This window comes from Collinsella sp. HCP28S3_E9, assembly GCF_052065455.1.
Taxonomy (GTDB): domain Bacteria; phylum Actinomycetota; class Coriobacteriia; order Coriobacteriales; family Coriobacteriaceae; genus Collinsella.
In genome coordinates this window covers 1-115,124 of sequence record NZ_JBQHTZ010000008.1, presented here as the reverse complement: position 1 = coordinate 115,124, position 115,124 = coordinate 1, and the positions used below count along the sequence as shown (strand labels likewise).

Below are 115,124 nucleotides of genomic sequence, written 5' to 3'. Positions count from 1 at the left end.
AGCTTGCGGACAGGGTCGAGGCGGCATAGGATATCAACCGTATTCCAGATTCTGGGACGCCGGGCCGACTCGCTTCGGATCGGGCACTACACCAACTTTCTCGACACTACCTCCCGGGCGGGCTCGCCAAAGTAACCGCCCGGGGAAACCATACGGCGAGGGCCGCGCCCCCGGTCCCCGGGGTGCGGCCGTCTTGCTTAAACTGCTCAATTTTTCGTGCTCACGGTGCTCATTTCCCAGTGATCACTCGGACCACTTCTTAGTGAACATCAACAAATCACGACAGTGTTGTCAACAATGTCGCTCTCCCGCACCGTGAACATGCAGTATATCGGCAAGAGCCAATGGGCGTAGATGCCCATGCCGTACGCCAGAGACGCTTCTAGTGGATCGCCCTGCTCTCCGGGCAGACCGTGGTAGTACCCGCTGCGTTTATATAGAGGCGCCCGTCCATCAGCTCGTTGATGTATGCCTCTTTGGACGCGAACTTCAGTAAGTAGACGATGTCGTCGTTCGGCATGGTGCTATCCTCTCATTTAGTGGGCGTGTCCTGAGCCGCCGCACGGGCCCAGGTGCTTTGTTCCAAAATAAGAGAGATTTCTTAAACCATCGCGCCAAGTTGACGTGCGCCTGGCACGGCTCAGAGTAGCGGTGTCTTAGGGTATGGGAGCCCTCGCTCGCGAAGAGTTTGGATGGGCATTGTTGGGCTGCGAGTGTCGGCTTCCTCTCTCAGACAGTAAATCGATCGGGTGAAGGGCACGCTCGCGATAACTGGGGTGCTTTTGTGCCGTGAGAGCAACTTTTGTTCAGTCTTAATTGAACGCGGCGAAGCGTTTAATCAGGGTTTCTCCCTTCTACATTTAGTGGAGACATTGCATTCGATCGGCCTATTCACGGGTATAAGGTGGCAGTCTGGTTCGATCGTGACGGGTGATGTTTATGGCTAAGCAAAAGATGTCGGTTTACCTTATTAAAGAGGGTTTTAATATTGGTGACGTCGTTGACTCCAATGACCCCTATATCCATAGGCACCTTCTAGAAGATGGTTCAGTGGTTTACACAAAGCCATCAGAACCTCATCCGCCAAAATGGATTGATTATTTTGACGGTCAACTGGAGTCCGATACTTTGCTGTCTTCTTCTGCAAGCGCTCTCCATCTGGTTCAAGTTGCCGTGACGGAGGACGATGAGCGTCTATTTGCCATTTCTTTTGGCTATGGTTTTACTTTGCTGGATAAAGAGACAGTCGAGGAGCGCTTTGGGCTTAAAGTGGCACTCAATCAGGCAATAGATGGTGGACTTCGCAAGCTAAAACGAACTGCAGTCTCAGGTAATGCTCGAAAGACCGACGAGCAAATGCCCCTTCCGTCTTCAGTTGATGCTTTTGAAATTGATGTCGAGCGCGATTTGCTGGAAGGAGTGACGGTAAGCGGCGGCGATGGACTGCTTGCAACTGGATCTATTACTGGGTCGGATTCTCTCGCATTGAGTGTTGGTGAGTCGGTAGAATCGATTCGAGACTATCTTAAGTCTGTCTATGCCGTTTATGTGCTTGATTCTTATAAGGCTAAATACGGTTGGGTCGACAGAATCGTTCCGGTGCGCAAGCGGTCACTCGAAGATGCGTTGAATTCTAAAGCCATTAGCCTCATTAATGCTCACGATCAAAATATATGGCTTGCAGTGCCGGAAATCCTTGAATGGGAGGCGGTCGCAGGCTTTCGTGTTGGATCAAAGGAATCTTTGCTTGACGATGTTTGTCTCGACATGGTCTATCCGGAACCGGAAAAGTTGCCTCAGAGCTACGAAGACCTTTGCAAAACCCGTATTTCTGTTATTGGACAGGCAGAGGGCTCGGTGATAAATAAATGGCGCGCATCTGAGTGCCTATATGGCGAGGTCGAATATCAAGGGGCCAGTTACTGTGCAAATAATGGAAAATGGTATCGAATTGATGGTGACTACAAATCATCGATTGAATCTCGCTTCTCTAAGATTCCGCTTTACCCAACGGAATTCCCAGAATATTTTAAGGGCGAATATGAGGGCCCGTATAACCAACGTGTCGTGGAGATGAATTCCTCGACCGAGTTGTTGCTAGACAAGAAGACCATTTACTACGGCGGTCGTGGCAGCCAGGTCGAGCTTTGTGACATCTTGTGTAAAGACGGTACGTTCATTCACGTTAAGCATTATCAAGGTTCTTCGACTTTAAGTCATCTGTTCAATCAGGGCTTGGTCTCGGCTCGTTTGGTAAAGGCAGATCCTAGTTTTAGGAAGTGCGCACAGGTTGTTCTAGACAAGATTGAACCTAATTGTTTTAAATTGGAAAGGGATTCGGTCAAACAGGTCGTTTTTGCGATTATCTCTAAACATGATGCGGTAAGGCCTGAGATTCCATTCTTTAGCAAAGTGGCACTAGATGCCGTGTGCTCTCAACTGGCCGCGATGGACATTGATGTCGCATTGGCGAGAATCAAGGAGGTCCGAGCCGATTGCGGTTGATTCATTGCTGCTAGTTCGGTCGCCGGCTGGGAACTCTTGCTCTTGATTGATTTGTTAATTGGAGAGGGGCGTGCTCATGCCTGGGGTTAAGAATCAGCACTACGTGCCGCGTTTTTATCTCAAATCGTTTACCGATGACTCGGGTTATCTCAGCGTTGTAAGACGCGACGCTGGTGGGTTGAAACCCGTCTTTCGAACGAAGCCCGAAAACGTTTGTGCTGAAAACTACCTCTATGAGGTCAGGCGACGTGGATCCCAAGGCGATGGCGGATTCATCGAGAAGGGCGTCATTGAAGATGGTCTTAGTAAAATCGAGAACTATCTTGCACCTACCTACCGATCGTTGCTCAGTTGTCTTGATTCCGGAAAACTGCCAAAAGGTGAAGAGTGCGTCGCGTTGATTTCTCGACTGGCATTTTTGCTTGCATCGCTCATTGCGAGGAATCCAAAATGGTTGAGCAAGATGAGAGGTGACGCTGGCGTTCACTCCGTCGAATTGTTGTCGAGCGCCTTTTTCTCTGACAAAGACATTTCTCAAATGGATTTGGCGGGCTATAGGAATGAATTTGAAGCCATTGTCGAGCTTGCTTGTCTGGATACAGCGCTGTTCAGGTTCGATAAGGGCGCGCCAGTGTACGATTTACTTGTCTTATTGCTCGACATGGATTGCTTGTTTTATATAGCGCCAGAAGGCTCTGAGTTTATAACCTCGTCACTTCCTGCGCATGCAGAGTGGAAGGAGGAACGCGACAAAGACCCTTGCGGCTTCTACTTCCCATTGACCCCTCGTTATGCTGTCGTATTTGGACAAAGACTGGAAGAGGGTCGCTGTGTTTCCATCTCTCATCTGGCTGATTTTGCAGTCGATTCATTTAATCGCATGCTCATGAACGGTGACGGTTTGTGGGATTTTCTGATCGCAGGAGATCGGTCTAAATTGGAGCGTCTTGTTGAGGAATATCGAGACGGGGTTTAGACCGAGTGATTATTTGCTCGCTTAAGTACTGCTGAATATCGTGGGTCTGCATCGCTGATATTGCGCCTGGGCATCAGGGCCAAATTAGCTTGAGTAATCTGTCCTACGCTATCTGCATTTCTTCTATGTTTTACCGTGTTATGTGGTTCAGTCTGTTCTTTGCACCTTAGGCCTTCAGGTGCCTTAAGCACTTGATTTTGCCTACTTAAATCCTATAATCAAAGAAAAACTCTGAAATACCTTTTCAAAACAATGAAAGGAAAGTTGAGGAGGATGCTTTGTCAGTTTTCCTTCAGGAACTATAGGTCCTATCGCGACGAGGCGGAGCTTTCCATGCAAGCGACGCCGATGAGGGAGTTTGAGCGCTCCCTTATCGAGTGTCCCGATGGGCAGAACTTTCTGCCGGTGGCTGCGGTGTACGGACCCAACGCTGGCGGCAAGTCCAACCTACTCGAAGCTCTTGACTACGTTCGTTCGGCTGTGGCCAGACCGATCAGATTGCTGTCAGCTAGCTCTGATGCGCCAGAGGGCAATCGTCCTTCGATACCCCGTTGTTCGGCGTTCGAGTTCGATGATGTGTCTGCTCTCGAGCCTACCGAGTTCGAGCTCTACTACCGCGCGGGCGAGCATGAGTACCGTTATGCCCTGTCCGTGCATGCCGACGAGATCGTGTCCGAGGGACTGTGGCGGCGCAAATTGGGAGCTTCGCGTACGGCAATGTTGTTCGAGCGCGAGGGTGCTGAGGTCGAGCTCGGTCCCACGCTGCGCAAACTTGTGACGGCTGCGAGATTCAACCCGAGCCTGCCGTACCTGTCGTTTCTCTGCATCAACTTTGATGCGCCGGTGATCAAGGAGGCTGCCAGCTGGTTTCTTGATGGCGTGTTCCTGAACTACAACAGCTCTTACCTGGAGCGGATGCTCGAGCAATTGCTAGACGAGGCGGAGTCGCCCGAGGTCACGCGTTTTCTGCGCGCCGTCGACGTACGCATCGATGGCTTTAGGGTGGAGAAGGCCCCGGAATGGCGCGGCCAGCGCGTCTTTGTGAGGCACGAGGTGGACGGCAAGGGCTATGAGCTGCGCCTTTCTGAGGAGTCAGCCGGAACACAGAAGCTCATGGGGCTAGCTGCATATCTGATGACTGCGCTCGAGCGCGGCGCTACCGTTGTGGTCGACGAACTTGACGCCAAGCTTCACCCGAAGCTCCTGCGCTACGTGATTCTGTTGTTTAAGGATCCCGAGGTCAACAAGAGCGGCGCGCAGCTCATCTTCTCGTCCCAGGACGTATCCACAATGCGAAACGACGTGTTCCGCCGCGACGAGATATGGTTTGCCGCACGCGGTGAGGGGGAGGCGAGCCAACTGTGGTCGCTCGCCGACATCCACGAGGCAAATGGCAACTTGGTTAGCAAGAATGCTGCTTTCGATAAGCAGTACCTGTCTGGTCGTTACGGTGCCGACCCGTATCTCACTCGCATCGAGGAGTGGGATTAACATGGCAGCGAAGAAGTCGAAGGGCTGGCGTAGTGGCAAACGCGAGGTTCGCCCGCGCATGGTGCAGATGACGCGCCACCTCGTGGTGACCGAGGGCAAGGAGACTGAGCCTCGCTACTTCGAGGGCGTGCGTGCTGCTTTGTGCGCGGCAAACGAACGCAAGGTTGCCGTTATCGTTAAGGGAACGGGCAAACACACGCTCGACCTGCTTGACTTCGCTGTCGAACATTGCCGCTATGCTCCTGAGACTTTCGACCATGTGTGGCTCGTGTTTGATAAGGATGACTTCCCTGCATCCGATTTTGATGCGATGGAGAGCAAATGCGCCGAGCTCACCGATGGATTGAGGACGTTCCATGCGCTGTGGTCGAATCCCTGCTTTGAGCTGTGGCCCCTTCTGCACCTTCGATATACGACGGCCCCCATGTCGGCTGCAGAGTGCCAGCGTAGCCTCGCTCAAGCGATGTCTAAAGACCTGGGCATAGAGTACCGCAAGAACTTGGCAGGGCTGTTCGACGTGGTGGACGGCAAACGAGGCGAGGCGTTGCAGCGTGCTGGGCGCCTCGTCACATACCATAGGGGGCTGGGTAACGTTAAGCCATCTTCGCAAAACCCTGCAACCAAGGTGGGCGAAATATTCGATGTAATCGGGCCGTATCTGGTTGGCTAGTCGAGTCTGTGGATTGGCTTTCCGGTTGGGCGATTGGCGGATTGTGATGCGCTATTGCAAATCCGGTGCGTAGGAGAAGTGCGGAGAAAAATCGAAACTCGCCGAGCATAGCCCGATTTTAGGCAACAAAACCGCAGGCCGCTGCTGCCTAAACCCGGGTCTGGTCGGCAGATATCGGATTTTCACCGTACTTCCGGATTGGGCGCTCATTCAGCACCCTCGTCGCCCCCACATCCTCTGAAGATGTTCTTAAAACTGCCTTAAAGGCGTCCCGGCTCGCGTTGACGGCGTACAATACGCATGTTTGACTATGGCAAATGTGGAATTAAGGGGAGGGGTGCGCCATGGAGGTGCTGGTTGTTGGCAACACCGCATATGTTGACGATGACTTTTGTGCCAAGGCGTTCCCCGGGGACCATGTTAAGGTCGTCGCTGCCGCGGAAGCGCGCCGCGACGAGTCATCGCCCCATGCCTCGTGGAATGAGCTCCTCCAGCACTTGGAGCAGGCCTACGAGTTCGACCGCGTGGTCTACCTATCCAATTACCTTACCCCGCATACCGATATCGTGGGCGATATCGAGCTGCTGCGCTCGGTCTTTCGTGCGTGCGCGGGTCGCCGGGTCCAGCTGCTGTATGTGGCGGGGCCCGCGGGTGCCGCCGATGCCACGGGGCGAACGGGCAAGGGCATTATCGCGCGCGCAGCCAACGACCTGTGCCGCTACTACGCTGCTCGCGAGGGCTTTCAAACCAAGATCCTGCGCGTGCCGTTCCTGTATACCGCGTCTGCCGCGCTGGATGATCCGTTTTTGGTGCCGCTGTTCGACGCGTGCTCAACCGGATCGGTCGCTTTGCAGGGCGCGGAGGGCGCGCCGTTTCCGCTGCTGTGTGCCGAGGAGCTCGCGGTGCTGGTGCATCGCATCTTTGACAGCTGGGACGCCTCCTTTGAGACGCTCGATGTTGCCGATGCCTTCCATCACACGTCAGGTGAGGTGGGCGAGGCCCTCAAGGCACTGTGCCCAGGGCTCTCAGTTGCCTATGGCGATTCTGCCGGCTATGCCCTGCCCGTCAGCGACATCGTTCGCGTTCGCTATGGCTGGTTTCAGCGCTACGACCCGTTTCGTGATCTTTCGACCATTCATGCTCGCTGGGATGCTGGCCGCGCAGGGAAGATCAACCCCTTGCGCGCCGCTATCGACCGCATCCAGATGCACACGCTGCCTATTAAATGCCTGGAGACGGGCGTTGCCTGGGTCCTGTTCGAGGTGCTGGAGTATTTGTTCTCGCAATCTGCCCAGCTCAACGTGCTCGATTATCGCCTGCTCTACGTCGTGCTCATCGGCACGCTGTATGGCTTGGACTTTGGTTTGGCTGCGGCACTGCTGGCATCGGTTGGGTTGGCTGTGAGCTACTTTACCCAGTATGGCTATACCTTCCAGGGCCTCTTTTACGAGCCGTCCAACTGGCTGCCGTTTATCGCGTACTTTGTGGTGGGTGCCGTATGCGGCTACGTGCAGCTGCGCAACAACGAGGCCATTAAGGTGGAGCGCGACCAAAACGAACTCGTGCGTAATCGCAATACATTCCTCACGCAGCTCTATCACGATGCTATCGAGGACAAGCGCACCTACAAGCGCCAAATTGTGGGGCGTCACGATAGCTTTGGCAAGATCTTTGCCGTGACGCAAGAGCTCGACGTGCTCAACCCGCGCGACATCTACCGCAAGTGCTGTGAGCTCATGGGTGAGATTCTCGAAAACAATTCGGTGACGATCTACCACGTTTCGGGCGGGGCGTTTGCACGTCTGGTGGCGGCGAGTCCCGTGATTGCCGAAGACGCCACGCGCTCGATCTCGCTTGATCAGCTTGCGCCCCTTTTGAGCGGCGAGGGTTGTTCGAGCCTGTGGGTCAATCGCGAGCTGACGCCGGGACTTCCCATGTTTGGATATACGATCGAGCGCGACGGGGCGCCCGCCGTGTTGATCTTTGTGCGTCGTGCGGCCGAGAACCAAATGACGCTCTATTACCAAAACCTGTTCCGCATCTTGTGCGGACTGGTCGAAAGCGCGCTGGGCCGTGCCTTTGACTATGAGGCGGTGGCGCAGGATAAACGCTGCGTCGATGGCACGTGCGTGCTCAAGCAGGCGGCCTTTGGTCAAGAGCTCGCGGCCGAGCAGGCGCTGTCGGATGGCAAGATGGGCAGCTTTTTGCTCCTGCGCGTGGTGCCGGGCATGGAGCCTGTCGGCGAGCTGGTGGGCGCAATTGGGTCGGCAATCCGCGAGAGCGATGCGGCGGGCCTGGTCGACGGTGACGTGCTTTACCTGCTTATGCGCCAGGCAAAGGCGTGCGACCTCCCCATTATCCGCGAGCGCCTGAGCGCGAAGCGGATTGCGGTGGAGCCCGTCGACGGCGAGGACATCGTGGCGCTTCTGCAGCACATCGCTGACACCGGTGACGGTGAGGGGGATGTCGCTTGATCTCGCTTGTCGTTGCTGCCGTCTTGCTGCTGATTCATGCGCTGGTTTGTCTGGTGTTGTGGACGCTTATGAAGTTGGGCCTGCTGCCGGTGCGCGGGCATATGCTGGCCGTGATGGTACTCGTGCCGTTGTGGGGACCGCTGCTGGTGGTGCTGCTTATCACGCGTAGCGCCGTGTTTGGCGCGGACCTTAAGGACGCCACGCTAGAGTCGCTGCGCATTAACGACGAGCTGCATCGCAGCATCTTGGTGCACGACCGTGAAGCCGATGCGGGCGTGATCCCGCTCGAGGAGGCGCTCATCGTCAACGACCCTGCAGACCGGCGCCGCCTCATGCTCTCCATGCTTACCGAGGAGCCCGATGCGTATCTGGCGCAGCTGCAGGCGGCTAAGCTGAACGACGACGTTGAAGTGGCGCACTATGCCGCGACGGCGGTGGCGCAGATCTCCAAGGAGTCCGACCTTAAACTGCAGCAGCTGGAGCGCGCCTTTAAGACCGACCCGAGCGCGCAAAACCTCAACGAATACTGCGATTTTCTTGGTGAGTATTTAGACTCGGGTTTGGCTGAGGGGCGCGTGGCTCAGATTCAGCGTCAACAGTACGCACGTCTGCTTGCGCGCCGCTGCGAGCGCGAGGACACCTTTGAGCTGCGTATTCGGTATGCGACGGCGCTGGCCGATGTCGGACAGATCGACGAGGCGCAGGCCGTGACCGACCAGCTCGTGCTCGACGCGCCCGAGGAGCAGGAGGTTTGGATGCTTTGCCTGCGCCTGGCCGTGATGCGCCGCGACGGTGACGAGGTCCACCGCGTGATCGATGCGATCGACAAACAGCATGTGTACTTGAGCGCCGCCAACCGCGAGGAGCTGGCTTTTTGGCGCGACGGGGAGGAGGCCCGATGAGCGTGGTTCAGCATATCCGCGACCGTGCGGGCCATTTTCGCTGGATGGGCCTGCTCGTGGTGTGGGCGGTCTTTATTGCCATGGCCGCCGTGCTGCTGGTGGAGCGTGCCGGCGTGCAGTACAGTGCGGGCCAGCATAAGCTGGGGATGCTTGCCGCCAACGATGCGGTGCCGGCCTCCTCGGCAATATTTGGTCAAAAGCCCACGTGCCTGGTCATTACCGATTCCGATCAGACGGGCGTCGAGGACGTAAAGGAGCAGTTCGACCAGATTCTGCTCGACATGAAGATCGCGCACCGCGACGTGGACCTTGCCCTGGACGGCGCGGATGCCATTCCCTCGCTGACGTCCTTCGATCGCGTGATTTTGCTCATGCCGTCGCTCGATGGGCTCGGTACGCACCTCACCGACCTGATGAGCTGGGTGAATGCCGGCGGCTCGCTCATGCTGGGTATGACGCCGGAGAACTCCGGCTATATTCAAGCCGTTGCACCCAAGTTTGGCATCGATACCGTTGGATATGAGTACACCACGGCAGAAAGTATCGTCCCGAGCAAGGACTTTATGATCGGTGGTGGCCAGCGCTACGAGTTATCGGACCCCTTTAAATCGTCACTGCTGGTTTCGCTGCGCGAGACGGCGCACGTGTGGGCCAAAACCGGCGATACGGGTACGCCCCTTGTTTGGTCGAGCGATTGCGGCAGCGGACATACCGTGGTGTGCAACTTTGGCATTTACAGCAAGGTCATGCGCGGGTTTTACGCCGCGGCGATCAGCTTGCTCGGCGATGCCACGGCCTACCCGGTCATCAACAGCGCCGTCTTCTATCTGGATGACTTTCCCAGCCCCGTGCCCTCGGGCGACGGCACCTACATCAAGCGCGACTACGGGCTTTCCATCGCCGACTTTTATGCCAAGGTCTGGTGGCCTGATCTACAAAAGCTCGCGCAAAAATACGGCATTCGCTATACCGGCGTGATGATCGAAAACTACGAGGACGCGGTCAACCAGACCGAGCCCGCGCGCCAGGCCGATACCACGCAGTTTCGCTACTTTGGCGGCATGCTGCTGCAGATGGGCGGAGAGCTGGGCTTTCACGGCTACAACCATCAGCCGCTGGCGCTCTGGGACACCGACTATGGCACGCTGTACGACTACAAGACGTGGAAGAACAAGGAGACGCTTGTTGCATCGCTCAACGAGCTTATCGCCTTTCAGGACGAGGTGCTACCCAACGCGCACGGTTCGGTCTACGTGCCGCCGTCAAACATCCTTTCGGCCCGCGCTCGCAAGATTATTGGCGAGGACGTGCCGCGCATTAAGACCATCGCCAGTACGTATTTTGAGGATGGCACCGACCTGCCGTACGCGCAGGAGTTTAGCGTGGCGAGCGATGGCATCGTGGAGCAGCCGCGTATTGTCTCGGGCGGCATGGTCGACGATTCCTATATGCGCCTGGCTGCCGTGTCCGAGCTCAACATGCACTATGTGAGTACGCACTTTATGCACCCGGACGACTTGCTCGATCCCGATCGCGGCGCCAGGCAAGGCTGGGAGATCTATAAGGGCGGCCTGACCGACTACCTGGACTGGCTTACCAAGTCTGCGCCCGACCTGCGTCGCCAGACCGGCTCGGAATGCTCGGGCGCCATCCAGCGCTTTTCGTCCGTGACGGTGAGCGTGGATACAGATGCGGATGCCTGGACGCTCAACCTGAGCAATTTTCACGACGAGGCGTGGCTCATGTTCCGCGCCAATAACGGCGAGCCGGGTGCAGTCACGGGCGGCGAGATTACGCATCTGACGGGCGACCTGTACCTGGTCAAAGCTACGGACAAGACGTTGACCATTGCGCGCAAGGAGGGTAGCGACAAATGAGAATCTGCTTGGTACTCGAAGGTTGCTATCCCTATGTGCACGGTGGCGTGTCCACCTGGATGCATGGCTATATACAGGCCATGCCCGAGCACGAGTTTGTGCTGTGGGTGATTGGCGCGCATGCGGCCGACCGCGGCAAGTTTGTCTACGAGCTGCCTGGTAACGTGGTCGAGGTACACGAGGTGTTTCTGGACGACGCCTTGCGCCTTTCGGGCGAGCAGGAAGAGGCGGACTTTAACGACCGCGAGCGCGAGGCGCTGCGCCGCCTGGTGTCGCTTTCCAATCCGGATTGGGACGTGCTGTTCGATATCTTCCAGCGTCGTCGCGTGCATCCGCTCTCGTTTTTGCAGAGCCGCACGTTTATGGATATCTTTCGCGACGTGTGCCTGGCCGAGTACCCCTACACGCCTTTTGCCGACGCATTCCATACCATGCGCTCCATGCTGCTGCCCGTGCTCTACCTGCTGGGCAGCGAGGTGCCGGTGGCCGATGTGTACCACGCCATCTCGACCGGCTACGGCGGCCTGCTCGCCTGCTTGGGTTCAAGCGTTCATCATGCGCCGGTGCTGCTCACCGAGCACGGCATCTACACGCGCGAGCGCGAGGAAGAGATTATTCGCGCCGACTGGGTGGTGCCGTCGTTTAAGGACCGCTGGATTCGCTTTTTCTACCTGCTTTCGGAGGAGATCTACCGTCGTGCTTTTCGCGTGACGAGCCTGTTTCACAATGCCCGCAATACGCAGATCGATATGGGCTGCGATGCGGATAAATGCCTGGTCATCCCCAATGGCATTCAGTTCGACCGCTTTAAGGACATTCCCTTAAAGCCCGATGACGGCTGGGTTGACATTGGCGCGGTGGTGCGCCTGGCGCCCATCAAGGACGTCAAGACCATGATCTATGCCTTCTTTGAGCTGCACGAGCGCGTCCCTAAGGTGCGCCTGCATATCATGGGCGGCGTGGACGACGAGGAGTACGGCGCCGAGTGCCATGCGCTGGTCGATACCCTGGGCGTGCGCGACCTGATCTTTACCGGCCGCGTCAACGTGGTCGAGTACATGGAAAAGCTGGACTTTACCATTTTGACGAGCATCTCCGAGGGCCAGCCGCTCAGCGTGCTGGAGTCGCTTGCCGCGCGTCGTCCCTGTGTGACGACCGAGGTGGGCTGCTGCCGTGAGCTGCTCGAAGGCGCCCCGGGCGACGACTTTGGCGTGGCGGGATTTGTGACGCCGCCTATGTATCGCAAGGGCCTGGCCGATGCCATGGAGCGCATGTGCGCAAGCCGTGCCCGTCGCATTGAGATGGGGGAGCGCGGCCAGCGTCGCGTTGCCACGTACTTTTTGCACGAGCAGATGCTCGCCAACTATCGCGCGCTGTACGACGAGACAGCGCGTGCGTATGATTTGCCCAGAGAGGGGGAGTAGCCGGTGGCCGGAATCGGTTTTGAGCTCAAGCGCCTGTTTAGACGCAAGGGTCTGTTTGCCACGATGCGCGCCTACGGCTACGCCGGCATTGTGTGCACGGGCCCCATGCTGCTGGGCGTGCTGCTCCAGGTGGGTATCTTGGTGCTGTGCGGTTTGTGGGGTGTGGGCCGCGCCAACCAGGATTTGCTGGTGTGCATGGTGACCTATACGCTGCTGGCGTCGCTTACGCTCACCAGCTTTTTCTCCATGCCGGTCACGCGCTTTTTGGCGGACATGCTGTTTGCGGAGCGCGAGGATGAGATTCTGCCCTCGTTTTGGGGTTCCAACGCCATCATGCTGGTTACGGGCACGGCGCTCTACGGCGTCTTTTTGCTGTTTTCGGGCGCCACGCTGCTTCAGGGGTTGCTGTGCCTGTGGCTGTTCAACATTATGATCGTCAACTGGAACGGCATGAACTACCTCACCGCTATTAAGGACTACCGTGGCATTCTGTGCAGCTTTGTGGCTGCCATTGGCGTGGCGTGCCTGTGCGCCCTGGCTGCGCTGGCGCTGGGGCTGCCGCCGGTCGAGGGCCTACTGGCATCAATCGCCCTGGGCTACGGCGTCATGCTCGCCTGGGACGTGGTGCTGCTGTACCGGTATTTTCCGCAGAGTGACCGCAGCCCCTGGCTCTTTTTGCGCTGGCTCGATCAGTTTATGCCGCTGGCGCTCACGGGCCTGTTTACCAACCTGGGGCTCTTTGCGCACCTGGTAATTATTTGGGCCGGCCCCATTGGCGTGCAGGTCAAGGGCTTGTTTTATGGCGCGCCCTACCACGATGTTCCGGCGCTCATCGCGTTTTTGACGATCCTGGTCACGACCGTCAACTTTGTGGTCTCGGTCGAGGTCAACTTTTATCCGCGCTACCGCGACTACTACAGCCTGTTCAACGACGGCGGCGTAGTGGGCGACATCGTGGTGGCCGAGGAGGAGATGCTCTCCACGCTCAACAGCGAACTGCGCTTTTGCGCGCTCAAGCAGCTGTTTGTGACGGCGGCGGTCATTTCGCTCGAGACCACGGTGCTCTCGGCCCTGCCGCTGGGCTTTAACAGTCTTATGCACGGGTATTTTCGCACGCTATGCGTGGGCTATGGCCTGTATGCCGTGGGCAATACGGTGATGCTCGTCTTGCTGTACTTTACCGACTACAAGGGGGCCGTGCTGGCCTCGGGCCTGTTTGCCGGTGTGGCGGGGCTGGCGACTGCCGTGTCGCTGCTTTTGCCGCAGCAGTTTTACGGCTTTGGCTTTTTGTTGGGTGCGGCGGTGTTTTTTATCGTGGCGCTGCTGCGGCTCGATACCTATACTGCCAACTTGCCGTATCGTATTCTGAGTCAACAGCCCATGGTGGCGACCGACAAGACGGGTCGCTTTACACAGCTGGGCCGCTTGCTCGACCGTGCCGAGCGGCGCTATGAGGAAGCCCGCCATAAGGGCGAGCCACATGGCGCGTTTGAACGCACGGTGGTCCGTGTGTATCGCAACCATTGGGGAGGTCCTGATGACCGATAGGATGATATCGCGTCGCCGCTTGATTGAGGCGGCTGCCGGCACACTGCTGCTTTCGGGCTGCTCTGCGCAGGACGAATCCTCGACAAAAAAGGCCAAGAAGCAGGGCAAGATTAACAAGGCCGAGACCTCGGGAGAGGCCAAGCACCTGCGCGATAAGGACGAACTGTACGAGGTCTACGACGACTCGGGCATTGTGACCATGTACCTAACGGTCTCGCGAGGCAACAGCTCCGAGAACACCGATCATAGCTGGGCCGAGATTAATACGTACTCGGTTTACGACTATGCCGACATGGGCGTGACACGCTATCAGGTTATGGGCCTGCTGCAGCCAGGCGATGATAAGGGCCCCGTTGCTGGCGAGGTGGGCTATGGCGAGGAGGCTCCCAACGCCACCGTGCAAGTGCGCGGTCAGACGTCGAGTACCTATACGCAAAAGAACTATAAGGTGGAGCTCAAAAAGGGCAAGGGCACGTGGCGTCAGCAGCGCGCGATTGCGCTCAACAAGCATATGGGCGAGGGCATGCGCTTTCGTAACAAGATGGCCTACGATTTGATCCGTGGCATTCCCCAGATGATGGGCCTGCGCACGCAGTTTGTGCACTTATGGGTGTGCGACCAGACCGAAAAATCCAACGACACCTTTGAAGACTACGGTCTGTTTACGCAGGTCGAGCAGCTCAACAAGACGGCGCTCAAGGCCCACGGTCTGGATAAGAGCGGGCATCTGTATAAGGTGAACAGCTTCGATTTCCATCGCTTTGAGGACACCATTAAGCTCACCGATGACCCCGACTATAACCAGGCGGCTTTTGAGGGCATGCTCGAGATTAAGGGCGACTCGGACCACACCAAGCTCATCGAGATGCTCGATGCGCTCAACGACGAATCGCAAAAGATCGATGACGTGCTCGACACCTACTTTGATACCGAGAACCTGGTCTATTGGCTGGCGTTTCAGATTCTGACGGGCAACTGCGACACGCAGAACCGTAACTGCTATCTGTACAGCCCGCTTAACTCCAAGGTTTGGTACATCCTGGATTGGGATAACGACGGCATGCTGCGCAAGCTCGAGTTGAGCCTGACGGGGTTCTCGGATTATGCGAGCTGGGAGCGCGGCGTGAGCAACTACTGGGGCAACGTGCTGTTTAACCGCGCGTTGCGCAGCAAGTCGTTCCGCAGCGAACTCGACCGTGCCGTCAAGGACTTGCGCTCGTATTTGACCGAGGAACGTCTGGCCAGGATGATCAAGCACTACCGTGAGGTTACCGAATCCCTGGTCTTTGCCTCGCCCGATATCGACAATCTGCCTGTCACCAAGGACCAATACGAGCAGATCGCCGCGGCGATTCCCTCCGAGATCGAGGAGAACTACAAGAGCTATTGCGAAAGCTATAAAAAGCCCATGCCGTTCTACATTGGCGTGCCGCAGATTGAAAACGGCAAGTTGCGTGTGAACTGGGATGCCGCGTACGACTTTGAGGCGCGCGATATTCGCTATACCGTGGAGCTTGCGCGCGACTACGCCATCAATGACGTGCTTTTTAAGGCCGAAGACGTGCTGCTGCCTGAGGTGACGTGCGAAGCGCCCGATACCGGTCAGTATTTTGTACGCGTGCGTGCCACCAACTCCGACGGCTATACGCAAGATGCGTTTGACTGCTATGTGACCGACGATGGCAAGCAGTACGGCATGAAGTGCTTTTACGTGCAAGACGGCGGTAAGGTCGTGGAGGACACGTATGAGGAGGGCTAGCGCGTTGCTTGAGCGCCTGGCGGCCCCGCCTGCGCGTGCCACGCAGGAGCGTTATCGCCACGAGCTCAAATATCTCATTAACGAGGGCGAGCACTCCGCGCTTGCCTGTCGCATGGCGCCGGTTTTTAAACTGGACAAGCATGCGCGCTCGGGTGGTTACACCATTCGCAGCCTGTACTTTGACGACTACTGCAACTCGGCCTACGAGGAAAAAGACGCCGGTATTCTCATGCGCAAAAAGTATCGCGTGCGCATCTATAACGGCAGCGACAGGGTGATTAAGCTCGAGCGCAAAAAGAAGTACGGCAGTTGGATCTACAAGGAGGACGCGCCGCTCACGCGCGGCGAGTTTGAGCAGATCCTGGCTGGCGACTACGGCTTTTTGCTGAGGAGCCCGCACCAACTCTGCCGCGAGTTCTACATCGAGTGTATCTGCAACATGATGCGCCCGCGGACCATCGTGGACTACGAGCGCGAGCCGTGGGTGATGGATGAGGGCACCGTGCGCATTACGTTTGACATGAACGTGCGTGCCGCGGTGGGTAGCTTTGACATCTTTGACGCGACCTTGCCCGCGCTGCCCGTGCTGGAGCCCGGCAAGCTGGTGATGGAGGTCAAGTTTACCGAGTTTTGTCCGCAGCTGGTGCGCGATATGGTGCCGCCGGGCGCGGCCGAGCTTACGGCGGTTTCCAAGTACTGCCTGTGTTACGAAAAGACCGCCTACCTGCGCGGTTTTAACTACTGGGAATCGGATTTTGAGAACCGAGGGGATATTTAGACCATGAGCACCAGGGACTTTTTTAAGAACTCCGTCTTGGAGGCGTTTGGTCAGGTCGACCCTGCCAAGATCGGCCTGTCACTGCTCGTGGCGCTCGCCATGGGCATCCTGATCTATTACGTGTACAAGCGCTTTTTTACCGGCGTGGTGTATTCGCGTAGCTTTGCCGTGACGCTCGTGGGCATGTGCGTGCTCACCTGCATGGTCACGCTCGCGATCTCGACAAACGTGGTCATCTCACTCGGTATGGTCGGTGCTCTGTCCATCGTCCGCTACCGTACGGCGGTCAAGGACCCGCTCGACCTGCTGTATCTGTTTTGGTCCATTACCACGGGCATTACGGCGGGAGCCGGCATGTATGCACTCGTGGGGCTCACGGCAGCAGTGATCGTGCTGATGATCGCCGGCTTTGCGAGCCGCCAGGACAAGTCGCGCGTGTACATGATGGTCATTCACTACACGGACCAGACCACTGGCGACGATATCGTGCGCGCGTTTGGGCGCACCAAGTTCACCGTTAAGTCCAAGACTATGCGCGGCGACAAGGTGGAGATGGCCGTCGAGGTGTTCTCTGACGGTGTGGATATGCCCTATGCCGACGCCATCCGTGCCCTCGATGGCGTGGAGGACCTAACGCTCATCCAATACAACGGCGAATACCACGGCTAGAACCCTAGCGAGTAGATTGGGGAAACATCCGCATCGTGGGCTTTTGTTTTGAAGGGACGGTGTCACGTGGACGCACAACAGCTAGAAGAGGCCTGGGCTGCAAGGGCTGGCGCGCGCGAGGCGCGACTGGTTGCAGCCTCGCATGTGCCGGCGGCGCTGTCTCTGTTGGGGATTGTGCGTCCCGGCGATCGCCTGGTGGCCTTTGCGGATGACTTTGCCGAAGCGTTTGCTTGCGGCTTTGAGGGCTGCGATGTCGTGCTGGTGGGCTCGCCGTCCGCCGAGGCGTTTGCTGCTGCGTCCGAGGGCTTTGATGCTTCGCTTGATGCCGAGGGGCCGCACCTGTGGTGGTTCGCCAACTCCATTGGCGCGTTCGGTCTGCGTGTGCCCGATTTGCGCGCGTTAGGCCGCGCCGCGCGTGAGGCCCATGCACTGCTGGTTGTTGACAACACCGTGGCTGACGTCTTTGGCTGCAATCCGCTGAGCTTGGGCGCCGTGCTGTCGCTCGAGGCACTCGACCGCGTGTGTGCCGGTAAGGCCCCGCGTAAGCTCGTTGCCGCTTCGGTGGCGCGATCGCAGCTTAAGCGCCATCGTGTGGATGCCGCGGCTGAGTGCGCGCATTCGTTGTTTGCGGGCTGCGGTGCGTCGGCGCTCGATCTTTCTGCTGAGGAGGCCGACGTGCTGGAGCGCGGGCTTTCCTCGCTTAACGCTCGCATGCAGGCTCACTTCGATCGAGCCCGTGCGCTGGCCGAGTATCTGGCCGCGAACGAGATGGTGCGCAACGTGCGCTATCCCGGGCTGAGCTCGCATCCTGACCATGCGGTTGCAACGGGAATCCTCGAGCATGGCTTTGGCCCGGCAGTTGAGTTTGACCTTATCGAGCGTAGCGCGGGAGAGTTGTTCGACGCTTTGCCGGGGGAGTTTCGCACATCGTTCGCCGGCGGTGCAACGACGCGTCTTTCGGCCCCACGTGGCAAGCAGGGGGACACCATCCGCCTCTTCGCCGGCACCGACGATCCCCTGACGGTAGCCGCCGCCCTCGATAACGCCCTCCGATAGTAGCTAATTTGGGACGGGGCTTTTTTAGCTACCCAATGTCAGTTTTTGGCTATGAGTTAAGAATGCTCTGGATGGGTAGCTAAAAAAGCCCCGTCCCAAATTAGCTACTCTTTGATGGTGTCGATCAGGTCGTTGGCCCTTGCGGCTATGACTTCGTTGATCTCTGCCTGCAGCTCCTCGTAGGCCGCTATGGCTCGCTCGCCGGCGGGGGTGAGCGAGCTCCCGCGGGCGCCGTCGCGCTCGATGAGCTTGCACCCCAGCTGCCCCTCGGCCTCGTTCACAATGCGCCATGCCTTGGAATAGGCCATGCCCATGCTCTTGGCGGCACGGTTGATCGAGTGTTCGCGGGCGATACCCTGCAGCAGCAAGACGCAGCCGTGGCCGAACACGCCCGGCAGATCTTTGTCGCACGACTGAATGACCAGTTTTGCCGTCGTCTTGTACTCCATGCGCTCCACGTCTCTCCGCTAAAGTGTCTGCTGGGCAAACGCAAAGCCTGTGTTAAGCCCTCGTGTGCTCTTCTTAAATCATGCATTGTAGCAGTTAAAGTGCGTTAAGATACTTGCCCAGTATTGGGCGCCCAAGGTTGGGCTGGGTCCTACGAGGCCTGCAGCCGACCGGTCGCATGGAAAAAGGAGAAACATGGCTACGTTCTTTCCCGGTGAGTCCCACACGTTTTCGGAGTATCTGCTGGTCCCTGGTTATTCGTCCTCGCAGTGCATCCCCAACAACGTCTCTCTTAAGACGCCGCTAACCCGCTTTAAGCGCGGCGAGAAGCCGGCAATCACCCTGAACATCCCCATGGTTTCCGCCATCATGCAGTCCGTCTCGGGCGTCGACATGGGTGTCGCGCTCGCTACCGAGGGTGGCCTGTCCTTCATTTACGGTTCCCAGACCCCCGAGTCCGAGGCCGCCATGGTCAAGGCCGTCAAGGATCACAAGGCCGGCTTCGTTCAGTCCGATTCTACGCTGACCCCCGACATGACCATGGAGCAGGTCATCGAGCTCAAGGAAAAGACCGGTCACTCCACCATGCCGGTCACCGACGACGGCACTCCCAAGGGCAAACTCTTGGGTATCGTTACCAGCCGTGACTATCGCCCCAGCCGCGATGACCACCAAAAGAAGGTCTCCGAGTTCATGACCCCGCGTGAGCAGCTCATCGTGGGCGACAAGAACATCAGCCTCAAGGTTGCCAACGACGTCATCTGGGACAACAAGCTCAACGCCCTGCCCATCGTCGATGACAACGATCACCTCATGGGCATCGTCTTCCGCAAGGACTACGACAGCCACAAGACCAACCCCAACGAGCTGCTCGACGGCGATAAGCGCTACATGGTCGGCGCCGGCATCAACACCCGCGACTATGCCGAGCGCGTGCCGCTGCTCATCGAGGCCGGCGCCGATGTCCTGTGCATCGACTCTTCCGAGGGCTTCAGCGAGTGGCAGAAGCGCACCATCGAGTGGATCCGCGCCAACTACGGCGAGGATGTTAAGGTCGGTGCCGGCAACGTCGTTGACGCCGAGGGCTTCCGCTTTTTGGCCGACTGCGGTGCCGACTTCATCAAGGTCGGTATCGGCGGCGGTTCCATCTGCATTACCCGCGAGACCAAGGGTATCGGCCGTGGCCAGGCCACCGCGCTGATCGACGTCTGCCGCGCTCGCGACGAGTACTACGAGGAGACCGGCGTCTACGTGCCCGTGTGCTCCGACGGCGGTATCGTCTACGACTACCACATGACGCTCGCCCTTGCCATGGGTGCCGACTTTATGATGCTGGGCCGCTACTTTGCCCGCTTTGACGAGAGCCCGACCGAGCGCGTCAACGTCAACGGTCAGTACATGAAGGAGTACTGGGGCGAGGGTTCTGCGCGTGCCCGCAACTGGCAGCGCTACGACCTGGGCGGCGCCGCGAAGCTCAGCTTTGTCGAGGGCGTCGACTCCTACGTTCCCTACGCCGGCTCCCTTAAGGACGGCGTGGGCGGCACGCTCTACAAGATCAAGTCCACGATGTGCAACTGCGGTGCCCTCTCGATCCCCGAGCTCCAGAAAAAGGCACGCCTGACCCTGGTGAGCTCGACCTCGATCGTCGAAGGCGGCGCCCACGACGTAGTCGTCAAGGATTCGCAGCAGTCTGTGTCTTATCGATAGGATAAGAGCCGCACATAAAGGTTGAGTTCCAACCACGTTATTAAGATAAAGCGAGATGCCTGCAAGTCGCAGGCATCTCGCTTGTCGTATTTGCTATCATCAGTCAAGTTAACCTTAGGGTCGGTCGGCTTGGCTTTGTTCGCTACAAGTTCCGCACGCAAAGAAGAGCACTTAATGTGCTCTTCGTCTTGCGCAGGACTGTCCGCAGTAGCGAATAAAGCCAAGCCGACCGACCCCAGCTAAGATTAAAGGAGCTGATATGTGCGATTGCACAGATCATAAGGACGAGATCCCTGCCTACGACGCGCAGGCCATTGAGTCCAAGTGGATGAAGGCCTGGGAGGACTCCAACCTCTTTGCCGTCGACACCGACGCCAGCAAGCCCAAGAAGTACGTGCTCGAGATGTTCCCGTATCCTTCGGGCGACCTGCACATGGGCCACGCGCGCAACTATACCATCGGCGATGCCATGGCCCGTCAGGCCCGTATGCGCGGCTTTGACGTGCTGCATCCCATTGGCTTTGATGCCTTTGGCCTGCCCGCCGAGAACGCCGCCATCAAGCACAACACGCAGGCTGCCGCCTGGACGTATAAGAACATGGACCAGGCGCTCGCCACGATGAAGCGCATGGGCTTCTCCTACGATCTGGATCGCATGGTCAAGACCTGCAGCCCCGACTACTACCGCTGGGGCCAGTGGATCTTTGAGAAGATGTGGGAAAAGGGCCTGGTCTACCGCAAGAAGAACCCGGTCAACTGGTGCCCCAACTGCAAGACCGTTCTGGCCAACGAGCAGGTTACCGAGGGTAAGTGCTGGCGCTGCGGCACCGAGCCCGAGAAGCGCGACCTTGAGCAGTGGTACTACAAGATTACCGAGTACTCCCAGGAGCTGCTCGACGATCTGGAGAAGCTCCCCGGCTGGCCCGAGCGCGTTAAGCAGATGCAGGCCAACTGGATCGGCCGCTCCGAGGGCGCCGAGGTCGACTTTACCCTGTGTGATGCCAACGGCGATCCCATCGAGGGCGACGAGGGCAAGATCACCGTCTTCACCACGCGTGCCGACACGCTCTTTGGCGTCTCCTTCTTTGTCCTGGCTCCCGAGTACGCTCGTCTGCACGAGCTCGTCGAGGGCACGGAGTACGAGGAGGCCGTGACCAAGATCGTCGAGGACTCCAAGCATATCTCTGCCGTCGAGCGTGCCCAGGGCACCCTCGAGAAGCACGGTGCCTTTACGGGCCGCTACGTGGTTAACCCCGTCAACGGCGAGAAGGTTCCCGTGTGGGTTGCCGACTATGTCGTTGCCGATTACGGCACCGGCGCCGTCATGGCCGTTCCCTGCGGCGACCAGCGCGACTTTGAGTTTGCCCGCAAGTACGACCTCCCGATCGTCCCGATCATCCTGGACGATGACGACCGCGCTGCCGTCGAGGCCAGTGGCGAGACCATCGATACCTTCCATGCCGAGACCGTAGACTGGGATTGCGCCCACGCTGCCGAGGGCACGCTCGTCCAGTCCGGCAAGTACACCGGCATGCGCGGCGGTAAGCACTCCGAGGGCGAGGCTGCCATCGTGGCCGACCTCGAGGCCATGGGCTGCGGTCGTCGCAAGGTCGAGTTCCGCCTGCGCGACTGGCTCATCAGCCGTCAGCGCTATTGGGGCAACCCCATCCCGGCCATCCATTGCGAGCACTGCGGCATTGTGCCCGTGCCCGAGGACCAGCTGCCGGTGACGCTGCCCGAGAACCTGGACCTGGGCGCCGGCGAGACCCTCGCCGAGTGCAAGGACTTCTACGAGACTACCTGCCCGGTCTGCGGCCGCCCGGCCAAGCGCGAGACCGATACCATGGACACTTTCACCTGCTCCAGCTGGTATTACCTGCGCTATACCGACCCGCACAACACCGAGCTGCCCTTCTCCCGCGAGGCGGCAGACCGTTGGATGCCCGTCGATAACTACATCGGCGGCATCGAGCACGCCATTTTGCACCTGCTCTACAGCCGCTTCTTTACCAAGGCGCTGCGCGACCTGGGTCTGCTCAGCGTGGACGAGCCCTTTACCAACCTGCTGTGCCAGGGCATGGTCAAGGACGAGAACGGCGACACCATGTCCAAGTCCAAGGGCAACGTCGTACCCCCGAGCTCGGTTATCGAGCCCTACGGCGCCGACACCATGCGTCTGGCGATCCTGTTTATCGCCCCGCCCGAGAAGGACTTTGACTGGGATCCCAAGGCCGTCGAGGGTGCCAACCGCTTTATCAAGCGCGCCTGGCGTATCGTGTGGCAGCTTGTCCAGTCGGGTGACGCCAACGTTGCCTTCGACAAGTCCGTGCTCGACGAGACCGCGATGAAGCTCTATCGCGAGCGTCACCGCACCATCGCCAAGTGCACCGAGGACTTCGATCGCGGCCAGTTTAACACCGCGATCTCGGCCGTCATGGAGCTCGTCAACGCGGCGAGCGCCTACCTCAACGCCACCGAGGGCGCATCGCGCGACAAGGCACTGTGCTACGGCGTGGCCAAGGACATCGTGAGCGTCCTTGCCCCCATCTGCCCGTTCTGGGCCGACGAGCTGTGGCACGAGGCACTCGGCTGCGAGGGCAACGCCTACACCGCCGCCTGGCCCGAGTTTGACCTGGCCGAGTCCATCGAGGACACGGTGCAGATCGTGGTCCAGGTGCTCGGTAAGGTCCGCGGCCGCATCGATGTGGCCCGCGATGCCTCCAACGAGGAGATGCAGGCTGCCGCCGAGGCCGCTGTTGCCAAGTGGCTCGAGGGCAAGACGGTCGTCAAGGCCATCTGCGTGCCCGGCAAGCTGGTCAACCTGGTGGTTAAGTAAACCTTGCGCATATAGTTGATGCACAATAGACGAGGGACGATCCGGCTGGGTCGTCCCTCTTTTTGGATATGGATACTTGCGACTACATCCAATTATCCATTTCTTGTGGAGAACCTGTGCTCACGCTGACCTGCGGGTTTGTGCTATGGTTGCACGTTTTCGCAGGTATTGGTATAGTTTGCTTGCAAATGAAGTTGTAATTGAAAGAAGTGGGGTTTCGGCCCCGCTTCTTTTTTGTATGGATGGAGGTGCCGCAATGGTCAAGACCAAGATCGAGCAGGCGATCATCGACGCGCTCGAGGCCGTCGCCCCCCAGCACGATGTCGATATTGTCGACGTTGAGCTCGTGGGTGCCACCAAGGCCCCCTGCGTGCGTGTGCGTATCGAGGGTGCCGAGGGTCAGAGCCTGTCGCTCAACGACGTCACGGCCAACACCAAGTGGGTCGGCGACGTGATTGAGGAGCTCGACCCCATCTCTTCGAGCTATACGCTCGAGGTGTCGAGCGCGGGTATGGCGCGCCCGCTGCGCCGTCCGCGTGACTTTGCCCGCTTTGTGGGCGAGGACTGCGAGCTTTCCTCCACCGCCACCGAGGGCCGTCGCAAGTACTCCGGCAAGATTGCCGCCGCGACCGAGACCAACGTAACCCTCGAGCTCGAGGACGGCGAGTCTGTCACCCTCGATTTTTCCGATGTTAAAAAGTGCAAGTTGAAGCCCGTCTATGACTTCAAGCCCGCGAAGGAAGGAAACTAACATGGCAGCATCCGACATGATGTCCGCCCTGATGGAGCTTTGCCAGGAGAAGCACATCGACCAGCTCTACCTGATCGACCGCCTGGAGCAGTCGCTCGCCAAGAGCTATGCCGAGATCCTGCATCTTGAGTGGGGCGCCAAGGTGACCATCGACCGCACCACCGGCAAGATCTATGTCTACCGCCTGGAGCCGATCGACGATTCCATGGACGAGGAGGGCAACTTCACCGAGTTCGAGGAGATCGACGTCACCCCCAAGAACACCAGCCGCATCGCCGCCCAGCACGCCAAGGCCGAGATCAACGCCATCGTGCGCAACTCCGCCCGCGAGCAGATCTACGAGGAGTTCTCCGGCCGTATCGGCGACCTCATCAGCGGTACCGTACTGCAGTCCACACCCGACTTTACGATCGTCAAGATCCGCGAAGGCGTCGAGGCCGAGCTTCCGCACTTTGATCAGCGCCGCTACGAGAACGAGCGCAACGAGCGCCCCATGGGCGAGCGCTATCTGCACAACCAGCACATCAAGGCCGTGATCATTGACGTTCGCGACCCCAACTCCACGCTTCCGCCGGTTCGCGGCGAGCACAGCCGTCCGCCGATCGTTATCTCGCGTACCCACCCCGAGCTCATGCGTCGTCTGTTTGAGCAGGAGGTGCCCGAGATCTATGAGGGCACCGTCCAGATCAAGTCGATCGCCCGCGAGCCCGGCCAGCGCTCCAAGGTCGCCGTCCACTCGCTCGATGACCGCCTGGATCCCGTGGGCGCCTGCGTCGGCCCCAAGGGCAGCCGTGTGCGTGCCGTCGTGGGTGAGCTGCGCGGTGAGCGCGTCGACGTCATCCTTTGGGATGCCGATCCGGCCGTCTACGTCGCCAACGCCCTGTCGCCCGCCAAGGTCACTCGCGTCCTTATCGACGAGGAGAAGGCCTATGCCGGCGTCATCGTGCCCGACGACCAGCTTTCGCTCGCCATCGGCAAGGAGGGCCAGAACGCCCGCCTGGCCGCACGCCTGACCGGCTGGCACATCGACATTAAGTCCGAGACCCTTGCCGCCGACATCCTCAAGAACGTTCCCGTTCACGAGGAGCCTGCCGCCGACCTGATCGGTGACGAGGAGGATGACGACGCCCGTCGTTGCGAGTACGTGTCCGAGGACGGCATCCAGTGCCGCAACCAGGCCCGTCCCGGTTCCCGTTACTGCGGTGTCCACGACACCGACGCCTTCGATGATGCGGAGGACCTGATCTAGCGCGCGGTTGCGCTGGACAGGTTCCGGCGCACATCCCACGCTCGTTCAGTCTCTAGGCACCCAAGGTGCCAGAAAGGGTAGGTGAAGTCATATGGCAAAAGTCCGTGTGTCCACCCTGGCCAAAGAGTTCGGCATGACCTCCAAGGAACTGATGGGTCACCTCGCCGAAATGAAGATTCCCGCTAAGTCTGCTTCCTCCGCCCTGGAGGACGCTTATGTTGCCATGGTCCGCAAGCAGCTTGCCTCGGTGATCGAGGCCCGCGCCCAGGAAGTCGAGGCCGCCAAGCAGGCCGAGGAGGAGGCTGCCGCCGCCGAGGAGGCAGCGCGTGCCGCCGAGGCCGAGCGCGAGCGCATTGCCGCCGAGAAGGCACGCGAGGAGGAGCGCCGCCAGTTTGCCGCCGCCCAGGCCGCCGAGGAGGCAGCCCGTGCCGAGGCCGAGGCCAAGAAGAAGGCCGAGCAGGAGCGCCTTGCCCGCGAGAAGGAGGAAGCTGCTCGCGAGGCCCAGCGCCGCGCCGTTCCCGCTTCCGACTCCGGTTCGCGCTTCCGTTCGCTGCTCGATCAGATCGCCGCACAGGAGACCGTGCTCAAGGAGAAGAAGGACGCCGAGGACAAGGCCAAGGCCGAGCGCGGCAACCGTCGCGGCGGCAACAGCGATCGTCGTGGCGGCCGTCGCAACGACCGCAACGCCTCCGAGAGCCGCCCGCACAGCCATCGCACCAATGCCAGCAACAATGTCGCTGCCGGCATGGATTTCCCCAACCCCGATAAGCAGGGCAAGGGCAAGAAGCGCAAGGGTGGTCACAACAGCGAAGAGGACCACTACAGCCGCATGGCGCGCGAGGCCGAGGAGTACAGCCGCGAGAAGGTTCTCGAGGAGGCCCGTGCCGCCGTCGAGGAGGCCACTCGCGAGTCCACCGGTCGCCGCAAGAAGCGCAAGGAGAAGCGCGAGCGCGAGGCCGCTAGGGCTCAGGAGGAGCGCAAGATTGAGGAGGCGCTGGCCCAGGGCGTGAACCCCGAGGAGCTCGACGCCATCAAGGTCTCCCAGGGCGTTACCGTCCAGGAGCTTGCCGAGGCGCTCGACGTTCCGGCCAACGACATCATCAAGCGCCTGTTCCTGCTGGGCACCCCGCTCACCATGACGCAGTCCATGTCCGACGACCTTGTCGAGCTTGTTGCCGACGACTTGGGCCGTCAGATCAGGATCATCACCCCCGAGGAGGAGAACACCTTCTCGTTCTACGACGATCCCGCCGACCTTAAGCCCCGCGCCCCGGTCGTCACCGTCATGGGTCACGTCGACCACGGCAAGACGAGCCTGCTCGACGCCATCCGCCACACCGGCGTTGCTGCCGGCGAGGCTGGCGGCATTACCCAGGCCATCGGCGCATCGCAGGTCATGATCAACGACCGCAAGATCACCTTCATCGATACCCCGGGCCACGCTACCTTTACGGCCATGCGTGCCCGTGGCGCCAAGGTGACCGACATCGTCATCCTGATCGTCGCCGCCGACGACGGCGTTATGCCCCAGACGGTCGAGTCGATCAACCACGCCAAGGCCGCCGGCGTTCCCATCGTCGTCGCCGTCAACAAGATCGATAAGCCCGGCGCCAACCCCGACCGCGTGCGCCAGGAACTCACCGAGTACGGCGTCATCCCCGAGGAGTGGGGCGGACAGAATATGTTCGTCAACATCTCGGCCAAGCAGAAGATCGGTATCGACGACCTTCTGGAGACCGTGCTGCTCCAGGCCGACGTGCTCGAGCTCAAGGCCAACCCCGATACCTTCGCCTCGGGCAACGTCCTCGAGGCCAAGCTCGACAAGGGCCGCGGCTCGGTCGCTACCGTGCTCGTGACCCGCGGTACCCTGCACGTGGGCGATACGCTGGTCGCCGGCCTTACCTATGGCCGCGTCCGCGCCATGCTCGACCCCAAGGGCCGCGCCGTCACCGAGGCCGGTCCCTCCGACGCCGTTGAGATCTTGGGCCTGCAGTCCGTTCCCAACGCCGGTGACGAGTTCCGCGTGTTCGAGGACGAGCGCGAGGCGCGCGCCCTGGCCGATGAGCGCTCGCTTAAGGCCCGTATCGAGGAGCAGAGCCGCGTGAAGCACGTCACGCTCGAGAACCTCTTCGAGACCATCGCCGACGCCGAGGTCAAGGAGCTCAACCTGATCATCAAGGCCGACGTCCAGGGCTCCATCGAGGCCCTTCAGGACTCGCTCGACAAGATGGATCAGTCCGAGGTCCGCATCAACACGATCCACTCCGCGGTCGGTGCCATCAACGAGACCGACGTCGTCCTGGCCGACGCCTCCAACGCCATCATTATTGGCTTTGGCGTGCGTCCCGACGGTAAGGCCCGCTCCGCTGCCGAGCGCGAGGGCGTCGAGATTCGTTGCTACGACGTTATCTACAAGTGCCTCGAGGAGCTCGACGCTGCCCGTATCGGCATGCTCAAGCCCACCGAGGTCGAGGTCTCCACGGGTACCGCGACCGTCCTGGACACCTTTAAGGTGCCCAAAGTCGGTATCGCCGCCGGTGTCCGCGTCGAGGAGGGCGAGATCGCCGCGACCGATTCCGTGCGCCTGGTGCGCGACGGCATCGTTGTCTTTAACGGTAAGATCGCCTCGATGCGCCACTACAAGGACGAGGCCAAGAGCCTCAAGAGCGGTTCCGAGGGCGGCATTGGCCTGGAGAACTTCCAGGACATCAAGCCCGGCGACCAGATCGAGGGTTACCGTATCGACCAGGTTGCCCGTACCGAGTAGGGGGTAGCGCTATGAAGCAAACGCAGGCAACCCGCCGTCTGGGCGAGCAGCTTCGCGAGAAGCTCGGTTATATCCTTCTCTTTGAGGTTTCCGATCCGCGTCTCGACCTGGTCACCCTGACCGCGGTCGAGGTCGCGGTGGACCGTTCGTTCGCGCGCGTGTACGTGTCGTGCGATGCGAGCCGCTACGATGAGGTCATGGAGGCGCTCGCCAGCGCCAAGGGCCGCATTCGCAGCCTGTTGGCTCGTTCACTCGACTGGCGCGTCACGCCCGAGCTCGATTTTCGCATCGATCGCTCGACCGATGAGGCCGAGCGCATTACGCGTGCGCTGGAGAATGTCCCGGCCACGCTGGCGATCGAAAAGGACGAGGACGGCTATCCCATAGCGGATGCCGCCCAGGAGGCAGCTTTAGATGACTAATTCCGCCGACCTCGTCTCGTGCGAGTCTGCAGATATTAAACGACGCATCCTCGAGCTTATCGAGGGTGCGTCCTCCATTGCGATCTCGGGTCATACCTCTCCCGACGGCGATGCCCTGGGCTCCGTGTTGGGCTTGGGTCTCTCGCTCATGAAGGCGTTCCCCGACAAGGACATCGCGCTGCTGCTCGCAGACGACGATCCCGTTCCGCGTATTTACCGCTTTATGGAAGGCGCCGATCGTCTGGTGCCGGCTTCGAGCTTTACGGGCGATCCCGACCTGTTTATCTCGGTGGATGTGCCGGTTGTCGAGCGTCTGAACAACTCGGCCGACGTGCTCCGCCGCTCCAAACATGTGGTGTGCTTTGACCACCATCCGGCGCGCGAGGAGTTTGCCGAGGTAAGCCTGAGGCGTGTCGATGCTGCGGCGTGCGCCATGATCATCGACCACTTTTTGGATGATTGCGGCATTGTCGTTCGCGATCGCATCGCCACCTGTCTGCTCTGTGGCCTGGTTACCGATACCGGTCGTTTTCAGTATCAGAATGCCGATGCCGCTGCGTTCCATGCGGCTTCGCGCCTGGTGGCGCACGGTGCCGACCCGGCGCGTGTCGCGCTCGAGGTCTATCAGAGCATGCGCGTCGAGTTCTTGCACCTCAAGTCCATCGTCATGGGCCGCATCAAGACGGTCGCGCACGGGCGCGTGGCGTATAGCTACGCGTACGAAAGCGACCTTAAGGAATGTGGCGTCACCTCGGATGAGTGCGACGGCTTGGTCGATGTGGTGCGCTCGGTGATGGGTGTCGAGGTCTGCCTGTTCCTTAAGGGCATCGAGGGCGATACCAAGGTGCGCGGAAACCTGCGCTCCAAGGGCGACATGGATGTCTCCGAGATTGCGGCCAACTTTGGCGGAGGCGGACATCACGCTGCTGCCGGCTTTACCAATAACGGAACGATTTTCGAGACGCTCACCGCGGCACTTCCCATGCTGGCCGAGCTGGTGGGGGAGGATCCCGCTTCGGTGACCGTCGAGCTCTAACTTTTTGGATGGTACATGGCTCGTCGTACGCCTTCTCAATTGAATATGCTGCTCGCCGTCGATAAACCGGTGGGCTGCACGTCCCACGACGTGGTATCGCGGTGCCGGCGCGCCCTCCATGAGCGGCGCGTCGGTCATGCCGGCACGCTCGACCCCATGGCGTCGGGTGTCATGGTGGTGGGCGTGGGCCAGGCTACGCGTCTGCTGGGCATGCTTACCCTCGATACCAAAAGTTACGTCGCCGATATCTCGTTTGGCGCCGAGACCAATACCGACGATGCGGAAGGCGAGGCCGTCCGTACGGTTGCCATTGCACCCGAGCTGCGCGATCCGGCCTATGCTCGAGAGCGCTTGAGCGCCATGCTGGGCCCTCAGATGCAGGTCCCGCCGGCGTTTTCGGCTATTTCGGTCAACGGCGTGCGCGCCTATAAGTCTGCACGTGAGGGCAATGCCGTTGAGTTGCCTGCGCGCCCGGTCGAGGTATATTCTGCCGACCTGATCGCCGTGAGTGGCGAGGGCGATTCCTGCATTTGGACCGTTGCCTTCTCGGTGAGCAAGGGCACCTATATCCGTGCGCTCGCTCGCGACCTGGGTCGCGCCTGCGATAGTGCCGCGCATATTTCCGCGCTGCGCCGTACCGCTTCTGGCATTGTCTCCATCGGTGCCTGCCATGCGGTCGAGGAGCTTTCTGCCGAGTCCGCTGCCGGCTTTGCCTTGGACCCCATTGCGGCCCTCGGCGCCACGCGTGTCGACTTGCCGGGCAATCTTGCCGACGATCTGCTGTGCGGACGTCGTATTCCTATTGATCGCGCGCTCGCCGGCTTCGATGCGTCGAAGGCACCGTTTGCGCTGGTGCTCGATGGCGGGCTCAAGGCTTTGGCGCGTATCGAGGATGGTCGCTTTGTGATGGAGCACGTCTTTCCGCAGGCGATCGGCGGTGTTCGATGATGCTGGACCCTCACGAGCTCGCGCGCACATTTTTTGTGGGCGCGGCGGCGGAGGCCCGCATCGTTTTGGCTGATGCTTTTGGTGACTGCGAGTCTATGGGTGCCGCCTCGATTGCCATCGGCGTTTTCGATGGCGTGCATAGGGGACATCGTGAGCTGATCGACGCGGTCATTCGCGATGCGCGCGTCCGCGGCTGCAAAGCGGTTGTCGTAACGTTTGACCCTGATCCAGATGTTGTGGTGAGCCCTGCGCCCGCTCAAAAATTGATGACGACGGCCGACCGCCTGCATGCCCTGGCTCAGACTGGGGTCGATGCCGTGGTGGCTGTTCCCTTTACTCCCTCGGTAGCGTCGCTCGACCACGTGGGCTTTCTTGAGCTGTTGGCGCATGTTGTCGACATTCGCTCCATTCGCGTTGGCAGCGATTTTAGGCTGGGCCGCGGCGGCGCCTCGGGCGTTGCCGAGATGCAGGCATGGGGTGTCGAGCGCGGTGTTGACGTGTATGGGCACAATTTGCTGTGCGAGGCCGGCGAGGCTATCTGCGCCACCCGCATTCGACGTGAGCTGAGCTTGGGCCACGTTGAGCTGGCAGCCGATCTACTCGGCCGTCCCTATATGGTGCGCGGCGGCGTGATTCGCGGTCGCCACGAGGGCTCCGATATGGGATTTCCGACGGCAAACCTGCTGGTGCCAAACGGAATCCAGCTGCCTGCCGATGGCGTCTACGAGGGCCTTGTGCTGGTCGACGATACCGTGTGGCCCGCGGCCGTCAACGTGGGCCTGCCGCCGACGTATGCCGACGATGCCGCTTCGGCGCATCTCGAGGCCAACTTGATCGGGTATGCGGGCGACCTGTATGGACGTTCGGTTTCGTTGGCGTTTACGCGTTGGCTGCGTCCTTCGCGCGTGTTTGATTCGCTGGACGAGCTTATCGCGACCGTCGAGGGTAATATTGACGATATCCGTCATAACTTGGGTGAGCAGGGGGTGAGCATCCGTGATTAGCGATGAGGAGAAAGACCAGGTGCGCGCTGCGTCCGACCTGGTTGCCATCGTGCAGGAAACGGTTGAGCTCAAGCCCCGCGGCCATGAGTTTTGGGGTTGCTGCCCCTTCCATGGCGAAAAGACCCCATCGTTTCACATTATCCCCGCTACGCAGGTGTGGCACTGCTTTGGCTGCGGCGAGGGCGGCGACGTCTTCACCTACATCATGAGGCGCGAGAACCTGAGCTTTCCCGAGTCGATTCGCTACCTGGCCGATCGTGCCGGCATTGAGTTGCACGATACCGGCGCGCAGCGCGATCGCGGCACCAAGCGCGTCCGCATCTATGACCTGTGCGCCGAGACGGCCCGGTTCTATCACACCATGCTCATGCGCGGTAAGGACAGCCGTCCGCGTGAGTACTTTGCCAGCCGCGGTATGGGTGGCGACGTCTGCCGTCGCTACTGCCTGGGCTTTGCGCCGGGTCGCAATATGTTGGTGGCCCATCTGTCGCAGAAGGGCTTTACCCCGCAGGAGATGGTCGACGCCAACGTGGCCGTGAGCCGCGGGCGTGGACAGCTTGCCGATCGTTTTTACGACCGCGTGATGTTTCCCATCTTTGACGAACAGGGTCATAACATCGCCTTTGGCGGTCGTATTATGGGCGACGGCCAACCCAAGTACCTCAACACCGCCGAGACGAGCGTGTTTCATAAAAAGAGAAACCTCTACGGCTTTAACTGGGCCAAGGAGTTTATCGTCGCGCAGGATACCGCCATCGTGGTGGAGGGATATACCGACTGCATCGCCTGCTGGGAGGCGGGGATCAAAAACGTCGTCGCCACGCTGGGCACGGCGCTGACGGAACATCACGTAAAGACGCTCACCCGTTTTGCCAAGCGCATTGTGTATATGTTCGATGGTGACGCCGCCGGTCAAAAGGCCGCGCGCCGCGCGATTCAGTTTATCGAGCAGGACTCGATGGACCTGCGCTGCGTGGTGCTTCCCGACGGCAACGACCCTATGGAGTTCGTCACGGCGCATGGTGGCGAGGCACTGCAGGCGCGTATCGACGCCGCCGAGCCCCTCATGGACTTTGTGTACCGCTCACTGCAGGAGTCGAGCGACATTACCACGCCGGGCGGTCGCGCCAAGGCGCTCGAGGATGCGCTGACGCTCATCTATCCGCTGCGCGATAGCTACATGATCGATACGTACTTTATCCAGATCGCCGACCTTCTGGGCCTGGATTTGGAGACGGTGCGCTCGAGCTCGGGCCGTGTGTTTCGCGATGTCGCCAAACGCGAGGACGCCGAGCGTCGTCGCGAGCAGAACTACGAGCGCCAGCGGGCACAGGCCGAGCGCGCAGGAGGCGCGGGCGGTCGGGTGTCCGGTCCGCAGGGGGCATCTCGCGGCGCCTGGGTGTCGGGGACGACGCCGCCGGTATCCGCACCGGTCGAGGAGGAACCGTACGACTATGTGCCGCTCGAGGCCTACGGGGCCGCGCCGGTCGAGGTCGTCGACGATATGCCGCCGATTGATGTGCTTGCTGGCATGGACGCGGCGCCCGCGGGGTCTGCTTCGAGCGCTTCCGTTCCGGCGACGCCGATCGTGCTGACCGATCTGGAGCGGAAGTCTCTGGCGGGGGAGCGCGAGCTGTTGACGATGCTCACCAGCTACCCCGACCTATTCCGCACGTACGCCGATCGCATCTGCTCGATCGAGTGGGTAGATCCCCGTCACGAGTCCATCGCGTGGGCCGTGCTCGCGACGCCGCCGGGCACCGATCCCGCGGCGTGCATGGACGCCGCGCGCGCGGTGTGTCCCGAGGCGGCTTCGCTTGTCAGCGCCGGGCGCATCTCGGCGACGAGCAAGCATCCCACCGAGACGAACATCGTCTTTATGCTCGATACGCTTGAGCTTTACACCATCAAGCGCCGTATGCGGGCTGCCCAGGCCAAGCTGCGCCAGGACCGGTCGCTCGACGATGACGCGCGCCGTGCATTGACCATGCAGGCCGCGCGGGATTCTTTGCGCCAGCGCGAGCTCCAGAAGTCGATTGGCGGCGTGGCCGATCCGTTCCGGTTGATTGGTTTGGAGGCCGCGGGTCCCGATCAGGCCTAGATGTTGTGGTCAATCGGCATGTTATCTGCTATATCCAGTCTGAATTTTGGGTATAGACGTGTAAGTGTGTGCTAAAGTAATGTGTCCTGTGGACTACGAAGGGAGAATCTGTGCCAAATAAGACTGAGAGCACGGGTACTGGGCTGGAATCCTACGTTGCTAAGCTCATGGGCAACGGCTCAAACAGGACTTCGGTAACCGAGGACGAGATCCAGGTCGTCCTGAAGGATATCGATGTTTCTGACGAGCAGCTCAACGCGGTCTATTCCGCGCTGCGCAACAGCGGCATCCAGATTATCTCCGCGAGCGGAAACGACGACGCCCCCATGGACGTCGACGATGACGATAACGATACCGACGATTTCGATGACGACGAGGAGCACGATTCCGGCTCGCTCGACGATCATGAGCTTAAGATGGCCCGTCAGGCCGATGCCGAGATGGGTTCTTGCAAGAGCAAAAAGAAGCGCACCGTCCGTACGTCCCGTTCGCGTTCTCGCGTGCGTGGCATCGATGCCTCCACGGTGATGCTGACCGGTGACCCGGTTCGTATGTACCTTAAGGAGATCGGCAAAGTCGACCTGCTGACCGCCTCCGAAGAGGTCGATCTGGCCATGAAGATCGAGGCCGGTCTCGAGGCCACCGAGAAGCTCGAGGCCGCCGAGGCGGGCGAGATCGAGCTCACTCGCGCCGAGATGCGTCGTCTGACTCGTATCGAGAACGTGGGCCTCGAGGCCAAGCAGGCGCTCATCAGCGCCAACCTCCGTCTGGTCGTCTCCATCGCCAAGCGCTACGTCGGTCGCGGCATGCTGTTCCTGGATCTGATCCAGGAGGGCAACCTCGGTCTGATCCGCGCCGTCGAGAAGTTCGACTACCAGAAGGGCTTCAAGTTCTCCACGTACGCCACGTGGTGGATCCGTCAGGCCATCACGCGCGCTATCGCCGACCAGGCCCGTACCATCCGTATTCCCGTGCACATGGTCGAGACCATCAACAAGCTTGTCCGCGTGCAGCGCCAGCTCCTCCAGGATTTGGGTCGCGACCCGACCCCCGAGGAGATCGGTGCCGAGATGGACATGAGTGCCGACCGCGTCCGCGAGATTCAGAAGATCTCGCAGGAGCCCGTGTCGCTCGAGACTCCTATCGGCGAGGAAGAGGATTCCCAGCTGGGCGACTTTATCGAGGACTCCCAGGCCATCGTTCCGCCCGATGCCGCCAGCTTCTCCATGCTGCAGGAGCAGCTCACCCAGGTGCTCGACTCGCTTGCCGATCGTGAGCGCAAGGTTATTGAGCTGCGCTTTGGACTTGTCGACGGACATCCCCGCACGCTCGAGGAAGTCGGCCGCGAGTTTGGTGTCACGCGCGAGCGCATCCGCCAGATCGAGTCCAAGACCCTGGCCAAGCTCCGCCACCCCAGCCGCTCCAGCAAGCTCAAAGACTACATCGAAAGCTAGTCATGCAAGAAGCGCCCTCAAGCACATCCGCTTGAGGGCGCTTTCATGTAACAAGGGCCGGCAGTTGGGGCACGGGTAGTCTTTTTGGGACGGGGCTTTTTTAGCTGCCCTATCTCAATGCGCGGCTCAAGCTTTAAAGGCCCCAGATTGGGTAGCTAAAAAAGCCCCGTCCCAAAAAGACTAAAAAGGCCCCAGATTGGGTAGCTAAAAAAGCCCCGTCCCAAAAAGACTACCCTGGGCGTCTGGTTGATTAGTCGTTGGGGACGTTCTTGAATGACTAGTCGTTTAAGAACGTCCCCAATGACTGGGTCGGAAAATTTCTTAAAAAAGTTCTTGCCCTGAGCTGATTCGTCCGTATAATAAACTTCGTTGCTTGAGAGCATGCACCTATTCCTCGGTAGCTCAATGGTAGAGCACGCGGCTGTTAACCGCGCTGTTGTAGGTTCGAGTCCTACCCGGGGAGCCAGAATTTCTCAGCCCAATCTGCTGGGCTTTAAATTCCTCGGTAGCTCAATGGTAGAGCACGCGGCTGTTAACCGCGCTGTTGTAGGTTCGAGTCCTACCCGGGGAGCCAGATTGTAAAACCCGTCGCTTTTGCGGCGGGTTTTTTCATGCCGCGATTGCTTAACGCAAACGTTGCCATATCAACATTTCGTGTCGAGGATGTAATCCCGCGACCCACCACCTCAACATGGCGCGGTCGTTGTAGAATATTGCAATGATTGCTCCCACGACATGGTGCCGCGAGCACCAGATAAGGAGATTCTTGTGTCTGAGACCATTAACGGCAGCCTGAGCGTCTCGAACGACGTTATTGCCGATATTGCCGGTTATGCCGCGATGACGTGCTATGGCGTCGTCGGTATGGCCGAGCAGCTCCAAGGCGCCGAGAGCGTGCGCCTGCTTGCCGGTCAGCGCCTCCGCAAGGGCGTGCTTGTCTCCGCCGACGAGAACGGCCTTACGGTCGACCTTCACGTCGTGCTCGAGAACGGCGTCAACATGAAGTCCGTCTGCCACAATCTTTCGAGCTCCGTTGCTTTCACCCTGCAGGAGATCGCCCAGATCGATCCCGCCAGCCTTAAGATCGGCATTCACATCGACGCGCTCAAGAGCCGTCTGAACTAGCATCCGAAAACGGAGATTCAAATACTCATGATTGTAAAGACCATTCGCACCTGTTTTCCGATCGCTGCGGCTGCCGTTTCCGACAAGGCCGAGGAGATCAATAAACTCAACGTCTTTCCCGTGCCCGACGGCGACACCGGCACCAACATGTCGCTCACGCTCGCCTCGGTGACCAAGGAGCTTTCCGCCCTTCCCGCCGATGCCGATATGGAGGCCATCGCCGGCGCCATCACCCACGGCTCCCTCATGGGCGCCCGCGGCAACTCCGGCGTTATCACCTCGCAGATCCTGCGCGGCGTGGCCGAGGGGCTCGTCTCTGTCGATGAGCCCATCACGTCTGCCGACATCGCGCATGCTTTCCGTCGCGCCGTCAAGGTCGCCTTCCAGGCCGTCCGCAAGCCCATCGAGGGCACGATTCTTACGGTCCTGCGCGACGTCTCGACCAAGGCCGACGAGTGCGAGAAGAAGAAGCTCTCGGCCGAGGACGCGCTCGACGCCATCGTCGTCGAGGCCTACCAGTCTGTGGCTCGCACGCCCGACCTGCTGCCCGTTCTGAAGGAGAACGGCGTGGTCGACTCCGGCGCCTTTGGCTTTGCCATCTTCCTGGAAAACTTCGTTGCCGCTGCTCTGGGCCGCAGCACCGTTGTCGAGGATTTCTCCACCACGTTTGATTCCGCTGGCTCTGCCCGCGATGCGGCCCTCGGTCGCGTCGAGATCGAGGCCAACGACGACTGGGAGGGCTCGGAGTTCCGCTACTGCAACGAGTTCCTCTTTAAGGCCGACGCCCCGTTTGACGAGGACGAGTGCCTTAAGTTCCTGGGTTCCATGGGCGACTGCGAGCTGCTCGTGGGCGCCTACCCCGACTACAAGATCCACGTGCACTCCAACACCCCCAACCTGGTGCTCGAGCACATGCTGCAGCTTGGCCAGATCTACGAGGTCTTTATCCACAACATGGAGATGGAGGCCCACGACCGTACCGCTAAGATCCACGAGGACCAGCAAAAGGCCGCCGAGCCCGCCAAGGCCCTGGGTTTTGTCGCCGTTGCCGCCGGTTCCGGTGAGGCCGACATCCTCAAGTCCCTCGGCGTCGACGTGGTCGTTTCGGGTGGCCAGACCATGAACCCCTCCACCGCCGACCTGCTGGGCGCGGTGGACCAGGTCAACGCGACTTCGGTCATCATCCTGCCCAATAACGGCAATATCCGTATGGCTGCCGAGGCTGCCGCTTCTGCCTGCACCGACAAAAAGGTCGCCGTGGTTCCCACCAAGACCGTTCCGCAGGCGTTCTCCGCTCTGTTCGCGGTGCTGCCCGATTCCGAGCTCGAGGACGCCGTCGCCGCCATGGTCGATGCCATCAGCGAGGTTCGCGATGGCGAGGTCACCCGTGCCGTGCGCGATTCCAGCGCCTCTGACGGTTCGCCGATTCACTCCGGTGACGTCATGGGTATCATTGCCGGCTCCATCGACGTGGTCGGCTCCGATGTGAAGCAGGTCACGCTCGAATGCATCAACCGCATGCAGGAGGAAGAGGAGGGCGACGCGCTGACGATTCTGGCCGGCGAGGAGCTGTCCGATGAGGCCTTCCAGGAGATCGTCGACGCCATCGAGGAGGCTCAGCCCGACCTGGAGATTGACGCCCATCGTGGCGAGCAGCCGCTCTATCCCGTGATCTTTTCGATCGAGTAGGCATCTGCCCATGTCCGAGCTGTGCTCCGTGCCGCGCGTCTCGGAGCGCTTTGCCCAGAGCAATGCGCTCGACGAGGATATCGCGCGACTCAAATATGTTTCGGGTAAACGTGAGGAGGCCCTTCGCCGTCTGGGAATTAGGACGGTGGGGGACCTCCTTCTCCATATCCCTCATCGATATCTGGACTTTACACGCTCCTGGTCCATCGAGATGGCGCCTATCGGTACGGTGTGCACGATCGTCGCCACGGTCGATCGTATCGTTCAAAAGCAGCCCCGCCCGCGTATGCAGGTTACCGAGGTCTCGCTTGTGGACGAGACGGGCGTGCTGCAAGTCGCTTTTTTCCGCCAGCCCTGGATTGCCCAGCAGCTCAAGCAGGGCGACCGCCTGGCCGTGATGGGTAAGGTCGAATTTGCCTACGGCTTTAAGCAGATGGCCTCGCCGCATTTCGAAAAGCTCGAGGACGGGCGTGCCGCGGGCACCATCCTGCCGGTTCACTATGTGAGCGACGGTGTGAGCCAGGCTTGGATGCGCCGTATCGTGAGCGGCGCGCTCGAGATTGTCGGCAATCCCTTCGACCCGATTCCCGCGCCCTTGCGCGCCAAGCGCCGCCTTATGAGCAGCGCCCGTGCGCTGCGTTCGATTCACTTTCCCTCGAGTATGGCCGAGCGCGATATCGCGCGCGCACGGCTTGCCTATGAGGAATGCCTCTATCTTCAGCTGGCGCTTCGTCTGCGCAACGACGGCGGTATGGTCGAGGTGGTTCCCTACACCCATACCGCGGGTGATCATTTGACGGCGCTTAGGCGGGCCCTGCCGTTTTCGCTGAGCGACGAGCAGGAGGCCGCGTTCCAAGACATCCTGCATGACATGTGCGATGGCGACCACGTGATGAACCGCTTGCTGCTGGGCGATGTCGGTACCGGCAAGACCGCCGTCGCCGCCTGCGCGCTGGCAGTCGCGGCCGATTCGGGTACCCAGTCCTGCGTCATGGCACCCACGGGCGTGCTGGCGCGTCAATATGCCGATAAGACCGGCCCTTTGCTCTCGCAGGCCGGTATGTCCTGGGCGCTCCTGACGGGTGCTACCCCGGCCGCCGAGCGCGAGCGCATCCATGCACAGCTGCAGTCTGGTGAGCTCGATGTGCTCTTTGGTACCCATGCGGTCCTTTCGGATAACGTAACGTTTAAACATCTTTCACTCGTCGTTATCGACGAGCAGCATCGGTTTGGCGTGGGGCAGCGCAATGCCCTGCGTGCCAAAGGCCCAGGTGCGGACTTGCTCGTTATGACGGCCACGCCTATTCCGCGCACACTGGCGCTTTCGGTCTATGGCGACCTGGACACGTCCATCATTCGTCATCGCCCCGTTCCCGGGGCCGGCGTCTCGACGCGCGTGCTCACCGAGTCGAGCCGCGACCTGGCCTACGGTGCCATTCGCGAGGCGCATGCCCAAGGACAGCAGGCTTACGTTATCTGCCCGCTTGTGGAGCCGAGTGACTCCGCGGACGATTTGGAAGACGTCCCCGGCATTGCTCGCGACGATGAAGGTCGCGTGACGGTGCCCGTGCCGTTACACGACACCGCGACCGAGCTCGACCGCCTGCGTCTGGCATTGCCGGGGCTTTCCGTCGAGCGTCTTCACGGCCGCATGCCGGCGGGGGAGAAGGACCGCGTGATCGACGCCTTTAAGCGCGGCGAGATCGACGTGCTCGTCTCGACTACGGTGGTCGAGGTGGGCGTCGACGTTCCCAACGCCACCGTCATGGTTATCGAGAACGGCGAGCGCTTTGGCTTGGCGGCCCTACATCAGCTTAGAGGCCGCGTGGGCCGCGGCAGCGTGTCGGGCACGTGCCTGGTCATGACGCATTCCAAGGGCAATGGCGGTGTGTCTGCTGCGCAAGACCGCCTGCGGGCGCTCGAAAAGACCTCTGACGGTTTTGCACTTGCGCAGATGGACCTGCGTTTGCGCCACGAGGGCGAAATCTTGGGTTATCGCCAACATGGCGGTGTGACCCTGCGTTTTGTGGACCTGGACGCCGACGAGGATCTTATCGAATGGGCCCATTTGGACGCGGTCGAGCTCTTGCGGTATGCTTGCAACCTTGACTCCGTGGCGACGCGTCCCTTGCGCGATGCGGTCGCCACGCGTTATCGACATATCTTCAAGGAGGTCAGCGGAGGATGAGAATCATCGGCGGTGAATGGCGCGGCCGCAAGATCGAAGAGCCGCGTGGGCGCGATGTCACCCGTCCCACGACCGACCGCGTGCGCGAGGCATGTGCGTCCATGGTCATGTCGGCATTCGATTTCGATCTGGACGAGGTCCGCGTGCTGGATGCCTTTGGCGGCTCCGGTGCCCTGGGAATCGAGATGCTCTCGCGCGGCGCTCGCTCGCTCATCACGTTCGAGATCGATCGCAATGCCGCCCGACTGATCACTAAGAATATCGAGTCGCTGTGTCGCGACCGCTCGCGTTGGCGCGTCGTTACCGGCGATGTGTTGGCGAGCACCTCGCGCGGCCGTGTTCCGGGCGGCCCCTTTGATCTGGTCCTGCTCGATCCACCCTATGCCTTTGGTGCCGAGCCGGTCGAGGAGCTGCTGCGCAATCTTGCCCAGCAGGGCTTGCTGGCACCAGGGGCCTTTGCCCTGTTTGAGCATGCCGCAAGCGACGCGGGCGCTCATCCGGCTGGTTTTGAGACCGTGCGAGAGAAACGCTACGGCATTACCTCGGTTGACTTGCTGCGCTGGGTGGCCGCGGACGAGTGCGACCATGCTAATGACAGCGATATTGACGAGGACGTGCCTTTGGAGGATACCCATGAATGACACTATCAACCGCGTGATCGTTCCGGGTACGTTTGACCCCATCACGTTTGGTCACATCGATGTAATCCGCCGCGCCCGCCGCATTTTTCCCAGCGTGATTGTCGCCGTGGCGGAGTCGCAGGGCAAAAACGGCGTGGGCACCACCTTTATGCTCGATGAGCGCGTGGCGTTGGCCCGCGAGGCCCTGGGCGATATTGACGGTGTCGAGGTACTGCCCTTTACCGGCCTGTTGGTCGATTTTGCCCGTGAGCAGGGTGCGGGTGCTGTGGTCAAGGGCCTGCGCGCCATGACCGACTTTGAGTACGAGCTGCAGCAGGCGGACCTCAACTATCGCCTGGACAACGAGCTTGAGTCCATTTTTGTCATGAGTGCGCCGCAGTACGGCTATATCTCGAGCTCGGTGGTTCGTCAGATCGCATCGCTCGGAAGCGATGTGTCGACGTTTGTGCCGCCCAATGTGGTCGAAGCGCTTAAACATCGCTTTTCGTGACGTTTCATATTGCCTGATGGCATGTGGTAAACTAACACGATGACATGTTACCTATGAAAGGAGACCGGATGCCGGGCGAGAATTTTCCTGGCGACAGGATCGTGAGCCTTGTCGAGGAGCTCGAGGGGCTCATCGAAGAGGCTAAGACGCCGTTCGGCAAGAATGCCCAGATGAAGGTTATCGATGCCGACGTCTTCTTTAACATCCTTGACGAGATCCGTATGAGCTATCCCGAGGAGTGGCAGAAGTCCCGTCGCATCCTCAAGGAGCGCGACGAGCTTATGGCTTCCGCCGCCGCTCAGGCCGATTCCATCATTGCCGATGCTCAGCAGCAGGCACTCACCATTGCCGGTGAGCAGGAGATCGTCCGCTTGGCGCAGCAGCAGGCCGACGATATCCGTGATCGTGCCCAGCAGTACGAGCGCGAGACGCGCTATGCGGCCGAGGATTATGCCGAGCAGGTCTTTACGCACCTCGAGGAGAACCTCAAGAGCCTGACCGGCACCGTTACCCGTTGCCGTCAGCAGCTCAACGAGGGTGCCGCCCAGCAGAACGGTCAGTGGTAATGGCTGAGTTCCCGAGCGTTACCGTCGATCTTTCCGAGCAGCTCGAGTTTCCCGGAGACTCGTATCCGCTGACCGGCAAGGTCGATGTCGCCACCTACACGGTGGGCGAGAAGGAGTACCAGCTGCAGGACGGCATTGCTTACGACGTGGTTTTTACCAATGCGGGCACCGGTGTTCTGCTCTCCGGCATGGTTCGAGCGCACGCCACCGGCGAATGCGACCGCTGCCTTGAGCTCGCCTCGTTTGATATCGCCGGCGAGATCGAGGAGTTCTACCTCTTTGAGGAGCCCGAGGATCCCGAGGCCTACGAGGACGGTTACGAGCTTTTGGGCGAGGACCGCATTGTCGATCTGGGGGAGCCCATTAACGACGCCGTTGTCATGGACACGCCGTTTGTGGTGCTCTGCAAGCCCGATTGCCGCGGCCTGTGCCCCACCTGCGGCATCAATCTCAACGTCGAGCAATGCGATTGCGCTGCCCAGGCCGAGGCCGAATGGGCCGCTGCCACGGAAAATCCATTTGCAGCATTGAAGAATCTCAATCTTGATGAGTAAAAATGTGGTAGTATCGCTACTTGCGCGTAATCGCCACACTGGATAGTTCATAAGGAAGGTCACTATGCCCGTACCTAAACAAAAGCAGGGTCGTATCCGCACCCATACCCGTCGTTCCGCCAACATGAAGATCTCGGCTGCGGCTCAGTCCACGTGCCCCCGTTGCGGCGCTGTCAAGCTCCCGCACCACGTGTGCCCCAGCTGCGGTTTCTACAAGGACCGCGAGGTTATCGTTACCGAGTAACGGTATACTCTGGATACGATGCCGTTCCAACTGGAACCACAATGGCCGGCTCAATGAGTCGGCCATTTTTGTATAAGGAGCACTTGAAATGAGTAACGTTCGCGTTTGTGTAGACGTTGTGGGCGGAGACGAGAAGCCCCAAGTTGTCCTCGACGGTATTGAGGCTGCACTTGCCGCCGATCCCGATATCGAGGTCATTGCTGTTGGCCCCGCCGATATCGTCAACCCCTTTGCCGCGGCGCACGCGCGCGTGGAGGCTCTGGAGGCCCCCGATGTCATCGCCATGGACGACGATCCCATCCGCGCCGTGATGACCAAGCGTAAGTCTTCGATCGTGCTTGCCTGCCGTGCTATTAAGAAGGGTAACGCGGACGCGTTTTTCTCCGCGGGGTCGACCGGCGCCATGACGGCTGCCGCCACCGCCTACGTGACGCCGTTTAGATATTTGGTAGAGGGTAAGAAGCAGCCGGTGCGTCCATGCCTCACCAATGCGCTGCCCAACCGCGCCGGTGGCCTTACGGTACTGTGTGACATGGGGGCCAACCCCGATGTCGAGGTCGACGACATGGTCCGCTTTGCCCAGATGGGTGCAGCCTATGCCCGCGTGGTCCTGGGCATCGAACATCCGCGTGTGGGCCTGCTTGGCAACGGCACCGAGGACGAGAAGGGTTCTAACTTTACCAAGGCGTGCTTCCCGGCTATGAAAGCCGCGGTCCCCGGTTTTGTGGGCAACTGCGAGGGCACCGATCTTACGTCGGGCAATTTTGACGTTGTGGTCGCCGACGGCATGTCGGGCAATATTGCGCTCAAGGCAACCGAGGGCGCTGCCAAGTTTTTGCTGCAAGAGCTCAAGGGCGCCTTTATGTCTTCGCTCGGTACCAAGATCGCCGCGCTGCTCATCAAAAAGCAGATGCGCCAGATGAAAGCCAAGCTCTCGGGCGATGCCAAGGGCGGCGCGATCCTGCTGGGCCTTCGCGGCGTCGTTTTGATTGGCCATGGCGCCACGTCGGCCGAAGCCGTTAAGAACGGTACACTCGCCGCGGCTCAGGCCGTTCGAGCCGGGCTTATCGAAAGCATTGCCAATTCCATGGAAGGTATCGTTTAGCAAGAGCTCCGTTACGTGGCTCAAGCTATGCATCGTGGGGTAGAATCGGAGCCGTGCTGCAATGCGGCTTCCGCCCGCGCGACACATTGTATTCCACGACTTATGAGAGGATGCGCTATGGATCGCTCCGAAATCTTTGACAAGATCGCCGAGGTCGCTGCCGACGTGCTGGGCGTTGACGTTGCCGAGATCAGTGATGAGACAACTTTTGACGACCTCGATGCCAATTCGCTCGAGCGCCTGCAGCTGGTGACGGCCATCGAGGACGAGTTTGACCTCGAGATCGATGACGAGACCCTGTTGTCGCTCACCTCCGTTGCCGACGCCGTCGACGCTATCGAAAACGCCAGGGAGGCCTAGGTCTTGGCTTTATCTCAACGACTCACGCGCGCTCAGGAAATCCTGGGCCATGAGTTTAATAACAAGGTGCTGCTACGCGCGGCGCTCACCCACCCCTCGGCAGTAGAGGGGCAGCCGGTCTCTGCCAGCTATGAGCGGCTTGAGTTTTTGGGTGACTCCATTCTGGGCGCCGTGGTTGCCCGTTCGCTCTTTGAGTCTTATCCCGAGTTCGATGAAGGCAAGCTCACGCGTCTGAAGGTATCGCTTGTTTCGGGTGCCACGCTGTCCGAGGTTTCGCACGAGCTGGGCATCGACGACATCATCATCTTTGGCGCCTCCGAGACCGGTACCGGCGCGCGTGGCCTTAACTCGGCGCTCGAGAACGTCTATGAGTCGCTCGTGGGTGCGTTGTACCTCGATGCCGGCTGGGATGCGGCGGCGGAGTTCATCCACCGCACGCTTAAGCCCCATTTGGCCTCCGAGCGTGCCGAGCACCCCGCGAACCCCAAGTCGTTCTTGCAGGAGTGCGTGCAGGCAGACGGTCACGAGCCCCCGGCATACAAGCTGGTAGGCTCCGAGGGCCCGGCACATGCGCCCACCTTTACCGCCGTGGTGCTTGTCGACGGTATCCGTCAGGGCCGCGGCACCGGCGCCTCTAAGAAAGAGGCCGAGGGAGCCGCTGCACTCGAGGCGCTCGACCGCATGGGTTACACCACCAACGGTGTGATTCTCAACAAGAAGCCCGTTTAAGCGAGGAACCGTGTATCTCAAGTCCCTTACGCTCAAAGGGTTCAAGTCGTTTGCCGACCGCGCCCATATGACGTTTGAGCCGGGCCTGACCGTCATCGTCGGTCCTAACGGCTCGGGAAAATCGAATATCTCCGATTCGATTCTGTGGGTACTGGGTGAGCAGAGCGCCAAGCAGCTGCGCGGCCAGGCCATGGAGGACGTCATCTTTTCGGGCTCGTCGGCGCGCAAGCCGGTGGGCGTCGCCGAGGTCACGCTGGTGCTCGATAACTCGGACCATGTGCTGCCTGTCGACTTTGATGAGGTTGCCATCACCCGCCGCATGTATCGTTCGGGCGAGAGCGAATACCTCATCAATTCGAGTCCGTGCCGCCTGATGGATATCCAGGACATTTTGCACGATTCGGGCTTGGGTAAGGATACGCATTCCATTATCAGCCAGGGCAAGCTCGATGCCATTTTGCAGAGCCGTCCCGAGGAGCGCCGCGCCCTTATCGAGGAGGCTGCCGGCATTTCCAAGCACAAGCGCCGCAAGGAGCGTGCGCTCAAAAAGATTAAGTCGATGGACGAGCACCTTACTCGTGCCCGCGACATCAATAAGGAGATCGCCCGTCAGCTGCGACCGTTGGAGCGTCAGGTCGATCGCGCGCGCAAGTACAAAGAGCTGTCCTCGCGCGCGAACGAGCTTACGCAGATGCTGGCCGTTGACGAGCTTCGTTCGCTGCAGTCGCAGTGGAACGATCTGGAGAGCCGTTCCAAAGAGGGTGCCGCCGAGCTGGAGCTTGCGCAGTACCGCTTGGGCGAAAAGGAGCGCGAGCTCGAGAAGCTCCAGGTGATGCTCGAGGAAAAGGGCCTGTTTGTGGGCGACTTGGGTGAGCAGCGCCGTCATATGCAAGATGTGGTCGGCCGTATTAACTCCGATATGCGCCTGCTCGAGGAAAAGGGCCACAATATGGTGTCGCGCCTGTCCGATATGCGCGGCCAGATTTCGAGCTCCGAGCATCAGCGTCGTCGCGTGGTCGAGGAGCTCGAGGATGCACGTGCCCAGCTTGAGGAAGTGACCGGTGCGCACATGCAGGCCCAGGACGACGTTGACGCCGCCGGCCCTGCCGCCGCCGAGCTCCACGAGCGCCGTGTTGCGCTCGACAATCAGATTTCGCAGCTTACGCGCGAGCAACGCGATGTGCAGCGCGTGGCCGACAAGGCTGCGCTCGAGCTTGCCAAGGTGAAAGACTCGCTGAGCAATGCCGAGGTCGAGGACAACATGTATGCCTCGCGCCTGGAGCAGATTGACGAGCAGCTCGAGGAGGTCACGGCCTCGCTCGAGAGCCGTCGCGACCGCGCCGAGGAGCTCGACGGCGCGCTCGATCAGGCTCGCCAAGCCCAGGCCGATGCGCGCCAGGCCACCGAGGTCGCCCGTGCGGCGTTGAAGGACTTGCGCGCCCGTGAGAGCGAGTCGCGCAACAAGCTGTCCGAGGTGCGCTCTGAGCTTGCGAGCCAAAAGAAGCTCGATGCCCGTATGGCCGATAGCTCGCCGTTGGTGAGCCGTCTGGTAGGGGCATTGGGCGATGACGTAACGGGCCGTCTGGGCGACGTGCTCGAGGCGCCGCGTGAGCTTGAGGGCCTGGTCGAGCAGCTGCTTGCCGGCGATATCGATGCCCTGTTGTTTGATGACGCCGCCACGCTTGAGCGTGCCGGTCGTGCGGCTTTGGACCAAAAGAAGGCCTCGGGCGAGGCACTGCTGGTGGCGCGTGGTGTGAGCGGCTCTGCTGCTGCCGAGGGTGCTGCCGGTTCGCGTCTGGTTGATCGCCTGTCCGTGCGTGCCGGTTATGGCCCGATTGTCGAGGCGCTGCTCGGCGGCTATTACGTGGTCGATGACTTGCCTTGTGCGCTGGCGGCACCAGTCGTTGACGGTGTGACTTATGTGACGCCCGATGGCGCTCGCGTGAGCTTTGGTGGCCTGGTGCGCGTGGGGCTCGATGCCGGCGAGGCCTCGGGTGCCCTGGAGCGGAAGCGCCGCATTCGCGAGCTCGAAGGCCTGGAGCCCGATTTGGCTGCCGTTTTTGAGCATGTGTCGAACCAGGTTATCGAGGCCAATGCGGCCGTCGAGGAGGCGCGTGTCGCCGAGGGTGATGCCGCCGGCGAGATCGCCCGTCTTGAGGGCGAGCGCCGCTCGCTGCTCTCCGAGATTGGCCGCCTGGAGCAAAGCGCCAACAACGCCGAGGTCGAGCGTGCGCGCATCTCCAGGCGCCGCGAGCAGGCGGCCGAGGCCGTTCGCGCCGCGCGCCCGCGCGTTGACGAGCTCACCCGTTCGCGCGACGAGGCCCGTGCGCAGGCAAGCGACCTGGGTCTCCAGATTGCCGAAGCCAACGACGAGCTCGATCGCGTGCGCCGTGACGATTCCGAGGCAGCCGGTAAGCTTGCCGATGCCAAGGTGCGCCTGGCCCAGACGAGCGAGCGCCTGCGTTCTCTGAAGGGCCGCGTGCCCGATCTGGAACATCGCCTGGAGGGCATTGACCGCCGTATCCGCGGAACACGTCAGGCTTCGCGCTCGCTCGAGCTGCTGCGCCTGCGTGTCGATCCCATGCACGAGCGCTATTCGGCCCTGCTGGAGCGTGCATCTGATTGGGCCGCGCGCCTGCGTGACCAGGCCTCACTCGAGGAGGCAGACTCGGCTTCGCTCAAGAAAACCATCGAGGATGCCAAGGCCGAGGTCTCCCGCGCCAAGGAGCGGGTCGATGCCGCCACGGCGACACAAAACGAGTTCAAGGTCGCGCGCGGCAAGCTCGAGGTGCAGGTAGAGGCGGCCATCAAGGCCATTACCGCCGATGGCACCACGGTGCTTGAGGAAGCGCTCATGCTTCCTGCTCCCACCGACCGCGACGCCGCCGAGCGCGAGCTCAACCAGCTCGTGCGCCAGATCAACAACCTGGGCCCTGTGAACCAGGTTGCCATGGAGGAGTACGAGCAGCTCAAGCGCCGCGCCGATTACATCGAGGAGCAGCTGGCCGATCTGGAGAGCGCGCGCAAGGCGCTCACCAAGATTACCGTGGCCATCGACCGCAAGATGCGTAAAGCCTTCCTGGTGACCTTCGAGAAGGTCGATGCGAACTTCCGCGAGATCTTCGCCATGCTGTTCCCGGGTGGCCAGGCGCATCTGGAGATGACCGACCCCGAGCATCCGGCCGAGACGGGCATCGAGGTCGTGGCGCAGCCGCGCGGCAAGCGCATCACCAAGATGATGCTCATGTCGGGCGGCGAGAAGAGCCTGACGGCGCTCGCCCTGCTCTTTGCCGTGTATCGCACGCGTACGGTGCCGTTCTATGTGCTGGACGAGGTCGAGGCGGCGCTCGATGACGCCAACCTGTCCAAGCTCATCGGCGCGCTTGACGTGCTGCGTTCCGATACGCAGCTCTTGGTTATCTCGCATCAGCGCCGTACTATGGAGGACGCTGACGTCCTCTACGGCGTCTCGATGCAAGCTGACGGCGTCAGTCGCGTCGTCTCGCAAAAACTCGATCGCGAAACCGGAAAGGTCGTGAATGCATAATGGGATTCTTCGATGCTCTCTCGCGCGGACTTGAGCGCAGCCGCGAGGCCCTCAACGAGGTCTTTTACTTTGGCGGCGAGGTCGACGAGGATTTTTGGGAGGACCTAGAGGACACCCTCGTCATGGGTGACATGGGTGCCGAGGTCGCCATCCAGGTCTCCGACGACCTGCGCGATGCCGCGGCCAAGAAGAACCTCAAGACCGCCCCGCAACTACGTCGGGCCCTGGCCGAGCAGCTCGAGCAGCATTTTGTACCCGTCGAGCGCGATCCGTTCGCCGACACGCCGAGCTGCGTGCTGTTTGTGGGCATCAACGGTGCCGGCAAGACCACTACGGTCGGCAAGATCGCGAGCGCCATGGCCGCCCGTGGCAAGAACGTCGTGATCGGCTCGGCCGATACCTTCCGCGCTGCCGCCATCGAACAGCTCGATGTGTGGGGCCAGCGCGCCGGCGTCCCCGTCATAAAGCGCGACCGCGGCTCAGACCCGGCAAGCGTTTGCTACGACGTGCTCGACGAGGCCGATAAGCGCGGCAGCGACCTGGTGCTCATCGACACCGCCGGCCGTCTGCACACGAGCCCCGAGCTCATGCGCGAGCTTGCCAAGGTGGTCAACGTGACGCGTAAGCGCGCCGCCAATATGGCTGCCGGCCCCATGCCCGTCTCGGTCGTCCTCGTGATCGATGCCGCGACGGGCCAAAACGGCCTGAACCAGGCACTCGAGTTTAATGAGGCGCTGGGTCTGGACGGTATTATCATGACTAAGCTCGACGGCACGGCAAAGGGCGGTATCGCCATGGCCGTGGCCGAGAAGCTCAAGCTCCCGATTCTGCGCGTGGGCGTGGGCGAGCAGGTCGATGACCTGCAGGAGTTTAATGCCAAAGATTTCTGCCGCGCCCTGGTGGGCGAGTCCAACTAAGGAGTGACCAGTGTTTGATTCTCTGAGCGATCGCCTCAACGACACATTTGACCGCCTGCGCGGCAAGGGCAAGCTGACCGAGGCCGATATCACCTCGGCCATGCGCGACATTCGCATGGCGCTGCTCGAGGCCGACGTCAACTTTAAGGTCGTCAAGGAGTTTGTCGCCAAGACCAAGGAGCGCTGCATGACCGCCGAGGTCATGGAATCGCTGACGCCGGCGCAAAACGTCGTCAAGATCGTGCTCGACGAGCTCACCGAGATGCTCGGCTCCACCGAGAGCAAGCTCGTCTTTAGCAACCGCATTCCCAACGTCATTATGCTCGTGGGCCTGCAGGGCTCCGGTAAGACCACGGCGGCTGTAAAGCTGGCATACCTGCTCAAGAAGCAGGGCCGCTCGCCGCTGCTCGCCGCGTGCGACGTCTACCGTCCCGCCGCTGCCGACCAGCTGGCCACGCTTGGTGGAGAGATCGGCGTGCCGGTCTTTCGCGGTGACGGCGAGCACCCGGTCGATATTGCCAAGGGCGCCATCCAGGAGGCCGTCGACCACCTGCGCGATGTGGTCATCGTCGATACCGCCGGTCGTCTGCAGATCGACGAGCAGATGATGCAGGAGGCCGTGGACATCAAGAAGGCCGTCAAGCCCGATCAGGTGCTGATGGTCGTCGATGCCATGACCGGCCAGGATATCGTCAACGTTGTCTCGACCTTCGCCGAGCGCACCGACTTTGACGGCGTGATCATCTCCAAGCTCGACGGCGATGCCCGTGGCGGCGGCGCGCTTTCGGTGCGCCAGGTGACCGGCAAGCCCATCAAGTTCGTGAGCATGGGCGAGAAGCCCGATTCGCTGGAGCCGTTCTATCCCGACCGCATGGCCAAGCGCATCTTGGGCATGGGCGATGTCGTCGGCATTATCGAGAAAGCCCAGGAGGCAGCCGATGCCGAGCAGCTCGAGGCTGCCGAGCGCATGCTGCGCGAGGGCTTTACCATGAACGACATGCTCGACCAGATGAAGGCCGTCAAGAAGATGGGCGGTATGAAGGGCATTCTGGGCATGCTTCCCGGCGGCCAGCGCGCGCTCAACCAGATGGGCGGCAACCTGGATGAGGGCATCTTCGACAAGAACGAGGCCATCATCATGTCGATGACCAAGGAGGAGCGCCTGCGTCCTTCCATCATCAACGGCCAGCGTCGCGCCCGCATCGCCAAGGGTGCCGGCGTGACCCCCACCGAGGTCAATAGCCTTATGAAGCAGTGGGGCGAGATGAACAAGATGATGGGCCGCATGCGCTCGATGGCCAACCAGGCGCAAGCCGGCGGCAAGAAGGGCAAGAAGGGTAAAAAAGGCAAAAAGATGCGCATGCCCAATATTCCCGGTCTGGATGCCATGGACCTGGGCGGCATGGGCGGCCTGGGCGGCCTGGGTGGCATGGGAACAGGTGGTCCCAAGTCCGATATGGACCTGCTGCGCCAGATGGAAGCGCAGATGCGTAATAAAAAGTAACGACTGGTTGAGTCGAGTATGGCGAAGGCCGCCTGGATGGTACTCCAGGCGGCCTTCGCCGTTCGTTCGCAGGTTTTCTCACGCGCGGAAGCGTGTTGGCGTTGAGGTGCTTGCCACTAGTGGCAGCCACAGCCCTCGTGCCCATCATGGTCGTGGTGGCCGTGGCAGCCGCAGGACTCGCCATGCTCGTGGGCGTGCTCGTGCTCGTGCCCATGGCAGTCGCAGGTGGCCTCGCCGGTCTGCGCGAGCGTGCCGGCAATGAGGGCCTCGACGCAGGCGTCGCAGCTGCCCTGGGCGCCCGCATAGACCGTGATGCCTGCCTGGGTGAGCGCGTTGATGGCGCCGCCGCCGATACCGCCGCAGATGAGCGCATCGACGCCACCGTTGGCGAGCAGACCCGCTAGGGCGCCGTGACCAGTGCCGCCGGTGCCTACGACCTGCTCGTTGAGTACCTTGCCATCCTGGATGTCATAGATTTTGAACTGCTCGCTGCGGCCAAAGTGCATAAAGATGTTGCCGTTGTCGTACGTCGTTGCCACCCTCATGGTGCCGACCTCCTTTGCTGGCCATATGGCCGTCGTCGTAGGTGTGGGGGAGTATGCGATATTGCCGCCCTCGATACTAAGTGCTCGCCCGTTGACCAGCGCGTTTGCCACCTTGCGATGCGCGCGGCTGCAGATGGCCGCCACGGTGGCACGGGCGATGCCCATTTGCTGGGCGACGGCCTCCTGATTGAGGCCTTCCAGGTCGCAAAGCCGTAGGACTTCGAGCTCATCGACCGTCATGTCGATGGCGTCGCCGCTGGCAAGGCCGTCAGGGGTAAAGCCGCGATATTCGGGAATGATCCCAACACGGCGCAATTTTTCGCGTCTTCCTGCCATACACTCTCCAAATCTGACATATGTCAACAATAGGATAGCGCGTATACGAAACCGCTCAAGCTATTTTTGGCATATGTCAAAAAAGCTAAAGGTGCAGCATTTGCGAATGCGGTGCCGTACTGCCGTGCATTGCGTGTGCCGCCCCAAGTGTGCAATTCGATGCTGCGCGCCTGGGCTACAATAAAAATCGCTTATAGGCGACTGACAGGAGGGTCAATGAGCAAAGCTGATCAACAGTTTGTAGCCATGTGCCGCGATATTCTGGACCATGGCACCACTACCGAGGGCCAAAAGGTTCGTCCGGTGTGGGAGGACGGCACCCCTGCCTATACTATTAAAAACTTTGGTGTCACGGCACGCTACGACCTGCGTGAGGAGTTTCCGGCGCTTACCCTGCGTCGTACGGCCCTCAAATCTGCCATGGACGAGATTCTATGGATCTATCAAAAGAAGTCCAATAACGTGCATGACCTCAACAGCCATATTTGGGATGAGTGGGCCGACGAGACCGGCTCCATCGGCAAGGCCTACGGGTACCAGATTGGGCAGAAGAGCCATTATGCCGAGGGTGACTTTGACCAGATGGACCGCGTGCTGTACGACCTTAAGCACACGCCGTACAGCCGCCGCATCATGACCAACACGTATGTGTTTAGCGACCTGTCCGAGATGCACCTGTATCCGTGCGCCTACAGCGTGACCTATAACGTCACGCAGCGCCCGCAGGATGACAAGCCCACACTCAACATGATTCTCAACCAGCGCAGCCAGGACATTTTGGCCGCGAACAACTGGAATGTGTGCCAGTACGCCATTTTGCTGATGATGGTCGCGCAGTCGGTCGATATGATCGCTGGCGAGTTGCTGCATGTGATCGCCGATGCCCATATTTACGACCGTCATGTCGATATCGTCCGCGAGCTTATCGAGCGTCCGCAGTTTGCGGCTCCTAAGGTAACGCTCAACCCCGATGTGCATGATTTCTACGCGTTTACGACTGATGATCTGATCGTTGAGGGCTATGAGCACGGCCCGCAGGTCAAGAACATCCCCATTGCGGTGTAGGTGACGCGCATGACGTGTAAGCTTTCTGCCATTGTCGCCGTGTGCGATGACTGGGGCATTGGGTGCGAGGGTGACATGGTCGTGTCCAACCGTGCCGACATGCGCCATTTTGTGGCGTGCACCAAGGGTTGTCCGGTCATTATGGGACGCAAGACCCTGCTGAGTTTTCCCGGCGGGCGTCCGCTCAAGAACCGCCGCAACATTGTGCTCACGCGCGACGAGGGCTTTGCCCCCGAGGGCGTCGACGTGGTGCATAGCGTTGACGAGGCCTTGGCCGCCGTGGCCGATGAACCTGTTGCGTGGGTGATCGGTGGCGGCGAGGTGTATCGGCAATTTCTGCCGTACTGCGTGGAGGCCGAGGTCACGCACAACCATTGCACCCATGCCGTGGACACGTATTTTCCCAATTTGGATGTCGATCCTGCGTGGGAAGTTGCGCGGCGCGACGGGGTTGCCACGATTGCCGCGGGCGAGGGTGACGAAGGCCTCGATTATGAGTTCGTGACGTATCGTCGTGTTGATGCTTAAATCGTCTGGCGTGAACGGTATCACCGGGTTGATTGAATGCATGGGGCGGCGCTTAGCGTCGCCTCGTTTGGTATAGATGTGCTGTAAAGAAGGGTACGGGCTGGCTGCTATGACTGATGCCGTTGAGGTGCTGCGAATCGATTCCCTTAATGATGAGCGGCTCGACGCCTACGTGCGACTGACGGAGCGCGAGCTGCGCTGCGTGCTGGAGCCGCAAAAGGGCATCTTTATCGCCGAGAGTGCCAAGGTCATCGAGCGCGCGGTGCGTGCCGGATACGAGCCGGTGAGCTTTCTTTTGGGTGAGCGCTGGCTCGATCAGATGATGCCGCTGTTCGAGCGTCTGGTTGTACGCGAGGGCGCAGGTCCGGTTCCTGTGTTCGTGGCCTCCATGGAGCTCATGGAGCAGTTGACGGGCTTTAACGTGACGCGCGGTGCGCTCGCGGCGTTCCGTCGCCCGCGTCAGATTCCGGTTGATGAGTTCTTGGGCGGCGTCGTCGAGGTGGCGGGTGAGCGCCCGGTGCGCGTGTGCGTGCTCGAGGGTATTGTCGACCATACTAATGTGGGTGCGATTTTCCGCTCGGCGGCAGCGTTGAATGTCGATGGCATTTTGGTGAGCCCCACTTGCTGTGACCCGCTGTACCGCCGCTCGGCCCGCGTGAGCATGGGCACGGTGTTTCAGGTGCCGTGGACGCGCATTGGCAGCGAGGCGCGCGTATGGCCGCATGATGGGCTGGCGGCGCTGCACGATGCCGGCTTTTCGTGTGCCGCCATGGCATTGACGGATGATTCGGTGTCGTTGGACGATCCCGCGTTGCAAGAGATTGACCGCATGGCGATCTTTATGGGCACCGAGGGCGCCGGCCTGGGCGCCAAGACCATCGCGGGCTGTGACCGGGCTGTGCGTATTCCGATGGCGCACGGGGTCGATTCGCTCAACGTGGCCGCGGCGAGTGCTGTCGCTTTTTGGCAGTTGTGTCCGCACGTGAGCAACGAGTATCACTACCAGCCGGGACAGTATCACTAGGCAGATATTTTGCACCGGGCTCTGAGTCCGGGTGTTTCGGTTGACGCCGGTCGGTGCTAAGCTGGTGCTGGCCTTGGTCTTAAATTGACGTTTTGTTGTTTGACGTGCGCTGGTGGGGAGGGCGTGTGGCTAAGAAATCTACGGCTATCGATGTAACACAGGGTGTTATTTGGCAGCAGTTGCTTTCGCTGTGCGTTCCCATCTTTTTTAGTTCGTTCTTTCAGCAGGCATACACGCTTATCGGTACCTATATCGTCGGTCAGTTTGGCGGCAAGCTCGCGCTGGGCGGCATCCAGGCCACGATGGTGCTCACGGAGCTCTGCATCGGTTTTTGCGTCGGTGTTGGCGCCGGCTGTGCTGTTATTACGGGTCAGTATTTTGGCCAGCACGATGATGAGCGACTGAGTCGTTCGGTCCATACGGCCATGACGCTCGCTCTGGTGGGCGGTATCGTCGTCTCGATTCTGGGCATAGTGTTCGTTGAGCCCATGCTGGTGCTTATGAATACGCCGCATGAACTATTGGCCGAGGGTGTGGCCTATGCTCGTTGCTATTTTGCCGCCATGGTTGCGGCGCTGCTGCTCAATATGGGAACGGCACTGTTGCGTGCCGTGGGTGACACGCGTGGGCCTGCCGTGATCATCGCTTCCGGCTGCCTCGTTAACGTGGTACTGGATATCATTTTTGTTGCTGTGCTGCATATGGAGGCTTTGGGCTGCGGCATCGCGGTGGCGCTGACCATTTGCTCCAACGCCACGATGATTGTGATTCGCATGATGCACGCACCGGGTGCGTGGCGGCTTTCACTGTCCAAACTCGGCATTGATCCTGGTATTTGCAAGAGTATGATCTCGTGTGGCCTGCCGCTTGGCTTTCAGTCTGCTGCGTATTCGATTTCCAACGTCTTGATTCAGGTGTCGGTCAACTCGTTTGGTGCCGATGTCACCACGGCCTGGGGTCTTTCGGGTCGCTTGGATGGCATTGTCTGGATGGTTACCGAGGCGCTTGGCGTGTCGATCACCACGTTCTCGGCACAGAACTTTGGCGCGCGCAACTACGAGCGCATGCGCAAGGGCTACCATACGTCGCTCGTGCTGTCGTTTATGCTCATTGGTGGCCTGTCTGCCGTGCTGCTGGTGTTCTCGGGTCCTCTGTCGCGTCTGTTTGTCGACGATGCTTCGATTTCGGCCTACACCACGACCATCATCCATTTTATTGCGCCGTTCTATGCGATTTTCTCGATTATCGAAAACGCGTCGGGCTCCATTCGCGGTGCCGGCGTGAGTTTGCAGCCCATGATTCTCACGATTTTCGGCACCGTCGTGCTCAGGGTGATCTGGGTGTTTGCGATCATGCCTTTCGATCCGTCGCTTGAGCTCCTGCTGCTGGTTTACCCCGTAACCTGGCTCATCACGGCCGCGATGTTCACCATCTACCACCACAGCGGCAACTGGCTAGGCCGCGCTACTGCCTAATGATCCATATGAGACGGAGGAAAACGAATCATTGCTCTCCGTGGTGATATCGATGATTCGTTTTCCTCCGTCCCCTTTGGATCAATTAGTATTCGATGCCTTGGCGGGCTAGGAGGCCTTCGTCGAAGTAGTGTTTGACGGGGCGCATTTCGGTTACGAGGTCGGCAAGGTCGGCGAGGGTCAGCAAGCCGCGGCCAGTGAGCACGAGCTCCGTGGTGGTTGGTTTCATCGCGATCAACGCTTCGACATCTTCGCGCGTCACAAAGCCCCGTCGCATGGCTTCTCCCAGCTCATCCAAGATCAGCACGTCGACTTGGCTAATCTGCTCGCGCGCCAGCTCCATGATCTGTGCGGCACAGGCTTCGGGCGTGTTGCGGTCGGCTTGTACGATGCAAAGCCCCAATCGAGGAGCTGCGTCATGTTCGGCGCAGTGCAGCTTCTTGGCAAACTGAAGCATGAGCACGTTAAGTCCATAGCCCGTGGCGCGCAGCGCGAGCCCCAGCGCAGCCGTCGTCTTGCCCTTGCCGTCGCCCGTATAGATTTGAACCTTGCCGACTTCCAGTGATGCCATCTCTGTCCTTTCGCGCCCGGTGTCGGTTTATCGCCGGCCGGGTTGGGTATTCTAGTTAGCATTATCAACCCCAGTAGATGGAGTTCAAGCAGATGGAGATGGATGACAACAAACGTAGACGGAATATGATCCTCTACGTGCTCATCGCCTTCGTCGTCTACCTCGTGCTCTCGACCGTTCTGTTCCCCAACATCGGTCACACGCAGCAGATTACGAAGACCGATTACTCGACGTTTGTCAAAGCGCTCGACAAGAAGAGCGTCGATAAGGTCGAGTACAACACGGACGATTACTCGATTTATTACACCAAGAAGGGCGAGGACGAGAACATCGCCTACAAGACGACCGGTGTGCCGAATGATGCGGGCTTTACCGATCGCGTGCTTGAATCTGGCGCCTCGCTTGAGTCGGTCGTTCCCGATAAGAACTCGGGTCTGATGACTTACTACCTGCTCACCCTCATTCTTCCCATGGCGATTTTCTTCCTGATCGGCTGGTGGCTCAACCGCCGCATGAAGAAGGCCATGGGTGATGACGGTCCGTCGATGAACTTTGGCGGCGGCGGTTTTGGCGGCGGTGGACTGGGCAAGTCCGGCGCGCGTGTGATTGCCTCCAAGGATGTGGGTGTGACCTTTAAGGATGTCGCTGGCCAGGAAGAGGCCAAGGAGTCCCTCAAGGAGGTCGTCGACTTTCTGGAGAAGCCGCAGCGCTACGAGGAGATTGGCGCCAAGCTGCCGCGCGGTGCCCTCCTTGTCGGCCCTCCGGGTACCGGTAAAACCCTGCTTGCCAAGGCTGTGGCCGGCGAGGCGGGTGTGCCGTTCTTTAGTATTTCGGGCTCTGAGTTTGTTGAGATGTTCGTCGGCCGCGGCGCCGCCAAGGTTCGCGATCTGTTTAAGCAGGCCAAGGAAAAGGCCCCGTGCATCGTCTTTATCGATGAGATCGATACTATTGGCAAGAAGCGCGACGGCGGCGGCTTTAGTGGCAACGACGAGCGCGAGCAGACGCTCAACCAGCTGCTGACCGAGATGGACGGCTTCGATAACCACAAGGGTATCGTCGTCCTCGCTGCCACCAACCGTCCCGACAGCCTTGACCCGGCCCTGTTGCGCCCCGGTCGTTTTGATCGCCGCATCCCCGTTGAGCTGCCCGACCTGACCGGCCGCAAGAACATTCTTGAGCTGCACGCCAAGAGCGTGAAGACGCAGCCGCCGATCGACCTGACCGCGATTGCCCGCGCCACGCCCGGTGCCTCGGGCGCCGACCTGGCCAACATTATCAACGAGGGCGCCCTGCGTGCCGTCCGCGAGGGTCGCAAGCGCGCCACGCAGGACGATTTTGAGGAGTCGGTTGAGGTCGTCATCGCCGGTCAGCAGCGCAAGTCCACGGTGCTGTCCGACCACGAGAAGCAGGTCGTTTCTTATCACGAGATCGGTCATGCCATCGTTGCCGCTCGCCAGAAGGGCTCTGCGCCGGTCACAAAGATCACCATCGTGCCGCGCACGAGCGGCGCTCTGGGCTACACCATGCAGGTCGAGGAGGATGAGCGCTTCCTGACCACGCGCCAGGAGATCCTGGACAAGCTCGCCGTCTATTGCGGTGGCCGTGCAGCCGAGGAGCTCATCTTTGGCGAGATGACGACCGGCGCCGCCAACGATATCGAGCAGGCCACCAAGCTCGCCCGTAACATGGTGACGCGCTTTGGTATGTCCGATGAGTTTGGCATGATGGCGCTCGGTACCGTGCAGAACGCGTACCTTAACCAGGATACGTCGCTCACCTGCGCCCCCGGTACGGCCGAGCGCGTGGACGCGATTGTCGCCAAGCTGATCGAGGATGCGCACGACCGCGCCCTGCAGATCCTTAAGGAGAACAAGTTTAAGCTCCACGAGCTGGCTCGTTATCTGTACAAGAAGGAGACGATTACGGGCGAGGAGTTTATGAATCTCCTCACGCGTGAGAATCCGCTGATGCCAAAGCAGCAGTAATACTAGTTGCGCAGTGATTTCGCCCCATTTGAGTGTCCACCTCAAATGGGGCGTTTTGCTTGGGAAGAGTTGTATATGAAGATCGTGGTAAGTGCCTGCTTGATGGGCGAGAGCTGCAAGTATAACGGGCTCGATAATTACCATAGCGAGCTGGTCGAGGCCTGCGAGCGCACGGGAACCGAGGTGCTCCTCGTGTGCCCCGAGGTTTTTGGCGGCCTGCCCACACCGCGCAAGCCGTCCGAGATTGTGAACGGCGAAGTCCGTACCTGTGAGGGCGCCTCGGTCGATCGTGAGTTTCGCCTGGGTGCTGAGCGTGCACTCGACATGTGCGAGCAAGCGGGCGGGCCGGAAGAGATCGCCGCGTGCATCTTACAGGACCGTAGTCCCTCGTGCGGTGCAGGTCGCATCTACGATGGCACCTTTAGCGGCACGCTCACCGCGGGCAACGGCGTTTTCGTCGACCTGCTCCTGCGCCACGGGTACCGTGTGATTCCCGCAAGTGAATTTGACCCGAGCATGTTGGAATAGCAAAAGAATGGGGGCGGCCATCGAGTAGATGGTCGCCCCCTTTACTGGCAAGCTAAACAATTTCAACAGATGTTCAATGGCGTTTGCCCAGATAAAACCTGCCAAAATAAACCTGTCCCTTTTTGGTAGGTTAGGCGAGGAGCGTGTGGCCGTAGGCGTTGGCTGCCTTGATGGCGGCGGCGAACTTCTCGTCGGTGAAGGGCTCGGGGTTACCCTGCTTCCACTCGTTGGTGGCGTGCGCGTACTCGCACAGGGCAGGGATATCGGCCTCGGAAAGCCCGACCTGCTCAAGCGTCACGGGCAGGCCCATCTGCTTGTTAAAGGCGGCATAGCGCTCAAGGTTCTCGGTGTCGCCCGTGTAGGCGAACAACACGAGCACGCCCAGGCTTACGACCTCGCCGTGCAGGTAGGTGCCCTCACGCGGAATGCTGCAAGTGGCGTTGTAGAACGCGTGTGCCACGCTCGAGTTGTAGTAGTAATCGTTCTGGTTGGTCAGGTTCGAGACATAGCCCGTGTTGACTACGATGTCGAGCGCGATCTGCTTGACGGCCTCGCTCGACAGGTCCTGGCGCACGTCCTCAAGACCCTGGACGCCATAGGTAAACAGCGGCTCGGAGCAGGTGTGGGCGAGTGCCAGGCCAAGACCGGCGGTGTGCTCCAAATTTCCGGCGCTCGTGGCGTACTCGACCTCGGGCTGCTTAGACAGGGCATCGCCCACGCCGGCCCAGAAGTACTCTGCCGGTGCCTCGGCGATGATCTTGGGGTTGATGAAAATGTGCGCCGGTCGGTTGGGGTACGAATAGCCCTCGAGCGAGCCGTCGTCGTTGTAGACAACGGCAATGGCGGTCGCGGCGGAGCAGTTAGAGCAAATCGTCGGCACGGTAAAGACGATCTTCTTGAGCTCGATAGCTGCGGTCTTCACGGTGTCGAGTGCCTTGCCGCCGCCGCAGGCGATAAGCACGTCGGCTTCCTGGCAGGCGGGGGAGTTTACGACCTTGGCGATATTGGCGCGTGTGCTGTTGGTGCCGTAGACGCGCGTCTCCAGAACCTCGACGCCGGTGCCTGCCAGCGCGGCTTCGATACCGGGAAGTGCTGCAGCCAGTGCTCGCTTGCCACCGATGATTGCGACCTTGGTCGCTCCGTATTCGGCCAGCGTGCCGGGCAGCTCGTCGAAGCAGTCCTCGCCGACGGTATAGTCGCTCATTCCGATCGTGCGCATAGCAACCTTCTTTCGTTCGATAAAGTGCTTTCAGGTATTTTGCTCCTAGAGAAGGTCCACAGCCGCGAGAAATTTCGAACGTATAAAACCAGTGTTGAGGGTTTTTCGTCGGCGCGGAACGTGCTAGCATACTCCGCATAAGCGTTGATGGGGACGAGTAGTCGGCCGTTCGCATGCTACAGAGAGCGGGTAGCGCTGAGAACCCGTGCATGCGACCGATGAAAATCACCCCGGAGCTGCGGTCCCAACGGACGTGCCGCGCAGGCACGTCTTAGTAGATATCGCCGAGATGGTCGTCGATACAGGCCAGCCGAGTAACGGATGCGAGCGCGCGGCGACGCGGGCGAGGGCATCTAAGCTGGGTGGTTAAGCGAAGAGCTTTTACGGGCAGACCGCCTGTCTTGTGGCGCTTCGTCCCAGCTTGTAGGGACGGGCGCTTTTTTTGGTGCCCAGCGGGCGTGCGCGCCCATGACAAGAAAGGGGTACCGTGGCAAACGAGTACAAGCAGACGATGAATCTGCCCAAGACCGGTTTTCCCATGCGTGCCGGTCTTTCCAAGTCCGAGCCCAAGCGACTCAAGGACTGGCAGGACAACAAGGTCTACGAGCAAGTTCTAAAGAAGAACAAGGGTCACAAGAAGTTCGTGCTGCACGACGGCCCTCCGTATGCCAACGGCCCGATCCACATCGGCCACGCCATGAACAAGATCTCTAAGGACATGATCAACCGTTACTGGATGATGCAGGGCTATGAGGTTCCCTATGTCCCTGGTTGGGACTGCCACGGTCAGCCGATTGAGCACAAGGTCGAGGAGAAGCTCGGCACCGAGAAGTTCAACCAGACCTCCACGGCTAAGATCCGCGAGCTTTGCAATAAGTTCGCTGTCGAGAACATCGAGCTGCAGAAGGCCGGCTTCCGTCGCCTGGGCGTGCTTGGCGACTGGGACAACCCGTATCTGACGCTCTATCACCAGCATGACGCCGCCGACATCGAGGTCTTCAAGGCCATGTTCGACAAGGGTATGATCTATCGCGGTCATAAGCCCGTCCACTGGTGCAAGCACTGCCACACCGCGCTGGCCGAGGCCGAGATCGAGTACTCCGACGAGACGAGTCCGTCCATCTTCGTGCGCTTTGAGATGACCACTAAGCCTGCCGGTCTTGAGAACTTCGACGGCCCGGTTGACTTCATCATCTGGACGACCACGCCGTGGACCATCCCCTCCGACCAGGCCGTTTCCCTTAAGCCCGGCGCCGCCTATGTTGCCGTTGAGCACGATGGCCGTGCCGAGGTCATGCTCGAGGACCTGGCTCCCAAGTGCTGTGAGGAGTTTGGCTGGGAGTACACCCCGGTCATGGTCGACGGTAAGCCCTATGTGGTTCCCGCTGAGACCTTCCATCACATCCACTACAAGCAGCCGATCTTTGACGGTGTCGAGGGCGTGGCACTGCTGGCCGATTACGTCGGTGTCGATGACGGTACCGGTATCGTCCACAACTCGCCCGGCCACGGCGTCGACGACTACTTCGCCTGCCTCAAGGAGGGCATCACCGATATCTGCATGCCGGTCGATGACGACGGTAAGTTCTACACCGGCGAGGAGTTTGGTACCGGTGGCCCCTTCAGCGGTATGGATACCGACGAGGCCAATCCGCACATCATCGAGTTCCTGCGCGAGCGCGGCACCCTGGTCCTCGAGAAGAAGATCACGCACAGCTATCCGCACTGCTGGCGCTGCAAGCACCCGGTGCTCTTCCGTGCTACCGACCAGTGGTTTGTCTCGATGGACAAGACCGGTTTGCGCGAGCAGGCTGGCAAAGATATCCGCGAGAACGTCAAGTGGTATCCGGCCCACGCGGCCAACCGCATCGGTGCCATGGTCGATCAGCGTCCCGACTGGTGCATCAGCCGTCAGCGCAACTGGGGCGTGCCTATCCCCAGCTACACCTGCGCCGACTGCGGCGAGAAGGTCATGAACGACGCCACGCTCGACGCCGTCATCAAGCTCTTCCACGAGAAGGGCTCCGACGCCTGGTTCACCGACGCTCCCGAGAGCTACCTGGGCGAGGCCTGCGTCTGCCCCAAGTGCGGCGGCCATCACCTCAAGGCCGATAAGGACATCCTCGACGTGTGGTGGGACTCCGGCGTGTCCTGGAAGGCCGTCTGCGAGTATCGCCCCGAGCTTGAGTACCCGGCGGATGTGTACCTCGAGGGCTCCGACCAGCACCGCGGCTGGTTCCAGAGCTCGTTGCTCACCTCGGTGGGTGCCAACGGCCACGCTCCGTACAAGGCGGTCGTCTCGCAGGGCTTCACGCTCGATGGCCAGGGCCGCAAGATGTCCAAGTCGCTCGGCAACGTCATCGACCCCAACAAGGTTTGCGACGAGATGGGCGCCGATATCATCCGCCTGTGGGTCGCCTCGGTCGATACCAGCTCCGACGTCTCCATCGACCACGAGATCCTTGCTCGTACGTCCGATGCCTACCGTCGTTTCCGCAACACGCTGCGCTTCCTGCTCTCCGAGCTCGAGGGTCAGTTTGAGCCCGAGACCGACGGCGTCGCCTTTGCCGACCTGCTGCCGCTCGACAAGCTCATGGTTGCCCGTCTGACCCAGGTCCAGGCCGAGGTCGACGACGCCTACGCCAGCTACGAGTTCCCGCGCGCCTACCGTGCGCTTTACGACTTTGTAGTTACCGAGCTTTCCAACGTGTACCTCGACGCCCTGAAGGACCGTCTGTACTGCGACAAGCCCGGCTCGCTCGAGCGCCGCAGCGCCCAGACCGTGCTCGCTGAGCTCTTCTCGATGCTCATGCGCGACCTGCAGCCGATCCTGTCCTACACGGTCGACGAGGCCATGGCCTATGCGCCCGCCGGCTGCGTCGATCACCAGAAGTACGCCGCGCTGCTCGATTGGTACAAGTCGCCCATCACGGTCGACGAGGCCAATGAGTTCGAGGGCGTGCTCGAGGCCTCGCTCGAGCTCCGTAGCGCTGTGACCAAGGCCCTTGAGGATGCCCGCTCCGCCGGTACCTTCACCAAGAGCCAGCAGGTCCGCGTCAAGGCGGTCGTTCCCGCCGAGATGTATGCGCTGCTGACCGGCGACAAGGCCGTCGATCTGGCCGAGTTCTACATCGTCTCCGATGTTGAGCTAACCCAGGGCGAGGAGCTTTCCGTTGCTATTGAGGCCGCCGAGGGCGAGTGCTGCGACCGTTGCTGGAACTATCGCACCACCGTCGGCGAGTACAACGGTCACGCGCATATCTGCGAGCGCTGCGCGAACGCCTTGTAGTTACGCGGTTTTACCAAACCGCGTAACAGGTTGACGCTGCAAACCCGCCAGAGCGGCAATCTGCCTTTCAGCTTCGGCGGCATGACCAGAAGGTCTATGCCGCCTTGCTTCAAGGCACCTTGCTCGCTCTGGCGGGTTTTCGATGTCGGTAGTCTTTTTGGGACGGGGCTTTTTTAGCTGCCCTACCTCAAATAAGGACTTAATCTTCGAAAGCGCTGGACTGAGTAGCTAAAAAAGCCCCGTCCCAAAAAGACTACCAAAAAGACTGCCCGGTGAAGGGACAAGGGGACAGCCCCTTTGTCGCATTGGTGGATATGTCGTGCGTTCTGCGTATGGCAATATAAGATGGTTATTTGCGTTAAATGGAATTCGATTGTCTTGAGGGTAGGGGATTGATTTGGGTCGTGGTGCGGATATGACGCCGCCTTTGCGTTGGCGGTTGGGTGTTGCTGGTGGGGTGACGCTCTTTGTGTTGCTTGTTGACCAGCTGACCAAGCTTGCGGTTCGTGCCGTGGGCGATACCCTGCATATGACTGTTATCCCCGGCGTGATCGATTTTGTGTTTGTCCGCAATATCGGAGCTGCCTTTAGCATGGGCGAGGGCCATGGCATAGCGTTTGCCGTGCTGGCGCTTGCGGCCATTGCCGCCATTGCCGTGTACTTGCTCCGTGCTCCTCAGCTCGCTCGCCTAGAGGTCGTGGGTATGGCCATGGTTGCGGGCGGCGCCATCGGCAACGCGATCGATCGCCTGGCCATGGGCTTTGTGACTGATTTTATTGCCACTACCTTCATTGATTTCCCCGTCTTTAACGTGGCCGATATCGGCATTACCGCCGGTGTCGTGCTGGCGCTCATCGGATACATGTTCTTGAGTCCCGCCGCTCGCGAGGTCGATGCGACCGCCGAGCTCAACGCCCGTGACGAGGCCCGCGCCAAACGTAAAGCTAAGCAGCGTGGGGAGCGTGCCCGCAAGATTCGCGAAAGGAATGAGCGCTAATGGCCGACATCCATATTCTCGTTGCCGACGATTGCGCCGGTCAACGTCTCGACGCCTATCTGGGCGCCAACGATGGCTGCCCCACGCGCTCTGCCTGCGCGCATCTGATCGAGGGAGGCGCCGTTGCCGTCAACGGCGAGACCTGCCTATCTAAAAAGTATGCCGTACGCTCCGGTGACCGCATCTCGGTCGACCTGCCCGAGCCGCATGACCCGACCGACGTGATCCCCGAGGCCATCCCGCTCGACATTCGCTATGAGGACGACTATCTTATGGTGCTCTCCAAGCAGCGCGGCCTGGTGTGCCATCCTGCGCATGGTCATGAGAGCGGCACCCTTGCGAATGCCCTGGTCTATCACTGCGGTATCGACCATCTGGGTACCGTGCAGGGCGAGGACCGCCCCGGCATCGTGCATCGTCTGGATCGCGATACCTCGGGTCTTATGCTCGCGGCTAAAGACGACGACACCCAACGCGCGCTCCAAAATCTCATTCGTACGCGCACGCTCGACCGTCGCTACATTACGCTCGTTCATGGGCACATCGCCATGGACGAGGGCACTATCAACACCGGTATTGCCCGATCGACGCGTGACCGCGTGAAGATGGCGGTTTCCGATGACCCCTTTGCGCGCCAGGCCATCACGACCTTTAAGGTTCTTGAGCGCTTTGATTCCACGCGTTTCGACGACGGCTACACGCTTGTCGAGTGTCACCTGTTTACCGGCCGCACGCATCAGATTCGCGTTCACATGCGCCATATCAACCACGCCTGCGTGGGCGATCCGCTCTATGGCAAGTGCGATGCTCGTGCCGATCAGGGTTTGACCAGGCAGTTCCTGCATTCCTGGCGTGTGGCGTTCGATCATCCCGTGACGGGGGAGCACATCGAGTGCCGTGACGAGCTGCCATGGGATCTTGCGGCGGTTCTGGATGATCTGGCCCCGCGTTCGCTTGGTCGCACTGCCGCTGGCAACGAAATCGTCCCTCAGCTCGGTCTGCTCGAGGCCTAGCCAGTATTAGGTGGTTTCTTGAACTCCGTAAGCCTGCGGTAAGATATACGGTTGTTTACGTCACGCGTTCCTGGGAGCCTGCATGCTCGCCTTTTTACAAACCAACACACCCATCGTGATCTTCAACCAGATTGTCGTCACGCTGCTTACGGCCTGTTTTCTGTACCAGGTGGTCTTCTTCGTCATCGGCGCTCTTCGTGGTGAGGTCGCGCCTCCCAAGGCCAAGAAGCTCCATCGTTATGCCTTCTTTATCGCGGCGCATAACGAGGAGGCCGTGATCGCCAACCTCGTACGCTCCATTAAGGACCAAGATTATCCGTCCGAGCTTATCGAGGTCTTCGTGGTCGCCGATGCCTGCACCGACAACACGGCGCAGCTCGCGCGCGAGGCGGGCGCCGTCGTCTATGAGCGCAATGACTTGGCCCGTAAAGGCAAGAGCTGGGTCATGGACTATGGCTTCGACCGCATCCTTAACGAGTATCCCGATACGTTTGAAGGCTACTTTATCTTCGATGCCGATAACGTTATCGCCCGCGATTACGTGTCCAAGATGAACGATGCTTTTGACCAGGGCTTCCATGTTGTTACGAGCTATCGCAATTCCAAGAACTTTGGCAGCTCGTGGATCTCGGCAGCTAATGCCACGTGGTATCTGCGCGAGGCGCGCTTTCTCAACAATGCGCGCAACATCTGTAAGACGTCTTGCGCCGTTTCGGGTTCGGGCTACCTCATCTCCGCCAGCGTTATCGAGGGTATGCACGGATGGCAGTTCCACACGCTGACCGAGGATATTCAGTTCACCACGTTCTGTGCCATTCACGGCATTCGCATTGGCTATGCGCCGGCGGAGTTCTTTGACGAACAGCCCGTGACGTTTAAGGCATCCTGGAAACAGCGTATGCGTTGGACCAAGGGCTTCTACCAGGTGTTCTTTACGTACGGTAAGCACCTGGTCAAATCGACCTTCCGCTATCATCGCTTTGCCGCCTACGACATGTTTATGACGATCGCACCGGGCATGCTGCTCTCTCTGATCTCGATGCTCGCTAATGCGACGTTCCTCATCGTGGGCGGCCTTTCGCACGGTTTCTTGGCTACCGAAGTCGAGATGCAGGCGTGTGCCGCTTCGCTCATTATGACCTTCGCTATGATGTACCAGACTTTCTTTATCCTGGCGCTGCTCACGACTATCTTTGAATACAAGCATATTCACTGCGCGCAAAAGTGGCGTCTGGTAACCAACCTGTTTACCTTCCCGATCTTTATGTTCAGCTATATCCCCATTACGGTGGCAGCGCTGTTCTTGAAGGTCGACTGGGTGCCGACGCAGCACGCCGTAAGCGTTACCCTCGACGAGGTCATGCAGGGCGCCAAATAACCACCATCAAAACCACCACAAAGGGGATATAGAACCTTTGCGGTGGTTTTACGTTTGAGCGCTCAGTTGAGGGGTTTCGATGTTCTATATCCCGTTTTGGATTTGCATCTTTGCCGGCGCGGTGATTGATGCCCGCGAGCGGCGGTTTCCCAATGAGCTTGCCGGCGCGTGTGCGGTGGCGGCGTTTGCAGGCGTCTGGCTCGACAAGGGCGTTAACATGGCGCTTGATCACGCCGGTCTTGCGGTCGTCGTCTACCTTGCCCTTGTGCTTACTGAGTCACTCTGGCGTCGCCTTCGCCATGCCCCTGGCGTTGGCATGGGGGATGCCAAGGCGCTCTTTGCCCTTTGCACCTTCGATCCCCTGGGCGGCGTCGTCGCGTTTGCGGTTGCGCTCCTGACCCTTGCCGCCGCCTGTCTCATCGTAAAATCGCGCTCGCTGCCTTTGCTGCCGTTTTTGGTGCCAATATTTGCCATAATCGAGTTCGTGGGTAGTACGCTGTAACCGTTTGCGCGCCCTTTTTAAGGAGCATGCCATGGCAATCAATCAACAGACAGCCGCCATCAAGGCGCGCCTGGATCGCATTCCCGCGGCGTTGTCGCCCGAGCTGGTCGAGCGCATTGCCGCCGACCGCGCCGCGGGTGTCGTTAATCCCTATCGATGCGGTGACGACCAGGCCATCCGCCGTGTCGATCGGGCCGCAGACGAGGGCACGCTTATGCGTCCGGCCTTTATGCGCGATATCGAAAAGATTCTGCATCTGCCAGCATACACACGTTATGCAGGCAAAACGCAGGTCTTCAGTTTTCGCAGCAACGACGATCTGTCGCGCCGCGGCCTGCACGTGCAGCTTGTCTCGCGCATCGCTCGCGATATCGGGCGTGCTCTGGGGCTCAACTGCGATCTGATCGAGGCGATTGGCTTAGGCCACGACTTGGGCCACACGCCCTTTGGCCATGCCGGCGAGCGTTTCCTCAACGATATCTATCACGAGCGCACGGGTCGCTATTTTTTCCATAACGTACAATCCGTTCGCGTGCTCGACGCGCTGTACGGCCGCAACGTGTCGCTCCAGACGCTCGATGGCGTACTGTGCCACAACGGCGAGTACGAACAGCGTGTTTTTGAGCTTTCGGACATGGGTTCCTTTAACCAGTTCGACCGAACCGTCGAGGAATGCATTGCCACGGGTTATAGCGCAATTGAGCACCTGCGCCCCATGACGCTCGAGGGCTGCGTGGTTCGCATCTCGGATATCCTTGCCTACGTCGGGCGCGATCGGCAAGACGCCATTGCGGCGGGCCTGCTGTCACCCGACGCCTTTGACGATGACCTGGGCGGTGCATACAACAGCTGGATCCTTACGCATGCCTCTATTGATATCGTCGAGCACAGCTATGGCAAGCCGCGCATCGAGATGAGCGAGGACCTGTTTGAGGAGATCCGCCGGGCCAAGCGCGAGAACTACGTGAAGATCTATAGCAAGGGCGGCATAGAAGGCGACTCCGAAGCGGAGCTGCGCGAGGCCTTCGAAAAGCTCTATGACCGTTGCCTGCGGGATATAAACGAAGGCGACGAGTCCTCGTATATCTTTAAGCACCACATTTCTCGCATTGAGCAGCAGCTTTCCTACTACGATCGCACCTATGCATGGCAGGACGATAAGGACCAGACGGTCGTGGATTACATTGCGAGCATGACGGACGGTTATTTCTGCGAGCTCACGAGCAAGCTGTTCCCGGGATTGATGTTTCCGCACCGTACCTATATTAACGAACGGTAGTTCGTATATATTCGGTATACTGTTCATGGAAAACGTTTTTGATTGATGCACGGGATGGCTATGGACGACCTGTTTTCTGCTTCGACGCGTGAGCGTTCCTTTCAGAATGCGCCGCTTGCGGTGCGCATGCGGCCCAATTCGCTCGACGAGTACGTGGGCCAGCAAAAGGCCGTCGGTAAGGGCTCGTGGTTGCGTGCCGCGATTGAGCATGACGTGCTGTCGAGTGTGATTCTGTATGGGCCGGCCGGTACGGGCAAGACGACGCTGGCCCACATTATCGCCAACCATACCAAGAGCGAGTTTGTCGAGGTCAGCGCCGTGACGGGCACTGTGAAGGACCTGCGCCGCGTGATTGACGAGGCCAAGACGCGCCTGAATACGTACGACCGTCGCACCATTCTTTTCATCGACGAGATTCACCGCTTCTCCAAGTCGCAGCAGGATGCCCTGCTGCATGCGGTTGAGAACCGTACCGTCATTATGATTGGCGCCACGACGGAGAATCCGTACTTCGAGGTCAACTCGGCGTTGCTCTCGCGCGGTCGCGTGGTGGAACTTGAACATTTAAAGGACGAGGATATCGCCACGCTTATCGAGCGTGCGCTCGAGGCGCCGCAGGGTTTGAACGGCAAGTTCTCGGCCGATGAGGATACGGTTAAGACCATCTGCACGCTGGCTGCGGGTGACGCTCGCTCGGCACTCACGACGCTCGAGCTTGCGAGCGAGATTGCCGTCACGCGTCCCGATACCGAGGGAACGCCAGCGCCGGCGGCGGGGGAGCGTTATCCCATTACCGTGGATGACGTAAAGATTGCTAATCCGCGCCGTGGTTTTTCGTATGACAAAAACGGCGACATGCACTACGACATCATCAGCGCGTTTATTAAGTCTATGCGCGGCAGCGACCCCGATGCCACGATCTATTGGCTCGCGCGCATGATCGATGCGGGGGAGGATCCTAAGTTTATCGCTCGCCGTATTATGATTCAGGCTTCCGAGGATGTTGGCAACGCCGACCCGCAGGCGCTATTGGTGGCCCATGCCGCGTTTAAGTCTGCCGAGGTCATCGGTTATCCCGAGTGCCGCATTAATCTGGCTCAGGCTGCACTCTATGTGTGCTTGGCGCCAAAATCCAACGCGTGTGAGGCCTCGATTGATGCGGCGTTGGCCGATATTCATTCAAGTGGGCTGCGCGAGGTGCCGAGCTATCTACGCGATCGTCATCGCCCGGGCAGCGACGAATACGGTGTGTATAAGTATCCGCATGATTATCCCGAAGGCTGGGTCGATCAACGCTATTTGCCCGAGGGGCTGGAGCGCGGTGCGTTTTGGCAGCCTGCCGGCCGCGGCTGGGAAGAGTGGCGTGTAGAGCAAAGCGAGCGCGACCGTAGCGGGAATGCACCGAAGTAGCTGCTGGTAATTTTGTCTCACGTTGCTGCTCTTGGCATGTTCGGTCCCCTTTGGGGTACCATGAACAGCGTCTGTATTTCGATTCCTTCGGGAGGCTTGTATGAGTCCCATCCAAATCGCCCTGCTGCTGCTCGCCGTTGCCGGCGTGTGGGCTGTCATCGAGCTCGCGCTCACGCTGCGAAAGACCCGCACTGTCGTTGATTCGCTTGACAAGACGGTGAGCGACCTTAACAACACCATCGCCGAGGCTCAGCCCGTGGTAGCAAAGCTCGATGGCGCTGTCGATGAGCTCACCCCCGCGCTGGCGCAGGTTGAGCCGCTCCTCAAGTCGAGCAAGACCGCCGTCGACGCCCTTACCTCCAATCTCGTAGAGGTCGAAGCCGTGGTTCGCGACATTTCCGAGGTTACGGGCAGCATGGCCGAGGCCAGCAATGCCGTGTCGAGTGTGACCGACTCTGCGGCCGGTGCCGTTCAGAAACTCTTTAACAAGGTGAAGGCTCCCGCGGTCGAGGCCGAGCGCAATCTTTCCGCTGCCGCCGAAGCCGAGCAGCCGACCGAGCGTGTCCTGATTGGCGAAACCGGGGACGATGCCGCTGCTGGTGACGATGATGCACAGAAGCCTGCTGCTAAAGCAGCCCGGTATTACACCTACACGCCCGCCGAGACCTCCGAGGAGTCCTGCGATGAGTAGTGAAGCAACTTGCTCTATCACGCTGACTGTTGCCGGGGATCCGCGTCTGGCACGCCTGGTACGCATGACGGCGGCTAATGTCGGCGCTCTGTGTTCCATGTCCGTCGATCGCATCGAGGACATTCGTATGGCTGCCGAGGAGGCCTTCATCTTTGGCTGCACGGCCGTTGATTCTGACGTTATCTCGATCAAATTCGATGTCGACGAGTCTCACGTGGGCATGACCTTCACCTTTGGCGACCAGGCGACTGTCGATGAGGATGACCAGGCCGCCGTATATGCCGAGCTCATTCTGGCAAGCGTGTGCGATTCCTACGAAAAGACTGCGGCGCCTCTGACGCTTTCCCTCGATCTCAAGGCGGATATCTAATATGACCGAACGTTCCCGGAGCGGTAAGACCGCTTGGGACAAGGAGAAAACCCGCGAGCTGTTTCGTCGCTACAAAGAGACCGGTGATCCGGACGCCCGCGAGCAGCTCGTCATGTCCCATATGAACCTGGTAAGGTTTCTTGCCAACAAATTTAAGAATCGCGGCGAGCCGCTCGACGACCTCATGCAGGTCGGCTATCTGGGTTTGCTCAAGGCTATCGACCGCTTTGACCCCGAGCGCGGACTTGAGTTCACCACGTTTGCCACGCCCACCATCCTGGGTGAGATCAAGCGTCACTTCCGCGACAAGGGTTGGAGTGTGCGCGTTCCGCGTCGCCTACAGGAGCTCTCTGCCAAGGTTAACCAGGCCACCGACAAGCTCACTAACGAGCTGCAGCGCTCGCCTAAGGTTGAGGAAATCGCTGAGTACCTAGACGTGACCGTTGACGAGGTGCTGGAGGCCATGGAATCGTCCTCGGCCTATACCTCGGTGCCCATCGAGGCCCCCGGTGCGTCCGATTCTGACGACGCGCCTTCAATTCTCGACCGTTACGCCGACGACGACAACGAGCTCGACTTTACCGATGACCGCCTGGTGATTGAGGAGGCTATCCGCGATTTCTCGCCGCGCGAGCGCGAGGTTATCGAGCTGCGTTTCGTAAAGGGCATGACCCAGATCGAGATCGCCAAGAAGCTGGGCATCTCGCAGGTGCAGGTCTCGCGCCTGCTGCGCCGTACCCTTAAGAAGGTTCAGGACAAGATCGACCCCGACGGAGTGATGGTTCGTTCATGAGTGAACACCCCCAACAAACCGATCGCGCGCTGCGCGATACCCGTATTCTGACGCTTCGCATTTGGGCCGTCGTCGGCTGCATTGTCATCGCCGCCGTCATCTTTAACCTTATGGGTATCTTGGCGCCGGTTATCGAGTTTCTAGCTGTCGGTTCCATCATCGCTTTTGTGATGTCGCCGATTACTAACTGGCTCGAGCATCACGGCGTCAACCGTGGCATTGGTTCGCTTATCGCGCTGATCGTGGTCGTTGCTGTGCTCGTCGGTGTCGTTTGCATCTTGTCGCCGATTCTCTTTGGTCAGATTATGGAAGTCCTGAGTCGCCTGCCTGAGCAGCTTCGTGTTGCGGGCGGTGATCTCAACGAGATGGTCTCGCATGCCAAGACGCTCAACAACACGCCGCTCAAAGAGTATCTGGACGATAATCTTTCTTCGCTGGTTACCGTGGCGTCCAAGTATGTGTCTCAGATTGCCGCCGAGCTTGGTCGCGGTGTATTCCCGTTCATTACCAATACGGCCTCGCAGCTGTTCGTCATCTTCCTGGGTCTGGTGCTTGCCTATTGGCTGGCCTGCGACTATCCCCGTATGCACCACGAGGTCTGCACCATCATAGGGCAGGAAAAGGAGACCTCGTACCGATTTATGGTCGCGATTCTTTCGCGCTCGGTTGGCGGTTATATGCGCGGCATGGTCGTGACGTCCATCTGCGGTGGCATCCTCGCCTTTATCGGCTTTACGCTCATTGGCCATCCCTACGCGGCGCTCATGGCCATCTTTACGGGCATTATGCACTTGGTCCCGGTTGTCGGTCCCTGGGTGAGCGCGGCGATCGCCACGGTGCTCGGCTTTATGTTCAGCCCGATGCTGGCTTTGTGGACCTTGGTCGTGACCATGGTGGCGCAAAATGTCACTGACAACGTCATTTCGCCTAAAGTCATGCAGAGCTCGGTGCAGGTGCATCCCATCATGAGCCTGACGGCACTCGTTATCGGTTCGGCGCTTATGGGCGCCATCGGCATGGTTATCGCCATTCCGCTGTGCGCGGCCCTCAAGGGCATTTTCGTTTACTACTTTGAGAACGAGACCGGCCGCCAGCTCGTGGCATACGACGGCGCCGTGTTTAAGGGCACGCCGTATCGCGATGCCGAGGGTAACCCGGTTGCCGCCTACGATGCGCTTGGAGACGATACATTCATCTATGAGTCCGAGCTCATCGGTAACGAGACTGCGCCCGAGGCCCAGGCCATGCCCAGGCCCGAGCTCGATAACCCCTGGATCAAGCTCTCGGGCCTTCAGCCCGATGCTACGGGCTTTTTCAAGAATCCCTTCGCCAAGGACGACGATTCCAACTCGGACGACGACACCAATACCGGCATCGACGGTTCCATGGACGATGATGAGCAGTAAGCCATTTCAAGTTCAAGTTCATAGGCAATAACGTGCAAATTCGCTGGAGGGTCGCTGTTTGGCGGCCCTCTTTTTTGCACAGGCGCGGTGGGATGGTAATATCGTTACGTTTGAACTGTTTCGATGTGAAACCGAGGAGATTCCCTCTATGAGTGCTGACTACCCGTCAATGACTACGGCTGAGATTCGCTCCAAGTTCCTCAACTTCTTTGAGGAGCGCGGTCTTAAGCTCTATCCTTCTTCGTCCCTCGTCCCCGACGATCCTTCGCTGCTGCTTGCCAACGCCGGCATGAACCAGTTTAAGGAGTATTACCAGGGCAAGAAGACCATGAAGGAGATCGGCGCTATCTCCTGCCAGAAGTGCGTCCGCACCAACGACATCGACTGCATCGGCGAGGATGGCCGTCACCTGTCCTTCTTTGAGATGCTCGGCGACTTCTCCTTTGGCGGCGTCTCCAAGCAGCAGGCCTGCGCTTGGGCCTTTGAGCTCATCACCAAGGAGTTCAAGCTGCCGCTCGACCGCCTGTACTTCACCGTCTTTACCGAGGACGACGAGACCCATGACGTGTGGCGCTCTCTGGGCGTTGCCGAGGATCACATCTCGCGTCTGGGCGAGGACGACAACTTCTGGGCCGCCGGCCCCACCGGCCCCTGCGGTCCGTGCTCCGAGATCTACTTTGACATGGGCGAGGAGGTCGGCTGCGGCAGCCCCGACTGCAAGCCCGGCTGCGACTGCGACCGCTTCCTGGAGTTCTGGAACCTCGTGTTTACCCAGTACGACCGCCAGGAGGACGGCTCCATGCCGGAGCTGCCGCACCGCAACCTCGATACGGGCATGGGTCTGGAGCGCATGGCCGCTATCATGCAGCACAAGACCGCCAACTACGACGGCGATCTGATGCAGCACCTCATCAAGCTGGGCGAGGAGATCAGCGGCAAGACCTATGACGCCGACGATTACTCCGGTGCCAGCCGCTCGCTGCGTATCATCGCCGATCACTCCCGTGCCGTCGACTTTATGATCTCTGACGGCATCCTCCCCGGTAACGAGGGCCGCGAGTACGTCCTTCGCCGCCTGCTCCGCCGCGCCGTGTTCCACGGTCGCCTGCTGGGTATCGAGGGCGCCTTCCTGACCAAGTTTATCGATGAGGTCAACGCTCAGATGGGTGAGGCCTACCCCGAGCTGCTCAAGAACGTCGCGCTCGTCAAGGGTATCGTCGCCTCCGAGGAGGAGCGCTTCTCCACGACGCTCGACAACGGCCGCGTTTACCTGGACGAGGCCCTGGCCGCGCTTGCCGAGGGCGCCGTGCTTCCGGGCGACGTTGCCTTTAAGCTGCACGACACCTTTGGTTTCCCCATTGACCTGACCGTCGAGATCGCCGGCACCGCTGGCCACGACGTCGACATGGACGGCTTTACCGCCTGCATGGAGGACCAGAAGGCCCGCGCCCGCGCCAACGCCAAGGGCGACGCCTGGGGTAGCTTCAACGACGTGTGGGTCGAGCTTTCCGACAAAGTTTCCGCGACTGAGTTCGACGGCTATGACAACGATGTGATCGAGGGTGCCAAGGTTGTCGCCATCGTGCGCAACGGTGAGTCCGTCGAGTCCGCTGCCGCCGGCGAGGACGTCGAGGTCGTGCTCGACCGCACCCCGTTCTATGCCGAGATGGGTGGCCAGCAGGGCGACGCCGGCGAGCTTTGTGCCGAGGGCGTTGCGCTGACGGTTTCCGATACCAAGAACCACAACGGCCTGTATGCTCACGTCGCCCATGTTGCCGAGGGCACGCTGACCGTCGGCGCCACCGTGACCGCCGCGCTCGACGCCGAGCGTCGTGGCTTCCTGCGCCGCAACCACACCGCCACGCACCTGCTCGACGCCGCGCTTAAGCAGGTCCTGGGCGCGCATGTCTCCCAGGCCGGCTCGCTGGTGACGCCCGAGCACCTGCGCTTTGACTTCACGCACTTCGAGGCCCTGTCCTCCGAGCAGCTCAAGGCTGTCGAGGACCTGGTCAACCACCAGATCTTCGCTTCCAAGCCGGTCGTTACCCGCGTTATGGGCATCGATGAGGCCAAGGCCGCCGGCGCTGTCGCCCTCTTTGGCGAGAAGTACGGCGACGTTGTCCGCGTTGTCTCCGTGGGCGCCGAGGACCAGCCGTTCTCCCGTGAGCTTTGCGGTGGCACCCATGCCGCCAACACCGCCGAGATCGGTCTGTTCAAGATCATTTCCGAGTCCTCCACGGGCTCCAACGTCCGCCGTATCGAGGCCGTGACCTCTAAGGGTGCCCTCGACTACATGGCCGACCGCCTGGCACTCGTTGACGCCGCTGCCGCTGCGCTCAAGTGCCGCGTCGACGAGGTTCCCGCTCGTGTGGAGAACCTGCAGGCCGAGCTGCGCGAGACGTCCAATAAGCTCAAGAAGGCCCTGACCGGTGGCTCCTCCGACGCTATCTCCAGCGCCATCGAGGGCGCCGTCGAGCTTGATGGCTACAAGCTCGTCGTCGCTGAGCTCCAGGGTCTCGAGGCCGCCGACCTGCGCAACGTTTGGGATACCGTGCACCAGAAGGTCGCCGGCCCTGTCGCCTGCGTCGTCGCCAGCGTGACCGAGAAGGGCACCCCGGTGCTGCTCGCCGCCGGCTCCGATGACGCCGTCAAGGCCGGTTTCCACGCCGGCAACGTGATCAAGCAGATCGCGGGCCTGGTCGACGGTCGCGGTGGCGGCCGTCCCAACATGGCCCAGGCCGGTGGCAAGAACGCCGCCGGTATCGCCGATGCCCTCGCGGCCGCTAAGACCGCGCTGGGCGCCTAAGAACCGAAGTAGTCGCTGTGGTCGCGCTCGCACTGGACATAGGGGAGACCAGGATTGGCATTGCCGTCTCGAGCCGTGATGGCAAGATGGCGATGCCTGTCAAGGTACTCCCGGCCGCCGAGGTCACCGGTATGGCCAAGACGTTCCGTTACCTGGTCGAGGACTATGAGCCCGACATCCTGGTAAGCGGACGTCCCTTGACCATGGCCGGCGAGCCCGGCCCTCAAGCCGAGCGCGTTGCCGCCGTGGCACAAAAGATCGCCGACGAGCTTGATCTTCCGCTCGAGTTTGAGGATGAGCGTCTGTCCTCGCAAGAGGCAAAGCGTATCTTGCGCGAGCAGGGCCTCAACGAAAAGCAGATGAGGGGCAAGATTGACATGATTGCCGCCAGCCTGTTTTTGCAGACGTGGCTCGATCGTAAAAACGAGGAGGTTTCGCATGCCTAGCGCTTCCGATCCGCGCCAGCCGAATCGTACACGTCAGCCCGAGTCGCGCCCTGCCCAGCCTGGCCAGCGTCCGGCACAGCCGACGCAGCGCGCAGCTCAGCCTGGCGCGCGCCCGGTGCAGTCCTTCGCTCGTTCGGCCCAACCTGCTCAAAGGACGGGTCAGCAGCCTTCTGCTCGTTCGGTTCAGCATCCGGCTTCTCGCGCGGCTCAGCAGCCCACTGCTCGTACGGCCCAGCCTGCAGGCGGTACCCGCTTTAAGCAGCAGGCACCTGTCCGGCGAACGCAGGCTACCCAATCTCATTCGCATCATGCTCGCGGTTTGCATGGCGTTGCTCCGGCGACCCGCTCGAGCTACGACACGCGTGCTCGACGCGGTGCTCAAAAGAAGAGTTCTCCGGTTCCCATGATCATCGGCGTTGTGGTGGCGGTGCTCGCGCTTGCTGCGATCGCTTTCTTTGTCGTGCCGGCCGTCAAGGGTTTCTTTGCCGGTGAGGATACGAAGGTTACGGCTGGTCAGCAGGTTACGGTGACCATTCCCGACGGTGCTTCGGGCGACACCATCGCCTCGATCCTCTCCGAGAACCATATCGTCGAAAATCCCAAGGATTACTATGCGGCGGTCAAAAAGCTTAATGCCGATATGTCGCTCAAGCCTGGTACCTATTCGTTCACCACATTCATGGATGCGACCAAGGTTGTTCAGCAGCTCATGGAAGGCCCCAATGCGGGCTCCAATGCGCTTACTATTCCCGAGGGTCTAACGGTCGATCAAGTCGCCGACCGTGTGGCCCAGGCCTACGACAGCATCTCTAAGGAGGACTTCCTCAACCAGGCCAAGGCCTCCAACTACGTGGACGACTATAGCTTCCTTAAGGGCGCCGCCAACGATTCGCTCGAGGGTTTTCTGTTCCCCAAGACCTATTCGCTGGGCAAGGACCCGAGCGCCGATGACGTTATCCGCGCCATGCTCGATCAGTTCAACACCGAGTACAAGTCTCTCGATTTTGCCGGGTGCGAGGCCAAGATCAAAGAGCGTTACGGCGTGGAGATGTCCGATTACGACATCATCAATCTCGCTTCCATCGTTGAGCGCGAGGGTCTCAACGCCGAGCAGCGCGCACATGTCGCCTCGGTCTTCTACAACCGCCTTGCCGGCAAGCTCGACGGTCTGCGTTATCTCAACAGCGATGCGACCATGATGTATGTCACCGGTGGCGAGGTTTCCGCCGACGACCTGCAGAGCGATAGTCTGTATAACACCTATAAGCACGAGGGTCTGCCACCCACGCCCATCTGCTCCCCGTCGCTCGAGGCACTCAAGGCCACGCTTGAGCCGACCGACTCCGATGACCTGTATTTCTACATTACGCAGGACGAGGAGTACTTCTCGCAAACCTACGAAGAGCACCAACAGTCTTGGAATTAAACATGAGGATTTTCAGCCCCAAACGATATGTTGCATCCGTCGACCGCATCGACCTTGATACCCTGTGGGCCGACGGCAAACGCGCCATTCTGCTCGATCGCGATAACACCCTGGTGCCGCGTGACACCGAGCAGGTTCCCGCCGCGGTTTCCGCTTGGCTCGATGCCGCCCGCGCCAAAGGCTTTAAGCTGTGCATGGTGTCTAACAACTGGCATCGCGACCAGGTCATGAGCTCGGCACGCGAGCTGGGACTCGAGGCCATTAGCCACGCCATGAAGCCGGCTCCGTTTGCCCTCAAGGCGGGTCTTAAGCGCCTCGGCGCCACGGCCGACGAGGCGGTGCTGATCGGTGATCAGCTCTACACGGACGTGTGGAGCGGCAATTTCGCCGGCGTCGATACCATCTTGGTAAAGCCGCAGGCCACTCAGGACCTGTGGTATACGCAGATCTTCCGTATCTTTGAGCGCCGGGCCCTGCGCGACCTTCCCTGCGAGGAATAGGTCTCGCTATGTCCCAGCACACCAAACACGGCTGCGACCATATCTTCTTTATCGGCTTTTTGGGCGCGGGCAAATCGACGCTTGCGCGCAACGTGGGCACTATGTTCAAACGTCGCTTTATCGATACCGACCGCCTTGTCGTGCGTCGTTGCGGTAAATCGGTGACCGAGATTTTTGAGACCGAGGGGGAGGAACGTTTTCGCGAGCTCGAGACCTCGGCGCTCCGTTCGCTCCAAAGCGAGCGCAGCCTGCTGGTTTCCTGCGGCGGAGGTATCGTCGAGACTCCGGTGAATATTGAGCTTATGCACCAGATGGGTATCTGTGTGTATCTCGAAGGCGACTTTGAGGATTCGATTCGCCAGATTCGTCGGTCCGACACGCGTCCCGATTTCCGTTCGCCCGAGCATGCCGCGCGCCTGTTTGAGCATCGCCGTCCGCTATATCGCCAGGCCGCCGATATTACTCTTGATATTCGCAACAAGTCCTTCGAGGACGTTTCCTACCTTTGTGCCGAGATGCTTTTGGAGCGTGGGCTGCTATGATTCGCCGTCAACTGATCAATTTCCAAAACCGCAGTGTCGATGTCCGCGTCGGATTGGGCGCGTTCGAGGAGCTGTCGCGCATGTTTGCCTCGGCTGTGGGCAAGCCTAAGCGCGCGTTGGTGGTTTGGAACGACGCCACGTCAGAGCGTTTTGGCGAGGTCGTCGAGCATGCGCTGGTTGATGCCGGTTTTGTCGTGTCGCAGCTCCCACTCGAGATTTCGCCTGCTGGTGCTACGCTGGCCGATGCCGATGCAATCTTTGGCGCCCTATCTGTCAACGGCATTACCTGCGACGATCTGGTTGTCGCCGTTGGTGATGCCGCAACCTGCTCGGTTGTTAGCTGGTGCGCCAACCAGTGGTGCGGTCGCACCGAGTGCGCCTTGCTGCCGACAACGTTCGACGCCATGCTCACGGTCGCGACGACCATGAAGCCGCTCGTCGCCTCGTCGTCGAATGCACTTCCCGCTATCGCGTTCCGTCCCGAATCGGGCTTGGTCGTGTGTGACCTCGACCTTGTTCGCGAGGCGGACCCCGAGGATCTCAAGCTCGGCTATGTGGTGCTTGTTGGCACCATGCTTTCGAGCAGCAAGTCCCGCTGGAATCAGTTTACCGAGACTGTTCCCGAGATTCTTTCCGGCGAGGAGGTCGCGCTCGTCAATGCTGTGCAGTGGTCCCAGACCGCGCGCAAAGACGTGCTCATGGCCACGAACCCCAGTGCTCGCCATGCACTCGATTTTGGTAAGACAGGGGAGCGCACCCTTCGCGCCTGCCTGGGCGAGGCCGCGGATAACGTTCCCGCATACCAGCTCCTTTCCGAGGGTATGCGCTTTGAGGCGCGCCTAGCACATGATGCCTGCGACTTCGATATCGACAATGTGTTTGATCTCGACGATTGCCTGGAGGACTTTGGCATCGAAGAGCTTGCCTTCGACTTGGAGCCCACCGCGTTTATCGAGGAGTTCCGCAAGCAGCAGTTTGCCCGCTCAAACCGCAGCATGCTGCCGCTGCCCGCGGCGCTCGGCGCCATTCGCCTGACAAATGTCGAGGACGAGATTCTCGAACGCCATGCGCAGGCGTATCTGGCTTCTCGCAAGGAACTTTTTTAACTTTATTGACATCCATCGTCTTTCGTATCATTTTGAGGGACGGGTTTTCAATCGGTTGCGAATCGCTTGTGGTTCGGCTATTCGTTTGAAGCCCGTCCTGCTCTTTTTGAGGACAATAAGAAAGGAATCTGAATGTCTGAGTTTGCTGCCGGTCCTTCCGGTCGTATCGAGCGTGTCCGTGCCCTGATGGTCGAGCGCGGCTACGATGCTATCGTCGTGCGCGATGAGGCCAACCTCCGTTGGCTCACGGGTGTGAAGGGCGTCTTCGATTACACCTTCGAGTTTCCGCACGCCGCATTTATTACGGCCGATCAGTGCCTGTTCCATACCGACTCGCGCTATCTCAACAGCTTTGAGGAGAACACGCCCGCCGGCAGCCCCTGGGTCTACGACATGGACGAGGGCACCATCCCCGGTTGGGTTGCCGACAAGATCGCGGCCAACAAGTGTCGTGTCTGCGCCGTCGAGGATGACATGCAGATTAACTTTTACCAGGGTATTCAGCGTGGTCTTGAGGATCGCTCCGTCGCCTGCATGCTGCCGCTGATGCATGACGACATTCGTAAGATGCGCGCCATCAAGGACGCCGAGGAGATCGAGCTCATGCGACACGCGCAGTCGATCACCGATGCCGCCTTCCAGCACATGCTCGGCTTTATTAAGCCCGGTATGACCGAGAAGCAGGTTCGCAACGAGCTCGAGAACTTTATGTTCGCCAACGGTGCCGACAGCTTGGCCTTTGGCTCCATCGTCGCGAGCGGTCCCAACACCGCCAACCCGCATGCCGTCCCGAGCGACCGTGTCATCGAGAAGGGCGATTTCGTCCTCATGGATTATGGCGCGGGCTACTGCGACTATCGCTCCGATATGACGCGTACCGTCGTGATGGGCGAGCCCACGCAGGAACAGCTCGACCTGTACGAGCTCGTGCGCCGCACCCACGAGGAGTGCGTCGCCGCTATCCATCCGGGCGTCGAGGGTAACGATATCTTCAAGCTTTCCAAGAAGATCATCGGCGATGCCGGTTATGGCGATTACTACAACCATGGCCTGGGCCATGGTGTCGGTATCGACATCCACGAGCTGCCCAACTTCAACCGCAGCAAGAACATCATCGAGGTCGGCTCGGTTGTCACCATGGAGCCCGGCGTCTACCTGCCCGGCGTGGGCGGCGTGCGCTTGGAGGATTACGGTGTTGTCACCGAGAACGGCTATGAGCCCTTCACTAAGACCCCGCACGACTTGCACGTCATCGACTGCTAAGTCATTCAGTTCGATTTTGGAAGCGGGGCGTCCGAAATGATTCGGGCGCCCCGCGTTCTCTTTTTATGCGCTCGCCGCAGGCGCCGCCTGCAAGTGTATAATTTCGCTCGTATGTAATTTGGACGCTTGTGCGTTCTACCCATAACAAGAAAGGTCGCTATGCCTACCATTTCTACCGCCGACTTCAAGAACGGCCTCGGTCTCCGCATTAAGGACAAGGTCTACACCATCGTCGAGTTCCAGCACGTCAAGCCGGGCAAGGGCGGTGCTTTTGTGCGCTACAAGACCCGCGATATCAAGAGCGGTCGTGTCGTCGAGAACACCTGCAACGCCGGTACCAAGTTCGAGAGCGTCATGCTCACCACCCGTGAGTTCCAGTACCTCTACAACGACGGCGCCGACTACATCTTCATGGACAACGAGTCCTACGAGCAGGTTCCCGTTCCCGAGGACATGGTGGGCGAGAACTCCAAGTGGCTGCGCGAGAACGACACCTGCCAGTTGCTCTTCGCCGACGACGAGCTCATGGGCGTGACCCCGCCGATGTTCATCGAGACCACCATCGTCCAGACCGACCCGGGCTTTAAGGGCGACACCGTTCAGGGTTCCACCAAGCCGGCCACCATCGACACCGGTGCTGTCATCCAGGTCCCTATGTACCTCAACGAGGGCGAGGTCATCAAGGTTGACACCCGCGACGGCAAGTTCGTCTCCCGCGTCTAGCAACCAACTCTTCTAGGAGGACTCATGCCCCAGGAAATCAAGATTGACGGCATCGGTATTTCGCCCGATGTTCTGACCGCCATCGTCTCGCGCGCCGTCACGGATGTCGAGGGCATCGCCTCCGTGGGCGTCAAGGACCTTGCCACCAACCTTGTCTCCATGATGTTTTCGTCCAAGTCCCCGGCTTCCGATCCGGCGGTAGAGGCCGAGGTCATCGGCGACAAGCTCGCACTCACCGTGCGCGTCGTGGTGTTCTTTGGCTATCCGTTCAAGAAACTCGCCGAGGCCGTTCGCTCCGCCGTGGTCGCAGCTATCGATGCCCAGGTAGGCGTCGAGGTCGAGCGCGTTGACGTTTGCATCGACGGCCTCGTTTTCCCCAAGGAGTAACCTTTGAGCCTTAAGGTTTATCGCGGGCGTACGCTTGCCCGCAGTCAGGCGCTGCAGCTGCTGTTCCAGGCCGAGGCGACGGACAGCCCGCTCGAGCGCGTCCTCGAGGGCGATTTCCTGATCTCGAAGGGTCCCCTCGACCCCTACGCTCTGGAGCTGTGCCGCGGTGCCTACGAGTATATCGACCGCATCGACTGCGCCCTGCGCTCCATCGCCAAGAACTGGGATCTTATGCGCATGCCCGGCGCCGATCGCAATTTGCTGCGTATCGCCGTCTATGAGATGCGCTTCCTCACCGACGAGGAGGTCTCGGACGCCATCGTGATCAACGAGGCTGTAGAGCTTGCCAAGGCCTATGGCACCGACCAGTCCGCGTCGTTTGTCAACGGCGTGCTGGGCAAGATCGCGCGTAGCGAGGAGCTACCGGGCGAGGACCTGTATCAGGAGCTGCTGGCCGAGGACCGCGCCCGCGAGGAGGCCCAGGCCGCCGAGGCTGCCGCCAAGGTTGCCGCCGCTCAGGCTGCGGCCGACGTTCTCGACGAGGGTGCCGAGGTCGCCGAGGCCGAGAACGGTACCGTCGAGGAGTAGCCATGCCAGAGGGTTCCGTCCGCAACTTCGACGAGATCTCGGACCGCTTGGACCAGATCATCGCTACCGTTCGCTCCAAGGATACGTCCTTGGAGCGTTCGCTCGATTTGTTTGACGAGGCGATCGAACTTGGCTCCCGTGCGGTCGATATGGTCGACAAGTTTGAGTTGACGCCTCGTGAGGCCGATAAGCTCGAGCAGGAATACGATGAGGATGCGGCAAACGAATCCCAGGATAGCCAGGCCGCGTCTCCGGATACGAATGGTTGATGGCATTCATGAAACGCGTGCGTCTCGATGACGAACTGATTTCACAGGGCATCTGCGCCGACCGCGCGGATGCCCTTCGCACTCTTATGGCCGGCTTGGTCTCGAGTGGCGGCGAGCGTTTGACCTCGCCGGGCCTTAAGGTGACGCCCGGTCTGCCCCTGCACGTGAAGGGCCGTATTCCCTACGTGGGGCGCGGCGGGCTCAAGCTCGAGGGCGCGCTCGATGCGTTTGGGATCGATCCCCTGGGACTTGCTTGCCTCGATGTGGGTTGCTCCACGGGCGGCTTTACCGATTGCCTGCTCAAGCGTGGCGCCGCAACGGTCGTTTCGGTCGATGTGGGTCGCGCTCAGTTTGATTGGTCGCTGCGCCAAGACGAGCGCGTGAGGCTCCATGAGCGCACCAACGTGACACAACTGCCCGAGCTTGGCTACGGCGGCGCTATCGACTTGGCTGTCTGCGATGTGTCGTTTACGAGTATCGCGCATATCATCGACGCCGTGTTGGCGTGCCTGAAGCCTTCGGGTTCGTTCTGCACGCTCGTAAAGCCGCAGTTTGAGGCGCCGGCTGCGCTGGTGGGCGAGGGCGGTATCGTGACCGACCCCTCCGTCCGCCGCGATACGCTTGTGGCGGCGATTGAGCTCTTTGCCGCCAAGGGCCTGTTCCCGCTCGACGTGTGCGTGTCACCCATCCATGGCGCCAAGGGCAACGTCGAATTTTTCCTGTACGGCACGAGGTTTGCCTCTGGCGAGCGTGCCGACGATGAGCTGCAATCACAGGTAACGGCTTTGAGCGAGAAAGCTGCAACGCTATGAAGGTCTTTCTGGTTCCCAATTACTACAAGCAAGAGGCGGTCGAGAGCGGCCTAATGCTCGAGCTTTGGCTTTCGCGCCAGGGCTACGAGGTCGCATGGGCTGCCGATCAGCGTTCCAAGATCCAGCGTGCGCCCGATGTTGACGATGCCGACCTGGTCATTACGCTCGGCGGCGACGGCACGCTGTTGCGTGCCGCCCGCATTCTCAACTACCGCGAGATCCCCATTCTGGGCCTTTCCTATGGTCATTTGGGTTTTTTGACGGCTGCGAGCCCCGAGGATCGCGATATTTTGCAGGTCGTGAGCGATGCCCTTTCCGGTGAGCTCCATGTGAGTCGCCGCGCCACCCTCGCCGCGGATATCGTTTCGGTGCGCGAAGATGGCACGAAGGATGTCGTGCGCACGTTTGCCCTTAACGATATGGCGCTTACGCGCGGGCCCCTGTCCGATATGGTTGAGTTCGACATCACGGTGTCCGGCCATCATATCGACCGCCTGCGCGGTGACGGCGTCGTCGTTTCGACAGCGACCGGTTCCACCGGCTACGCGCTTTCCGCCGGCGGCCCCATCGTCAGTCCCGATTACACGGGCATGGTTTGCGTGCCCATCGCCCCACATACCATTCAGGCTCGCGCCTTTTTGACCTCGCCAAGCGATGTCGTCGAGATTTTTATGTCCGATGACCGCCCGAGCGTGCCTGCGATCGCCATCGATGGACAGTTTATTACCTGCGATGGCACGGTCGAGAGCGTGGCCGTGCGTCGCGGTCCCGGCGATGTTCTGCTGCTGGATTACGGCCCCGAGAGCTTCTATAACTCGGTGAGCCGCGTGTTCTACGGAGTGCGTCATGATCGATGAGCTGCAGGTTTCCAACATTGCCCTCATTCGCGAGGCGACGTTGGTTCCGAGCGCGGGCTTAACGGTTCTGACCGGAGAAACCGGCGCCGGTAAGACTGCGTTGCTCTCGGCGCTTAAACTCATTCTGGGCGAGCGCGCGGATTCGTCGACGGTGCGCGAGGGCGAGACGCTTGCCAACGTCGAGGCGCGCCTGTTTGACGGTCCGCACGACACGGAGGGCTTCACCGCGCAGCGCAGCCTTTCTGCCGAGGGCCGTAGCCGCGTAAAAATTGACGGCCGCATCGCCAGCGTGCGTGAGCTTTCGGAGCGCGTCGGCGTGATGATGGATCTTTGCGGCCAGCACGAGCACCAGCGCCTGCTCGACCCTGCGCATCATGTTGCCATGGTCGATGCATGGGCGGGGCGCCCGGCGCTCGAGGCGCTCGATCGCTATCGTGCTTGCCTTAAGGCATCGCGCGCGGCTGCCAAAGAGGTCCGTCGCGTCGAAGAGGCCTCACGCGCGCAGGGGAGTCGTGTCGAGGAAGCGCGTTTCGCTCTGGAGCGTATCGCCGAGGTCGACCCCAAGCCGGGTGAGTATGAGGAGCTCGAGGAGCTGCTGCCGCGCTCCGAGCATGCCGAGGTGCTGGTGGCAACGGCCAACGATGCCCATGCGTCGCTTGCTGCCGAAGGGGGAGCACTCGATGCCGTGAACAGCGCCGTGGCGGAGCTTTCACGCATGGCTACTGTCGATCGCAAGTTGGGTGATATCGCCGATGAGCTTTCGGATGCCTGCATCTCGCTCGAGGATTGTGCCAACGAGCTGCGTGCCTATCGAGATGGGGTCGCCTTCGACCCGTGCGAGCTGGCTCGTATGCGCGAGCGGTATTCCGACCTTAAGGGACTTTTGCGTCAGTGGGGTCCCACCATGGACGACGTGTTTGCTATGCGCGATAGCTCCCGAGAGCTGTTGTCGCTGGTAGACGATGGTGATGAGCAGATCAAGAAGGCGCGCGAGGCGCTTGGCGCGGCGGAGCGCGAACTGTTCGCTGCCGCCAAGGCACTTAAGCGTGCGCGCAATACGGCAGCCCCGCGCTTTTGCCACGAGGTTGGCCGTCAGATGGCGCGCCTGGAGATGGGCGGCGCCGAGCTCGTTTGGGACTCGCGCGATCTTCCGCGCGCCGAGTGGACGCCGGCGGGTCCTTCGAGCTACGAGCTTTTGTATCGTAGCGGTGCCGGATTGACGCCGCGCCCCCTGCGCCGCATTGCGTCCGGTGGCGAGCTGAGCCGTGTCATGTTGGCGAGCAAGGTTGTTTTGGGTAACGCGGACGGCGTGGATACGTTGGTGTTCGACGAGGTCGATGCCGGTGTTGGCGGCTCTACTGCACGCGCCCTTGCGAGCGTTCTGGCAGATCTTGCCGCAACGCATCAGGTGATTGTCGTAACGCACCTGGCACAGGTCGCCGTCATGGCCGACAAACATTACGTGGTGAGCAAAGAGCCCGGCGACGTTCCCCAAACCCATCTGGATGAGGTGGCCGGGGACGCCCGTACCGCAGAGATCGCCCGCATGCTGAGCGGCGATCAATCGGAGGCAAGCTTGGCGCACGCTAAGCAGATGCTCGAGGAAGCGCGTGCTTAGGCCGAGCCGTTACATGTATGTTCGACCCGGCCGCCACGAAACCGGACCATCTACTACGTTTAATAGGCTATCGGCAACCACGCCTTGAATTGCAAAAAGAAAACCGCAGGTAGAACGCCTGCGGTTTTTCTATTTTCGGTATGTGGTTGGGCCATACTGATAAAACGTAGTAGATGGGCCGGTTTCGTGGCGAGTGGCGTTTGTCGGCTCGCCAAAATATCTATTCCACGACCTTATCCGGCTGGATAAGGTCCTCGTAGTAGCTGATGTGCTCTCGGGCGTCCTCGATTTCGGGCAGCAGGAAGTTGTAGATAACCTCGATGATCATCGTGGCGCTGATCTTGGAGAACGCAAAGTCGCCCGTGGTGAGCAGCGCCTCGTGGTTCACGGTATTAAAGGTGTAGTCGGCTAGGCGAGCAAGCGGAGACTTGCTGTCGCTGCTGATGACGACAACGGTGGCACCACAGCCTCGAGCCGCTTTTGCCATGCGATTCAGTCGACGCGACTTGCCAGAGTTCGAGATCAGCACGATAACGTCGCCGGGGCGCAACGTGAGCGCAAAGCCGATTGATGTCTCGCTGATGGTGCTTGACATACAGCGAAGGCCCAGTTGCGAAAACTTAAACGTCGCGTCGAGCGCAACGGCGTTGGTATTACCTACGGCTGCAAACTCGATAGCCCCTGCGTTCTTAAACGCGTGCACGACGGCTGCCAGTGTATCGTGATCAATGCCATCGATGGTCGCATTGAGTTCACTGACCTTTGCGGCGAGGATGTTTTTGAGGCTCTGCTCCATATTATCGAGCGAGACCTCGTCTGTCAGGCCCTCGTTGCGCTGACTCTCCAGATCGCGCGCCAGCGAAAACTGAAAGCTGCGAAAGCTTCCAAAGCCCAGCTTGCGGCAGAAGCGCGAGACGGTGGCCTCGGAGGTTGCGGCGGCGCGCGAGAGTTGCGCGGCTGTTAGGAGCGGTGCCTCGGACTGGTGCTCTAGGATATAGTCGACAATGCGTTGCTCGGACTCGCTGTATCCCTTGTGCGTGCTAATAAGGGAGAGTGCGCTCTTGCTGCTATCGGACATGGATGACTCCTGGTTGGCGTTAAAACCTGTCTTGTTGTGTGCCGCTCTAGTATACGGGGAAATCAATTACAAGATACACCTTGCTGTTTCAATAGTTGATGGTAAACTTTCATCGACCGTTTACGGTTGTGAAAGAACCTTTCACCGGAGAAATAGGCTGGATTGCTTCTCATATAAGCGGTGGCTTGGTATCTTTCAGGTGTGGAAAAACGCGCACCGTAGCGCGTGTAGGGGAGCGCCCGCGGGCGCAGTACTCAAGAAGGAGGGACACATGGCTAAGTTTGACATCATCGCCGCCACCGGTTGCCCGACCGGCATCGCGCACACCTTCATGGCGAAGGAGGCGCTGGAGAAGGCAGCTGCCGAGCGCGGTCTGACCATTAAGGTCGAGACCCATGGCCAGGTCGGTGTCGAGAACGAACTCACGAAGGGTGAGATCGCCGGTGCCAAGGCCGTCGTCGTCGCAGCCGATAAGGATGTCCAGGCGGAGCGTTTCGCCGGTAAGCCCATGGTTTCCGTCGGTGTTTCCAAGGCCCTGTCCGTCGAGGCTGCCGGCAAGCTGATTGACCGTGCTCTCGCCGCCAAGGGCGACGACACGGTTGCGGCTGCTGCCGATGTCGAGGATGAGGTCGAGGAGAAGGAGTCCATCGGTCACATCATCTATAAGCACCTCATGAACGGCGTCAGCCACATGCTGGTCTTCGTCGTTGCCGGTGGTGTTCTGACCGCCGTTTCGTTCCTGTGGGGCATCACGTCCTTCGACTCGACGGCTGCCGACTACAACAGCTTTGCCGCTATGCTCAAGATCATCGGCGGCATCGCCATGAACCTCATGGTTCCCGTGCTTTCCGCCTATATCGCCGAGTCCATCGGCAAGCGCCCGGCGCTCGTTCCCGGCTTTGTCGCCGGTATGATCGCCATCCAGGGCCTGCCCGTTAATGCCGAGACCGGCATGATCGATGCCGGCGGTGCCGGCGTGGGCTTCGGCTTCCTGGGCGGCATCGTCGGCGGCTTCCTCTCTGGCTATGTCATCCTGCTGCTCGAGAAGGTTTTTGCCAAGCTGCCCAAGAACCTGGACGGCCTCAAGGCTATCTTCCTGTACCCGCTGTTCTCGACCGCCATCGTCGGTCTGGTCATGCTCGGCATCTCCGGCCCCATGGCTGCCATTAACACCGCCATGATGGACTTCCTCAAGGGTCTGTCTGCCTCTGGCGCTGTTGTCCTGGGTCTTGCCATTGGCTGCATGTGCGCCTTTGATATGGGCGGCCCGGTCAACAAGGCTGCTTACGTCACCGGTACCGCTATGCTCACCGAGGCCCTGGCTGCCGGTGTCGGCACCGACACCTATAACTTCGGCACCAACTTCATGGCTGCCGTCTCCGCCGCCTGCATCGTTCCGCCGCTGATCACCACCTTCGCCGTTATCGTCGGCAAGAAGTACTTCAGCCAGGAGGATCATGACGCCGGTATCGTCAACCTCATCCTTGGTTGCACCCACATCACCGAGGGCGCCATTCCGTTCATGACCAAGAACATCTGGCCCGTCATGCCCATCATGATGCTCGGTTCCTCCATCGCCTCGATTCTGACCATTATGTTCAACGTCCACGATCCGGCGCCTCACGGTGGTTTCCTGGTCCTGCCCGTTGTCGAGAACGGTCCGCTGTGGGTCCTCGCGATCCTCATCGGCGCCGTGGTCGGTGGCATCCTGTTCGTTGCTTTCAAGAAGTATGACTTCGAGAAGAATCAGAAGGCCGCTCCCGCCGCTGCCGCTAAGCCGGTCGAGGCTCCCAAGGCCGCTGCCGTCGAGGCCCCCAAGGCTGAGGCTTCCGACTTCGTGAAGGTCGAGAACGTTTTTGTCGCCGAGGATTTTGCTTCTCGTGACGAGGCCCTGAGCTTTGTCTCCAACCAGGCTGTCAAGGCCGGTATCGCTGACGACGCCGACGCCGTAATGAACGCCTTCCTGGCCCGCGAGGCCGAGGGCACCACGGGCATGATGGAGGGCTTCGCTATTCCGCATGCCAAGTCTGATGCCATTACCGAGGCCGCCGTCATCGTCGTCAAGGACGACTCTGGCGTGACCGGTTGGGACACCATGGACGGCGCTCCTGTCAACGTGGCTATTGCCCTGCTCATCCCCGGTGCCCAGGCCGGCACCACGCACCTCAAGATCCTGTCCAAGGTCGCCGAGGCGCTCATGGACGAGGGCTTCCGTGCCACCGTTAAGGGTTCCACCGACGCTGCCGAGATCGCTAAGACGATCAATGCCCGTCTGGTCTAATCCCGCAGCTTGCGAATAACATCGCCCCCTGTATATAAGGCGGAGACTCCATCAGGGGTCCCCGCCTTTTTTCAAGTAACCCGGTACTGAGGGACATTTCCTTCCTGCCGACAGTTCGGCATATTCCTCAGTTCACAAGAGGGCATAGATAGCCCCATCAACCAGATCAACCAGGCGAACAAATTATCAGCCAAAATTTCGTTCGCACGATATTGCTCTGGACCGACCGAGTTTCCGCAGCTCGCCTGCCGGACGGGGCGGTTAAGTTTGTCGCGAGTTCCGCACGCAAAGGAAAGCACTTAATGTGCTTTCCGTCTTGCGCAGGACTGTAGAGCAGCAAACTTAACCGCCCCGCCCGGCAGGCGAGCGTGCAGGAACGACATCTGTCCAACAATTCGTGCGAAACATAATGAAAAACCGTTTGATGTGAGTTAATATAATCAACGTCGTGAATATGGCTCCTGTCGCATTGCTGATAGGGGTTAAACACAAAAAAGGAGTCAATTATGGTTTCTGAGAAGGCTACCCTCGTTAATCCTCAGGGTCTTCACATGCGTCCGGCTGGCCTCTTCGCCTCCACCATGGGCAAGTACGCCTGCGACGTGACGGTCGTCACCCCCGAGAAGGAGGTCAACGGCAAGTCCCCGATGGCCCTCATGGCTGCCGGCATCCCCTGCGGTACCGAGGTCGAGGTCAAGTGTGACGGCGCTGATGAGGCCGAGGCTCTGGCTGCTGCCATCGAGCTCATCAAGAGCGGTCTTGGCGAGTAGAACTCAAACGGGTCGCATGTTGAACAACTAAGTTCATATTTGGGGGCGCAGTGACCTGTTTAAAGGGAACTGCGCTCTTTTGTCATGGATATGGCAAAACGCTTTATCACATGACACGGAGAGAGGAATGGGAATGTATCAGGGAGTCAACGCTTCCGAGGGCATCGGTATCGGCACCGTCATGGTTGCCGTCGAACCCGACTTGACGTTTGAGCCGCACGAGGTTGCTGATTCGGCAGCAGAGAAGGAGCGCTATCAGACCGCCCTTTCGGTCTTCTGCGAGAAGACCCAGGCTCAGGCCGACCACATGAAGGAGACGGTGGGCGAGGCCGAGGCCGAGATCATGAGCGGACACATTGTCCTGGCTCAGGACCCGGGCATGACCGACGCCATCAACGCCGCCATTGACGGCGGCACCTGCGCCGAGCAGGCGCTCATGGACACCTCGACCATGTTTGAGAACATGTTCCTGTCCATGGACGATGAGATGTTCCGCCTGCGCGCGGCAGACATCGCCGACATCCGCACCGGTATTCTGGCCGAGCTTTTGGGCAAGGAGGTCGTCGATCTCTCCGTCCTGCCCGAAAACACTGTCGTTGTCGTGCACGACCTTACGCCGTCCATGACCGCCACGATCGATAAGGCCCACGTTGCCGGTATCGTCACCGAGACCGGTGGCCGCACGTCGCACTCCGCGATCATCGCCCGCGCCCTCGAGATTCCGGCTGTCCTTTCGGTTGCCAACAGCTGCACCGCGCTGCGCAACGGCATGACCGTTGTCGTCGACGGTGGCAAGGGTATCGTCGAGGCCGATCCCGACGAGGAGACGCTCGCCGCCTACACCGCCAAGGCCGAGGCTTTCGCTGCCGAGAAGGCAGCCCTCGAGGCTTTCCGTGGCAAGCCGTCCGTGACTGCCGATGGCATCAAGAAGATCATTGCCTGCAATATCGGTAACCCCGATGACGTGCCCAACGCGCTCGATCACGACGCCGAGGCCATTGGCCTGTTCCGCTCCGAGTTCCTGTTCATGGATTCCGCCGAGCTTCCTTCCGAGGAGGAGCAGTTCAACGCCTATCGCAAGGTTGCCAGCGCGCTCAATGGCGCTCCGGTCATCATCCGCACGCTCGACGTGGGTGGCGACAAAGAGATCCCGTACCTGCACATGGTCAAGGAAGAGAACCCCTTCATGGGCTTCCGTGCCGTGCGTTACTGCCTGGCCAACCCCGACCAGTACAAGGTACAGCTCCGCGCTCTGCTGCGCGCCAGCGCCTTCGGTGATGTCAAGATCATGATCCCGCTCGTCACTTGCGTCGAGGAGGTCTTGGCCGTTAAGGAGCTCGTCGAGGAGTGCAAGTCCGAGCTGACCGAAGAGGGCCGCAAGTTCAACGAGAACATCGAGGTCGGCATTATGGTCGAGACGCCTGCCGCATCGCTGATCGCTGACCGCCTGGCCGAGGTCGCCGACTTCTTCTCGATCGGCACCAACGACCTGATCGGCTACACCATGTGTGCCGACCGTGGTAACGACACCATTTCTAACCTGTACCAGGTGTACTATCCCGCCGTGCTTCGCTCGCTCAAGAACATCATCGAGAGCGGCGTCAAGGCTGGCATCATGGTCGGTATGTGCGGCGAGGCCGCTGCCGATCCGCTGCTTGAGCCGCTGCTGATCAGCTGGGGCCTCGAGGAGTTCTCGATGAGCGCTCCGTCTATCCTGCGCGCCCGCAAGACCATCAGCCAGTGGACCAAGGCCGAGTGCGACGATCTCGCCGAGAAGGCGCTCGCCTGCAACACTGCCGAAGAGGTCAAGGCGCTGCTTGAGGCTGCCGCTCGCTAATTTGGTATCAGAGGTAACCGCGTGGTTGGAATGGGCTGGCCGCGCGGCCCTCAAATATACAGGGGGTACTGTAAATGTTCTACACGCTAACCGCTAACCCGGCTGTCGACATGACGGTTTCGAGCTCTCCGCTCAAGCCCGACGAGAACGTCCGCACCGGCTCGGCCAGCTACACGGCTAACGGCAAGGGCCTCGACGTGTCCTTCGCCTTTAAGAAGATGGGCGTCGACACCGTCGCGCTTGGCTTCTTCGCCGGCTTCACGGGCAAGTTCATCGTCGAGGAGGTCATGAACCTGGGTTGCCTGTGCCGCCCGGTTTGGACCGACGGCATTACGCGTATCAACACCTATGTCAACGATGGCCAGCACGAGTACGGCATCCTTAACCCCGGCGCCCCGATTACGCCGGAGCACCAGAAGGAGCTCTACAACATCCTGGACACCGCGGGCGATCTTGAGTGCCTGATCGTCTCCGGCTCCGTGCCTCCCAAAGCTACGCCCGACTTCCTGGCTCAGGTCATGGATCACGCTCAGGCTCGTGGCGCCGACGTCGTCCTGGACCTGTCTTCCGACAAGCTCAAGGAGCTCGCTCACAAGAAGCCGCTGCTCATCAAGCCGAACCATCACGAGATGAAGGCCATCTTTGGCGTGCCGGTCGACACCGACGACGAGGTCCGCGTTGCTATGAAGATGGCTCACGATGCCGGCGTCCAGAACGTGCTGCTCACCCGTGGTAGCCGCGGCGACGCTTACTTCTCCAACGGCGAGGACATCTGGTACGCTAAGCGTGAGTTCAACATCAAGCTGGTCTCTTCCGTCTGCGCCGGCGACTGCACGCTCGCTGCGTTCCTGTACAAGTGGTACAGGGATCGCGACAACGTCGAGGAGGCCATGAAGCTCGCTATGGCCACCGGCGCCAACGTTGCCGAGTCCGTGGGCATCGGCGACTTCGGTCACGTCGATGAGTATAGTAAGCGCGTTGCTGTCCGCAAGCTCGATCGCAAGTAATCGAAACGCTACATATTCGTGGCTATATGGCGCCCCGGTTTAAGCCGGGGCGCTTATTCGTAAATTGCAAATGAGCTTCAGGGCAAGCACTCCTGATTTTTTGCCCCGCCTTGCTGCTTTTCTGGCGACCTGCACGCGTTCTACACCGTTCGCCGAGTTGCTATGGTCTTTTCACAAGGTGTGGAATATACTTTCATTATCACGTTGCTTTGTGAAAGGAACATTCATGATTTACACGCTCACTGCAAATCCCGCCATTGATTACAACATTTCCTGCGACGGACTTTCCGCCAACACCGTCACCCGCACGCGCAACGCGGTTTATACGCCCAATGGCAAGGGTCTCAACGTCTCGTTCACCCTCGATCACTACGGTGTCGACACCACGATCCTGGGCTTTTTTGCCGGCTTCTCAGGCGAGTATATCGTCAAGGGCGCCGAGGCCCTGGGTGTGCCCGTCAAGCCCGTGTGGACTGACGGCATCACGCGCGTCAACGTTTTCCTCAACGCCGGTCCCGATACCGAGTACAACATGGTCAATGCAGGCGCTGCCATCAATGCCGCCAACGAGCAGGAGATGTTTGAGCTCATCGACTCGCTCGACGACATGACCTGCCTGGTCATTAGCGGCTCGCTGCCCCCCAACACCTCCGAGGGTTTCCTGGCCGAAGTTCTTCGCCGTGTTAAGGCAAAGGGTGCCGAGTTCGTGCTCGATATTTCGAGCCATCAGCTGGCCGATCTCATTGCCATGGAGCCGTTGCTCATTAAGCCCAACGACGACGAGCTGCTCGACATCTTTGGCATTAAGGTGAGCGGTGGCGACGACGAGACCGTTAAGTGCGCTATGGCTGAGCTGCATGCCAAGGGCGCTAAGAATGTGCTGTTGACCCTTGGTGGCGACGGCGCGTACTTCTCCAACGGCGAGCACATTTGGTTTGCCAAACGCACCTTTGAGGTCAAGCTGCTCTCGACGGTCTGCGCCGGCGATTCCTCGCTTGCCGCCTTCCTGTCTGTGTGGCATGATGCCCCCGAGTGCGTCGAGGACGCCCTGCGCCTCTCGATGGCAACCGGTGCCAACGTGGTCGAGTGCCCTGGTTTGGGCGATTTTGCCAAGGTGGACGAATATAAGAAGCACATCGACGTTCGCCAGGTATGCTAACCGTTTAGACACATCGTTGCCGAACACCCGCTTTGGATCTCCGAGGCGGGTGTTTTTATCTGTTGGCTGCATGGGCTCTGCTGTCTCGTTCGCGCGAATCGACGATGTGATTTCATGTGCGCTCACGCTTGTTTCTTGCTAGACTGCTTGAGAACCATCGTTTAACGCTCGCAAGCGTAGGAGGCCATAGGTATGTGTAATGTTTCGCTCAACGGTACGCAGCCCACAGATGCCTCCCTGCGTGTGCTACGTGCGCTTGAGGACGCCGGTCTCGAGGCCTGGTTCGTAGGCGGTTGGGTGCGTGACGCCCTGATGGGACGTCCCAGCCACGATGTTGACATGTGCTGTAGCGGCCTGTGGCAAGAGTCCAAGGCGGCGCTCGAGGCAGCCGGCATTGCGGTAGTTGAGTCGGGCATAAAATTTGGCGGCATTACCGCCCTTTGTGACGATGAGCGTATTGAGGTCACGACGTATCGCCTGGACGGATTTTACACCGATGGTCGCCATCCCCAGAGTGTGGAGCGTGCGGCGTCCCTTGAGGACGATCTGGCACGTCGTGACTTTACCGTTAACGCCATGGCTTGGCATCCCCAGCGCGGTCTTGTCGACCGTTATGATGGCCAGGGCGACCTGGAGCGTAAGCTGATTCGTGCCGTTGGAGATCCCAAGCGTCGCTTTAACGAGGATGCGCTTCGCATGCTGCGCGCCGTGCGTTTTGCCTGCCGTCTGGATTTTATGATCGAGCCTAAGACCAAACTGGCGCTTGCCGAGTGCTCGCCGCTGCTCGATGCCGTGGCACGCGAACGCGTGGGCATTGAGCTCGAGGGGATTCTATCGACCGGTCACGGGGGAGACGCGATGCTACGCTATCCCGAGCTTGTTTGCGCCGCCGTGCCCGAGCTTGCGCCGGCTCGTGGGTTTGACCAGCGCAGCGTCTACCACGCCTTTAATGTCTACGAGCATATCGCTCGCGTTTTGACGGTAGCGGGGGAGCTGGCGCTGTGTGACGGTGTGGCGCCTTCGTCGAGCTTAATGTGGGCAGCGTTTTTGCACGATGTCTCCAAGCCCGATTGCTTTACGGTCGATCATGCGGGCAGCGGCCACTTTTACGGTCATCCTGAGCTTGGTGCCAAGAAAGCGCGCGCTATTATGGATCGCTTGGCGCTTTCGCACGATTTGGTTCGCGACGTGTGTCTGCTTATCAGGTATCACGATAAGCCGTTGCGTCCCGAGCGCTCCTGTTTGCTCAATATGATGCGCTCGCTTTCGGGTGAGGGCGTCGACACACCGCGTTTGATTGACGAGCTTATGGACCTTAAGCGTGCCGATACGCTGGGTAAGGCACCGTCGTGCTTCTATTACGTCGAGACGATCGAGGAGATGCGTTCGCTCGCCCACGAACTGTTGGAAGCGGGGGAGCCCTATACGCTTAAGATGCTTGGCATCAACGGAGGGGACCTGATTCGCGCCGGCGTCAAACCGGGGCCTGAGCTGGGACAGCTTCTCAACGTCGCCCTCGACGCCGTGATCGAGAATAACGTTCCCAATACCCGCGAAGCCCTTCTGGCCCACCTCAACCTGGGGTAGCTCATTTGGGACGGGGCTTTTTTAGCTACCCCCGCTGTCAATAGGACGAACAATAGTGATTCTGGCAGGGGTAGCTAAAAAAGCCCCGTCCCAAATGAGCTACCAGGTTGACCTGTGTGTTCCATAACCTCACGACAAAATTTGGCCAATTTGGTATTTCTTCTTGCGCTCGCGTTTTTTGTCCCGTAATATATGTCCTCGCAGCACGGCAGTGCAGGTGTCATGTGGCCCGTTCGTCTAGCGGTTTAGGACGCCGCCCTCTCAAGGCGGAGATCACCAGTTCGAATCTGGTACGGGCTACCACTTCTTTTCTGCCGAGGCTTATGGCCCGTTCGTCTAGCGGTTTAGGACGCCGCCCTCTCAAGGCGGAGATCACCAGTTCGAATCTGGTACGGGCTACCAAGTATTGGATACCCGACCTTCTTTCCGAAGGGCGGGTTTTTTATTACCTGCGGGCTTGTCTGTTAATCCCATTTGCCCCATAGCTTTACGTTTTGCTTATCTCCCAGACGGGTACAATAGGCCAGATACATTGACGGTCAGAAGGAGCCTCATGACGGAGTCCTCTCAGCATACCCCAAAGCCTCAAGTCGATGTTTCGGGCGGCGATGACAACAAGAGCGCACGTCGTGGTGCCATCTTTATTGGCATTGTGCTGGTGGGCTATATCGTCTATTTGGTCGTGACCGGTCAGATGGGTCAGTTCTGGGCCGCCATGGCTAGCGTTCAGGCGCCGTGGCTCGCTGCCGCGTGCTTCTGCATGTTCCTATACTTGTTTTTTGGCATCGTGGCGTACGCGATTGCCGTATGGCTCGATCCCAATTCGCCTGTCGGCATCCGCGACCTCATTTCGGTCGAGGCGAGCGGCATCTTCTTTGGCAACCTGACACCCATGATGATGGGCTCCACGCCTGCCCAGATTTATCGCCTGACCAAAGCCGGCCAAAATGTGGGCGAAGCGGGTGCCACGCAATTCACCCGCTTTATCGTGTACCAGTTTGGTTTGGTGGCATGGGGTGCCATTCTGCTGCTCGCCCGCATGCCGTTTTTCGCCGAGCGCTATGGCGACATGACGCTGCTTTGCGTCTTTAGTTTTGGCGGCCACTGCTGCATTCTTCTCGGCATCTTTGCCGTGGCGTTGATGCCCAAGACCGTCACGCGCGTCGCACATTGTATTATCAATTGGCTCGAGCGCATGGGCGTTTCCGCTACTAAGATCGAGGGCTGGCGTACCTTTGTCGATGGCGAGATCTACTCGTTCTCCGAGAAATTCAAACTCTCTGCCGGCCATTTTTCGTCCATGCTGCTCACGGTCGTCATCACCATGTTGCAGCTGGCGTTTTTCTACCTGGTTCCGTATTTTTTGATGCTTGCCTTTGGTCAGTACGACGTTGACTTTTTCTCGGTCATGGCGGCGAGTGCTTTTGTACAGCTGTTGAGTTCCGCCGTCCCGCTGCCTGGCGGCACCGGTGGTGCCGAGGGCGGCTTCGCGCTGTTCCTGGGTCACTTTTTTGGCACGGCAGCGACTGCCGGCTATCTGCTTTGGCGTCTGATTACCTTTATCGCGCCGACCATTTTGGCCGCCCCTCTTTTGGGCCTTAAGAGCGCTCATAACGAGAGTATCCATGCACGCTGGGACCGTATGATGTGCAAGCTCGGGCGCACTCCTCAGAAGCCTTCTGCGTCCGTTAAGGCACATCCAACCTCTCAGGTTACCGTGGACCCCAATCAGCATGCTCAAAAGACTGCTGTGGCCTCTAAACCGGCACGGAAGACCTATGTTCGTCAGACTGGCGACGGTATCCGCGTTTCCCCTGCGGCGCTCAATAAAAAGAAGCGGCCCTAGAGCCCAGTTGGTGAGTCGTGCGTTCTTAATGATGCTCGTCATTGCGATGCTAGATGTAGGATAATCCTCTTACGTTGATTATCTCCCACTTGTACAGGAGCTATAGGTGGGCAGTTGACATGAAGGGGACACGTCTATGGACACCACTAAACCGCGCCTTGACCGCCGCATCGTTCGCAGTCGCAATGCGATTCTTTCGGCATTCGAGCGACTGCTGATGGAAAAGCCCCTCGCCGATATTACGGTGAGCGCCATCGCGCGCGAGGCAAATGTCGACCGTAAGACCTTCTACGTGCACTTTGGCACGGTGGACGGCTTGCTCGATGCCATTGCCGTGGATGTGGTCGAGATGATTGTCGACTCAGTCGAGAAGACGCTTTCCTCTATGGGCGGTAACACCAACGAGCGAGCACTCGGAGCGGCGGCGACCTTCTTCAAAACCGTTAACGAGGCGCTTTGCAACAATTTGGTGCTCAATCGCCAGCTGATTGAAAACATTCCGCTCGACGACTTTATGGCTCGTCTTCGTGCGCCGCTCGAACATGAGATTGCCGAGCGCGATCTGCTGCCCCAAGGCCTCAAGGACGAGATGTTCGATTACTACCTGGCGTTTCTGCTGTCCGGTATTATCGGTATCTATCGCACGTGGGCATTATCCGACGGATCGGTTCCCATCGAGCGCGTCTCGGCGGTCGCCAACGACCTGACCCTGAACGGCCTTTCGAGCCTAGAGACCCGTTTGTCTTAGTGCGGCATCCCCTGGGGCTCCCTTGCCGTTTAGGTCGTCTATCCGTAGTGTGATGCTCGATTGGTTGGGATGGATCTGAGTAAATACGCCCGGCGATACCCGAAAGATCGGTATCGGTTTTCTTGAATTATTGCGGGAGAGTGGTAAAACCTAATTTAGGTTGTTTTGAACCCGGTGACTATGGCCTGATTCTGATGGATATTCAGATGTTTGTTATGGACGGGCAAAGTAGCAATAAAACAGAGATTGAAAAAATATGTATGAATAATATCGTTTCCTTGTTTATGTTTAGTCGTTGTGATTATGAGAAAGTAAAACAGAATGCATGGGAAGAAAACTGGAAAGCCATGCGGCTGTATTCTGTTGTGGCGCTTGTTGCCTTTGGAGTCATAACGCTGCTGAGTGCGGTTTCCCTGAGTATCGGAAATTATAAATGGGTGTATCTGGCCTATACGTTCCTTTCTTTGCTCTATTTTTGCATTTCTCGTTGTCAACTTAGAAGCTTCTTGGGGAAAGAGCTGGTTATATACAGCTTTTTTGCCGCGCTGCTGCTGTTTGGCATTATTACGGGAACGGTGATTACGCCGGAGGAGCTCACGGTCAACTACATTGTGTTCATGATGGTAGCGCCGCTGCTGTTTACCGCTAGAGCGGCGGTCATGAACGGGCTGATCCTGAGCAGCATGCTGCTCTATATCGGACTTGCTTTCTTTGCGCAGCACGACCCAATTCTTTCCAAAAACCTCGTGAATGTTATTCTGTACGGGGTGCTGAGTATGTTTCTGACTGCCACGATGATGCGAAGCAAGCTCCAGAGAATCCTGTACCATAAGGAAATGGAAGCGTTGGAAGTCGGCAAGCGCGAATCGCAGGAACGACTCCTGAATTACGAGAGATTCCTCACGGACATGGTTCGGTATGCCGCTTCAGAAGCAACTCCGGACAAAGTACTGAATCAACTGGTGGAGTATATCGGACAGCGTGTGACCGCCGATCGAGCGTACATCTTTGAACAGAATGACCGCGGAACGTTTGACAACACCTACGAGTGGTGCAAAGCGGGCGTACCCAAAGAAAAAGATAACCTGCAGGATGTGCCGTATGAAGGCATCATTGAAACATGGTTTGCACAATATCAAGAATCCAACAATGCCATCATCCATGACATTGAAGAATGCAAAAAAACAAGCGAAGCCATCTATGAACGGCTGAAACCTCAGGGTGTCAATACCTTTGTGACAGGGCCAATCAAAATCAACGGCAAGATGGTCGGATTCTACGGTGTGGACAATCCTCCCAAAGAGAAACTGCACGAGATCTCGAATGAGATGGATATGATCGAGTTTATGGTCTCTTTTATGATAAGACTGCGCGATAATGCGAATGCACTGGAGCACAGTGCGTTATATGACCAGCTCACAGATTGTAAAAACAGAAAAGCACTGGATTGGGCGTACACAGAAAAGCTGGAGAAGTACTGTCCCCTGGCGGTTGTCATGTGCGACCTAAATGGCCTAAAGGAAATAAATGATCAAAAGGGACATGACGCCGGTGATAAAGCCATTGTGCAGACCGCACAGACGCTGAAATCTGTGTTCGGAAAGCGTCATGTGTATCGGCTTGGCGGAGACGAGTTCATTGCGGTTCTGCCAAACATCACACATCCGGCGTTTCAGAAACTACTGGAAACGGCAAAAAGCCAACTGGGGGCTACCGCGTCCCTCGGTACGACGATAAGCGGCACAAAGGACACGGATTTTGAGTCGCTTCTGAAAGCCGCAGATGCGCAAATGTATGAAAACAAGAAGCAATACTACATCTCGGCAGGGAATGATCGGAGAAGGCACAGCTTGTGAGAGGGAAAAGCTGCGCATATAAACGTAAAACTGCACGGTAGTTCACGACTTTTACCGCACAGGGCAGCACGGTTCGTGATGTCGCTTTCAAGCAGATGGATGTTGCATTTAATCAGTCTGAAAATGCCCAGACGAGCATTTCGCCTGGGCAAGTAGTGCTCCGCCTTTCTTTAATCCTATTTTTCTCCGGTTGTTGTTTCGGTAAAATATGAGTTCTAGGACACTATTACCGAAAGTAGGTTGGGATGAGGCAGATTAAGCGTGCTGTGGCTTTTGCCCTCACCTTTATCATGTGCGTCGAGGCCCTTTTGGGTAACGGCGTTGCCAGCGCGGTTGCCCTTACGCTTGAGGACGCCCAGTCGTGGCAGGACATTGTCCAACCGTTTGCCGAGACCGATGCGGCGGGGGAGTCGGATGACAAGACCGGCTCGGACGCCGCATCGGGCGTCTCGTCGAGCGATAGTTCGGGTGAGGCTAGCGCGAGTGCTTCGAACGATGACAAGTCTGACTCAAGCACTTCCAACAACACCACCGCCTCCAACGAGGACACTTCTGGCAACCAGGACGCCGTTGACGTGGTCCCGCGCGACTGGTCGCACGATGCCAGCGCGCTCACGGTATCCTCCGAGGGCCTTGCCTTTGACAAGCGCTTGAGAGAGCTTGCTGAAGCAGGCCCCATCGAGGAAATTCCTGTGCAGCTGCCTGCCTCGCTCAACATCAAGTGTGTTCTCAACACGGCGCTGCTTGAAGGCGACACCTTTACCGTCGATCTTCCCGCCGGGCTCACATTCGACCTCGATTCGGCCAAGCTCCAGGACAATGATGGCATCAAGCGCATTGCCCTCTACCGCTTGGATGCTGAGGGCAATACCACGCGCATCCGCCTTGGGTATGCACAGCTCACTGCCTCTAAGCTTACTGTGGCCTTCGCTACTCCGCATGACGAGCAGACCGATGCCGACCTTTCCTTTGAGGCTAAAGAGTCCTTTGCCGTCGATGCCGATGTACTGCTCGATTCTGCGCTCCTCAAAGACGAGGAGTCAACGCTTGACTGGGCGATACAGCAGACGCAGACCGAGGGCGTGCGCACTTGCGAGCTCACTATTCCCGCGCGCTCCCATGTTGAGGGGCTTCTTGGGATTGATAGGGCCGATGCTTCCTCAACGGTTGCCGTCAATGTGGCGGGCACCTCCCAGGATCCGGTTTCTGCGGTGACCCCTGTGGGTTCTTACGGCAGCAAGATCACGTTCACCACGTTTTGGGCCGATAACAACAACGTCAACCGCCCGTCCGCGCAGGCTCTCCAGAATCGAAACGAATACCGTGTATTCTATTCTCTTGATGGCGGTAAGACCTATGTGGCGCTCACCAAGGACGGAGATAACCTGTCCGATGAGGCGGCCACGCAGCTCGGATTTACCCAGGAGATCCTCGATGCCGCCAAGACCGATGGCCACTTGGTAAGCGTTGCAGCGTCCACGGTCTCCGAATACGAGGCGTCCGTGGTACTCGCTGGCAAGCTTCCCGCCAAGGTCGTGACGCGAACGGACGACGGCACGGCGCAAGAACAGCCCATCACGTATGCAATTTCCCACGTGACGGCGGGCGATGGGGCCGTGGAAGTCAAAACTGGCTCGACACTCTATCCTAACTGCAACGCCGACCCTTCGCAGCGCTCTGAGTCTGGCGACTACATCGTGCCCGACTCCTCCATGCTGAGTGACCGTACGGACTATGTGGAGCCCTATGCCAAAGAATGTCTGATGATGCTCAAAAACGTTAGCTTTAACGTCGATGTCCACATCGGCAACGATATGGTGGATCACAACCTTTCCGGCGATAATGGCTGGTATTCGAGATGGGGTAAGTACCTGACCCTTACGGCTGCGCGGCATATGGGTGCGTCTGACGACAAGGATGTAAGCAATATCAACGGGGACGGTCTTCTGCAGCTCATCGAACACCAGCTCTTTAGTGTTACCTGGAATGACAATGCTTCCAACAACTATGTTATAAGCGGTCGCATGCCGGCCTACCATCCATCCGGCGTGTCGATGAAGTACCGCCTGATCCAGCAGACAATAGATAACTCCGGCACCTCCGGCTATCGCGATGCCTACGAGGTCTCCTACGACAACAAGGTTGTTCCCGACTATGCGAGCGATATCTCCGCGTGCTACAGCGGCGGTACTATGACGGTGCGCCATACGGGCACCACGCGGTTTGAGGCTACCAAGGTCTGGCTCGACGACTACGTGCCCGGTTCGACCGATTCCAATGGCAACGAGATTTCGCGCCCTGCGGCCACCTATACCCTGTGGCGCTATTCCGCAAGGCCCGGCAACGATGCGCGGAGCGCGGCGCAGGTGGTCGTGATGACGGGTGATCGCAAAGGCGAGTTCGTAAAGCTCGAGGTCACGGCCGAGCAGAATAATAAGCTGGGCGCGAGCTACAACAGTGAAGACGGTTCCATCAACAACGCTAAGATGGACCTTGGGAAGATACTGCTCGATAAGTACGGCACCGATGGCTTCACGCAGTTTGCCAAGTACGATCCCGAGGGCTACCCCTATATCTACCAGCTCCGCGAGTCGACCCTCGCGGGTTATGAGCATGTGTTCGGCACGGTCGACAACGAGGGCAACACGTCGGGCGATCTCGGTCCCAACTATTTCAGTGCAAGCGATACAAACACCGAGTATTTGCTTGATGGATGGATGCGCTCCGATTCCGACAACTTTGGCGTCTACAACGGCGGTACGCTCACCAATCGTCGTGCTGAGACCGAAACCGTTAGCGCCAAGAAGCGCTGGGATATCGGCGCCTATCAAGATCAACTCGGTACCGTCGAGGTGAGCTTTCAGCTCCAGCGCATCCTTAAAGAGCATGCTACATACAACAACGGACAGTGGTTCTCTAAGGAAGATCCCATGTATGGAGCTGATGGCTCGCTTATCGGCACCTATACCTGGAACGACGTCGCTGACGGTCGCGTCACGCTTAACGGCTGGAGCGCCGAGAATTCTGAGCAGTCCTTCTCGAAGAGCGGTCTGCCCCGATATGACGAGCTGGGCAACGAGTACGTTTACCGCTGGCAAGAGGTTGAGGTGCTGGACACGCAGGATCCTGACCGGTTCTCTGCCTTGCCTACCAAACCGGACGGCCCGTTTGAGTTTTTTGGCACGTTTACTGATGCTAACGGCAACCAGAATCTCCTTTTCTGTTATGGCGAATATGATGCTAAAGAGAAATGCTTTGTCAACAGCTACGTGGATACAGTTGATGCGACCGTTGATAAGTATTGGCAGGCCCTTGATGCCGAGGGCAATCCTATTTGGACACAGGATGCCAAACAATGTGGTAATGGCGTTGCTCCAAAGGTAACGGTCAAGGTAATCCGCAACGATTCGCTGCTTACAACGATTGAGCTGGACGGTCGCGTTGATCCCACGCCCAATTTTCAGACGATTCCTGGCTCTTCCTGGGAGCTTGGCTGGTGGGAGACGAGTCCTTGGCATGTTGAGTTTATCCGTCTACCCAAATATGACGACAACGGGTCTAAGTACGACTACCTCTTTCTTGAGGAATCGGTGGATGGCTTTAACCTAGACCATACGGTTCGCGGTATCGACCCCGAGTCTCGCAAAATCTATACCAAGTTTTATAACCGGCGCGTGATTGAAGGCAATGCCTCCAGTTCGAAATTTGCGGTCTCCAAGAAATGGCTTGATAGCGGCAACGCTGCCTCCCGCGTGCCTGTTGAGATTGGCCTGTATGCGAATCACGATATCGTTTCTCAAAGGGATGGACAGTTGGCCTATAGAGAGGGTGAACTGATTAATAAGGTCACTCTTAACGAAGAGAACTCTTGGTACGACGAATTAAATGTCCCAGTTGGCGGGCTTTCCAAGAATGACGTCTCTATCAGAGAGCTGTCTACGCTTAATAGCAGCGATACACCAGACGACCTAAAATATGAGGTCATCGATCGCGATACTGCTGTTCGCAGGGCTACATACGGCTCTTCCGAGGAGATTGCGGCCTATCGTTCGCTGCTTAGAAATTGGCCTGAGACGGATACCTCTACTCGCATGATCTCCAAGAACCTTTCGCAGGGCTTTTCGTATGAGGTTTCGTATGGGGAAAATCGCGATAAAAATTCTCTCGAGGTCACGAATCGCCGCGTTGGTTCGGTGGATATCTCTATCGATAAGACCTGGGCTGACGCTGGATCTGCTGCGATCAAGCGCCCCAAGGCTCAGATAACAATCTCTGCGCCCGCATCGAGCTCCGAGTTTACGTTTGTCTGTGACAACAGTCGGAAGCTGTTCGTTAGGGTTGCCGGTAAAATCGACCAGCCTCTAAAGAAAAAAGATTCGGAGGGCAACTTTAGCTCGCTAACTGGGTCTGCTGACGCCTCCGAAAACACCGATGTGATTGTTTCAGAGGATTCAAAGTCCATTACCTTTACGGTCGATGTGATCAAGGCCTCATCCTTCTTCTCCGTCGTGGGACTTCCTAAGTACGATCTTTCCGGCGCCATCGTTGATTGGAAGGTCGAGGAGAATATCGCCAATGCCGGTGACTATCGATCCGTCGGCGGACTTTCGAGCACAGACTTCGGTTCGCCCTGGCACCAGGAAGACCAGCTCAACTATTCGTTTACTAACAAGCGTACGGGCACCAAGGACGTGACGTTCCATACCAAGTGGTTCGACCACTACGTCAAGGACGTCCTCAACCAGCGCCCTGACGTTAAGCTGGTGCTGTATCGTGCGGCTTATACGTATGACGATAACGGCAATATCATTAAAGATGACGAAGGAAATCCCGTAATCACGCTCTCGTCGGTTTCTCCTTCCGAGTACGACGGCCACTTTGAGTGGGTGTCGTCCGACCCAGCCGATCGCCTGCGCAACGACACCAAGGGTGACTTTACCCAATACGCCACGTTCAAGAACCTTCCCAAGTACGACGGCAACGGCGGACAGTACGTCTATTACGCGCGTGTGGATATGAATGTCCTGGATGACACCAAGGGCGCGCTCGACTACTATGATGACGATACGGTTTCGCAGGATCCCTATACAAAGGACCCCGGCTCGTGGGATAAGGCAGATGACGAGGTTAGATCGTTTGCCGATTGCCTCCCTGCAGACAACGACCAGCAGCTCGTTTACCGTGAGGACTCGACGTTCAATTTCCATATCCACGGCTCGGTAACGGTCTCGGGTGAGAAGCTGTGGGAGAACGTCCCTGTCGGTTACTCCAAAGACGACCTGCCGGCGATTTCTATCTACGTGCAGCGCCGCCTGCTTGCGGGTTCGTACGGAGCTAACGGCAACTGGACCGATGGCGCTGCTTTGCCTTGGTCTGGCCTTGCACTGAATGTGGATGATACGCAGGCAAAGGGCTATACCGTGGCCAGCTCTAATACGGGTAAGACCGACTCTGGTCAGGATATCCTTGACGGCAAGACTGCTGTGGCCTGGACGGACAGCCTTGAGAAAGACGGCAACAAGTGGACGTTCAGCATCGGCCAGTACGGGGACAATTCCAATAGCAACGCTCTGCCGAGCGATAATAAGCTCGCGGCCTATGATGCCGAGGGACGTCGCATTGAGTACCGTGTGCGCGAGGTCATCGATGGCATTGTTGGTAAGCCTGGCTGGGACCTCAAGCCCGAAAGCGAACTCGAGAAGGCCTTTGACAAGGTCTACGATATTAGATATACGGACTTCTCGATCAGGAATACCTATAAGTCTAAGCAGAGCAAGCTCACGCTGTACAAGGTCTTTACGGGGCGTGCCGACGTTGACACCAAGTACCCTGACTCGACGTTTAGGCTGTACCGCTACTACGTCAAGGATGATGACTCCAAGAGCGCTCTGACCTTTGTGGCTGAGCAGACGCTCAAGGGCAAGGACGTCAATCATGCCACTGAGTCCGGTGCAGTCACGTTTGACAACCTCGACATCTACGCGCCCTCAGGTGCCAAGTGGCAATATGTTGCCGTTGAGGTTGTGCCCAACGGCTACACCGCCACGAGCGGCATGGGCGAGCTTGCCGCCGATGCTTCTGGTTTTAAGTCTTCGGATGATTGGGCGAATAAATATGACGTCGTTCTTCCCACGGACGTAAAAGGCACCCTCTCCATGGGTCCCACCGTTGAGCTTGATGAGAACCCTTCCGCAGTGAGCGAGACGTTTAAGAATGCCTATGAGCCTGCTACTGCGACGCTTACGGGTAAAAAGATCTGGCAAGACCGTAATAACGTGTTTAGCACGCGGCCTGATTCGATCACGATCGAGTTGACGCGTAAATACCAGAACGGCACCTTGGATGAGGACCTTGATGCTGGCCTGGTCAATCTCCAGTGCGATAATCCTGATCTGGAGAACTATATCTCCTGGGACAGATCTTCTGATACAGGTTCTTGGACCTATACCATCAAGAACCTCGAAAAATGGGCGCCCGATGGTACCCTGTGGCGATATGACGTTCGTGAGACGGTGACGCCGGATCAATATTGCATAAACGGCAACGGCGGCTCGTGCCTCTCCGATCCAGGCGTGCTCCCCAATATCACCAACGTCCTGAATGGCCAGGTTGGTTTTTCCAAGCAGTGGGATGCTCTTGATGATTGGAAGCAACGGCCGATCCAGTACTTTACGCTCCAGGCGCGAGAGGCTGGCACCGACTCTGATTGGGAGGAAGCGGGCACGTTCTTTACCGCTCATGGTGTTAACGTGGGTACCGCGTCGAGCTATAAAGACACGGTCAACAACATAGATACCGACCTGACGTGCTATACGCTTTCTAATGGTTCGGTCGTTCGTAAAACGGTCGATCAGCTGACGCCAAAGGAAAGTGACGGCAAGGGTCCCTACAACTTCAATAGCCATTGGACCATGCTCCCGCTCTCTCTCGGTACCGGTTCTTCTGCGGTTAACGTTGAATATCGCGTTGTCGAAAGCCTTCTGGTCTATGAGCAGCGGGGGTCTAAGGTCAAGGTCTATCTTGACTGCGATAAGAACGGAAACTACTCAATAAGGGGTAGCGGGGCGAGCATCTACCTGCCTTCTCAGACTGAAGAGCATGCATCTGGAAGCTCAACCTGGAAATCGAACATTACCAACGAGTTGAAGGGTAAAACGACTTCGATAAAGGTTTGCAAGACTTGGGATGATGGCGACAACGCTTGGGTAACTCGTCCGGGCACGTCTTCTCCAAATGACTCCTGGGCTACGACGTTTGTCCTGCAGCGCTATTCTAATGTCGGGCATACGTGGGAGTGGTTTACCAAGTACGGGTCCGTTGTCGCCAATCCATTTGTCTACGATCCATTTAACGGTTGGATTCTTAACGATAACCTGCTTACCCGAAATGTCAGTGTCGCAGATACCAATGTTTCCTTTGATAAGTTGCCTGCGCAAGGCGTTGGTGTGAACGGTCAGGCCGTTGAGTACCAATACCGCGCAGTGGAGCTGGTTAAGGGCAGCTATCTGGCTACGACCGCTCCGAGTGATGTTCTGGCCACGAGCGGCGACGGGTCGATGCGTCTTGAGCTGGTGCCGGCCTCAGAAGAAGGGGTTCAGCGCTATGTGAACACGCTGCTGACGACCACAGTTACCGTTACTAAGACTTGGAATGACTGGGGCACGGGGCTTGCTTCGACGCTTGATCCTTCTACCTGCGGTATTAAGCTCAATTTGTATCGAAAGGTTGCGGGTGGCAGCGAGGAGCTTGTCAAGGTTGCCGATGCCACTGGCGCCCTGCGTGATGCTGCGCCCACGTGGAGCAAGAATGAAGATGGCACCTGGACCTACGAGTTTACGGGATTGCCCCAGACCGACCAGAACGGCAAGGCGTATACCTACAGCGTCACAGAGGTCGACGGGTCCGTTGCCGGTTGGTATAACGCTCAAAATAATAATGGCTCGCTTACCAACGCTGCGACGCGCTTGACGTTTGACAAGGTCGAGGGCGGAAGCGGTACGGGCATTGCCGCCGATACGAAGCTCAACGGCGTGAAGTTGGAGGTCTCGGATAGCACTGGCAAGAAGGTCGCTACGTGGTCGCGCGATGAGAATGGCGCTGTCTCCGTTACTGTGGAGGACGATTACGGCAAGGCTGGCGCCGGCAAAAGCGCTGGCTGGATCGTGGGCCTCAAGGCGGGAAAGTACAAGGTTCACGAGGCTGTGGTGCCCGTGGGTCATGTCGCCGTGGCGGACTTTACGGTCAAGATCGGCGTCGATGGCGTCGTGACGCTCGAGGAGCCGCCCGAGGGCGTCGATGGCGTCGTGACGATCGAGGAGCCGCCCGAGGGCGTCGAGCGTCACTACGCCAAGATCACGGTGGCCGACCCGCTCTACCGCTCTGCGTTCTCGCTGCAGAAGGTCTACAGGCACGGAGATTCTGAGCTTCCGGTCGCGGGCATGACGTTCGACCTCTACCGCGGCACCTACCATGCCTCCTCCGTTGGCGGCGGCGGCGTGAAGATCGCCGAGATCGTGACGGATGCCGATGGCAAGTGGAGTGCGGACGGCTCCGTCGAGTGGCTTAACCGCGATGGCGCCTTCGGCTCGCTCGCCGGCTACTTCGTGAGCCAAGCCGACGGCCTGCCCGCGGGCGACTACTACCTGGTGGAGACGGGCGAGTCCGCGCTCACCAAGAAGCCCGGCGCGGCTGGCGAGGTGCCCAAGTTCACGCTCGGTGGCAGCGATTGGGGAACGACGAAGGCCGTCAAGGTCGAGAACCGTGAGTTCAACGCGGGGCTCGAGATTCATAAGCGGGATGCGCTCACGCATTCTGCGGTTAACAATGCCACGTTTGAGCTGCGCTACACGCCCTTGGGCTCTACCGATGTTGTGACTATTGGCGGGCTCAAGTCTGGCTATTCTTACGCGCTCGGTGCCGCGGGCACGAGCTGCCTGGCCCCTGTTCCCGCTACGCCGGGCGCGCTCAGGGTGACGGGCCTCAAGAAGGGTCAATATCAGCTTGTCGAGACTTCGCCGGCGGTTGGCTATGCTTCTGTCGGGGCCGCCGGCACGGTTGTGCGAGAGTTTGTCGTGGGCGAGGGCTCGGCCGGGCTTGCAAATGTTGTCCCCGACCCCGATGTCACCAACATGCCGCTGCTGGGCAGCGTGACGATGCATAAGGTGGACACTGACGGCAATGCGATCGCGGGCGCTCAATTTAAACTGCAGCGTTTGGCTGGCGGTGACTGGACCGATGTGGCAGACGGCCTCTATACGACCGACGCTGACGGGCGCATCACCGTGACGGGTCTCGCTTGGGGTACCTATCGCTTTGCCGAGGTCGCGCCTGCCGCAGGCTTCTACATGAGCGGCAGCGTCACCACCAAGAGCGTTACCGTCGGGGCCGATAACGTGGCTGGCTCCATCATTTCGCCCCTCGACTGCGGCACGGTGACCAACGAGAGGCTCGGCTTTGGGCTCATCAAGGTCAACTCCGCCTGCGAGCGCCTCTCGGGCGCGCGCTTTACGGTGACGGGCGAGTTCTCCGACGGCTCGGCCGCGCACGATCTCGTGACCGCCGCCGACGGCACGGCTTCGCTGCCCGATGGCCTGCTCGTGGCGGGGGAGACCTATACCGTGACGGAGACCGAGGCCCCTGCGGGCTACAAGATCGGCGACGGCTCCGCCGCAAGCGCGTCCTACCGCTTTACCGTCAAGGCTGACGGCACCTTTGCGGCTGACGGCACCTATACCAAAACCGTGTGGTCTGCGGCGGGCACGGGCACGCTTGAGCTCACCATGAAGGACACGGCCAATGCCGTCTCGCTCTCCAAGGCCGACGCGAGCTCGCACGTGTTTGTTTCGGGTGCGACGTTTACCGTGTATGGTAAGTTCTCCGATACGGGTGAGGATGCCAAGACGGTGCAGCCCACCAGCGGTGCGGTTACGCTGAGTGGCCTCATTGGCGGCGAGATCTACCGTATCGAAGAGTCTGTCGCACCGGCTGGCTACGGGCGCCTGAGCTCCAGCCTGTACGTCAAGTTTGATGCTGCCGGTAGCAAGCTTTCCGTGGTGGACGCCCAAGGCAACGCGCTCGAGAGTGTTCCGAGCGGCTGGGAAATCGCCGAAAACGAGGCGATTGCCGCGCTCGACAGCAAGACGCGTTTGAGCTTTAACAAGGTTGACGCCGCGGGTAACGGTACCGGTGCCTCGAATTCGCTTAACGGCGTTACGCTTGAGCTGTTGAAGGGTTCTAGCGTTGTTGCAAGCTGGTCTCGTGATGAGAACGGAAACGTGAGCGTTTCCGTTATGAGCGGTTATGGCGAGGCCGGCAGCGATGCCGATGCTGGTGTAATCTTTGGCTTGTCCGCCGGTGTCTATACGGTGCGCGAGTCCCGTGTGCCTGCTGGACACCTTGCCGTTAGCGACTTTAAGGTCAAGATCGATGACGAGGGCAAGGTCTCTTTGGTGGACGCTCCCGAGGGCGTCTCGCTTGACGATCACGGTGTGACCGTCACGGTGGCCGACCCGCTCTACCGCTCCGCCTTCTCGCTGGAGAAGGTCTACAGGCACGGTTCCTCCGAGCTGCCGGTTGCGGGCATGAGCTTTGAGCTTTATCGCGGTTCGTACAATGCTTCCGCTGACAACGGTGGCGGCATCAAGATCGCCGACATTAGGACGGACGCCAACGGCAAGTGGTCTGCCGATGGCTCCGTTCCGTGGATGAACCGCGAGAACGCCTTTGGCGTGCTCGCCGGCTACTTTGTCAGGCAGTCCGACGGCCTGCCCGCGGGCGACTACTACCTGGTGGAGACGGGCGAGTCCGCGCTCACCAGGAAGCCCGATGGGGCCGGGGCGGTGACCGAGTTCACGCTCGGCGACAACGACAGGGGCGCGGTGAAGGCCGTCAAAGTTACGAACGGCGAGTTCAACGCTCAGCTCGTGATCCATAAGCAGGACGCTCTCACGCGGGCTTCCGTTAACGGCGCCGCGTTCGAGCTGCGCTACACGCCCCTGGGCTCCACTGATGCTGTGACTATCGGCGGGCTCAAGTCCGGCTATTCGTACGCGCTTAACGCCGCGGGCACGGGCTGCCTGGCCCCCGTTCCCGCCACGCCGGGCGCGCTCAGGGTGACGGGCCTCAAGAAGGGCCATTATCAGCTTGTCGAGACCGCGCCTGCGATTGGCTATGGCTCCCTTGGGGCCGATGGCACGGTGGTGCGAGAGTTTGTCGTGGGCGAGGGCTCGGCCGGGCTTGCAAATGTTGTCCCCGACCCCGATGTCACCAACATGCCGCTGCTGGGCAGCGTGACGATGCATAAGGTGGACACTGACGGCAACGCGATCGCGGGCGCTCAATTTAAACTGCAGCGTTTGGCTGACGGCGACTGGAACGATGTGGCAGACGGCCTCTATACGACCGACGCTGACGGGCGCATCACCGTGACGGGTCTCGCTTGGGGTACCTATCGCTTTGCCGAGGTCGCGCCTGCCGCAGGCTTCTACATGAGCGGCAGCGTCACCACCAAGAGCGTTACCGTTGGGGCCGATAACGTGGCGGGCTCCATCGTTTCGCCCCTCGATTGCGGCACGGTGACCAACAAGAGGCTCGGCTTCGGGCTCGTCAAGTTAAACGACGACGGCGAGCACCTCTCGGGCGCGCGCTTTACGGTGACGGGCGAGTTCTCCGACGGCTCGGCCGCGCACGATCTCGTGACCGCCGCCGACGGCACGGCTTCGTTGCCCGATGGCCTGCTCGTGGCGGGGGAGACCTATACCGTGACGGAGACTGCGGCGCCCGAGGGCTACAAGATCGGCGACGGATCCGCTGCGAGCGCCTCCGTCTCCTTCAGGGTGGGCTCCGACGGTTCCTTTAGTGCCGTTGGCGATTACAAGCACGGCATCTGGTCGCTCTCCGGCACGGGCAGGCTATCGCTCGCCATGAAGGATCGGGCCAACAGCGTCTCTCTCTCCAAGGCGGACGCCGCGACGGGCGATTTCGTGGCCGGTGCGACCTTTACCGTCACCGGGCGCTTCTCCGATAGCGCCGACGGCTCAAAGACCGTCAGCCCCGTGGGCGGCGCCGTCGAGCTGCGCGGCCTCATCAACGGCGAGGTCTACCGTGTCGAGGAGACTGCCGCACCGGCTGGCTACGGGCGCCTGGACGCGCCGCTCTACATTCGCTTCGACGAGCGCGGCGAGCGCCTTGTTGTGGTCGATAAGCGCGGCGCGGCGCTCTCGCGGGCCCCCGAGGGCTGGGACGTGGCTGACGGTCGTGCGATCACTGCCAACAACGTGCGCAACCGCCTGACGTTCGATAAGGTGGAGGGCGGCTCGGGCACGGGCGCCGTTGCGGGCTCCGCCCTCAACGGCATTGCCTTCGAGCTCTCGAGCGGCTCCGATGTGGTGGCCACGTGGGCGCGCTCCGATGAAGGCGTGATCTCTACGACCGTTGCGTCTGGTTATGGCGAGTCCGGCTCCGACGCTGACGCGGGCTGGCTCGTGGGCCTTCCCGCCGGCACGTACCGGGTCCACGAGTCCGTGGTGCCCGCGGGCCATGTCGCCGTGGCGGACTTCACGGTCAAGATCGATGCCGAGGGCGTCGTGACGCTCGGGGGCGCGCACGAGGGCGTCGAGCTCGACGCCTCCGCCGCCAAGATCACGGTGGCCGATCCGCTCTACCGCTCCGCCTTCTCGCTGCAGAAGCTCTACAGGCACGGAGATTCCGGGCTGCCGGTCGCGGGCATGACGTTCGACCTCTACCGCGGCACCTACCATGCCTCCTCCGTTGACGGCGGCGGCGTGAAAATCGCCGCGATCGTGACTGATGCCGATGGCAAGTGGAGTGCGGACGGCTCCGTCGAGTGGCTCAACCGCGATGGCGCCTTCGGCTCGCTCGCCGGCTACTTTGTCAGGCAGTCCGACGGCCTGCCCGCGGGCGAGTACTACCTGGTCGAGACGGGCGAGTCCGCGCTCACCAAGAAGCCCGGCGCGGCCGGCGCGGTGACCGCGTTCACGCTCGGTGGCAGCGATAGGGGAGAGACGAAGGCCGTCAAGGTCGAGAACGATGAGTTCAACGCGGGGCTCGCCATTGAGAAACGCGATGCCGCGACCGGATCTCCGGTCAACGGTGCGGGCTTCGAGCTCGTCTACACGCCGCTTGGCAAGACTGACTCCGTGACGATCTCCGGGCTTAAGACCGGCTGTTCATATGTCCTCGACGCGACGGGCACGCAAGTGGCGGCGCATTCCTCAAATGCGGACGGCTGCCTTAAGGTGACGGGCCTCAAGAAGGGCGGCTATCGGCTTATCGAGACGGTTTCCGCAACCGGCTATGCGCCGGTTGCGCCGGGCGGCTCGCTCGTGAGCTCGTTCGATGTGCTCGATGCCGCCAATGGGGTCGGCAACGTGCTCGCCACGGCAGACGGCTCGACTCCCGTCGTTACCAACGAGCCGCTTCTGGGTAGCGTGTCGATGCACAAAGTCGACGAGGGCGGACAGCCCATTGCCGGCGCAACGTTTAAGCTGCAGCTCAAGAGCGGTTCGGGCTGGGTCGATGTGGGCGATGGCCGCGCAACCGATACGGATGGCTCCATCGTGGCGACGGGTCTCGCGTGGGGCACCTATCGCTTTGTCGAAGTCGCCCCCGCGGCTGGCTATTACCTCGATCGCGAGGAAGTCGCTACAAACGAACTGACCGTTACGGCAGATAATGTGGCCGGTTCCATTGAGTTACCGCTCGACTGCGGCACAGTGACCAATACGGCTTTTGCCCTTAAGCTCCTCAAGCGTAATGGGTTCGGCGATGCGCTGCCCGGTGCGGTCTTTACTGTTGAAGGCCGGTTTGCCGACGGCTCATCTGTCGTTGAACTTACCAGCGGCGACGATGGCATCGCCTCGCTTGGCTCGGCCCAGCTCGTGGCCGGGGAGACCTATACCGTGACGGAGACTTCGGCGCCTGCCGGTTACATGATCGGCGACGGTACCGCCGCGAGCGCATCGTTCTCCTTCTCGGTTGCCGCAGACGGATCTTGGTCCGCTGTGAACGACTACAACCGCGACGTATGGTCCATGGGCGGCACGGGCTCCCTTGAGCTTGCTGTGACCGATAAGGCCCATACGGTCTCGCGTTCCAAGGACGGCATGCCCGGCACGGGCGACAGTCTGTTTGCTGTCTCTGACGCACTCGCAACGCTTGGTCTCATGGCGCTTGCCATTGGCTTGCGTCGCACGCGTCGACGCAGCTAGGCGGTAATTAATTACGCCAAGGCGGGGCATACGGTTCATCACCGTATGCCCCGCCTTTCTTGTCTGATGCGTCATCCCGCGTTAGCAGCTGCTCTTCGCCGCTCGTATCGCTCTCGCCCATGATGGTGCCGCCGATCGCGTCGAAAATGTTGGTGTAAGGGTGACACCCTAGCGCTCGTTTAACGAAGAACGGCCTTCGTCCTAGAATCTGAAATCACCACAACAACAGGTTCTAGGAAAGGACGAAGACCGCTATGGAAATCTTATCAGACCCGACGCCGGACATGCTCGCCATGCCCCGTTTCGACGACGGCGCCATCGATATGCAGGAGCTGCTTCGCAGACTCGCCGAGCAGGTCGATCGCGTCGAAAATGTTGGTGTAAGGGTGACACCCTAGCGCTCGTTTAACGAAGAACGGCCTTCGTCCTAGAATCTGAAATCACCACAACAACAGGTTCTAGGAAAGGAC

At 59.6% G+C, this 115,124-nt stretch carries 86 protein-coding genes and 4 tRNA genes; 84 read left to right on the top strand and 6 right to left on the bottom strand.

Annotated elements, in window-relative coordinates; all coding sequences use genetic code 11:
* Positions 1 to 382: 382 nt before the first annotated feature.
* Positions 383 to 520: a hypothetical protein gene (locus tag ACTNA2_RS05580; RefSeq protein WP_441048835.1), complete on the bottom strand. Its 138-nt coding sequence runs from the start codon at positions 518 to 520 to the stop codon at positions 383 to 385.
* Between the two features lie 419 nt (positions 521 to 939).
* On the opposite strand from ACTNA2_RS05580, the gene ACTNA2_RS05575 reads away from it, so the two are divergent.
* From ACTNA2_RS05575 to ACTNA2_RS05515, 13 genes are all read left to right on the top strand, one after another.
* On the top strand, positions 940 to 2,505 hold the full coding sequence (locus ACTNA2_RS05575; RefSeq protein WP_441048834.1) for a DUF6119 family protein: 1,566 nt from the start codon (positions 940 to 942) through the stop codon (positions 2,503 to 2,505).
* Between the two features lie 76 nt (positions 2,506 to 2,581).
* The gene (locus ACTNA2_RS05570; RefSeq protein WP_441048833.1) at positions 2,582 to 3,481 is read left to right on the top strand and encodes a DUF4238 domain-containing protein; all 900 of its coding nucleotides are present in this window, start codon (positions 2,582 to 2,584) and stop codon (positions 3,479 to 3,481) included.
* A gap of 273 nt (positions 3,482 to 3,754) precedes the next feature.
* A complete protein-coding gene (locus ACTNA2_RS05565) occupies positions 3,755 to 4,972 on the top strand; it encodes an AAA family ATPase (protein WP_441048832.1) in 1,218 nt (405 codons plus the stop codon).
* A 1-nt stretch (position 4,973) separates the two neighbouring features.
* Positions 4,974 to 5,642, top strand: a complete 669-nt coding sequence (locus ACTNA2_RS05560) for an RloB family protein (protein ID WP_441048831.1) — start codon at positions 4,974 to 4,976, stop codon at positions 5,640 to 5,642.
* A 344-nt stretch (positions 5,643 to 5,986) separates the two neighbouring features.
* Positions 5,987 to 8,116, top strand: a complete 2,130-nt coding sequence (locus tag ACTNA2_RS05555; RefSeq protein WP_441048830.1) for a hypothetical protein — start codon at positions 5,987 to 5,989, stop codon at positions 8,114 to 8,116.
* Positions 8,113 to 9,018, top strand: a complete 906-nt coding sequence (locus ACTNA2_RS05550) for a hypothetical protein (RefSeq protein ID WP_441048829.1) — start codon at positions 8,113 to 8,115, stop codon at positions 9,016 to 9,018. The genes ACTNA2_RS05555 and ACTNA2_RS05550 overlap by 4 nt, the downstream gene beginning before the upstream one ends.
* Complete coding sequence (locus ACTNA2_RS05545; protein ID WP_441048828.1) at positions 9,015 to 10,895, top strand: DUF2194 domain-containing protein; 1,881 nt, start codon at positions 9,015 to 9,017, stop codon at positions 10,893 to 10,895. The genes ACTNA2_RS05550 and ACTNA2_RS05545 overlap by 4 nt, the downstream gene beginning before the upstream one ends.
* Positions 10,892 to 12,319 (top strand): GT4 family glycosyltransferase PelF, encoded by a 1,428-nt coding sequence (gene pelF, locus ACTNA2_RS05540; RefSeq protein ID WP_441048827.1) that lies wholly within the window; start codon positions 10,892 to 10,894, stop codon positions 12,317 to 12,319. Before ACTNA2_RS05545 ends, pelF begins: the two co-directional genes overlap by 4 nt.
* Before the next feature lie 3 nt (positions 12,320 to 12,322).
* Positions 12,323 to 13,867, top strand: a complete 1,545-nt coding sequence (gene pelG, locus ACTNA2_RS05535; protein ID WP_441048826.1) for an exopolysaccharide Pel transporter PelG — start codon at positions 12,323 to 12,325, stop codon at positions 13,865 to 13,867.
* Positions 13,857 to 15,626 (top strand): CotH kinase family protein, encoded by a 1,770-nt coding sequence (locus ACTNA2_RS05530; RefSeq protein ID WP_441048825.1) that lies wholly within the window; start codon positions 13,857 to 13,859, stop codon positions 15,624 to 15,626. The genes pelG and ACTNA2_RS05530 overlap by 11 nt, the downstream gene beginning before the upstream one ends.
* Complete coding sequence (locus tag ACTNA2_RS05525; RefSeq protein WP_441048824.1) at positions 15,613 to 16,404, top strand: polyphosphate polymerase domain-containing protein; 792 nt, start codon at positions 15,613 to 15,615, stop codon at positions 16,402 to 16,404. The genes ACTNA2_RS05530 and ACTNA2_RS05525 overlap by 14 nt, the downstream gene beginning before the upstream one ends.
* Before the next feature lie 3 nt (positions 16,405 to 16,407).
* On the top strand, positions 16,408 to 17,073 hold the full coding sequence (locus tag ACTNA2_RS05520; protein WP_441048823.1) for a DUF4956 domain-containing protein: 666 nt from the start codon (positions 16,408 to 16,410) through the stop codon (positions 17,071 to 17,073).
* Between the two features lie 66 nt (positions 17,074 to 17,139).
* Entirely contained in the window at positions 17,140 to 18,129 is a 990-nt protein-coding gene (locus tag ACTNA2_RS05515) for a PLP-dependent transferase (RefSeq protein WP_441048822.1), read from the top strand.
* A gap of 104 nt (positions 18,130 to 18,233) precedes the next feature.
* Here the strand turns inward: ACTNA2_RS05515 and ACTNA2_RS05510 are convergent, their stop codons facing one another.
* The gene (locus ACTNA2_RS05510) at positions 18,234 to 18,578 is read right to left on the bottom strand and encodes a winged helix-turn-helix domain-containing protein (protein ID WP_427719637.1); all 345 of its coding nucleotides are present in this window, start codon (positions 18,576 to 18,578) and stop codon (positions 18,234 to 18,236) included.
* Positions 18,579 to 18,771: 193 nt separating this feature from the next.
* On the opposite strand from ACTNA2_RS05510, the gene ACTNA2_RS05505 reads away from it, so the two are divergent.
* The 27 genes from ACTNA2_RS05505 to ffh all read left to right on the top strand — a co-directional run bounded on the left by ACTNA2_RS05505 (position 18,772) and on the right by ffh (position 50,510).
* Entirely contained in the window at positions 18,772 to 20,283 is a 1,512-nt protein-coding gene (locus tag ACTNA2_RS05505) for an IMP dehydrogenase (RefSeq protein WP_154515410.1), read from the top strand.
* A 259-nt stretch (positions 20,284 to 20,542) separates the two neighbouring features.
* A complete protein-coding gene (gene leuS, locus ACTNA2_RS05500; RefSeq protein ID WP_427747319.1) occupies positions 20,543 to 23,119 on the top strand; it encodes a leucine--tRNA ligase in 2,577 nt (858 codons plus the stop codon).
* A gap of 256 nt (positions 23,120 to 23,375) precedes the next feature.
* Complete coding sequence (gene rimP, locus ACTNA2_RS05495) at positions 23,376 to 23,870, top strand: ribosome maturation factor RimP (RefSeq protein ID WP_427794683.1); 495 nt, start codon at positions 23,376 to 23,378, stop codon at positions 23,868 to 23,870.
* A 1-nt stretch (position 23,871) separates the two neighbouring features.
* Entirely contained in the window at positions 23,872 to 25,119 is a 1,248-nt protein-coding gene (gene nusA, locus ACTNA2_RS05490) for a transcription termination factor NusA (RefSeq protein WP_441048821.1), read from the top strand.
* A 91-nt stretch (positions 25,120 to 25,210) separates the two neighbouring features.
* A complete protein-coding gene (gene infB, locus ACTNA2_RS05485) occupies positions 25,211 to 27,886 on the top strand; it encodes a translation initiation factor IF-2 (RefSeq protein WP_441048820.1) in 2,676 nt (891 codons plus the stop codon).
* A gap of 11 nt (positions 27,887 to 27,897) precedes the next feature.
* Entirely contained in the window at positions 27,898 to 28,308 is a 411-nt protein-coding gene (gene rbfA / locus ACTNA2_RS05480; protein WP_006234038.1) for a 30S ribosome-binding factor RbfA, read from the top strand.
* Positions 28,301 to 29,344, top strand: a complete 1,044-nt coding sequence (locus tag ACTNA2_RS05475; RefSeq protein WP_427728745.1) for a DHH family phosphoesterase — start codon at positions 28,301 to 28,303, stop codon at positions 29,342 to 29,344. Before rbfA ends, ACTNA2_RS05475 begins: the two co-directional genes overlap by 8 nt.
* Positions 29,345 to 29,359: 15 nt before the next feature.
* A complete protein-coding gene (gene truB / locus ACTNA2_RS05470; RefSeq protein WP_441048819.1) occupies positions 29,360 to 30,292 on the top strand; it encodes a tRNA pseudouridine(55) synthase TruB in 933 nt (310 codons plus the stop codon).
* Positions 30,289 to 31,296, top strand: a complete 1,008-nt coding sequence (gene ribF, locus ACTNA2_RS05465; protein ID WP_441048818.1) for a riboflavin biosynthesis protein RibF — start codon at positions 30,289 to 30,291, stop codon at positions 31,294 to 31,296. Before truB ends, ribF begins: the two co-directional genes overlap by 4 nt.
* Complete coding sequence (dnaG, locus tag ACTNA2_RS05460) at positions 31,289 to 33,397, top strand: DNA primase (RefSeq protein ID WP_441048817.1); 2,109 nt, start codon at positions 31,289 to 31,291, stop codon at positions 33,395 to 33,397. Before ribF ends, dnaG begins: the two co-directional genes overlap by 8 nt.
* A gap of 110 nt (positions 33,398 to 33,507) precedes the next feature.
* Complete coding sequence (gene rpoD, locus ACTNA2_RS05455; protein ID WP_370450567.1) at positions 33,508 to 34,851, top strand: RNA polymerase sigma factor RpoD; 1,344 nt, start codon at positions 33,508 to 33,510, stop codon at positions 34,849 to 34,851.
* 391 nt (positions 34,852 to 35,242) lie between these two features.
* Positions 35,243 to 35,317: transfer RNA gene (locus ACTNA2_RS05450), tRNA-Asn, on the top strand.
* 33 nt (positions 35,318 to 35,350) lie between these two features.
* Positions 35,351 to 35,425 (top strand) — tRNA-Asn (locus ACTNA2_RS05445).
* Between the two features lie 161 nt (positions 35,426 to 35,586).
* Entirely contained in the window at positions 35,587 to 35,976 is a 390-nt protein-coding gene (locus ACTNA2_RS05440) for an Asp23/Gls24 family envelope stress response protein (protein ID WP_187361832.1), read from the top strand.
* 27 nt (positions 35,977 to 36,003) lie between these two features.
* A complete protein-coding gene (locus ACTNA2_RS05435; RefSeq protein ID WP_441048816.1) occupies positions 36,004 to 37,665 on the top strand; it encodes a DAK2 domain-containing protein in 1,662 nt (553 codons plus the stop codon).
* 10 nt (positions 37,666 to 37,675) lie between these two features.
* Positions 37,676 to 39,853: an ATP-dependent DNA helicase RecG gene (recG, locus tag ACTNA2_RS05430; protein ID WP_441033363.1), complete on the top strand. Its 2,178-nt coding sequence runs from the start codon at positions 37,676 to 37,678 to the stop codon at positions 39,851 to 39,853.
* Positions 39,850 to 40,494 carry a 16S rRNA (guanine(966)-N(2))-methyltransferase RsmD gene (gene rsmD, locus ACTNA2_RS05425; RefSeq protein ID WP_441048815.1) on the top strand — a complete coding sequence of 215 codons (645 nt, stop codon included), beginning with the start codon at positions 39,850 to 39,852 and terminating at the stop codon, positions 40,492 to 40,494. The genes recG and rsmD overlap by 4 nt, the downstream gene beginning before the upstream one ends.
* On the top strand, positions 40,487 to 40,984 hold the full coding sequence (gene coaD, locus ACTNA2_RS05420) for a pantetheine-phosphate adenylyltransferase (RefSeq protein ID WP_154515440.1): 498 nt from the start codon (positions 40,487 to 40,489) through the stop codon (positions 40,982 to 40,984). The genes rsmD and coaD overlap by 8 nt, the downstream gene beginning before the upstream one ends.
* Positions 40,985 to 41,052: 68 nt before the next feature.
* Positions 41,053 to 41,550: an ATPase gene (locus tag ACTNA2_RS05415; protein ID WP_154515443.1), complete on the top strand. Its 498-nt coding sequence runs from the start codon at positions 41,053 to 41,055 to the stop codon at positions 41,548 to 41,550.
* Complete coding sequence (locus tag ACTNA2_RS05410) at positions 41,550 to 42,104, top strand: YceD family protein (RefSeq protein WP_154515446.1); 555 nt, start codon at positions 41,550 to 41,552, stop codon at positions 42,102 to 42,104. Before ACTNA2_RS05415 ends, ACTNA2_RS05410 begins: the two co-directional genes overlap by 1 nt.
* A 64-nt stretch (positions 42,105 to 42,168) precedes the next feature.
* Positions 42,169 to 42,348, top strand: a complete 180-nt coding sequence (gene rpmF, locus ACTNA2_RS05405) for a 50S ribosomal protein L32 (RefSeq protein ID WP_022094017.1) — start codon at positions 42,169 to 42,171, stop codon at positions 42,346 to 42,348.
* 88 nt (positions 42,349 to 42,436) lie between these two features.
* On the top strand, positions 42,437 to 43,453 hold the full coding sequence (plsX, locus tag ACTNA2_RS05400) for a phosphate acyltransferase PlsX (protein ID WP_154515449.1): 1,017 nt from the start codon (positions 42,437 to 42,439) through the stop codon (positions 43,451 to 43,453).
* A gap of 117 nt (positions 43,454 to 43,570) precedes the next feature.
* Positions 43,571 to 43,813 (top strand): acyl carrier protein, encoded by a 243-nt coding sequence (locus ACTNA2_RS05395; protein WP_154515452.1) that lies wholly within the window; start codon positions 43,571 to 43,573, stop codon positions 43,811 to 43,813.
* A 3-nt stretch (positions 43,814 to 43,816) separates the two neighbouring features.
* Entirely contained in the window at positions 43,817 to 44,542 is a 726-nt protein-coding gene (rnc, locus tag ACTNA2_RS05390) for a ribonuclease III (protein WP_154515455.1), read from the top strand.
* Positions 44,543 to 44,552: 10 nt separating this feature from the next.
* Entirely contained in the window at positions 44,553 to 48,089 is a 3,537-nt protein-coding gene (gene smc / locus ACTNA2_RS05385; protein WP_441048814.1) for a chromosome segregation protein SMC, read from the top strand.
* On the top strand, positions 48,089 to 49,006 hold the full coding sequence (ftsY, locus tag ACTNA2_RS05380; RefSeq protein ID WP_271807278.1) for a signal recognition particle-docking protein FtsY: 918 nt from the start codon (positions 48,089 to 48,091) through the stop codon (positions 49,004 to 49,006). The genes smc and ftsY overlap by 1 nt, the downstream gene beginning before the upstream one ends.
* A 10-nt stretch (positions 49,007 to 49,016) precedes the next feature.
* Positions 49,017 to 50,510, top strand: coding sequence for a signal recognition particle protein (gene ffh / locus ACTNA2_RS05375; protein WP_441048813.1), 1,494 nt, complete (start codon positions 49,017 to 49,019; stop codon positions 50,508 to 50,510).
* Positions 50,511 to 50,626: 116 nt separating this feature from the next.
* Here ffh and ACTNA2_RS05370 read toward each other — a convergent pair whose 3' ends face one another.
* A complete protein-coding gene (locus tag ACTNA2_RS05370; RefSeq protein WP_441048812.1) occupies positions 50,627 to 51,391 on the bottom strand; it encodes a NifB/NifX family molybdenum-iron cluster-binding protein in 765 nt (254 codons plus the stop codon).
* 216 nt (positions 51,392 to 51,607) lie between these two features.
* Here ACTNA2_RS05370 and thyA point away from each other — a divergent pair, with 216 nt between their 5' ends.
* The 4 genes from thyA to ACTNA2_RS05350 all read left to right on the top strand — a co-directional run bounded on the left by thyA (position 51,608) and on the right by ACTNA2_RS05350 (position 55,483).
* Positions 51,608 to 52,456 (top strand): thymidylate synthase, encoded by an 849-nt coding sequence (gene thyA, locus ACTNA2_RS05365; protein ID WP_154515464.1) that lies wholly within the window; start codon positions 51,608 to 51,610, stop codon positions 52,454 to 52,456.
* Between the two features lie 9 nt (positions 52,457 to 52,465).
* Positions 52,466 to 52,984: a dihydrofolate reductase gene (locus ACTNA2_RS05360; protein WP_441048811.1), complete on the top strand. Its 519-nt coding sequence runs from the start codon at positions 52,466 to 52,468 to the stop codon at positions 52,982 to 52,984.
* A gap of 109 nt (positions 52,985 to 53,093) precedes the next feature.
* A complete protein-coding gene (locus tag ACTNA2_RS05355; RefSeq protein ID WP_441048810.1) occupies positions 53,094 to 54,008 on the top strand; it encodes a TrmH family RNA methyltransferase in 915 nt (304 codons plus the stop codon).
* 125 nt (positions 54,009 to 54,133) lie between these two features.
* Positions 54,134 to 55,483 carry an MATE family efflux transporter gene (locus tag ACTNA2_RS05350; protein WP_427794670.1) on the top strand — a complete coding sequence of 450 codons (1,350 nt, stop codon included), beginning with the start codon at positions 54,134 to 54,136 and terminating at the stop codon, positions 55,481 to 55,483.
* Between the two features lie 85 nt (positions 55,484 to 55,568).
* Here the strand turns inward: ACTNA2_RS05350 and ACTNA2_RS05345 are convergent, their stop codons facing one another.
* Complete coding sequence (locus ACTNA2_RS05345) at positions 55,569 to 56,054, bottom strand: cob(I)yrinic acid a,c-diamide adenosyltransferase (protein ID WP_441048809.1); 486 nt, start codon at positions 56,052 to 56,054, stop codon at positions 55,569 to 55,571.
* A 92-nt stretch (positions 56,055 to 56,146) separates the two neighbouring features.
* Here ACTNA2_RS05345 and ftsH point away from each other — a divergent pair, with 92 nt between their 5' ends.
* Both ftsH and ACTNA2_RS05335 read left to right on the top strand, forming a co-directional pair.
* Positions 56,147 to 58,039: an ATP-dependent zinc metalloprotease FtsH gene (gene ftsH, locus ACTNA2_RS05340; RefSeq protein WP_195838531.1), complete on the top strand. Its 1,893-nt coding sequence runs from the start codon at positions 56,147 to 56,149 to the stop codon at positions 58,037 to 58,039.
* 75 nt (positions 58,040 to 58,114) lie between these two features.
* The gene (locus ACTNA2_RS05335; protein ID WP_441048808.1) at positions 58,115 to 58,567 is read left to right on the top strand and encodes a DUF523 domain-containing protein; all 453 of its coding nucleotides are present in this window, start codon (positions 58,115 to 58,117) and stop codon (positions 58,565 to 58,567) included.
* Between the two features lie 130 nt (positions 58,568 to 58,697).
* Here ACTNA2_RS05335 and ACTNA2_RS05330 read toward each other — a convergent pair whose 3' ends face one another.
* On the bottom strand, positions 58,698 to 59,786 hold the full coding sequence (locus ACTNA2_RS05330; protein ID WP_441048807.1) for an iron-containing alcohol dehydrogenase family protein: 1,089 nt from the start codon (positions 59,784 to 59,786) through the stop codon (positions 58,698 to 58,700).
* Between the two features lie 511 nt (positions 59,787 to 60,297).
* Here ACTNA2_RS05330 and ileS point away from each other — a divergent pair.
* The 25 genes from ileS (at position 60,298) to ACTNA2_RS05205 (ending at position 86,257) form a co-directional block, all read left to right on the top strand.
* A complete protein-coding gene (ileS, locus tag ACTNA2_RS05325) occupies positions 60,298 to 63,075 on the top strand; it encodes an isoleucine--tRNA ligase (RefSeq protein WP_441048837.1) in 2,778 nt (925 codons plus the stop codon).
* 415 nt (positions 63,076 to 63,490) lie between these two features.
* Entirely contained in the window at positions 63,491 to 64,072 is a 582-nt protein-coding gene (gene lspA / locus ACTNA2_RS05320) for a signal peptidase II (protein WP_427795859.1), read from the top strand.
* Positions 64,072 to 65,085 (top strand): RluA family pseudouridine synthase, encoded by a 1,014-nt coding sequence (locus ACTNA2_RS05315; protein ID WP_441016312.1) that lies wholly within the window; start codon positions 64,072 to 64,074, stop codon positions 65,083 to 65,085. Before lspA ends, ACTNA2_RS05315 begins: the two co-directional genes overlap by 1 nt.
* Before the next feature lie 82 nt (positions 65,086 to 65,167).
* A complete protein-coding gene (locus ACTNA2_RS05310) occupies positions 65,168 to 66,463 on the top strand; it encodes a glycosyltransferase family 2 protein (protein WP_441048806.1) in 1,296 nt (431 codons plus the stop codon).
* A gap of 79 nt (positions 66,464 to 66,542) precedes the next feature.
* Entirely contained in the window at positions 66,543 to 66,965 is a 423-nt protein-coding gene (locus ACTNA2_RS05305) for a prepilin peptidase (RefSeq protein ID WP_441048805.1), read from the top strand.
* Between the two features lie 31 nt (positions 66,966 to 66,996).
* Positions 66,997 to 68,244 (top strand): deoxyguanosinetriphosphate triphosphohydrolase family protein, encoded by a 1,248-nt coding sequence (locus ACTNA2_RS05300; RefSeq protein WP_441048804.1) that lies wholly within the window; start codon positions 66,997 to 66,999, stop codon positions 68,242 to 68,244.
* Between the two features lie 60 nt (positions 68,245 to 68,304).
* A complete protein-coding gene (locus tag ACTNA2_RS05295) occupies positions 68,305 to 69,654 on the top strand; it encodes a replication-associated recombination protein A (protein WP_118237456.1) in 1,350 nt (449 codons plus the stop codon).
* Positions 69,655 to 69,754: 100 nt separating this feature from the next.
* Positions 69,755 to 70,345, top strand: a complete 591-nt coding sequence (locus ACTNA2_RS05290) for a hypothetical protein (protein ID WP_441048803.1) — start codon at positions 69,755 to 69,757, stop codon at positions 70,343 to 70,345.
* Positions 70,338 to 70,715 (top strand): ATP-binding protein, encoded by a 378-nt coding sequence (locus ACTNA2_RS05285; protein ID WP_154515503.1) that lies wholly within the window; start codon positions 70,338 to 70,340, stop codon positions 70,713 to 70,715. The genes ACTNA2_RS05290 and ACTNA2_RS05285 overlap by 8 nt, the downstream gene beginning before the upstream one ends.
* A gap of 1 nt (position 70,716) precedes the next feature.
* Positions 70,717 to 71,508, top strand: coding sequence for an RNA polymerase sigma factor SigF (locus ACTNA2_RS05280; protein ID WP_427717298.1), 792 nt, complete (start codon positions 70,717 to 70,719; stop codon positions 71,506 to 71,508).
* Positions 71,505 to 72,914 carry an AI-2E family transporter gene (locus ACTNA2_RS05275; RefSeq protein ID WP_427728156.1) on the top strand — a complete coding sequence of 470 codons (1,410 nt, stop codon included), beginning with the start codon at positions 71,505 to 71,507 and terminating at the stop codon, positions 72,912 to 72,914. Before ACTNA2_RS05280 ends, ACTNA2_RS05275 begins: the two co-directional genes overlap by 4 nt.
* 148 nt (positions 72,915 to 73,062) lie before the next feature.
* Positions 73,063 to 75,720, top strand: coding sequence for an alanine--tRNA ligase (gene alaS, locus ACTNA2_RS05270; protein ID WP_441048802.1), 2,658 nt, complete (start codon positions 73,063 to 73,065; stop codon positions 75,718 to 75,720).
* 17 nt (positions 75,721 to 75,737) lie between these two features.
* Positions 75,738 to 76,166, top strand: a complete 429-nt coding sequence (ruvX, locus tag ACTNA2_RS05265; RefSeq protein WP_035138185.1) for a Holliday junction resolvase RuvX — start codon at positions 75,738 to 75,740, stop codon at positions 76,164 to 76,166.
* The gene (gene mltG, locus ACTNA2_RS05260; RefSeq protein ID WP_441048801.1) at positions 76,159 to 77,592 is read left to right on the top strand and encodes an endolytic transglycosylase MltG; all 1,434 of its coding nucleotides are present in this window, start codon (positions 76,159 to 76,161) and stop codon (positions 77,590 to 77,592) included. Before ruvX ends, mltG begins: the two co-directional genes overlap by 8 nt.
* Before the next feature lie 2 nt (positions 77,593 to 77,594).
* On the top strand, positions 77,595 to 78,092 hold the full coding sequence (locus ACTNA2_RS05255; RefSeq protein WP_117646451.1) for a YqeG family HAD IIIA-type phosphatase: 498 nt from the start codon (positions 77,595 to 77,597) through the stop codon (positions 78,090 to 78,092).
* An 8-nt stretch (positions 78,093 to 78,100) separates the two neighbouring features.
* Entirely contained in the window at positions 78,101 to 78,634 is a 534-nt protein-coding gene (locus tag ACTNA2_RS05250; protein WP_154515515.1) for a shikimate kinase, read from the top strand.
* Positions 78,631 to 79,740 (top strand): hypothetical protein, encoded by a 1,110-nt coding sequence (locus tag ACTNA2_RS05245; RefSeq protein WP_441048800.1) that lies wholly within the window; start codon positions 78,631 to 78,633, stop codon positions 79,738 to 79,740. The genes ACTNA2_RS05250 and ACTNA2_RS05245 overlap by 4 nt, the downstream gene beginning before the upstream one ends.
* A gap of 132 nt (positions 79,741 to 79,872) precedes the next feature.
* Positions 79,873 to 81,003, top strand: a complete 1,131-nt coding sequence (locus ACTNA2_RS05240) for a M24 family metallopeptidase (protein WP_441048799.1) — start codon at positions 79,873 to 79,875, stop codon at positions 81,001 to 81,003.
* Positions 81,004 to 81,162: 159 nt separating this feature from the next.
* Complete coding sequence (efp, locus tag ACTNA2_RS05235; protein ID WP_154515524.1) at positions 81,163 to 81,726, top strand: elongation factor P; 564 nt, start codon at positions 81,163 to 81,165, stop codon at positions 81,724 to 81,726.
* 24 nt (positions 81,727 to 81,750) lie between these two features.
* On the top strand, positions 81,751 to 82,113 hold the full coding sequence (locus tag ACTNA2_RS05230; protein ID WP_427717319.1) for an Asp23/Gls24 family envelope stress response protein: 363 nt from the start codon (positions 81,751 to 81,753) through the stop codon (positions 82,111 to 82,113).
* 3 nt (positions 82,114 to 82,116) lie between these two features.
* Positions 82,117 to 82,701, top strand: a complete 585-nt coding sequence (gene nusB, locus ACTNA2_RS05225; protein WP_441048798.1) for a transcription antitermination factor NusB — start codon at positions 82,117 to 82,119, stop codon at positions 82,699 to 82,701.
* 2 nt (positions 82,702 to 82,703) lie between these two features.
* The gene (locus ACTNA2_RS05220) at positions 82,704 to 82,970 is read left to right on the top strand and encodes an exodeoxyribonuclease VII small subunit (RefSeq protein ID WP_154515533.1); all 267 of its coding nucleotides are present in this window, start codon (positions 82,704 to 82,706) and stop codon (positions 82,968 to 82,970) included.
* An 8-nt stretch (positions 82,971 to 82,978) separates the two neighbouring features.
* The gene (locus tag ACTNA2_RS05215; protein WP_441048836.1) at positions 82,979 to 83,782 is read left to right on the top strand and encodes a TlyA family RNA methyltransferase; all 804 of its coding nucleotides are present in this window, start codon (positions 82,979 to 82,981) and stop codon (positions 83,780 to 83,782) included.
* Positions 83,779 to 84,639, top strand: a complete 861-nt coding sequence (locus ACTNA2_RS05210; RefSeq protein ID WP_427728169.1) for an NAD(+)/NADH kinase — start codon at positions 83,779 to 83,781, stop codon at positions 84,637 to 84,639. The genes ACTNA2_RS05215 and ACTNA2_RS05210 overlap by 4 nt, the downstream gene beginning before the upstream one ends.
* Positions 84,629 to 86,257, top strand: a complete 1,629-nt coding sequence (locus ACTNA2_RS05205) for a DNA repair protein RecN (RefSeq protein ID WP_441048797.1) — start codon at positions 84,629 to 84,631, stop codon at positions 86,255 to 86,257. The genes ACTNA2_RS05210 and ACTNA2_RS05205 overlap by 11 nt, the downstream gene beginning before the upstream one ends.
* A 220-nt stretch (positions 86,258 to 86,477) precedes the next feature.
* Here the strand turns inward: ACTNA2_RS05205 and ACTNA2_RS05200 are convergent, their stop codons facing one another.
* Positions 86,478 to 87,335: a MurR/RpiR family transcriptional regulator gene (locus ACTNA2_RS05200; RefSeq protein ID WP_441048796.1), complete on the bottom strand. Its 858-nt coding sequence runs from the start codon at positions 87,333 to 87,335 to the stop codon at positions 86,478 to 86,480.
* 271 nt (positions 87,336 to 87,606) lie between these two features.
* Here ACTNA2_RS05200 and ACTNA2_RS05195 point away from each other — a divergent pair, with 271 nt between their 5' ends.
* From ACTNA2_RS05195 to ACTNA2_RS05135, 13 genes are all read left to right on the top strand, one after another.
* Positions 87,607 to 89,616 (top strand): fructose-specific PTS transporter subunit EIIC, encoded by a 2,010-nt coding sequence (locus tag ACTNA2_RS05195; RefSeq protein WP_441048795.1) that lies wholly within the window; start codon positions 87,607 to 87,609, stop codon positions 89,614 to 89,616.
* A 506-nt stretch (positions 89,617 to 90,122) separates the two neighbouring features.
* A complete protein-coding gene (locus ACTNA2_RS05190) occupies positions 90,123 to 90,386 on the top strand; it encodes an HPr family phosphocarrier protein (protein WP_022094575.1) in 264 nt (87 codons plus the stop codon).
* Positions 90,387 to 90,519: 133 nt separating this feature from the next.
* On the top strand, positions 90,520 to 92,223 hold the full coding sequence (gene ptsP / locus ACTNA2_RS05185) for a phosphoenolpyruvate--protein phosphotransferase (protein ID WP_427728175.1): 1,704 nt from the start codon (positions 90,520 to 90,522) through the stop codon (positions 92,221 to 92,223).
* Positions 92,224 to 92,297: 74 nt separating this feature from the next.
* Positions 92,298 to 93,230 (top strand): 1-phosphofructokinase family hexose kinase, encoded by a 933-nt coding sequence (locus ACTNA2_RS05180; RefSeq protein ID WP_441048794.1) that lies wholly within the window; start codon positions 92,298 to 92,300, stop codon positions 93,228 to 93,230.
* Between the two features lie 226 nt (positions 93,231 to 93,456).
* The gene (locus tag ACTNA2_RS05175) at positions 93,457 to 94,389 is read left to right on the top strand and encodes a 1-phosphofructokinase family hexose kinase (RefSeq protein ID WP_427795365.1); all 933 of its coding nucleotides are present in this window, start codon (positions 93,457 to 93,459) and stop codon (positions 94,387 to 94,389) included.
* A gap of 192 nt (positions 94,390 to 94,581) precedes the next feature.
* A complete protein-coding gene (locus ACTNA2_RS05170) occupies positions 94,582 to 95,976 on the top strand; it encodes a CCA tRNA nucleotidyltransferase (protein ID WP_441048793.1) in 1,395 nt (464 codons plus the stop codon).
* A gap of 226 nt (positions 95,977 to 96,202) precedes the next feature.
* Positions 96,203 to 96,279 (top strand) — tRNA-Glu (locus tag ACTNA2_RS05165).
* 22 nt (positions 96,280 to 96,301) lie between these two features.
* A tRNA-Glu gene (locus ACTNA2_RS05160) sits at positions 96,302 to 96,378 on the top strand.
* Positions 96,379 to 96,529: 151 nt separating this feature from the next.
* Positions 96,530 to 97,822, top strand: a complete 1,293-nt coding sequence (locus ACTNA2_RS05155) for a lysylphosphatidylglycerol synthase transmembrane domain-containing protein (protein ID WP_154515563.1) — start codon at positions 96,530 to 96,532, stop codon at positions 97,820 to 97,822.
* Between the two features lie 136 nt (positions 97,823 to 97,958).
* Positions 97,959 to 98,570 carry a TetR/AcrR family transcriptional regulator gene (locus ACTNA2_RS05150; protein ID WP_441048792.1) on the top strand — a complete coding sequence of 204 codons (612 nt, stop codon included), beginning with the start codon at positions 97,959 to 97,961 and terminating at the stop codon, positions 98,568 to 98,570.
* Positions 98,571 to 98,776: 206 nt separating this feature from the next.
* Positions 98,777 to 100,426: a sensor domain-containing diguanylate cyclase gene (locus ACTNA2_RS05145; RefSeq protein ID WP_441048791.1), complete on the top strand. Its 1,650-nt coding sequence runs from the start codon at positions 98,777 to 98,779 to the stop codon at positions 100,424 to 100,426.
* A gap of 245 nt (positions 100,427 to 100,671) precedes the next feature.
* Positions 100,672 to 114,654 carry a SpaA isopeptide-forming pilin-related protein gene (locus tag ACTNA2_RS05140; RefSeq protein WP_441048790.1) on the top strand — a complete coding sequence of 4,661 codons (13,983 nt, stop codon included), beginning with the start codon at positions 100,672 to 100,674 and terminating at the stop codon, positions 114,652 to 114,654.
* A gap of 254 nt (positions 114,655 to 114,908) precedes the next feature.
* Positions 114,909 to 115,052 (top strand): hypothetical protein, encoded by a 144-nt coding sequence (locus tag ACTNA2_RS05135; protein ID WP_441048789.1) that lies wholly within the window; start codon positions 114,909 to 114,911, stop codon positions 115,050 to 115,052.
* The last annotated feature ends 72 nt before the right edge of the window (positions 115,053 to 115,124 follow it).

Bases quoted from the DNA above. Each gene is read 5' to 3' on its own strand.
- nusA (WP_441048821.1), top strand. From the start codon at position 23,872: ATGGCAGCATCCGACATGATGTCCGCCCTGATGGAGCTTTGCCAGGAG.
- ACTNA2_RS05475 (WP_427728745.1), top strand. From the start codon at position 28,301: ATGACTAATTCCGCCGACCTCGTCTCGTGCGAGTCTGCAGATATTAAA.
- ACTNA2_RS05360 (WP_441048811.1), top strand. From the start codon at position 52,466: ATGACGTGTAAGCTTTCTGCCATTGTCGCCGTGTGCGATGACTGGGGC.
- ACTNA2_RS05410 (WP_154515446.1), top strand. From the start codon at position 41,550: ATGGCTGAGTTCCCGAGCGTTACCGTCGATCTTTCCGAGCAGCTCGAG.
- infB (WP_441048820.1), top strand. From the start codon at position 25,211: ATGGCAAAAGTCCGTGTGTCCACCCTGGCCAAAGAGTTCGGCATGACC.
- ACTNA2_RS05210 (WP_427728169.1), top strand. From the start codon at position 83,779: ATGAAGGTCTTTCTGGTTCCCAATTACTACAAGCAAGAGGCGGTCGAG.
- ACTNA2_RS05345 (WP_441048809.1), bottom strand. From the start codon at position 56,054: ATGGCATCACTGGAAGTCGGCAAGGTTCAAATCTATACGGGCGACGGC.
- ACTNA2_RS05575 (WP_441048834.1), top strand. From the start codon at position 940: ATGGCTAAGCAAAAGATGTCGGTTTACCTTATTAAAGAGGGTTTTAAT.
- ACTNA2_RS05305 (WP_441048805.1), top strand. From the start codon at position 66,543: ATGTTCTATATCCCGTTTTGGATTTGCATCTTTGCCGGCGCGGTGATT.
- ACTNA2_RS05435 (WP_441048816.1), top strand. From the start codon at position 36,004: ATGATTGTAAAGACCATTCGCACCTGTTTTCCGATCGCTGCGGCTGCC.
- ACTNA2_RS05525 (WP_441048824.1), top strand. From the start codon at position 15,613: ATGAGGAGGGCTAGCGCGTTGCTTGAGCGCCTGGCGGCCCCGCCTGCG.
- ACTNA2_RS05135 (WP_441048789.1), top strand. From the start codon at position 114,909: ATGGAAATCTTATCAGACCCGACGCCGGACATGCTCGCCATGCCCCGT.
- rbfA (WP_006234038.1), top strand. From the start codon at position 27,898: ATGAAGCAAACGCAGGCAACCCGCCGTCTGGGCGAGCAGCTTCGCGAG.
- ACTNA2_RS05395 (WP_154515452.1), top strand. From the start codon at position 43,571: ATGGATCGCTCCGAAATCTTTGACAAGATCGCCGAGGTCGCTGCCGAC.
- ACTNA2_RS05215 (WP_441048836.1), top strand. From the start codon at position 82,979: ATGAAACGCGTGCGTCTCGATGACGAACTGATTTCACAGGGCATCTGC.
- thyA (WP_154515464.1), top strand. From the start codon at position 51,608: ATGAGCAAAGCTGATCAACAGTTTGTAGCCATGTGCCGCGATATTCTG.
- ACTNA2_RS05240 (WP_441048799.1), top strand. From the start codon at position 79,873: ATGTCTGAGTTTGCTGCCGGTCCTTCCGGTCGTATCGAGCGTGTCCGT.
- rimP (WP_427794683.1), top strand. From the start codon at position 23,376: ATGGTCAAGACCAAGATCGAGCAGGCGATCATCGACGCGCTCGAGGCC.
- ileS (WP_441048837.1), top strand. From the start codon at position 60,298: ATGAATCTGCCCAAGACCGGTTTTCCCATGCGTGCCGGTCTTTCCAAG.
- ACTNA2_RS05330 (WP_441048807.1), bottom strand. From the start codon at position 59,786: ATGCGCACGATCGGAATGAGCGACTATACCGTCGGCGAGGACTGCTTC.
- lspA (WP_427795859.1), top strand. From the start codon at position 63,491: ATGACGCCGCCTTTGCGTTGGCGGTTGGGTGTTGCTGGTGGGGTGACG.
- ACTNA2_RS05315 (WP_441016312.1), top strand. From the start codon at position 64,072: ATGGCCGACATCCATATTCTCGTTGCCGACGATTGCGCCGGTCAACGT.
- leuS (WP_427747319.1), top strand. From the start codon at position 20,543: ATGTGCGATTGCACAGATCATAAGGACGAGATCCCTGCCTACGACGCG.
- ACTNA2_RS05520 (WP_441048823.1), top strand. From the start codon at position 16,408: ATGAGCACCAGGGACTTTTTTAAGAACTCCGTCTTGGAGGCGTTTGGT.
- ACTNA2_RS05250 (WP_154515515.1), top strand. From the start codon at position 78,101: ATGTCCCAGCACACCAAACACGGCTGCGACCATATCTTCTTTATCGGC.
- ACTNA2_RS05245 (WP_441048800.1), top strand. From the start codon at position 78,631: ATGATTCGCCGTCAACTGATCAATTTCCAAAACCGCAGTGTCGATGTC.
- ACTNA2_RS05505 (WP_154515410.1), top strand. From the start codon at position 18,772: ATGGCTACGTTCTTTCCCGGTGAGTCCCACACGTTTTCGGAGTATCTG.
- ACTNA2_RS05170 (WP_441048793.1), top strand. From the start codon at position 94,582: ATGTGTAATGTTTCGCTCAACGGTACGCAGCCCACAGATGCCTCCCTG.
- ACTNA2_RS05570 (WP_441048833.1), top strand. From the start codon at position 2,582: ATGCCTGGGGTTAAGAATCAGCACTACGTGCCGCGTTTTTATCTCAAA.
- ftsH (WP_195838531.1), top strand. From the start codon at position 56,147: ATGGAGATGGATGACAACAAACGTAGACGGAATATGATCCTCTACGTG.
- ACTNA2_RS05295 (WP_118237456.1), top strand. From the start codon at position 68,305: ATGGACGACCTGTTTTCTGCTTCGACGCGTGAGCGTTCCTTTCAGAAT.
- ACTNA2_RS05175 (WP_427795365.1), top strand. From the start codon at position 93,457: ATGATTTACACGCTCACTGCAAATCCCGCCATTGATTACAACATTTCC.
- ptsP (WP_427728175.1), top strand. From the start codon at position 90,520: ATGTATCAGGGAGTCAACGCTTCCGAGGGCATCGGTATCGGCACCGTC.
- ACTNA2_RS05195 (WP_441048795.1), top strand. From the start codon at position 87,607: ATGGCTAAGTTTGACATCATCGCCGCCACCGGTTGCCCGACCGGCATC.
- ACTNA2_RS05150 (WP_441048792.1), top strand. From the start codon at position 97,959: ATGGACACCACTAAACCGCGCCTTGACCGCCGCATCGTTCGCAGTCGC.
- ACTNA2_RS05415 (WP_154515443.1), top strand. From the start codon at position 41,053: ATGCCGGGCGAGAATTTTCCTGGCGACAGGATCGTGAGCCTTGTCGAG.
- rpmF (WP_022094017.1), top strand. From the start codon at position 42,169: ATGCCCGTACCTAAACAAAAGCAGGGTCGTATCCGCACCCATACCCGT.
- ACTNA2_RS05565 (WP_441048832.1), top strand. From the start codon at position 3,755: ATGCTTTGTCAGTTTTCCTTCAGGAACTATAGGTCCTATCGCGACGAG.
- truB (WP_441048819.1), top strand. From the start codon at position 29,360: ATGGCTCGTCGTACGCCTTCTCAATTGAATATGCTGCTCGCCGTCGAT.
- ACTNA2_RS05140 (WP_441048790.1), top strand. From the start codon at position 100,672: ATGAGGCAGATTAAGCGTGCTGTGGCTTTTGCCCTCACCTTTATCATG.
- ACTNA2_RS05310 (WP_441048806.1), top strand. From the start codon at position 65,168: ATGCTCGCCTTTTTACAAACCAACACACCCATCGTGATCTTCAACCAG.
- ACTNA2_RS05220 (WP_154515533.1), top strand. From the start codon at position 82,704: ATGCCAGAGGGTTCCGTCCGCAACTTCGACGAGATCTCGGACCGCTTG.
- ACTNA2_RS05510 (WP_427719637.1), bottom strand. From the start codon at position 18,578: ATGGAGTACAAGACGACGGCAAAACTGGTCATTCAGTCGTGCGACAAA.
- coaD (WP_154515440.1), top strand. From the start codon at position 40,487: ATGAATGACACTATCAACCGCGTGATCGTTCCGGGTACGTTTGACCCC.
- plsX (WP_154515449.1), top strand. From the start codon at position 42,437: ATGAGTAACGTTCGCGTTTGTGTAGACGTTGTGGGCGGAGACGAGAAG.
- ACTNA2_RS05555 (WP_441048830.1), top strand. From the start codon at position 5,987: ATGGAGGTGCTGGTTGTTGGCAACACCGCATATGTTGACGATGACTTT.
- ACTNA2_RS05155 (WP_154515563.1), top strand. From the start codon at position 96,530: ATGACGGAGTCCTCTCAGCATACCCCAAAGCCTCAAGTCGATGTTTCG.
- ACTNA2_RS05255 (WP_117646451.1), top strand. From the start codon at position 77,595: ATGAGGATTTTCAGCCCCAAACGATATGTTGCATCCGTCGACCGCATC.
- efp (WP_154515524.1), top strand. From the start codon at position 81,163: ATGCCTACCATTTCTACCGCCGACTTCAAGAACGGCCTCGGTCTCCGC.
- ACTNA2_RS05580 (WP_441048835.1), bottom strand. From the start codon at position 520: ATGCCGAACGACGACATCGTCTACTTACTGAAGTTCGCGTCCAAAGAG.
- ACTNA2_RS05280 (WP_427717298.1), top strand. From the start codon at position 70,717: ATGACCGAACGTTCCCGGAGCGGTAAGACCGCTTGGGACAAGGAGAAA.
- ribF (WP_441048818.1), top strand. From the start codon at position 30,289: ATGATGCTGGACCCTCACGAGCTCGCGCGCACATTTTTTGTGGGCGCG.
- ACTNA2_RS05205 (WP_441048797.1), top strand. From the start codon at position 84,629: ATGATCGATGAGCTGCAGGTTTCCAACATTGCCCTCATTCGCGAGGCG.
- ACTNA2_RS05190 (WP_022094575.1), top strand. From the start codon at position 90,123: ATGGTTTCTGAGAAGGCTACCCTCGTTAATCCTCAGGGTCTTCACATG.
- ACTNA2_RS05290 (WP_441048803.1), top strand. From the start codon at position 69,755: ATGAGTCCCATCCAAATCGCCCTGCTGCTGCTCGCCGTTGCCGGCGTG.
- ACTNA2_RS05230 (WP_427717319.1), top strand. From the start codon at position 81,751: ATGCCCCAGGAAATCAAGATTGACGGCATCGGTATTTCGCCCGATGTT.
- mltG (WP_441048801.1), top strand. From the start codon at position 76,159: ATGCCTAGCGCTTCCGATCCGCGCCAGCCGAATCGTACACGTCAGCCC.
- ACTNA2_RS05545 (WP_441048828.1), top strand. From the start codon at position 9,015: ATGAGCGTGGTTCAGCATATCCGCGACCGTGCGGGCCATTTTCGCTGG.
- ACTNA2_RS05275 (WP_427728156.1), top strand. From the start codon at position 71,505: ATGAGTGAACACCCCCAACAAACCGATCGCGCGCTGCGCGATACCCGT.
- alaS (WP_441048802.1), top strand. From the start codon at position 73,063: ATGAGTGCTGACTACCCGTCAATGACTACGGCTGAGATTCGCTCCAAG.
- ACTNA2_RS05300 (WP_441048804.1), top strand. From the start codon at position 66,997: ATGGCAATCAATCAACAGACAGCCGCCATCAAGGCGCGCCTGGATCGC.
- ACTNA2_RS05530 (WP_441048825.1), top strand. From the start codon at position 13,857: ATGACCGATAGGATGATATCGCGTCGCCGCTTGATTGAGGCGGCTGCC.
- ACTNA2_RS05180 (WP_441048794.1), top strand. From the start codon at position 92,298: ATGTTCTACACGCTAACCGCTAACCCGGCTGTCGACATGACGGTTTCG.
- recG (WP_441033363.1), top strand. From the start codon at position 37,676: ATGTCCGAGCTGTGCTCCGTGCCGCGCGTCTCGGAGCGCTTTGCCCAG.
- ACTNA2_RS05355 (WP_441048810.1), top strand. From the start codon at position 53,094: ATGACTGATGCCGTTGAGGTGCTGCGAATCGATTCCCTTAATGATGAG.
- ACTNA2_RS05560 (WP_441048831.1), top strand. From the start codon at position 4,974: ATGGCAGCGAAGAAGTCGAAGGGCTGGCGTAGTGGCAAACGCGAGGTT.
- ACTNA2_RS05370 (WP_441048812.1), bottom strand. From the start codon at position 51,391: ATGGCAGGAAGACGCGAAAAATTGCGCCGTGTTGGGATCATTCCCGAA.
- ACTNA2_RS05440 (WP_187361832.1), top strand. From the start codon at position 35,587: ATGGTGCCGCGAGCACCAGATAAGGAGATTCTTGTGTCTGAGACCATT.
- ACTNA2_RS05200 (WP_441048796.1), bottom strand. From the start codon at position 87,335: ATGTCCGATAGCAGCAAGAGCGCACTCTCCCTTATTAGCACGCACAAG.
- pelF (WP_441048827.1), top strand. From the start codon at position 10,892: ATGAGAATCTGCTTGGTACTCGAAGGTTGCTATCCCTATGTGCACGGT.
- rsmD (WP_441048815.1), top strand. From the start codon at position 39,850: ATGAGAATCATCGGCGGTGAATGGCGCGGCCGCAAGATCGAAGAGCCG.
- ftsY (WP_271807278.1), top strand. From the start codon at position 48,089: ATGGGATTCTTCGATGCTCTCTCGCGCGGACTTGAGCGCAGCCGCGAG.
- ACTNA2_RS05145 (WP_441048791.1), top strand. From the start codon at position 98,777: ATGTTTGTTATGGACGGGCAAAGTAGCAATAAAACAGAGATTGAAAAA.
- ACTNA2_RS05335 (WP_441048808.1), top strand. From the start codon at position 58,115: ATGAAGATCGTGGTAAGTGCCTGCTTGATGGGCGAGAGCTGCAAGTAT.
- ACTNA2_RS05285 (WP_154515503.1), top strand. From the start codon at position 70,338: ATGAGTAGTGAAGCAACTTGCTCTATCACGCTGACTGTTGCCGGGGAT.